This window comes from Aquirufa ecclesiirivi (assembly GCF_011250515.1).
In the GTDB taxonomy this organism is placed as follows: Bacteria; Bacteroidota; Bacteroidia; order Cytophagales; family Spirosomataceae; genus Aquirufa; species Aquirufa ecclesiirivi.
This window is the reverse complement of sequence record NZ_JAANOP010000003.1, coordinates 1-115,343: the sequence shown is the minus strand read 5'-3', so window position 1 is coordinate 115,343 and position 115,343 is coordinate 1. Positions and strand designations below refer to the sequence as shown.

General features: G+C 37.9%; 97 protein-coding genes and 1 tRNA gene (1 of these 98 running past the window's edge). 48 read left to right on the top strand and 50 right to left on the bottom strand.

Going from position 1 to position 115,343, the window contains the following annotated elements:
* Positions 1-1,947 carry the 5' portion of an outer membrane beta-barrel family protein gene (locus tag G9H65_RS05825; protein WP_166374409.1) on the bottom strand. It extends 678 nt beyond the left edge of the window, so the window shows 1,947 of its 2,625 coding nt (coding positions 1-1,947); its start codon is at positions 1,945-1,947; its stop codon lies beyond the left edge, outside the window.
* A gap of 807 nt (positions 1,948-2,754) precedes the next feature.
* Positions 2,755-5,007: a catalase/peroxidase HPI gene (gene katG / locus G9H65_RS05820; protein ID WP_166374408.1), complete on the bottom strand. Its 2,253-nt coding sequence runs from the start codon at positions 5,005-5,007 to the stop codon at positions 2,755-2,757.
* A 114-nt stretch (positions 5,008-5,121) separates the two neighbouring features.
* On the opposite strand from katG, the gene G9H65_RS05815 reads away from it, so the two are divergent.
* Positions 5,122-6,030 (top strand): LysR family transcriptional regulator, encoded by a 909-nt coding sequence (locus G9H65_RS05815; RefSeq protein ID WP_166374407.1) that lies wholly within the window; start codon positions 5,122-5,124, stop codon positions 6,028-6,030.
* A gap of 20 nt (positions 6,031-6,050) precedes the next feature.
* Entirely contained in the window at positions 6,051-6,737 is a 687-nt protein-coding gene (locus tag G9H65_RS05810) for an alpha/beta family hydrolase (protein ID WP_166374406.1), read from the top strand.
* A 206-nt stretch (positions 6,738-6,943) separates the two neighbouring features.
* Here G9H65_RS05810 and G9H65_RS05805 read toward each other — a convergent pair whose 3' ends face one another.
* The gene (locus tag G9H65_RS05805) at positions 6,944-7,846 is read right to left on the bottom strand and encodes a CorA family divalent cation transporter (RefSeq protein WP_166374405.1); all 903 of its coding nucleotides are present in this window, start codon (positions 7,844-7,846) and stop codon (positions 6,944-6,946) included.
* Positions 7,847-7,907: 61 nt separating this feature from the next.
* Here G9H65_RS05805 and G9H65_RS05800 point away from each other — a divergent pair, with 61 nt between their 5' ends.
* Both G9H65_RS05800 and G9H65_RS05795 read left to right on the top strand, forming a co-directional pair.
* Complete coding sequence (locus tag G9H65_RS05800) at positions 7,908-8,576, top strand: hypothetical protein (RefSeq protein ID WP_166374404.1); 669 nt, start codon at positions 7,908-7,910, stop codon at positions 8,574-8,576.
* A gap of 545 nt (positions 8,577-9,121) precedes the next feature.
* Positions 9,122-9,274, top strand: a complete 153-nt coding sequence (locus G9H65_RS05795) for a hypothetical protein (protein WP_166374403.1) — start codon at positions 9,122-9,124, stop codon at positions 9,272-9,274.
* A gap of 620 nt (positions 9,275-9,894) precedes the next feature.
* Here G9H65_RS05795 and G9H65_RS05790 read toward each other — a convergent pair.
* Complete coding sequence (locus tag G9H65_RS05790) at positions 9,895-10,257, bottom strand: winged helix-turn-helix transcriptional regulator (protein ID WP_166374402.1); 363 nt, start codon at positions 10,255-10,257, stop codon at positions 9,895-9,897.
* 265 nt (positions 10,258-10,522) lie between these two features.
* Here G9H65_RS05790 and G9H65_RS05785 point away from each other — a divergent pair, with 265 nt between their 5' ends.
* Complete coding sequence (locus G9H65_RS05785; RefSeq protein WP_235927471.1) at positions 10,523-11,488, top strand: ClpXP adapter SpxH family protein; 966 nt, start codon at positions 10,523-10,525, stop codon at positions 11,486-11,488.
* A 672-nt stretch (positions 11,489-12,160) separates the two neighbouring features.
* Here G9H65_RS05785 and G9H65_RS05780 read toward each other — a convergent pair.
* The 3 genes from G9H65_RS05780 to G9H65_RS05770 form a co-directional block, all read right to left on the bottom strand.
* Positions 12,161-12,232, bottom strand: a tRNA-Arg gene (locus G9H65_RS05780).
* A gap of 12 nt (positions 12,233-12,244) precedes the next feature.
* Positions 12,245-12,961, bottom strand: coding sequence for an RluA family pseudouridine synthase (locus G9H65_RS05775; RefSeq protein ID WP_166374401.1), 717 nt, complete (start codon positions 12,959-12,961; stop codon positions 12,245-12,247).
* 8 nt (positions 12,962-12,969) lie between these two features.
* On the bottom strand, positions 12,970-14,166 hold the full coding sequence (locus G9H65_RS05770) for an anhydro-N-acetylmuramic acid kinase (protein WP_166374400.1): 1,197 nt from the start codon (positions 14,164-14,166) through the stop codon (positions 12,970-12,972).
* 363 nt (positions 14,167-14,529) lie between these two features.
* Between G9H65_RS05770 and lhgO the strand changes: the two genes are divergently transcribed.
* The 7 genes from lhgO to G9H65_RS05735 all read left to right on the top strand — a co-directional run bounded on the left by lhgO (position 14,530) and on the right by G9H65_RS05735 (position 24,449).
* Entirely contained in the window at positions 14,530-15,729 is a 1,200-nt protein-coding gene (gene lhgO / locus G9H65_RS05765; protein ID WP_166374399.1) for an L-2-hydroxyglutarate oxidase, read from the top strand.
* Positions 15,730-15,806: 77 nt separating this feature from the next.
* Positions 15,807-17,570, top strand: a complete 1,764-nt coding sequence (locus tag G9H65_RS05760; RefSeq protein ID WP_166374398.1) for an ABC transporter ATP-binding protein — start codon at positions 15,807-15,809, stop codon at positions 17,568-17,570.
* Positions 17,571-17,689: 119 nt separating this feature from the next.
* Positions 17,690-19,366: a dihydroxy-acid dehydratase gene (gene ilvD, locus G9H65_RS05755; protein WP_166374397.1), complete on the top strand. Its 1,677-nt coding sequence runs from the start codon at positions 17,690-17,692 to the stop codon at positions 19,364-19,366.
* Positions 19,367-19,453: 87 nt separating this feature from the next.
* Entirely contained in the window at positions 19,454-21,196 is a 1,743-nt protein-coding gene (gene ilvB, locus G9H65_RS05750; protein ID WP_166374396.1) for a biosynthetic-type acetolactate synthase large subunit, read from the top strand.
* Between the two features lie 7 nt (positions 21,197-21,203).
* Positions 21,204-21,737 (top strand): acetolactate synthase small subunit, encoded by a 534-nt coding sequence (gene ilvN / locus G9H65_RS05745; RefSeq protein WP_166374395.1) that lies wholly within the window; start codon positions 21,204-21,206, stop codon positions 21,735-21,737.
* A gap of 56 nt (positions 21,738-21,793) precedes the next feature.
* Positions 21,794-22,837, top strand: a complete 1,044-nt coding sequence (ilvC, locus tag G9H65_RS05740) for a ketol-acid reductoisomerase (protein WP_166374394.1) — start codon at positions 21,794-21,796, stop codon at positions 22,835-22,837.
* Between the two features lie 472 nt (positions 22,838-23,309).
* Complete coding sequence (locus tag G9H65_RS05735) at positions 23,310-24,449, top strand: 2-isopropylmalate synthase (protein ID WP_166374393.1); 1,140 nt, start codon at positions 23,310-23,312, stop codon at positions 24,447-24,449.
* On the opposite strand, the gene G9H65_RS05730 is transcribed toward G9H65_RS05735, so the two are convergent.
* Complete coding sequence (locus G9H65_RS05730; protein WP_166374392.1) at positions 24,446-25,534, bottom strand: mechanosensitive ion channel family protein; 1,089 nt, start codon at positions 25,532-25,534, stop codon at positions 24,446-24,448. The two genes, G9H65_RS05735 and G9H65_RS05730, sit on opposite strands and share 4 nt — an antisense overlap.
* A 92-nt stretch (positions 25,535-25,626) precedes the next feature.
* Between G9H65_RS05730 and G9H65_RS05725 the strand changes: the two genes are divergently transcribed.
* Together G9H65_RS05725 and lptC are read left to right on the top strand one after the other, a co-directional pair.
* On the top strand, positions 25,627-26,961 hold the full coding sequence (locus G9H65_RS05725) for a porin family protein (RefSeq protein ID WP_166374391.1): 1,335 nt from the start codon (positions 25,627-25,629) through the stop codon (positions 26,959-26,961).
* Positions 26,962-26,969: 8 nt separating this feature from the next.
* Positions 26,970-27,515 (top strand): LPS export ABC transporter periplasmic protein LptC, encoded by a 546-nt coding sequence (gene lptC / locus G9H65_RS05720; protein ID WP_166374390.1) that lies wholly within the window; start codon positions 26,970-26,972, stop codon positions 27,513-27,515.
* Here the strand turns inward: lptC and G9H65_RS05715 are convergent.
* Genes G9H65_RS05715 through recN form a run of 4 tightly spaced genes read right to left on the bottom strand, consistent with a single transcriptional unit; the run spans position 27,512 to position 30,619 of the window.
* Positions 27,512-27,943 carry a c-type cytochrome gene (locus G9H65_RS05715; protein WP_166374389.1) on the bottom strand — a complete coding sequence of 144 codons (432 nt, stop codon included), beginning with the start codon at positions 27,941-27,943 and terminating at the stop codon, positions 27,512-27,514. The two genes, lptC and G9H65_RS05715, sit on opposite strands and share 4 nt — an antisense overlap.
* Positions 27,944-28,582, bottom strand: a complete 639-nt coding sequence (locus G9H65_RS05710; RefSeq protein ID WP_166374388.1) for an SCO family protein — start codon at positions 28,580-28,582, stop codon at positions 27,944-27,946.
* Complete coding sequence (locus G9H65_RS05705; protein WP_166374387.1) at positions 28,557-28,946, bottom strand: hypothetical protein; 390 nt, start codon at positions 28,944-28,946, stop codon at positions 28,557-28,559. The genes G9H65_RS05710 and G9H65_RS05705 overlap by 26 nt, the downstream gene beginning before the upstream one ends.
* Before the next feature lie 8 nt (positions 28,947-28,954).
* Positions 28,955-30,619, bottom strand: a complete 1,665-nt coding sequence (recN, locus tag G9H65_RS05700) for a DNA repair protein RecN (RefSeq protein WP_166374386.1) — start codon at positions 30,617-30,619, stop codon at positions 28,955-28,957.
* A 143-nt stretch (positions 30,620-30,762) separates the two neighbouring features.
* Here recN and sucD point away from each other — a divergent pair, with 143 nt between their 5' ends.
* From sucD to priA, 13 genes are all read left to right on the top strand, one after another.
* The gene (sucD, locus tag G9H65_RS05695) at positions 30,763-31,641 is read left to right on the top strand and encodes a succinate--CoA ligase subunit alpha (protein WP_166374385.1); all 879 of its coding nucleotides are present in this window, start codon (positions 30,763-30,765) and stop codon (positions 31,639-31,641) included.
* A gap of 128 nt (positions 31,642-31,769) precedes the next feature.
* A complete protein-coding gene (locus G9H65_RS05690; protein ID WP_166374384.1) occupies positions 31,770-32,840 on the top strand; it encodes a hypothetical protein in 1,071 nt (356 codons plus the stop codon).
* 91 nt (positions 32,841-32,931) lie between these two features.
* Entirely contained in the window at positions 32,932-33,720 is a 789-nt protein-coding gene (locus G9H65_RS05685) for a uroporphyrinogen-III synthase (protein WP_166374383.1), read from the top strand.
* A gap of 112 nt (positions 33,721-33,832) precedes the next feature.
* Positions 33,833-34,834, top strand: a complete 1,002-nt coding sequence (locus G9H65_RS05680; protein ID WP_166374382.1) for a PorP/SprF family type IX secretion system membrane protein — start codon at positions 33,833-33,835, stop codon at positions 34,832-34,834.
* 159 nt (positions 34,835-34,993) lie between these two features.
* On the top strand, positions 34,994-36,106 hold the full coding sequence (gene porK, locus G9H65_RS05675) for a T9SS ring complex lipoprotein PorK/GldK (RefSeq protein ID WP_166374381.1): 1,113 nt from the start codon (positions 34,994-34,996) through the stop codon (positions 36,104-36,106).
* Positions 36,107-36,146: 40 nt separating this feature from the next.
* Positions 36,147-36,899 carry a type IX secretion system motor protein PorL/GldL gene (gene porL / locus G9H65_RS05670; RefSeq protein ID WP_166374380.1) on the top strand — a complete coding sequence of 251 codons (753 nt, stop codon included), beginning with the start codon at positions 36,147-36,149 and terminating at the stop codon, positions 36,897-36,899.
* Between the two features lie 34 nt (positions 36,900-36,933).
* Positions 36,934-38,529 carry a type IX secretion system motor protein PorM/GldM gene (porM, locus tag G9H65_RS05665; RefSeq protein ID WP_166374379.1) on the top strand — a complete coding sequence of 532 codons (1,596 nt, stop codon included), beginning with the start codon at positions 36,934-36,936 and terminating at the stop codon, positions 38,527-38,529.
* Between the two features lie 13 nt (positions 38,530-38,542).
* A complete protein-coding gene (gene porN / locus G9H65_RS05660) occupies positions 38,543-39,445 on the top strand; it encodes a type IX secretion system ring subunit PorN/GldN (RefSeq protein WP_166374378.1) in 903 nt (300 codons plus the stop codon).
* A gap of 138 nt (positions 39,446-39,583) precedes the next feature.
* A complete protein-coding gene (locus tag G9H65_RS05655; RefSeq protein WP_166374377.1) occupies positions 39,584-39,847 on the top strand; it encodes a hypothetical protein in 264 nt (87 codons plus the stop codon).
* A gap of 98 nt (positions 39,848-39,945) precedes the next feature.
* Entirely contained in the window at positions 39,946-41,418 is a 1,473-nt protein-coding gene (gene pyk / locus G9H65_RS05650) for a pyruvate kinase (RefSeq protein WP_166374376.1), read from the top strand.
* Between the two features lie 36 nt (positions 41,419-41,454).
* Positions 41,455-42,225 carry a lysophospholipid acyltransferase family protein gene (locus tag G9H65_RS05645; RefSeq protein ID WP_166374375.1) on the top strand — a complete coding sequence of 257 codons (771 nt, stop codon included), beginning with the start codon at positions 41,455-41,457 and terminating at the stop codon, positions 42,223-42,225.
* A gap of 8 nt (positions 42,226-42,233) precedes the next feature.
* The gene (gldD, locus tag G9H65_RS05640) at positions 42,234-42,827 is read left to right on the top strand and encodes a gliding motility lipoprotein GldD (protein WP_205753253.1); all 594 of its coding nucleotides are present in this window, start codon (positions 42,234-42,236) and stop codon (positions 42,825-42,827) included.
* Positions 42,828-42,887: 60 nt separating this feature from the next.
* Positions 42,888-45,389: a replication restart helicase PriA gene (priA, locus tag G9H65_RS05635; protein ID WP_166374374.1), complete on the top strand. Its 2,502-nt coding sequence runs from the start codon at positions 42,888-42,890 to the stop codon at positions 45,387-45,389.
* On the opposite strand, the gene G9H65_RS05630 is transcribed toward priA, so the two are convergent.
* The 4 genes from G9H65_RS05630 to G9H65_RS05615 all read right to left on the bottom strand — a co-directional run bounded on the left by G9H65_RS05630 (position 45,390) and on the right by G9H65_RS05615 (position 52,230).
* Positions 45,390-46,115 carry a nitroreductase family protein gene (locus tag G9H65_RS05630; protein ID WP_166374373.1) on the bottom strand — a complete coding sequence of 242 codons (726 nt, stop codon included), beginning with the start codon at positions 46,113-46,115 and terminating at the stop codon, positions 45,390-45,392.
* A 41-nt stretch (positions 46,116-46,156) separates the two neighbouring features.
* The gene (locus G9H65_RS05625; RefSeq protein ID WP_166374372.1) at positions 46,157-47,083 is read right to left on the bottom strand and encodes a TolB family protein; all 927 of its coding nucleotides are present in this window, start codon (positions 47,081-47,083) and stop codon (positions 46,157-46,159) included.
* 83 nt (positions 47,084-47,166) lie between these two features.
* Entirely contained in the window at positions 47,167-48,942 is a 1,776-nt protein-coding gene (locus G9H65_RS05620; RefSeq protein ID WP_166374371.1) for a RagB/SusD family nutrient uptake outer membrane protein, read from the bottom strand.
* Between the two features lie 33 nt (positions 48,943-48,975).
* Positions 48,976-52,230 (bottom strand): SusC/RagA family TonB-linked outer membrane protein, encoded by a 3,255-nt coding sequence (locus G9H65_RS05615; protein ID WP_166374370.1) that lies wholly within the window; start codon positions 52,228-52,230, stop codon positions 48,976-48,978.
* Between the two features lie 263 nt (positions 52,231-52,493).
* Between G9H65_RS05615 and G9H65_RS05610 the strand changes: the two genes are divergently transcribed.
* Both G9H65_RS05610 and obgE read left to right on the top strand, forming a co-directional pair.
* Positions 52,494-53,063, top strand: a complete 570-nt coding sequence (locus G9H65_RS05610) for an adenylate kinase (RefSeq protein WP_166374369.1) — start codon at positions 52,494-52,496, stop codon at positions 53,061-53,063.
* Positions 53,064-53,081: 18 nt separating this feature from the next.
* A complete protein-coding gene (obgE, locus tag G9H65_RS05605) occupies positions 53,082-54,167 on the top strand; it encodes a GTPase ObgE (RefSeq protein WP_166374368.1) in 1,086 nt (361 codons plus the stop codon).
* Here the strand turns inward: obgE and G9H65_RS05600 are convergent.
* The 5 genes from G9H65_RS05600 to G9H65_RS05580 form a co-directional block, all read right to left on the bottom strand.
* Positions 54,164-55,069, bottom strand: a complete 906-nt coding sequence (locus G9H65_RS05600) for an SDR family oxidoreductase (RefSeq protein WP_166374367.1) — start codon at positions 55,067-55,069, stop codon at positions 54,164-54,166. The genes obgE and G9H65_RS05600 overlap by 4 nt on opposite strands.
* A gap of 17 nt (positions 55,070-55,086) precedes the next feature.
* Positions 55,087-56,013, bottom strand: a complete 927-nt coding sequence (hemC, locus tag G9H65_RS05595; RefSeq protein WP_166374366.1) for a hydroxymethylbilane synthase — start codon at positions 56,011-56,013, stop codon at positions 55,087-55,089.
* A gap of 2 nt (positions 56,014-56,015) precedes the next feature.
* Positions 56,016-57,149, bottom strand: coding sequence for a DNA polymerase III subunit (locus G9H65_RS05590; protein WP_166374365.1), 1,134 nt, complete (start codon positions 57,147-57,149; stop codon positions 56,016-56,018).
* Between the two features lie 27 nt (positions 57,150-57,176).
* On the bottom strand, positions 57,177-58,307 hold the full coding sequence (locus G9H65_RS05585; RefSeq protein WP_166374364.1) for a putative sugar nucleotidyl transferase: 1,131 nt from the start codon (positions 58,305-58,307) through the stop codon (positions 57,177-57,179).
* 72 nt (positions 58,308-58,379) lie between these two features.
* A complete protein-coding gene (locus G9H65_RS05580) occupies positions 58,380-58,625 on the bottom strand; it encodes a type B 50S ribosomal protein L31 (RefSeq protein WP_109323601.1) in 246 nt (81 codons plus the stop codon).
* 517 nt (positions 58,626-59,142) lie between these two features.
* Here G9H65_RS05580 and G9H65_RS05575 point away from each other — a divergent pair.
* The 5 genes from G9H65_RS05575 (at position 59,143) to G9H65_RS05555 (ending at position 67,843) form a co-directional block, all read left to right on the top strand.
* A complete protein-coding gene (locus tag G9H65_RS05575; protein ID WP_166374363.1) occupies positions 59,143-61,590 on the top strand; it encodes a ribonucleoside-diphosphate reductase subunit alpha in 2,448 nt (815 codons plus the stop codon).
* A gap of 91 nt (positions 61,591-61,681) precedes the next feature.
* Positions 61,682-63,274: a glycosyltransferase family 39 protein gene (locus G9H65_RS05570; protein WP_166374362.1), complete on the top strand. Its 1,593-nt coding sequence runs from the start codon at positions 61,682-61,684 to the stop codon at positions 63,272-63,274.
* A gap of 4 nt (positions 63,275-63,278) precedes the next feature.
* The gene (locus tag G9H65_RS05565) at positions 63,279-64,232 is read left to right on the top strand and encodes a glycosyltransferase family 2 protein (RefSeq protein ID WP_166374361.1); all 954 of its coding nucleotides are present in this window, start codon (positions 63,279-63,281) and stop codon (positions 64,230-64,232) included.
* A 5-nt stretch (positions 64,233-64,237) separates the two neighbouring features.
* Entirely contained in the window at positions 64,238-64,903 is a 666-nt protein-coding gene (locus G9H65_RS05560) for a lysoplasmalogenase (protein ID WP_166374360.1), read from the top strand.
* Between the two features lie 15 nt (positions 64,904-64,918).
* Positions 64,919-67,843: an FAD-binding and (Fe-S)-binding domain-containing protein gene (locus tag G9H65_RS05555; protein WP_166374359.1), complete on the top strand. Its 2,925-nt coding sequence runs from the start codon at positions 64,919-64,921 to the stop codon at positions 67,841-67,843.
* Positions 67,844-67,853: 10 nt separating this feature from the next.
* Here G9H65_RS05555 and nagB read toward each other — a convergent pair whose 3' ends face one another.
* Positions 67,854-69,755 (bottom strand): glucosamine-6-phosphate deaminase, encoded by a 1,902-nt coding sequence (gene nagB / locus G9H65_RS05550; protein WP_166374358.1) that lies wholly within the window; start codon positions 69,753-69,755, stop codon positions 67,854-67,856.
* Positions 69,756-69,764: 9 nt separating this feature from the next.
* Positions 69,765-69,971, bottom strand: coding sequence for a helix-turn-helix transcriptional regulator (locus tag G9H65_RS05545; protein WP_166374357.1), 207 nt, complete (start codon positions 69,969-69,971; stop codon positions 69,765-69,767).
* A gap of 197 nt (positions 69,972-70,168) precedes the next feature.
* On the opposite strand from G9H65_RS05545, the gene G9H65_RS05540 reads away from it, so the two are divergent.
* Together G9H65_RS05540 and G9H65_RS05535 are read left to right on the top strand one after the other, a co-directional pair.
* Positions 70,169-72,544 carry a TonB-dependent receptor gene (locus G9H65_RS05540; protein WP_166374356.1) on the top strand — a complete coding sequence of 792 codons (2,376 nt, stop codon included), beginning with the start codon at positions 70,169-70,171 and terminating at the stop codon, positions 72,542-72,544.
* A 1-nt stretch (position 72,545) separates the two neighbouring features.
* Positions 72,546-73,466, top strand: coding sequence for a DUF4249 domain-containing protein (locus tag G9H65_RS05535; RefSeq protein ID WP_166374355.1), 921 nt, complete (start codon positions 72,546-72,548; stop codon positions 73,464-73,466).
* Here the strand turns inward: G9H65_RS05535 and porT are convergent, their stop codons facing one another.
* The 4 genes from porT to G9H65_RS05515 form a co-directional block, all read right to left on the bottom strand.
* The gene (porT, locus tag G9H65_RS05530; RefSeq protein WP_166374354.1) at positions 73,467-74,138 is read right to left on the bottom strand and encodes a type IX secretion/gliding motility protein PorT/SprT; all 672 of its coding nucleotides are present in this window, start codon (positions 74,136-74,138) and stop codon (positions 73,467-73,469) included.
* Between the two features lie 4 nt (positions 74,139-74,142).
* Positions 74,143-74,868 (bottom strand): bifunctional demethylmenaquinone methyltransferase/2-methoxy-6-polyprenyl-1,4-benzoquinol methylase UbiE, encoded by a 726-nt coding sequence (gene ubiE, locus G9H65_RS05525; RefSeq protein WP_166374353.1) that lies wholly within the window; start codon positions 74,866-74,868, stop codon positions 74,143-74,145.
* 72 nt (positions 74,869-74,940) lie between these two features.
* The gene (locus G9H65_RS05520) at positions 74,941-75,867 is read right to left on the bottom strand and encodes an AEC family transporter (RefSeq protein WP_166374352.1); all 927 of its coding nucleotides are present in this window, start codon (positions 75,865-75,867) and stop codon (positions 74,941-74,943) included.
* Positions 75,864-77,075, bottom strand: coding sequence for a sensor histidine kinase (locus G9H65_RS05515; protein WP_166374351.1), 1,212 nt, complete (start codon positions 77,073-77,075; stop codon positions 75,864-75,866). Before G9H65_RS05515 ends, G9H65_RS05520 begins: the two co-directional genes overlap by 4 nt.
* 141 nt (positions 77,076-77,216) lie before the next feature.
* Here G9H65_RS05515 and G9H65_RS05510 point away from each other — a divergent pair, with 141 nt between their 5' ends.
* From G9H65_RS05510 to G9H65_RS05500, 3 genes are all read left to right on the top strand, one after another.
* A complete protein-coding gene (locus G9H65_RS05510) occupies positions 77,217-77,558 on the top strand; it encodes a PadR family transcriptional regulator (RefSeq protein ID WP_109323570.1) in 342 nt (113 codons plus the stop codon).
* 12 nt (positions 77,559-77,570) lie between these two features.
* The gene (locus G9H65_RS05505) at positions 77,571-80,006 is read left to right on the top strand and encodes a PspC domain-containing protein (protein ID WP_166374350.1); all 2,436 of its coding nucleotides are present in this window, start codon (positions 77,571-77,573) and stop codon (positions 80,004-80,006) included.
* 66 nt (positions 80,007-80,072) lie between these two features.
* Positions 80,073-80,789, top strand: coding sequence for a head GIN domain-containing protein (locus G9H65_RS05500; protein WP_166374349.1), 717 nt, complete (start codon positions 80,073-80,075; stop codon positions 80,787-80,789).
* On the opposite strand, the gene G9H65_RS05495 is transcribed toward G9H65_RS05500, so the two are convergent.
* Positions 80,786-81,394, bottom strand: coding sequence for a DUF1684 domain-containing protein (locus tag G9H65_RS05495; RefSeq protein ID WP_166374348.1), 609 nt, complete (start codon positions 81,392-81,394; stop codon positions 80,786-80,788). The genes G9H65_RS05500 and G9H65_RS05495 overlap by 4 nt on opposite strands.
* A gap of 49 nt (positions 81,395-81,443) precedes the next feature.
* Between G9H65_RS05495 and G9H65_RS05490 the strand changes: the two genes are divergently transcribed.
* Positions 81,444-82,031 carry a riboflavin synthase gene (locus G9H65_RS05490; RefSeq protein WP_166374347.1) on the top strand — a complete coding sequence of 196 codons (588 nt, stop codon included), beginning with the start codon at positions 81,444-81,446 and terminating at the stop codon, positions 82,029-82,031.
* On the opposite strand, the gene argH is transcribed toward G9H65_RS05490, so the two are convergent.
* The 5 genes from argH to G9H65_RS05465 all read right to left on the bottom strand — a co-directional run bounded on the left by argH (position 82,017) and on the right by G9H65_RS05465 (position 86,862).
* The gene (argH, locus tag G9H65_RS05485; protein WP_166374346.1) at positions 82,017-83,360 is read right to left on the bottom strand and encodes an argininosuccinate lyase; all 1,344 of its coding nucleotides are present in this window, start codon (positions 83,358-83,360) and stop codon (positions 82,017-82,019) included. The genes G9H65_RS05490 and argH overlap by 15 nt on opposite strands.
* A gap of 5 nt (positions 83,361-83,365) precedes the next feature.
* Positions 83,366-84,454: a M20 family metallo-hydrolase gene (locus tag G9H65_RS05480; RefSeq protein WP_166374345.1), complete on the bottom strand. Its 1,089-nt coding sequence runs from the start codon at positions 84,452-84,454 to the stop codon at positions 83,366-83,368.
* Positions 84,454-85,239, bottom strand: a complete 786-nt coding sequence (argB, locus tag G9H65_RS05475) for an acetylglutamate kinase (RefSeq protein ID WP_166374344.1) — start codon at positions 85,237-85,239, stop codon at positions 84,454-84,456. Before argB ends, G9H65_RS05480 begins: the two co-directional genes overlap by 1 nt.
* A gap of 4 nt (positions 85,240-85,243) precedes the next feature.
* On the bottom strand, positions 85,244-86,218 hold the full coding sequence (locus tag G9H65_RS05470) for a Rossmann-fold NAD(P)-binding domain-containing protein (protein WP_166374343.1): 975 nt from the start codon (positions 86,216-86,218) through the stop codon (positions 85,244-85,246).
* Between the two features lie 83 nt (positions 86,219-86,301).
* On the bottom strand, positions 86,302-86,862 hold the full coding sequence (locus tag G9H65_RS05465; RefSeq protein WP_166374342.1) for a GNAT family N-acetyltransferase: 561 nt from the start codon (positions 86,860-86,862) through the stop codon (positions 86,302-86,304).
* A gap of 139 nt (positions 86,863-87,001) precedes the next feature.
* On the opposite strand from G9H65_RS05465, the gene G9H65_RS05460 reads away from it, so the two are divergent.
* A complete protein-coding gene (locus G9H65_RS05460; RefSeq protein WP_166374341.1) occupies positions 87,002-89,614 on the top strand; it encodes a TonB-dependent receptor domain-containing protein in 2,613 nt (870 codons plus the stop codon).
* A 95-nt stretch (positions 89,615-89,709) separates the two neighbouring features.
* On the opposite strand, the gene G9H65_RS05455 is transcribed toward G9H65_RS05460, so the two are convergent.
* The gene (locus tag G9H65_RS05455; protein WP_166374340.1) at positions 89,710-90,684 is read right to left on the bottom strand and encodes a polyprenyl synthetase family protein; all 975 of its coding nucleotides are present in this window, start codon (positions 90,682-90,684) and stop codon (positions 89,710-89,712) included.
* Positions 90,685-90,770: 86 nt separating this feature from the next.
* Between G9H65_RS05455 and G9H65_RS05450 the strand changes: the two genes are divergently transcribed.
* Positions 90,771-91,658 (top strand): patatin-like phospholipase family protein, encoded by an 888-nt coding sequence (locus G9H65_RS05450; protein WP_166374339.1) that lies wholly within the window; start codon positions 90,771-90,773, stop codon positions 91,656-91,658.
* An 81-nt stretch (positions 91,659-91,739) separates the two neighbouring features.
* Here the strand turns inward: G9H65_RS05450 and frr are convergent, their stop codons facing one another.
* The 3 genes from frr to G9H65_RS05435 are packed head-to-tail and all read right to left on the bottom strand — an operon-like array spanning position 91,740 to position 93,777.
* Entirely contained in the window at positions 91,740-92,300 is a 561-nt protein-coding gene (gene frr / locus G9H65_RS05445; RefSeq protein WP_166374338.1) for a ribosome recycling factor, read from the bottom strand.
* 16 nt (positions 92,301-92,316) lie between these two features.
* Positions 92,317-93,027: a UMP kinase gene (gene pyrH, locus G9H65_RS05440; RefSeq protein ID WP_166232200.1), complete on the bottom strand. Its 711-nt coding sequence runs from the start codon at positions 93,025-93,027 to the stop codon at positions 92,317-92,319.
* A 51-nt stretch (positions 93,028-93,078) separates the two neighbouring features.
* Positions 93,079-93,777 (bottom strand): fatty acid desaturase, encoded by a 699-nt coding sequence (locus G9H65_RS05435; protein WP_166374337.1) that lies wholly within the window; start codon positions 93,775-93,777, stop codon positions 93,079-93,081.
* Positions 93,778-93,864: 87 nt separating this feature from the next.
* On the opposite strand from G9H65_RS05435, the gene G9H65_RS05430 reads away from it, so the two are divergent.
* Positions 93,865-95,619 carry a family 43 glycosylhydrolase gene (locus G9H65_RS05430; protein ID WP_166374336.1) on the top strand — a complete coding sequence of 585 codons (1,755 nt, stop codon included), beginning with the start codon at positions 93,865-93,867 and terminating at the stop codon, positions 95,617-95,619.
* On the opposite strand, the gene G9H65_RS05425 is transcribed toward G9H65_RS05430, so the two are convergent.
* The 3 genes from G9H65_RS05425 to dusB form a co-directional block, all read right to left on the bottom strand.
* Positions 95,611-96,879, bottom strand: a complete 1,269-nt coding sequence (locus G9H65_RS05425) for a DUF2851 family protein (RefSeq protein WP_166374335.1) — start codon at positions 96,877-96,879, stop codon at positions 95,611-95,613. The two genes, G9H65_RS05430 and G9H65_RS05425, sit on opposite strands and share 9 nt — an antisense overlap.
* A 100-nt stretch (positions 96,880-96,979) precedes the next feature.
* Positions 96,980-97,867, bottom strand: coding sequence for a DMT family transporter (locus G9H65_RS05420; RefSeq protein ID WP_166374334.1), 888 nt, complete (start codon positions 97,865-97,867; stop codon positions 96,980-96,982).
* 3 nt (positions 97,868-97,870) lie between these two features.
* Entirely contained in the window at positions 97,871-98,863 is a 993-nt protein-coding gene (dusB, locus tag G9H65_RS05415) for a tRNA dihydrouridine synthase DusB (RefSeq protein WP_166374333.1), read from the bottom strand.
* Between the two features lie 33 nt (positions 98,864-98,896).
* On the opposite strand from dusB, the gene G9H65_RS05410 reads away from it, so the two are divergent.
* The 4 genes from G9H65_RS05410 (at position 98,897) to G9H65_RS05395 (ending at position 101,678) form a co-directional block, all read left to right on the top strand.
* A complete protein-coding gene (locus tag G9H65_RS05410) occupies positions 98,897-99,847 on the top strand; it encodes a CPBP family intramembrane glutamic endopeptidase (RefSeq protein WP_166374332.1) in 951 nt (316 codons plus the stop codon).
* Positions 99,844-100,050 carry a hypothetical protein gene (locus G9H65_RS05405; protein ID WP_166374331.1) on the top strand — a complete coding sequence of 69 codons (207 nt, stop codon included), beginning with the start codon at positions 99,844-99,846 and terminating at the stop codon, positions 100,048-100,050. The genes G9H65_RS05410 and G9H65_RS05405 overlap by 4 nt, the downstream gene beginning before the upstream one ends.
* A gap of 9 nt (positions 100,051-100,059) precedes the next feature.
* Positions 100,060-100,890, top strand: coding sequence for a phosphatidate cytidylyltransferase (locus tag G9H65_RS05400; protein WP_166374330.1), 831 nt, complete (start codon positions 100,060-100,062; stop codon positions 100,888-100,890).
* A gap of 113 nt (positions 100,891-101,003) precedes the next feature.
* Positions 101,004-101,678 carry a peptidase associated/transthyretin-like domain-containing protein gene (locus tag G9H65_RS05395; RefSeq protein ID WP_166374329.1) on the top strand — a complete coding sequence of 225 codons (675 nt, stop codon included), beginning with the start codon at positions 101,004-101,006 and terminating at the stop codon, positions 101,676-101,678.
* A 1-nt stretch (position 101,679) separates the two neighbouring features.
* Here the strand turns inward: G9H65_RS05395 and G9H65_RS05390 are convergent, their stop codons facing one another.
* The 10 genes from G9H65_RS05390 to G9H65_RS05345 all read right to left on the bottom strand — a co-directional run bounded on the left by G9H65_RS05390 (position 101,680) and on the right by G9H65_RS05345 (position 112,199).
* Positions 101,680-103,791 carry a carboxypeptidase-like regulatory domain-containing protein gene (locus G9H65_RS05390; protein ID WP_166374328.1) on the bottom strand — a complete coding sequence of 704 codons (2,112 nt, stop codon included), beginning with the start codon at positions 103,789-103,791 and terminating at the stop codon, positions 101,680-101,682.
* A complete protein-coding gene (locus G9H65_RS05385) occupies positions 103,788-104,951 on the bottom strand; it encodes a hypothetical protein (RefSeq protein ID WP_166374327.1) in 1,164 nt (387 codons plus the stop codon). Before G9H65_RS05385 ends, G9H65_RS05390 begins: the two co-directional genes overlap by 4 nt.
* A 1-nt stretch (position 104,952) precedes the next feature.
* Positions 104,953-105,783 (bottom strand): SagB family peptide dehydrogenase, encoded by an 831-nt coding sequence (locus G9H65_RS05380; protein ID WP_166374326.1) that lies wholly within the window; start codon positions 105,781-105,783, stop codon positions 104,953-104,955.
* Between the two features lie 5 nt (positions 105,784-105,788).
* Entirely contained in the window at positions 105,789-106,508 is a 720-nt protein-coding gene (locus tag G9H65_RS05375; RefSeq protein WP_166374325.1) for a tetratricopeptide repeat protein, read from the bottom strand.
* Between the two features lie 3 nt (positions 106,509-106,511).
* Entirely contained in the window at positions 106,512-107,780 is a 1,269-nt protein-coding gene (locus G9H65_RS05370; RefSeq protein ID WP_166374324.1) for a YcaO-like family protein, read from the bottom strand.
* A gap of 13 nt (positions 107,781-107,793) precedes the next feature.
* Positions 107,794-108,660, bottom strand: a complete 867-nt coding sequence (locus G9H65_RS05365) for a hypothetical protein (protein WP_166374323.1) — start codon at positions 108,658-108,660, stop codon at positions 107,794-107,796.
* Positions 108,661-108,716: 56 nt separating this feature from the next.
* Positions 108,717-108,869 carry a hypothetical protein gene (locus G9H65_RS05360; RefSeq protein WP_161566853.1) on the bottom strand — a complete coding sequence of 51 codons (153 nt, stop codon included), beginning with the start codon at positions 108,867-108,869 and terminating at the stop codon, positions 108,717-108,719.
* A gap of 198 nt (positions 108,870-109,067) precedes the next feature.
* On the bottom strand, positions 109,068-109,814 hold the full coding sequence (gene pgeF, locus G9H65_RS05355; RefSeq protein WP_166374322.1) for a peptidoglycan editing factor PgeF: 747 nt from the start codon (positions 109,812-109,814) through the stop codon (positions 109,068-109,070).
* The gene (locus G9H65_RS05350) at positions 109,807-110,445 is read right to left on the bottom strand and encodes a gluconate 2-dehydrogenase subunit 3 family protein (RefSeq protein WP_166374321.1); all 639 of its coding nucleotides are present in this window, start codon (positions 110,443-110,445) and stop codon (positions 109,807-109,809) included. Before G9H65_RS05350 ends, pgeF begins: the two co-directional genes overlap by 8 nt.
* Positions 110,445-112,199, bottom strand: coding sequence for a GMC family oxidoreductase (locus tag G9H65_RS05345; RefSeq protein WP_166374320.1), 1,755 nt, complete (start codon positions 112,197-112,199; stop codon positions 110,445-110,447). Before G9H65_RS05345 ends, G9H65_RS05350 begins: the two co-directional genes overlap by 1 nt.
* 296 nt (positions 112,200-112,495) lie before the next feature.
* On the opposite strand from G9H65_RS05345, the gene mutS reads away from it, so the two are divergent.
* Positions 112,496-115,141, top strand: a complete 2,646-nt coding sequence (mutS, locus tag G9H65_RS05340; RefSeq protein WP_166374319.1) for a DNA mismatch repair protein MutS — start codon at positions 112,496-112,498, stop codon at positions 115,139-115,141.
* The last annotated feature ends 202 nt before the right edge of the window (positions 115,142-115,343 follow it).

Genomic DNA, 115,343 nt, shown 5'->3' with positions numbered 1-115,343 from the left:
ATATCCTGATAATAAGAAGGTTGCTGACCCCTTTGTTTTGCTGTATGAAAGCTCACCTGAAGTCGTAAATTCGGGAACTAAGTCGGCATTTCCTCTCGTGATATTTAAGCTGTCGCTAAAGTCAACAAATGGTATAATCTGGAAGAAATTTGGACGACTCACACGTCGGGTAATGCTTAACTGCAATTGATCTGTTGGGGTTAAATCCTTTTTCAAGAAGATGGAAGGAAACAAGCTCAGAGGGAAACTATTGCTAAACTTTTGGTTTGTATTCAATAACTTACCGTCATAACTTGAACTCTCTGCTCTTAAACCAATTTTGTAAGATATTTTATTGACCGATTTTCCAGAAATGGATACATAAGCAGCATATACTCTATTTTGGTTTTCGTAATTGGTGGATGCTGATGGAATAGGTTTGTATACATCAGTACCAACCGCTTTCAAGGTGTTGTTATTTTCATTTACTAATTCAAACAACTGAGCTCTTACTCCCATTTCAATGGTACCTTCATTTTTCAAGGGTCTTACATAGTCTGTTTGGAAAGTCATGAATTTATTACTTCCTGAACCGATGTTTTTCTGAATTTGTGTACCAGTAATGATCCCATTGTTCAAATAGTTGGTAGTATATGTGGCATCGTTTTTATTCGTACCTCCAAAATAATTGAAGTCCATACTTAATTCTTCACCTGCTTTAGGATATGTGTGTTTGAAACCTAATTGTAAACCAGTTGGATTGAATTCCCTCGATGATTCAGATAAACGATTACTAAGCGTGGTAAAATTATTGACCATACTCGTAATTTTGATATCTTCTGTTGGAGAGAATTTTCCTCCACCACCAAAGAATCCAGCTAAGGTTAATGTAGTTCTGTTGGTTGCTGCGTAATCAACGCTGAATCGTGGAAAAAACATCGACCCTTTGTTTTTACTATTGATATCTTGGTATACGCTTGACTCTACGCCACCGATGTTGCTATTTCTTTGGCTATTTCCCTCGGTTACGTTTCTCATGTTCATCTTCATGCCCATCAAGGTCAAACTCCATTTATTTTGTTGATAACTGAAGTTACCCATGATGCTAGAACCACCAAAACGGTCAGCACTTAAGTTTAACATACCATTGTACCCATTCTTTTTGTTTTTCTTTAAGATGATATTGATGATACCTGCCATACTACCTGAAGCATCATATTTAGCGGAAGGGTTTGTGATAACTTCCACTTTTTCAATGATATCCGCAGGAATTTGATCCATACTTAAGCTGGTAGGTCTACCATCAATAAATAAAGTCGGGTTAGCATTTCTTACTTTCACATTTCCATCAATGTCCACTTGTACGGATGGAATGTTTCTCATAACGTCTACCGCTGTACCACCTGATGTAACTAAATTTTGACCTACATTAAATGATTTTTTATCAATGTCCATTTCCAATAGAGCTTTTGTAGAAGTGACCACTACGGCTTCTAATTCTTTGGAATCAGACAATAACTTGATGTTTCCTAGGTCTTTTTCAAATGCAGCCATCATTTTAGCCATAACTGCAGGATCGGGTGCTTGTCCAGGCTTGGGTGCTGAACTTGGATCCATTTTAGGCATTTCAAATTGTACAGGTGCTTCGTAATTTTTATATCCTACAAAACTGATTTTCAATTTTAAACGTACATTAACGGGTATCTCCTTGAAGTTGAAATCTCCATTTAGTTCCGCTTGTTGAGCTTTAACTAAAATGTCTTTGTTTTGCTTGGTAGCAGGATCAACCACCGTCTTAAGTAAAACGACAGAGGCAAATTCTACGGGTTTGCCTTGCTCATCGACTACCTTGCCAAATACGTGACCACGATTAAAGTTAGGTGCATTTCCGCCTGCACCAGCTGGTCCTTGTGCGAAACTGAAAAAAGAGATCAGTGCAATGATGGATGTAAAAATGAAATTTTTCATGGGTTGATTGTTAAATGTTTTGTCTACTTAGAGGGAATGTTTCTTGATAATTTCAGGGTAGAGCAGAATTCTTTGTTTTAAATTTTTATTTAGGGTTTAATTTTTGCTTGTCTTCTTTATAAATGTATCGCAAAGGTACATTGGGCTTTCTTGTTTGAAATTTTATTCTTCGCAGCTGGGAAATGTATCGATGAAAGATGAAATTGTTGAGAAAATAAAATTGGATTTGTACTAAATTTGGGTGTTAAAATCAAGGCGGGATTCATTTGTTTTTTTGTTATTTCAATCTTTTTTCAAGGAATATGATTTGAATGCAATTACGCATTCAATAGATTTTTGATTGGCAAAGGTAGGTATGAAAAATTGAACAATTTACTTACTGCCTAAAATTGTGTCCAGTGGTTGAAATAGAATGTAGGGATTTGAATTTTCTATATGAAATGTTGAAATAGGCCTAATTTGAATTAATCGACATATTTGTATTCGATTTTCGATTCTATTGCCATGGATGCTTCATGAAAGAGCTTCATTCGAAAGGGAACTAATAAATAGGATATTATTTAGAGGCATGCATTTGGAGATTCGTAGCTCAAAAGTAGAATTTTGTCGCATTTTAATAAAACTTTAACAAGTCTTAACACAGATTTCTTGTTTAATATATAAACATTAAAACTTTGAAAAGTTATAAATGAATAGATGATTATTAAAATATAGAAAGACCAAGCTCATACCGGTTAACAATCCCCAAAAACATAAAAGCCGACCCCAAAGGAGTCGGCTTTTCCATTCAATCAAATCTATATATACCTATTTTTTATACACTAAATCAAAACGGTCAAGGTTCATTACTTTGGTCCATGCTTTAACAAAATCACCAACAAATTTTCCCTGAGCATCTTTTGTGGCATATACCTCAGCTAGAGCACGTAATTCCGAATTCGATCCAAAAATTAAATCAGCTCGAGTCGCACTAGCTTTGATGGTACCTGTTTGACTATCTGTTCCTATAAATTCTTCCTTGGTATCCGAACTTGGTTTCCAAGTGGTTCCCATTTCCAATAGATTAAGAAAGAAGTCATTCGTCAGAGCATCTTTTTTATTCGTAAAAATGCCATGTTTCGAACCATTGTAATTCGTGTTTAGTGCTCGCATACCACCTACTAATACCGTCATCTCTGGAGCTGTTAAGGTCAATAGCTGAGCTTTGTCGATGAGTAACTCTTCTGTAGATAATGTATATCGAGTTTTCAAATAATTACGGAAGCCATCTGCCATCGGTTCTAATACGGCAAATGAATTAACATCTGTTTGTGCTTGACTAGCATCCATTCTGCCTGGCGTAAATGGAACTTGGATGGATTGTCCTGCATTTTTAGCAGCTTTTTCAATGGCTGCATTTCCTCCAAGAACAATTAAATCAGCTAAAGAAACTTTCTTTTTACCTGAATTTGCGTTGAAATCTTGTTGGATTTTTTCTAATACGGCTAATACCTTTTCTAATTGCTTGGGATTGTTTACTTCCCAGTTTCTTTGTGGTAATAAGCGAATACGGGCTCCGTTGGCACCACCTCGACGGTCAGATCCACGAAATGTGGAGGCAGACGCCCAGGCAGTACTCACTAATTCACTGATGGATAAACCTGAGTTCAATAATTTTGACTTGAGATTCACGATGTCCTGTTGATTGATCAGTGGATGATTGACAGCGGGTATTGGGTCTTGCCAAACTAACGCTTCTTTCGGAGCCTCAGGCCCTAAATAGGTAGAGCTCGGTCCCATATCACGATGCGTTAATTTGAACCAAGCTTTGGCGAATGCTTTGGCAAACTCTTCTGGATTTTCTAAATACCTCTTTGATATTTTTTCATAAACCGGATCCATACGCATAGAAAGGTCAGTAGTCAACATGGTCGGCAATTGCTTTTTATTGGGATCAAAAGCATCTGGAATGATGGCTTTTCCATTTTTGGCTACCCATTGGTTAGCACCCGCTGGACTTTTCGTTAATTCCCATTCATTATTGAATAGTATTTTCAAGAATCCAATTCCCCATTTGATAGGAGTGGATGTCCAAGTCACTTCTAAGCCAGAAGTAATGGCATCTTTTCCTTTACCAGATTGATACGTGCTTTTCCATCCTAATCCTTGCTCTTCTATTCCGGCAGCTTCTGGATCTGGACCAACGTTGCTTGCAGGACCTTTTCCATGTGTTTTCCCGAATGTATGTCCACCTGCAATCAATGCCACCGTTTCTTCATCATTCATCCCCATTCTTCCAAAAGTCTCCCTGATGTCTTTGGCGGCTGCTATTGGATCAGGTACGCCTTTGGGACCCTCGGGATTAACATATATTAAACCCATCTGAACGGCTGCTAATGGATTTTCTAATTTCCTATCTCCTGAATAACGGTTTTTATCGTCGAGCCATTTCTTTTCAGAACCCCAATAAACATTGCTTTCTGGTTCCCATACGTCAGTTCTGCCACCCGCAAATCCAAATGTTTTGAATCCCATTTGTTCTAGAGACACATTGCCAGTCAACACCATTAAGTCAGCCCAAGAAATTTTATCTCCATATTTTTGTTTGATAGGCCATAGTAATCGACGGGCCTTATCTAGGTTGGCATTGTCGGGCCAACTGTTCAAAGGAGCAAAGCGTTGTTGTCCCGCACGAGAACCACCACGACCATCACCAGTTCGGTAAGTTCCTGCACTATGCCAAGCCATACGTATAAACAAGGGACCGTAATTACCGAAATCGGCAGGCCACCATTCTTGTGATTTTGTCAAAACCTCAGCGATATCCTTTTTTAGTGCGAAGTAATCCAAGCTATTAAAGGCCTTGATGTAATTGAAGTTCGGCCCCATGGGATTCGACTTTTCAGAATTTTGACGAAGCATACTTACATTCAATAAGCTTGGCCACCAATCTTTGTTGTTTGTACCCGCTTCTTTAGGACCAGTAGGATGTGCTCCAGCTGCGCCATGATGAGGATTGTATTCTTGCGCTTGTAATGTCGCAGATACTAGTAATCCACTTAATATGAACAGTTTTTTCATGATAAATTGATTTTGTGATTTTATTTTTAATAGCTGATGATGTGAAATTAGACGTAATAGTCCAATAGATAAAACTGAATTTTTCTATATTTGTCATAGATAAAATCTATATACATGAATATTCATCAATTGGAATATGTTTTAGCTGTTGACCAGTTTAAAAGTTTTAGCAAGGCGGCCGATTATTGCCATGTGACACAAGCTACTTTGAGTGCTATGGTAAAAAAATTGGAAGAGCAATTGGATATTGTCATTTTTGATAGGAAGGCAAATCCGATTGTATTGACTGAAAATGGAAGGGAGATATTGGTTCATGCTCAGCAAGTGGTAGCACATGCGAATGCGCTTTTGGCTTCTTCCAAAGCCATTCATAGTAAGATAGAAGGAAGGGTAAAAGTGGGAATAATACCGACGATCGCGTCATCATTAATGCCCATTATTTTGAAACCTATTTTAGAAAAGTATCCACAATTGGTCTTAGAAATATATGAAGTGACCACCAATCAATTGATGAAAAATTTACGTGAAGGGAAATTGGATATAGGAATATTGAGTACCCCCATAGCATCGAATGATTTGGAAACGACCTTGTTATATCAAGAGCCATTGCATGTTTATGGATATTTGGATGAAGGAAGAAGGTCTATTCAGAAAGAGGAACTGGCCAAGCAACGCATATTTTTATTGCAAGAGGGACATTGTTTACGGGATCAAATTATTCAATGGTGCGACCTCAAAAAGAACAAGCATTTGCCCACCAACTTGTTATTTGAGTCAAATACCTTTGATACCTTATTGAATTTGGTGGATGAATTTCAAGGTATGACATTACTTCCTGAATTATATTTACGAAATTTGAATGATCAACGACAAATGCAAGTGTTGAAAATGGAAGGAAATTCTATTTCTAGAGAAGTTAGTTTATGTTTTTACCGACCATATGCCAAATGGAACATAGTGAAACAGTTTTCCCTTGATATTGCACAATTAGTAAATCATTTTTTAAAACAGGATGCTATTTGATAAACAGGATTCTATAGGGGATGAGTTTAAAAGGTAAAAATAAAATCCTGTTGGTTTTAGGTAGAGAAGCGCTCGATCGAGATAGTTCTTTATATCAAGAGGTTTTAGGCAATTTGCAATTAAGTGGATTTGAAATCAGGTTTGATCCCATGGACCGTATCCGTTTTCTTTTTATGAGAAAAATAGGTCCAGGTAAGTTTTTAGGAAAGCATCTGCTTCTTCCTTTTTTGCGGGCTGTTTATGTTGTGTTGGTACAAAGGCAGCTGTTCGACTTCCTTTTATTTGTTTTAAATCGTATTTCAAGTCTAGAATTTCGCACACGAGTGGTATCTAGGTATATTCAGAGGAAGTCGAAACAAACCATACATTTGGTTGTGTTGGCCAGATCAGCTGGTTCTATTGTAATTAGTAGTATAGCGAATCACATGCCAGTCGACTATATTATTTGTTTAGGATATCCCTTTAGGAGTCCAGAAGAGGGTGATGCTGCATTTCGTACAGCTCATTTAGCGAGGTTAGAAAAGCCGATGATGATTTTTCAGGGAGAGAGAGACCCTTATGGAGGAAAGGATATGGTCAATCAGTATACTTTATCACCCCAGATTCAATTATCCTTTGTGGATGTGGATCACGATTTTAACTTGAATGAGCAGGATTTGCTACGAGTTAAAACAGAAATAGAACGTGTCTTAATGAAATGGGAATAGTCCAATTAATGATTAAACGGCTATTTCATATATTCAGTAGCGTTCAAATATTGCATAGGTTCGGAATTTTACCATGTTAGTAAAATGAATATGATATAGATCACTTGCTCAATGGTATTTTTGACAAGCTTGTGGATATATTTTCAGTATATCATTGCTACTTTGTAATTCGAATGTACATGACGATAAGCTAATAAGGTATTAAATTAGAGCCACTTTTTTCTTCGAAACCAGACAAAAATTAGAGCACTAATTAGGCACATGATGAGCAGCAAGCTTGGATAGGCCCAAGATATTCGTAATTCGGGCATATAGTCAAAATTCATTCCGTAGATTCCTACCAAAAAAGTTAAAGGCATAAAAAAGACGGAAAATATGGTCAAGACTTTAATGACTTCATTGGTTTTTTGGGCTGAAATGGATAGATAGAAACTAACAAGGTTGGAAACATCTTCGTGTATTTGGTCATAAATATGAAGTAGTTTCTGATGTAAGTCGCGCGCATCTTGGATTATATCGCCTTGGTTTTCAGGTAATTTTACAGAGCTAATTGCTTCTTGACTAAACAATAATAGTTTTTTGCTTATGAGCGCTTTACGTTTTATTTGATATAGCTCGGATAGCATTTTAGGGCTAAGATTTTGAGAAAAGACCTTACTTTCAAAATCATCCATTTCATTGGAGAGATTAACCGCCAGAGCTTCATACGAATGCAAAATATGCCATAACATTTTAGCTACGATGGATTCAACTTGTTCAAATATTCCCTGATCAAAATATTTCTCACGAATGATATCAATAAATGAATGTGGCAATCGGTGGACACTAATTAATAATCCAGGCCTATAGAAAAATGCTATTTTGGTGGACATGGACTGAATGGAAGCAGGTTGGTTTGATAAAAGGTCGGTTTGTACTCGAGTAATGATAAAATGGGTTCCATACATGTCTTCATGTTTGGGCAAATGGTCAGGTTGAAGGCAATCAGAAAGAGCATATTTGTTCAATGAAAAACGATTACTAAGCTCTTCTAGCTCTAATTTGCTTGGGTTTGTTACATCAATCCAAAGCATTTGATTGCTTTTATTTTCAAAGTATTGCGTTGGCATAAATATATTTAATTTTGTATTTATATCTATTTGATAACTTACATATCAAAACTAATCAAATATGCGGATTCTCGTTTATTTCAGCCTCATTATACTTTTGGGAAGTTGTAGCATCATTAAAAATACCCCTAAATATGATTTGGTTGATGGTGTTTATCAATTGAATCATACTAAAGTTTTAGTTGAGGTTACCGAGGATACTTTGCATCTGATTTCGAAGAGTACGGATGTCGTCAATGTAGAAAAAACGCTTCCACCAGTTATGTCTCAAAGTACGGGTAATTTGATTTTACGAAAGGGAACGTTTGATTTAGATTTATTGGCTATACCCGTCAAAATACATGGTTCAGTGAATGGTATACCTACCCAGATGAATACGGAGATCAACGCATCTGTGTATTTTGGCAAGCGTAGTGATCGATTCTACATTCGATACAATAAAACCCCTAGGAGTTTATTCAAAAGGGAAATTGATCATTTTGGGCTTTCTTATGGGGCTTTTTTGGGTTTTGGAAGTACTGCGATTCATCAAGGAGTAAGTCAATCACAGATTACATATGATTACCAAGGTATTGTTTTTTCCAAAGGCCTAGCTGGCATTATTGCCATCAATAATTTTACCTTAGGAATAGCCTATGGATTTGATCAGTTGATGGATGAAAATGCCTCAAAATGGATTTATCAACAAAAGCCTTATTGGGGAATTGCGATTGGTTTGAATTTGAATTAAGAAGTTTGTCTTAAATAGCCTTTGTATCGATCTATTTTCTAATGAATTAAGTTTCATTTTGAAACTTTAATGTGGAATAAGTTGTGCCCAATGCTTTGAAAATTTCAGCATTTAATCTACTTTAATTTACCAATTCTTAGTTTATATTTAGTTTACTAAAATTTAAACTAAGCATGAAAGATCATTCGGAAGCTAAAGCTAAAGCTAAAGCTAAAGATTTTCAAACTAGTAAGACATGGTGCAACCCAAGCTTGACTCATTGGGAGGTGGTAGAATCCATAGCATTAAATCCCCTTAAATTTTTATTGAACTTGATTAAAGAAACTCTTAAACCTAGCTCCTTGGAATGGTTAATATGCACTAGATTTAAATCGATTAATAAAAATTGAATAAAATTGGCAAAGCCTGAAAATTAGAGTGATCGGTTGAATGCAAAATAATTATGACAAGGAGGATTTGTTCAATAATTTCCCTACAGGAAATCATTGATATTCTGATTTTGTTTTTTAAATTTAATCTTTCCTTTAACCTTAAATTTTTATCGAATGAAAGATACTGAATCATTGAAAGATAACTCACAACAACCAAATCGTAAAGAGTGGGAAAGTCCCCAATTAGAATCTTGGAATACGGAAGAAATGCTAGCTTTGAATCCTCTACATTTTTTACTTAATACGGATCAAACATTGACCTCTTAGTATAATTAAGTGTCTTAGACAATAATTAAAAATATATTTAATTCTAGAATGCATTCTCAAGAATAAACAGCCTGAATATCATATTCCTTGGGATTATAAAATCTTGTAATTTGTCGCCCCTGAACATACTTTTGGGTAGGTATTTCTATACATTTATTATACCCTATTCTAAAACGAATATATAATTTTAAAGGTTTCTCGTAACGATTGAGCAAAATCTAAGCTATATAAGTTTGGTGCTAGCAAACTAATGCTATGGGCATCCATTTACTGACAATCAGAATACTCCACTTAATGTCTTTAACTATTTTCAATCAATCTGATTATCAATGGAATATGGTTGATAATAATATACTAAATCGAGTCGAACGCGACCCCGGCCTCATATTAGGTTCCTGAAAGCTAAATTATGACCCGATGGGGTATTTTAATATTTACTGGTCAAAGGTTTTACAAATTAGGATGCCTCAAACTTCGTGTAAATTGGAGGAAGTTGTTGACCTCTATTTAATTTATACCTCCCTTACAGACAAAAGATACAGCAATAATTCTATGATTGAGTATGTAACTATCAGGAAATTGAAAGGTTGAACTTCACGCAAAATGAATGAAGTTGCCTTTTAATTTTTTTTATACAGTGCTTTACGATATTCTATTCCCCAATTAGCCAGTTCATCAATCACTGCGGAAAGTGTTTTGCCATATTTTGTAATTGAATATTCAACGGTTATTGGCTTTGTGTCCATTACGGTTCGACTAACCAAATTGTTCATTTCCAAATCTTGAAGTTCTTTTGAAAGCATTTTACTCCCAATTCCATCTATTTCTCTTAACAAATCCATAAATCCTAATTTATTGCCTGCAATGAGTGTTCCCAAAATATGGAACTTCCATTTACCCGACAATAGACTCATGGCATCACTAATTGCTTGCATTCTTACTTGACAAACAGGTGTTGCATTTATTTCTGCATTTTTTTTCATGGACTTCACAAATGTACGTTTTGAAAAATACGGATCCGACAGTTAGTATCCAATAGGAAACCACTTTCCATTAGGAAATTAATATCAAAAATACATTATATGTCCAGTAGTTTTGTAGGATTAGCTTCAATTTAAAACTTCAAAAAATCTGTGCATGTATATAAGGTTAAAAATGCGTTGATTTCTAGGATGTAAGATTACACCACACTGCCTGTTTTGTAAGGTATTTTAAAATTGAAAGCTAATAATAGTGGAAATATAAATAATGCTTGGTCACTTGGATTTCCAAGCTCAAACAAAAAAGAAAATGGAAAGTAACAACCCATTAATGTGTAACCCTGAAACAGGTATTTGCGAAATACCAACTATTTCATCAAATTCAACAGAAGGCTATTCTGTTTTTGCTAAGAAAAAACCTGTAAAAATAATTTATTACACCGATCCGATTTGTTCTTCTTGTTGGGGCATTGAACCACAACTACGAAAACTCAAAATGGAATACGGAAACAATTTTGAAATTGACTACAGAATGGGTGGTCTATTACCTAATTGGAGTTATAATAGTGGTGGTATTAGCAAACCTTCGGATGTAGCACATCATTGGGACGAAGTAAGTGCTTATTATGATATGCCGATTGACGGGGATGTTTGGTTAGAAGATCCATTAGCTTCTTCTTATCCCCCTTCAATTGCTTTCAAAGCAGCCCAAATGCAAGACAATGAAAAGGCAATTTTATTTCTTCGAGAAATACGAGAAATGGTTTTTCTTCAAAAAATGAACATTACAAAATGGGAACATTTAGAATTAGCAGGAAAAAAAGTTGGACTTGATGTTATTAAATTTGAAGTTGATTACGAAGGAAATGCAAAAGAGCTATTTGAAGAAGATTTAAAATTAGGAAGAGAGTTAAGTGTAAGAGGGTTTCCAACAATGTTTTTTACTGATATCACAGGAAATAGAGAAATGGTTTATGGTTCGAAACCTTATAACACTTTTGAGAATGCTTTGCTTAAATTGTATCCAAATGCTAACAAAACTAATTATGAGAAGGCGTGGAGTTCAATCTTTTCACAGTATTGTTCACTGACAGCAAGAGAATATTCTGAACTGACAGGAACACCAAGAAGCGAATGTGAAAAATATTTAGACGATTTGGTATCTATGGGAAAACTAGAAAAATTAACTACAAAACAAGGTGCACTTTGGAAATTGAATAGTGTAATCCGCTAATATCTTTTCAAATTATTCGTGTTGGAAATTAAATAAATAGACTTCTTGTAATTTGAATGAAGTGAATTTATTCACCATAGAATGTCTTATCATGTATTCAGTTCTTTTTGTGGAGCAATTGGATGGTTTTTGAATGTTTTGCTGCACAAATCTGCTGCACAAGTTTAAAAAAATAGAGAGAGTTTCATTGAAAAACCCTCTCTATTTAATGTGTGACCCCGGAAGGAATCGAGTCGAACGCGACCCCGGCCTCATATTATGTAACGTAAACTTACATGATGCCCCAATGGGTGTTTATTTGATTTAAAGACCATATTTGGATTTTTTGGTTCAGCAATTTGATGTTTTTTGAATGTTCTGCTACACAAATCTGCTGCACAAGTTTAAAAAAATAGAGAGAGTTTTAGTGAAAAACTCTCTCTATTTAATGTGTGACCCCGGAAGGAATCGAGTCGAACACGACCCCGGCCTCATATTAGGTACTGGAAACCAAGAATAGATTAATTACTTCCTAACCTGTGTCTCTTGGATTTGACTAATTTTTATGTTTATCAAATCTCTACATATTTGATTTTGCTACACAAATCTGCTGCACAAGTTCCATTTTCAACCCAAATAAAAAAGGACATCTCTTGTCGAAATGTCCTCATATTTGACTGATTCATCATTTTGTGACCCCGGAAGGAATCGAACCTTCATATTAGGTACCGGAAACCTACATTCTATCCATTGAACTACGGAGCCAAGGAATCAAAATTACGAAAACTTCTCCAACTGTTTGACAAGCACTCCGAAATCTTTCGGGTAGGGAGCCTCGACCGTGATAGGGCTACCATCCAACAAATTGAAACTCAAGCTATGTGCATGTAATGCCACTCGACGAATCAAGGGCAACTCCTCTGTATCTTGTTTGAGATGAAACTTCTTCTTTAATTCCGATAAATAAATATCCTTGCCTCCATACATGGCATCCGCTACTATGGGAGCCTTTAAGCATGCCAAATGTATACGAATCTGGTGCATTCGTCCGGTGATGGGCATGCACTCGACTAAGGTATAGTTTTTGTAAACTTTCAGCGTTTGAAACCAGGTTTCAGCATGTTTTCCTTTCGCGCGATCGATAACCACAATGCCATCTTTTAAGGGTAGAATGGGTAGATTGACCAACATCCCATCCCAATCGTGCATACCTTCCACCACCGCATGGTAGCGCTTGGCTGTTTCTCGATGCTCAAATTGCATGGAAATATGTCGATACGCCTCTGGATTTTTGGCTATCACCAAAGCACCCGAGGTCTCTTTATCTAGGCGATGACCTACCTGTGCATCATCTGAATAAGCCTTGGCCAATCGTAAAATATTCGGAGCAAACACGTCTTTTCGCTCGTCTAGTGTGGAGATTCCAGAAGGTTTATTGATGACAAAAAAATCGCTGTTTTCGAAAAGGATAGCGTCCTCTAATTTCCATTTCATAGACAAATTTAGTTCGGTAGGCTAATTTTTCCTAAACTTAACCAAGGGGAATCCCCCAATCGTCTATTCGAAGCCACTTGGTCATCCATCAATGTCTCGTTGGCCAACAAGGCAAAAAGCACAGCTTCCTTAGCTTCAGAGGCTATACCCAACTGGTCTGATTCGACGACTTTCAACTTGGGATTAATTTTGCTTAATCGCTCCATTAATAAGGGATTTTTGCCACCACCACCACTCACAATCAAGTTGCAATGTATCGTTTGAATCGCTGGAATATAATTTTGCATGGCATTAGAGATACTTTGAGCGGTTAATTCTGTCAGGGTTCTCAAGGTATCTACTGGCGTTAACGAATACCCATTTTTATGGATAACTTGGTTCAATAGTTCTAGATTGAAATATTCGGGCCCCGTACTTTTAGGAAAAGCCTCATTGAAAAAAGGTAAATTTAATAAGGAGTCTAATAATGGTATATGCAAAATTCCTTGTCGAGCTAGCCGTGCATCTTTATCATAATGAAAACCTGGGAAATGTTGGCGCACGAATGCATCTAATAAAGTATTTCCTGGTCCGGTATCGGTAACTAAAATATCTTTGGGGTCTTGACTGGCCGACAAATACGTAAAGTTTCCTATCCCGCCAATGTTTAGTAAGATACGATGTTCCTCTTTTTTTGAGAATAAAAAATAATCACCATACACTGCCAATGGGGCTCCTTCGCCACCACCTGCTATATGCTTTTGGCGGAAATCGGATAAGGTAATAATGCCTGTCAAATGCGCTATATGATCAGCATCGCCAATCTGCAAGGTTGAGTTGGGCAAATTTCCAGAACGCATCGGACGATGCATTACCGTTTGACCATGCGAGGCAATGGCATCAACTTCTTTTGGCGCAATTCCCCAGCTTTGCAAGCTGTCTAGAATAAATTGAGCATGTAACCGTCCAATTTGTGCATTTAATGTAGATAAGCTAGGGAAATGAATCTGATCCTTAGCAAATACTTCCCGAATAGATTGTTTGAATTCCTCAGGATAGGGGATGGTATGGTGTTTGACTAATTCTACTTGTGTCTGTAAGCCAAATCCACTAAACCGACAAAGAGCCAGGTCTAAACCATCCAAGGAGGTACCCGACATTAAGCCTAGAATCAATCGACTAGGTTTTTGAGCAATCTGGTATAATTGGGCGATTTGTGGATTCAATTTTTATTGATGGTTTAAAATGGTGCATCAGTTATTCTAATGAATAACATCATGGCATGGTAGATTGGACTGCTAGATTTGACTTGATTTGACAACTAGATTTGACAACTTTTCAAAAGTTGTCAAATCTTAGTGCCATTAAACTAAACTAAACTAACTTAACTTAACTTAACTTATAGTTAGCATAACTTAAGTAATAAACACATTAACAAACCCCTAATCTTAACCCCATGCATAGCAATCGCAAAGCTACAAAAAAAGCGACTTTCAAGATGACATAAATAATCAAACACCTGATTATTTATTGAGAATTCCATTTCCCGATTCTGTATATTTGTATCATTTTTAAACAATTGGATATACATGGCTTTAGATGTAATTATTGTAGGTGGTGGGATTGTAGGTCTAGCAACAGCTCATCGATTATTAGAAGCAAAACCCGATTTGCAAATTGCTTTATTTGAAAAGGAAAATATGGTTTCTCTGCATCAAACAGGGAACAATTCCGGAGTCATTCACTCGGGATTGTATTATAAACCAGGCTCCTTAAAAGCCAAGAATTGCATTGAAGGATATCATCAATTGATTGAATTTTGCGATCGTGAATCTATTCCTTTTGAGTTGACTGGTAAAATCGTGGTGGCAAGTAATCACGATCAGCGGAGTCAATTGGAAAATTTATATCAACGAGGTCAACAAAATGGTTTGGAAGGTCTAAAGAAACTGTCTTTGGCTGAAATGCAAGAACATGAACCTTATGTGACTGGGGTAGAGGGTATGTGGGTTCCACAAACAGGAATCGTGGATTACCGTGTTGTAGCGGCTAAATTGGCTGAAAAAATCCAACAGGCAGGTTGTACGATTCATTTAAATGAACAAGTAATAGGTATTACTAAAGGTATTAGCTATTCCATAGTTGAAACGATTAAAGGCGTTTATGAAACCAAATTGATTATTAATTGTGCAGGTTTGTATTCTGACGAAGTGGCCCAATTGTCTCAAAGAGAGCCTTTAGATGTGCGAATTGTACCTTTTAGAGGGGAGTATTTTAAATTGAGAAAAGAGAAAGAATATTTAGTTAAAAACCTCATTTATCCCGTTCCAGATCCTAACTTCCCATTTTTAGGAGTTCACTTTACTCGCATGATGCGTGGTGGTGTGGAGGCTGGACCTAATGCAGTTTTAGCATTTAAAAAGGAAGGGTACAAGAAAATGGGGGTTGATTTCAAAGAACTTTGGAATACCTTAACATGGCCAGGTTTTCAAAAAGTGGCTGCCAAATACTGGGAAACTGGTTTGGGTGAAATGTACCGTAGCTTTTCCAAAGAAGCATTTACCAAAGCTTTGCAAGTGTTAATTCCCGAAATTCAAGAGCAAGATTTAGTGGAAGGGGGGGCAGGTGTTCGTGCGCAAGCTTGTGACCGAAACGGTGGTTTATTGGATGATTTCTCCATCATTGAAGATGCCAAAATTATTAATATTTTGAATGCACCTAGTCCCGCAGCCACCTCTTCTTTATCTATAGGTAAGACGGTTTCAGAGATGGCATTAACTAGATTTTAGCCGTTTTGGGGACTTGGGGAACCCAAATTCACTTGAACTCGTTCAAGAATATTACCTTCACCATTAGATAATTCCCAATGAAATTATTATTTACCTATTTAAGTCATTACCGCTGGCGTGTGGTTGGAGCCCTAGCTCTCGCTGCCACGAACCAGATTTTTTCATTAATGGACCCCTATATTTTTAGGAAAATCATTGATGATGTAGCTGCTGTATATCGATCGAATACACATACGATGGATCAATTCATCCAAGCTATTTGGCCCTTGGCCTTGGCTTCAGTTGGGGTTGCATTCGTTTCTCGTGTAGCTAAAAATTTTCAAGATTACGTCATCAATACGGTAACCCAAAAGGTGGGAGCCAATTTGTATTCCGACGGTATTCGGCATTCCTTGGAATTACCTTATGAAACTTTTGAGGATCAACGTTCGGGAGAAACACTAGGAAAATTACAAAAGGTACGTATTGATGTCGAGAAGTTAATTACAGTCGGTATCAACATATTATTTCAATCAGTTATAGCCTTGATTTTTATCTCGGTTTATGCCTTTTCAGTGCATTGGATGATTTTACCTCTGTTTTTATTGACAGGTCCGCTCATTGCTTTTGTTTCATCCGTCCTGAGTCGGAAAATTAAAACGATTCAAATTCAAATAGTTAAAGAATCTACCGCCTTAGCAGGTTCCACGACAGAGTCTCTACGGAATATAGAATTAGTAAAATCCTTGGGATTGGCAGATCAGGAAATTCGACATTTGAATGCCACCACAGAAAAAATCTTATTGTTAGAGCTAAAGAAAGTGCGTTATGTACGCTCTATGGCATTTGTTCAAGGAACTTGCGTGAATTTACTGCGTATGCTTATGGTTGTAGTCTTGATTTATTTGATTTATCAAGGTCAAATCACCATCGGTCAGTTTTATTCTTTAAATATCTATTCTTTCTTCTTATTCAATCCTTTGCAAGAGATTGGTAATGTGGTGAATACCTATCGTGAAGCGGAAGTTTCATTGCAAAATTTCGAGCAAATTTTAAATATTCCCATTGAAAAGAAACCTGATAATCCTAAAGCGATTTCTTCCATTCAAACCTTGCAATTTGACCAAGTTAGTTTCCAGCATCAATCGGCAAATTCAGAGGCTTTGAATAATATCAGTTTTGATGTGAAAGGTGGAGAAACCATTGCATTTGTGGGTCCATCAGGAGCTGGTAAATCAACCTTAGTAAAATTGTTGGTAGGATTGTACCGTCCAAAAAAAGGGAAAGTCTTTTATAATGGAGAAGAAGGAGAACATATTGACTTTGATCAACTGAGAAAGAAGATTGGTTTTGTGACTCAGGATACTCAATTGTTTTCAGGATCCATTCGTGAAAATTTATTATTTGTTAATCCCAATGCCACGGATGCCCATTGTTTGGAAGTATTGGAAAAAGCAGCATGTCAAACACTCTTGGCACGTGCCGATAAAGGATTGGATACCTTGATTGGAGAGGGAGGAGTGAAGGTGTCTGGTGGTGAAAAACAGCGATTGAGTATAGCCAGGGCATTATTGCGGGATCCCAATTTATTGGTTTTTGATGAAGCTACATCTGCGTTAGATTCTCTAACAGAAGAGGAAATTTCGGAAACGATTCGAGCTATTTCACAAGAAGCAGAGCATCTAACGATTTTGATTGCACACCGTTTATCGACCATCATGCATGCTACCCGAATATATGTGTTGGAAAAGGGACGTATCGTCGAGCAAGGTTCGCATGAGCAGCTTATTGATAGCAAAGGATTGTATTATGCTATGTGGCGTCAACAAGTAGGAGAAAATAAATCCAGCGAAAGCTTGTAAGATACCTTTAAAAAATTTTGCAATTCCTTGATTACCCATACATTATTTGGGAATCTTTTGTTTCGAACAAATAGGATTGTGTATATTTGTTGTTTGAAAAAATTTCATACCAAAAGACTATGTCATTAAATAAATTCTCTAAAACTCTTACTCAAGAGATTACAAACCCTGCAGCTAAGGCGATGTTGTATGGAATCGGATTGACTTCTGAGGATATGCAAAAAGCACAAATTGGTATTGCTAGTACAGGTTATGAAGGTAACCCATGCAATATGCACTTAAATGGTTTGTCAGTCCATGTGAAAAAAGGAATTCAGGAGAACGGCATGGTAGGTTTGATATTTCATACGATTGGTGTGTCGGATGGTATGACCAATGGAAACGATGGCATGAGCTATTCTTTGCCATCTCGTGATATTATTGCGGATTCCATTGAAAATGTGGTAGGGGCACAGTGGTATGATGGAGTAATTGCCGTGGTTGGTTGTGACAAGAATATGCCTGGAGCAATGATGGCTTTGGCACGTTTGAATCGTCCGAGTATGTTGGTTTACGGAGGAACGATTAAATCGGGTTTATATAAAGGAGAGAAATTAGATATCGTGTCGGCTTTCGAAGCATTGGGTAAGAAATTCGCAGGAAATATTTCTGATGAAGATTACGAAGGAGTCATTCGCAATTCCATTCCTGGTCCGGGTGCTTGTGGAGGTATGTATACCGCTAATACGATGGCTTCTTCGATGGAGGCTATGGGTTTGGTACTACCTAATTCATCCACTTATCCTGCTACTCACGAAGGTAAAAAAGAAGAATGTTTAGCTATTGGTGCGGCGATGAAAGTGTTGTTGGAGAAAAATATTTGTCCACGTGATATCATGACTCGTCATGCCTTTGAAAATGCCATGACGGTCGTTATGGCCTTAGGAGGATCGACCAATGCCGTTTTACATTACTTAGCGATTGCTCACTCAGCAGGTATCAAATTTACGTTGAAGGATATTCAAGATATCTCGGATCGCACTCCACTTTTGGCTGATTTGAAACCTTCCGGTAAGTATTACATGGAAGATGTGTTAGCAATAGGTGGTATGCCAGCTATTTTGAAGTATTTGTGGAAAGAGGGCTACTTACATGGAGAATGTATGACGGTAACGGGTAAGACCATGGCGGAGAATTTAGCGGAAGCTCCAGATTTGAATTTTGAAACACAAAAAATTATATATCCAGTAGCTACGCCAATTAAAGCTACGGGGCACTTACAAATATTATATGGCAATTTGGCTACCGAAGGTGCCGTCGCGAAGATTACAGGAAAAGAAGGGGAGCGTTTTGAAGGTACTGCCAAAGTATGTGAGCGCGAAGAAGAGGTAATAGAGTATATTTCCAAAGGAGAAATTAAGCCAGGTCATGTGGTCGTTATTCGAAATGAAGGCCCTAAAGGAGGCCCAGGAATGCCAGAAATGCTAAAGCCAACTTCTGCTTTGATGGGAGCGGGTTTAGGGAATAGTGTGGCGATGATTACAGACGGACGTTTCTCTGGAGGAACGCACGGTTTTGTGGTAGGTCACGTGACGCCAGAGGCGCAAGAAGGAGGGAATATTGGATTGGTTAAAGACGGTGATAAAATTACGATTGATGCTGTAGATAATCAGATTATCTTACACGTATCGGATGAAGAATTGGCTGAGCGCCGTAAGCATTGGAAACCATTGGTTTCTGAACATACTTCGGGTGTTTTAAGAAAATATATCAAAAATGTATCATCAGCCAGCCTTGGTTGTGTCACAGATTTGTAAAAAATGACCAATTCAATTTTTTTCTAGATGAGTATGACTTAAATTAGTCGGACCATTTAACTGAAACAAAATATAGACCAATTAATCATGGGAAAAACCCAAGTAGAAGCTACTCAACCTACATCAACTCAAACCTCAAAATTAAAAACTGGGGCTCAAGCGGTTATGCAATCGTTGGTTGAGCAGGGGGTGAGTACCATTTTCGGATATCCAGGTGGAGCCATTATGCCTACCTACGATGCTTTGTTTGATTATCGGGATCAATTAAAGCATATTTTAGTGCGCCATGAACAAGGTGCAGGCCATGCCGCGCAAGGCTATGCCCGTATGCTGAACAAGGCGGGTGTTTGTTTAGTGACCTCTGGTCCAGGAGCAACAAATTTAATAACACCCATTGCTGATGCCATGTTGGATTCGACTCCTATGGTATGTATAGTAGGTCAAGTAAGGGCCAATCTATTGGGAACGGATGCTTTTCAGGAATGTGATGTCATTGGTATGTCCATGCCGATTACTAAGTGGAATTATCAAATTGTTGATCCAAACGAAATTCCTGAAATTATTGCCAAAGCATTTTACATTGCCGAAACTGGTAGACCAGGTCCTGTTTTAATTGAAATTACTCGTTCTGCCCAAGCAGAAACAATGTCGATTCCATTTGAATACAAAAAATGTGAATCGATTATATCTTATAAGCCTAGATTAGAGCCGAAAGAGGAGCACGTAGAGGCGGCAGCTAAATTGATCAATGGCGCTAAGCGTCCATACATTTTAGCTGGTCATGGAGTATTAATCGCCCAGGCAGAAAACGAATTGAAGGAATTTGTAGAAAAGACTGGTATTCCAGTAGCTACAACTCTTTTAGGAATGTCTGCTATGGATGCTGACCATCCACTTTTTGTAGGTTGGCCAGGTATGCATGGAAACTATGGTGCCAATGTGTTAACGAATTCATGCGATGTTTTGATAGCCATTGGTATGCGTTTTGATGACCGTATCACAGGTGATTTAAGTACTTATGCCAAACAAGCCAAAGTCGTGCACATTGAAGTTGATCCGAGTGAGATTGATAAGAATGTGAAAGCTGATGCGCCGGTTGTAGGTGATGCCAAAGCCGCTTTGAAAGCCTTACTTCCTTTAGTGAAAAAAGCTGACCACAGTGAGTGGAGGGCCGAGTTTCAGAAGTATGACGATGAGGAGTATGAAAAGATTACCAAGAAAGATTTATATCACGAAGGTAATCAAATCAAAATGGGAGAGGCTGTTGCCTTATTATCTGACAAGACCAAAGGAGAAGCGGTAGTTGTGACAGATGTTGGTCAACACCAGATGATTACCAACCGTTATTACCGATTTAAAAAACATAATTCCATCGTAACCAGTGGAGGAGCAGGAACCATGGGCTTTGCTTTGCCAGCTTCTTTTGGAGCGAAAGTTGCCGTTCCTGATCGTGAGGTCGTTGCCGTGATTGGTGATGGTGGTTTCCAAATGACTTTGCAAGAATTAGGAACTATCGCACAAAGTGGTTTAGCTGTGAAGATCATCATCTTAAATAATAATTTCTTAGGTATGGTTCGCCAATGGCAATCCATGTTCTTCGATAATCGTTATTCTTTTGTTGAACTGCAAAACCCAGATTTTATTACCATTGCTAAAGGTTTTGGAATTGACGGACACACGGTAAGTGACCGAAATAATTTAGGAGAATCTTTGGATACTTTGTTGAACTCGAATAAGCCTTATTTATTGGAGATTATTTGTGAGAAAGAAGAGAATGTATTCCCTATGGTGCCAGCAGGTGCTTGTGTGACTAAAGTAATGCTTGAGTAGAAACTATATGTTAACAACTTACACGATATCTGTATTTACTACCAACACGATTGGTTTATTGAATCGCATCACGATTATATTTACGCGCAGAAGGCTGAATATTGAGTGTTTGACTGTTTCAGAAACTGAGCGTAAAGGAGTGTCTCGTTTTACCATTGTGATTCGCAATGAGAATCGAGAGATTGTAGAAAAATTGGTTCGTCAAATACGTAAGATTACGGACGTATTAGCGGTTTTTGGTTATTTGGATGATGAAATTGTATTCAATGAAATTGCCTTATTTAAAATAGCTACGCCTTTGGGTTCACCATCTTTGGATGTAAAAACCATTAATTTGGATTGGAACGCCAAAGTCGTTCATTGGGGTTTAGATTATGTTGTGGTAGAGAAAAATGGATCCGAAGAAGAAATCAATGAATTCTATGCTTATTTAAAGCAATGGGAAATATTGGAATATATCAAATCGGGTAGAGTGGCTGTGGGTAAAACAGAAAAAGGTTTAGTGGAGTATTTACCAGAAGGTAATTGGGAAATTGTATAAAATTTGAAAGTATCATAGATTAATTAGACAAGAATTTAAATTAAACAAAAACGAAAATGGCAAAGATTAATTTCGGTGGGGTTGTTGAAGATGTAGTAACAAGAGAAGAGTTTCCATTAGAGAAAGCTAGAGAGGTATTGGCTGATCAAACAATCGCAGTTATTGGTTATGGAGTTCAAGGTCCAGGTCAAGCATTGAACATGAAAGACAATGGTCTGAATGTGATTGTGGGTCAACGTAAAGGAAAAACCTTTGATAAGGCTGTTGCAGACGGCTGGGTTCCTGGTGTAAACTTATTTGAAATTGAAGAAGCGCTTCAAAAAGGAACGATCATCTGTTATTTGCTTTCAGATGCGGCTCAAATTGAAATGTGGCCAACAGTGAAGAAATACTTGACAGCAGGTAAGTCCTTGTACTTCTCTCACGGATTCGGTATTACTTATAAAGAGAAAACAGGAATTATTCCTCCAGCAGATGTGGATGTATTCTTAGCAGCACCTAAAGGTTCTGGTACTTCACTTCGTCGTTTGTTCGTAGAAGGAAAAGGATTGAACTCTTCCTTTGCTGTATATCAAGATGCTACAGGTAAAGCTCGTGAGAAATGCATCGCTATGGCGATTGGTGTAGGCTCTGGATATTTGTTTGAAACAGATTTCTACAAAGAAGTTACTTCCGACTTAACAGGTGAACGTGGTACATTGATGGGTGCTATCCAAGGTATTTTTGCTGCACAATATGAAGTATTGCGCGAGAATGGTCACTCTCCTTCAGAAGCATTCAATGAGACAGTGGAAGAATTGACTCAATCTTTGATGCCATTAGTTGCTGAGAATGGAATGGATTGGATGTATGCCAATTGTTCTACTACCGCACAACGTGGTGCATTGGATTGGTGGAGACCATTCAAAGAAGCAACTAAGCCAGTATTTGAGAAATTATATAATTCCGTAAAAACTCAAGCGGAGGCTGCTCGTTCAATCGATTTGAACTCTCAGCCTGATTACCGTGTAAAATTGGAAGCTGAATTAACTGAATTACGTGAATCTGAAATGTGGAGAGCTGGTGCTGCGGTACGTAGCCTTCGTCCAGAGCGTAGCTAGTTATAGCGATTTCTATTAAACAAAAAGGGGGCAATTAATTGCCCCCTTTTTTGTGCCTAAAAATGCAAAAACGCTCACCTTTTCCTAACGCTGTCAAGGTTTCAAACCTTGACAGCGTTGAGCGTTAAACGATTTTCAAAACTTTTTTATTGTCGATATTCTATCGACTACTTGATAAATCAACGTGTTTTTACCTGTTTAATCCCTACCATGCCATTCGTGATTAGAAATCGGAAACATTATTATTAAAATAAATTGATTTTATTTAATAAAATTTTATTCTAGACAAATGTTAGATAAAAGTTATTTGGTCTTATTTGTGGTTAAATTTTAGATTTTAATTCTAAATTGTTATTTTTAATTCAATTTTAATGGATTTTTAATCTAAATATCACACTTCGTGGCGCAGGTTCTTTTTGGTTAGTAATATAATTAAAGCTAGTTTTGCTAAGCAATTAACAGAAACAAACCTATGAATAATCGTATACAAATATTCGATACTACTTTACGCGATGGGGAACAAGTACCCGGTTGTCAGTTAAACCGTGAGGAAAAAATTGAAGTAGCGAAAGAACTCGAAAAATTAGGTGTCGATATCATTGAGGCAGGTTTCCCTATTTCTTCCCCGGGTGATTTTGCTTCGGTAAAAGCCATTGCAGAAGTGATTACGGAAGCAACAGTCTGTGGTTTAACGCGTGCAAGAAAAGAAGACATTGATGCGGCAGCTGAGGCGCTAAAGCCTGCACGTAGGCCACGTATTCACACTGGAATTGGAGCTTCCGATGTTCACATTAAACATAAATTCAATTCAACTCGCGAAAAAATTATTGAGCAGGCAATTTGGGCAGTTGAATATGCCAAATCCTATGTAGAAGACGTAGAGTTTTTTGCAGAAGATGCTGGTCGGGCCGATTTACCTTTCTTAGCTCAATTAACCCAAGCAGTCATTAAAGCGGGAGCAACAGTCGTAAATTTACCCGATACTACGGGTTATTTATTACCTCATCAAATGCACCACCGCATTACTTACCTTTTTGAGCATGTGGACAATATACATCAGGCTACTATCTCCATGCACAATCATAATGATTTGGGATTAGCAACAGCTAATACCATTGCTGGTATTCAAGCGGGTGCTCGTCAAGTGGAAGTTACTATTAATGGAATTGGCGAAAGAGCTGGAAATACGTCTTTGGAAGAAGTGGCTATGATTTTGAATGTTCATAAGGACTTAGGATTTACTACGGGAATTAATCCAAAACATTTATTCCCGATCAGTAATTTAGTATCTAATTTGATGGGTATGCCTGTTCAAGCCAATAAAGCAGTGGTTGGAGCCAATGCGTTTGCCCACTCATCCGGTATACACCAGGATGGTTTCTTGAAACACGCTCAAAATTATGAGATCATGAATCCTGAAGATGTAGGTGTGCCTTCATCTGCTATCCTATTAACTTCCCGTTCAGGACGTGCAGCCTTACGTCACCGTTTGCAGTTGTTAGGCTTTGAATTAGAAAAACCGGATTTGGATAAATTATACACACGTTTCCTTCTTATGGCCGACGAGCGTAAAATGATTCATGATGAAGATTTAAAAGAACTAGTTGGCTAGTTCATATTAGGTGCTGTGGCACTGCTAACTAAGCTGATTCCCGCTTCATGTAAACAGGTTAAAATAGCCAAATTGATTTCTTGTTTGACGTGTTGGAATTTGCCATAATCACTCGTTTGAACAAAAAATGTAACCGAGATATCCAACGAATAAGTACCAAAGCCCTCAAATATAATTTTGGGGGCTTTTTTCTTACATAGAGGTTCTGCCAATATGAGTTGTTCTATTTGAGGTAATACCATTTGGATTTGGTCAGGTTTACTCTGTAGAGAGCATGACAAGGTATATTTCGCCCTACGGAAGTTTCGCTCACTCATATTTTCCAAGGACTGTGACGTCAATAATCGGTTAGGAATCATGATCAAATTTCCATCCAAAGCTCTCAATCTAGTACTTCTAAAGCCAATTTTTTCAACATCACCAGAAATACTGCCAACCTGAATACTATCTCCGACCACAAAAGGTAAATCCAAAAAAATGGTGAACGAAGCAAATAAATTTTCTAAGGTTTCTCTTGCCGCCAATGCCAAAGCCAAACCTCCTAATCCTAATCCAGTAATGAGGGCCATTACATCTACTTGAAACACACGACCCAATAAGACAAATCCAGAACCAGCCATAATAAACACCATACCTAAATCGTTCAGGAATGGAATGAATTGTTGTTTTGACTTTTGTTCTACTCCTTGCCATTTTTGTTGGGCTATTAAAATAATCACCTTTAACAACCGAACTACCAACCAGGTAAAGGTGATGATAACAGCAGTTTCAAATGCTTTTTGTAATAAATACAATAAACCAAATTTTTCAACAGGATTAAAATTCCAAGCACTAGGAACATGCAAATATTGAACACTGAAGTACAAAAAGATCCAGAACAACAAAAGCTCTACGGGCTTTCTCAACAACTGTATACAATCTTGAACCTGAATAAATTGATTTGGCAAAAAACGAAAAATGATTTTGGAAAAGGAATTGGAAAAGAACCTTCTCATGATTAAGCCAACAATCAATATTCCAATAAAAAATAATATGTCCTCCGCCGAATTTTCCAATAAATACCAATTAGCCAATGCTTCTCTCATCTGAATTATCAATTTTGACCCCAAATATAGAGAATAACTTAGTCGAATGTGAAAAAAAAGTACGACCTTTGCAGACTTACAGGCTAAGCTGTATGGTAAATTATTTTATGATTCTTCGTCCTTTGATTATCCAAAATACTAAATTAAAAACAAGCCGCGTCTTGTTTCTAGCACTTAGCTTATTTATTAGTGCCGTTTTTTCCTTTGAAACTTCCGGCCAAACCATATTAAATTCACCACTATCTTACATTGGAATGGGTGAACTAGATGAGGGAGGAAGCCCAAGTAATGCCATGATGGGTGGTTTAGGTGTATCCAATTCCAATGGAATATATGCCAATATGATTAACCCAGCTCTATTAGCAAGAAATAGATATACGGTTTTTGAAGTTGGTGCCAAAACAGAACTAAAAGAATTACAAGATTCGCGTCAACGCCAACAAATCTTTGGAGGAAATTATCATTCCCTTAATTTAACTTTACCTATTACGAGCCGCTGGACTGCCTCTATAGGAATCCGTCCTCACTCATCCGTGGAATATGCTACTCGTTCATTTCGCCGTTTGAACCTGTTGGGAGTAGATAGCTTGATTTACAGTTATGATGGTAAAGGTGGAGTAACTAAGTTGTCGATTAATAATGGTGTAAGAATTGGTAAAGAGTTTTACCTAGGGTTCGGAATTGATTATTTATTTGGAACGGTAAATCGTAATGTGTCTACCCAGAATTTATCCGATGGTCAGTACTATAAAATCCAATTAGAAAATAGAATTGATTATTCTGATTTCCTTTTTAGAGGTGGTTTGGCCTATCGCAAACAATTGAAAAATGACCTTTATGTCAATTTTGGAACATCCTTTGACCTTAGTTCTACACTAAGTTCAAAACAATTGAAGCGCTTTGCTATCATGGATCTCTCTGGAATTACGGCCATCAATGCAGATACCTTAAATAAGTCAACTCCGTTTACTCAAAACCTCCCTGTCACACAGCATTTTGGAGTTAGCTTAGAAAAATTAGCTAACTGGATGATCGGAATAGATTATTCCAGAACGGATTGGACCAAAGTGGATAATAATTTAGGGCGGTCTACCAAGCTACCGGTTAGTTCTCGCTGGTCAATAGGCGGAGAGTATACGCCTGATTTTGAAGCAATCTCCAACTATTTTAAAAGAGCGACCTATCGTGCCGGTTTCAGTTATTCCACGACGCCCTATGATTACTTAGGTAATAGCAAATATGCCGTTGATAAATATTTCAGTCTAGGTGTTGCTTTGCCATTAAGAAATCTTTCTTTCTTGAATATTGCCTACCAAATTGGGAAACGAGGCGTTTTGGCTGATAATGGTTTGGAAGAACAATACCAACGTATTACCATTGGTTTAACGCTTAGTGATCTTTGGTTCCAAAAGGTGAAACTCAACTAACACCTGCCATGCGCGATTTGAGAAATCTCTTTTTGCTGCTTGTTTTGTCCATTGTCTCTCTGGCTTGTCGAGAAGAAAAAACGGCTAAAAATCTGATTTATGTGGGCCCAAAATCTGAATTAACAGATATTGACATGGTTTATTCTGACTCGGCAAGAACCGTAGTTCGAATGGTCACACCTTCCCAAATTACCCTATATTCTGAAGATCGAGTATACCCTAAAGAAGTGAAACTATGGTTTTACGATAAAATGGGAAATGTGACTTCTCAAGTTAGGGGAGATTCCGCTCATTTTTTTAGACAAAAGAATTCGTATAAAATGATGGGTAATGTGGTGATTTTTAATGTTCAACAAGCAGAAACATTAAAGACTGAGGAATTTACTTGGTTGCCCGAGGAAAAGCGAGTATTCACCGATAAGCCAGTTCAAATTCGTACCAAGAAAGAAATCATTTACGGTGTCGGAATGGACGCTGCTCAAGATTTTACCCATTATTCATTACGTCATGTAACTAATTCTGTCTTGACAGTGGAGAGCTTACCGACCAACTAATTACAGTTCTTTAAAGCCAATCGAGCACTATCTAAGGAAAAAATCCGAGGGTCATTACCCCATTTATCTCGCAGATAAGTCACAATTTCAGCTACATCCAGTGCTTCTAATTTACTGTTTCCTGGCATGTAATTTTGATATGATTTTTGATTCACTAAAATTGCCTCTTTTTGACCATTTTTGATGATGCAAGCAATTTGACTCGCATTAAGTCTTTTCCAAAGGTCTGTTTTAGCTAATGGTGGATACAAATCTTTTAATCCCGAACCATCCTTCTGATGGCAATTTTCACAGTGTTTCTCATATTGCATCATTCCTTCCACCACATATTGCTGCCTGAAAATTTCTTCTTTGCTTTGACAGGAGGAGTGAATAACTAGTAGTATACTAGCAGCGATTAGGCCCCAAAATGCTTGCTTAATTCTCATTTATTTTTCTTTCAATAATAGTTCAATGTCTTCCATTAAATGATTGACCTCTTGTTCCTTTGTTCCATCATATATCCCTCTCACATGTCGCTGCTTATCCACTAAAATGAAAGCCCCACTATGTACAAATCCACCTGCTTCATTTTTGTCTTCTTGTGCTGTGACCATGAAACTTTTTTGTCCTAATTCATAGATTTTGGACTTTTCTCCAGTGACCAAATTCCATTTAGGTGCTTTGACTTGTAATCTAGTTGCGTAAGCATTCAACACATGCGGACGGTCAAAGTCTGGATCTATACTAAACGACAATAAAGCAATTTGGTTTTCATTGGCATATCGTTCGTACAAACGCAACATCTGCGTTTTCATTTTTGGACAAATGGTAGGGCATGAGGTAAAGAAAAAATCAGCTATATAAATCTTCCCTTCGAAGTTTTTGTCACTTACCCAAGTTGAATCCTGATTTAAAAATTGAAAGGATGGAATTTGGTGATAAATGGTATCTATTTTTCCTTGTTTTACTACAGTATCCTTATGCCCTAGTATGGGTAATGTTTTTTTTTCTTGACAAGCAGTAAATAGAAGGATGGAAAAGAAAAATAGTCCTCCCAACTTATTTTTTATATTGATTGGCGGCATTTAGGGTGGAGTCTGTTAATGTTTCTACGGTTTTTAATTTATTCAATTGCTCATGTAAGTACATGAGCTTCGCTTTGAAATCCATAGTAGACAGAGAATCTATGGAAAACTGATGCATCCATTGCATCATTTCACTATCCGCCTTATCCAGCGATTGAATCAACTTTTTAACATGGACAGAATCGGGACCTTTATTCAAACTATCCAAACTCGTTTTTAATTGAATGATTTGTTCGGTCTTAGGCATTAATTCATCATGTAGCGTCATGACAGAATCATTTAGTTCTTTCACTGCGGTTTCTTCCGACTGATTACATGATGTCAGAACAACAGTGATTACAATTAAATGGAATATTGTTTTCATATTTTTTTCTACGATGGATTATTCTTCATCAGCTTGCGGACATTCTCTTTTAAATCTACATAGCCTGTTTGTCCACCAATCATTTTAGCAATTTCATCAATTCTTTCTTCTCCTACTAGCGTTTTAATGCTAGATACCGTTTTCTCTCCTTCATGATTTTTATATACAAACCAATGAGTTTGGCCAGTTAGGGCTATCTGTGGTAAATGAGTGATGGCAATCAATTGGTGTTTTTGACTCATTTGAGTTAACATTTGACCCATTTTAATGGCAATTTCACCAGAAACACCCGTATCAATTTCATCTAAAATCAAAGTAGGTAGCGCTCTTTTTTGTGCTAATAAATGCTTGATGGAAAGCATCAATCGACTTAATTCTCCACCCGAGGCTATTTGTTTAAAGGGTTTAGGTGCCAAACCCTTGTTCGCTGAGAAAAGCAGTTGGATTTTATCCTGCCCCGTTTTGGTCAATTTTGTAGGTTGAATATCCCAAGCTAATTGGGCATTGGGCATTCCTAATTGATGTAAAGATTGAAGCAATGTTTTCTCAATGGCATCCAATGAGTTAATGCGACTTTGATGTAATTCCAATGCTTTTTCTAGTGCTTTACCCTCGGCCTCAATAAGAGCCTTATTGGCTTCTTCTAATGCTAGGTCTACATTTTCATATTGTGCTAATTCCGCGGAGAATTGATCTCTCAAAGCAATTAAGCTAGTCAAATCTTTCGATTGATATTTTTGAAGCAGACGGTTCAAAAGATCGAGCCTTTTTTGACATTTTTCTAATTCCAAGGGATCCGACTGAAAGGATTCAGCCTCATTTTCTACCTCGGCAGAAAGGTCTTTTAACTCAATCCAAAGCGATTGGATTCGTTGATTCCATTGGTCGAATGATTGGCCCCACTTGGACAAACTCTGACTTAATTGCCTAGCTTGACCAATTTGTTCCATAGCCGAGGATTCCCTTACACTTAAGTAATTGGCGAGTTGAGCTAGTTTTTCCAGAATCTGTTCTGAATTTTGCAATTTTTGCAATTGCTCACTGAGTAGCTCATATTCTCCAATTTCTAATTGAGCTTTATCCAATTCTTCCCATTGAAATTGTAGAAAATCAAGGGCTTGATTACCTAGTTTGGATTTTTGAGCCAATTGCTCTTGATGCTGTGAAGCTAGTTGAAATGCTTTAAATGCTTTTTCGTAGGATAATTTTATCACTTGATTTTGTGCAAAATCATCCACCAGCTCTAAAGCAAAATCAGGATGCCCCATCCAGCCATTATCTTGCTGAGAGTGAATATCGACCAGTTCTTGACCAATTCGCTTCATGCTTTCCAAGGTAACAGGCGTGTCGTTGATAAAACTTCTCGACTTACCTTGAGGGTTAATTTCTCGACGGATCAAACATGGATCTTCAAAATCAATATCTTCTAGTTGGAAAATTTCTTTCAAATGAGGATAGGACGCAATGGAAAAAGAACCTTCAATGACACATTTTTTTTGGTCGTCATACAAGCTTTTACTATCAGCTCTTTGGCCTAATAACAAGGATATGGCACCTAAAAGGATGGATTTTCCAGCACCAGTTTCCCCTGTGATCACAGTCAATCCCTCAGCTAGTTGTAAATCTAGCTGGTCAATCAACGCATAATTTTGAACCTCTAAGTGCCTAAGCATGTATCTGAAATGGAAGCTTAAATTTACGGAAAATAATTTGTTGAAATATTTATTTACTTGCTCTTAAAGCTTTTTAAATTAATTTATCAATAATTTGTACCTTTGGAAAAATTTTTCGCCTTAGAATAATTAAACCAGACAAAATGAGTGTTTTAGTAAATAAAAATTCCAAAATTATAGTTCAGGGTTTTACAGGTACGGAAGGAAGTTTTCATGCCGAGCAAATGATTGCTTATGGAACCAATGTAGTCGGTGGAGTTACTCCAGGTAAAGGAGGAGGAACGCATTTAGATCGTCCTATTTTCAATACCGTAGCAGAAGCTGTAGCTAAAGCAGGAGCTGATACATCCATCATTTTTGTTCCACCTGCATTTGCTGCTGATGCCATTATGGAAGCTGCTGATGCTGGAATTAAAGTGATTATTTGTATCACAGAAGGTATTCCAACTAAAGACATGATTATAGCGAAGGAATATATTTCTACTAAGGAGTGTCGTTTAATTGGACCCAACTGTCCTGGTGTGATGACGGCTGAAGAATGTAAAGTAGGTATTATGCCTGGTTTTATTTTCCAAAAAGGTAAAGTGGGTATCGTTTCTAAATCAGGAACCTTGACCTATGAAGCCGTAGATCAGTTGACTAAAGCTGGTTTAGGTCAAACCACAGCCATCGGAATTGGAGGAGATCCTATTATTGGTACCACCACTAAAGAGGCGGTTGAGTTATTGATGAACGATCCAGAAACCGAAGGTATTGTGATGATTGGAGAAATTGGTGGTGGAATGGAAGCTGAAGCAGCGCGTTGGATCAAAGCAGATGGTAATAGAAAGCCTGTTGTTGGTTTTATTGCAGGTCAAACTGCTCCTAAAGGTCGCCGTATGGGTCATGCTGGTGCCATTATTGGTGGCGCTGACGATACAGCAGAAGCTAAAATGAAAATTATGCGAGAATGTGGCATACATGTGGTGTACTCTCCAGCCGATATTGGCGAAACCATGTTGAAAGCATTGTCTGCTAAGTAAAATACTAAAGGATGATTCCTTTTATTAAAAAATCTGCTTCATTCCACGCATTCGTGCTACGATGGAGCAGATTTTTTTTATGGGCTTTTCTATTGACTACAACAGCACAGGCGGCGGTTTGGAAGCCTATGCATTCCCTTACCAAAGAGTGGTTGGTTTATCAATCTTCCTGGAACAGTTTTTTGCCCTATATACCTAGTCAACATTACGCTTACCATTCCAAATCCATACAGCTCAATAATCGAGATTATTATCAAGCCTATTTGACGATTATGCCCAAAGAAACTTACCATTTGTTTATCGATGGGGCCTTTCAGCGTAAATTAGAAAAGGGGCAACTTGTTAGAATGTCATTGGATAGCCTGTTTAAACAACACTATAAAGAGCAAGTGATAGCTACCTTTTACAGTAGTACGTTAGAAGGTTTGCCAGGAGATCTACGTATTGAAAAAAAGTTTGATCAAGTAATTGCTCAGAATCGAGAAGTACAATTATTTCTAAATCGTGCCCCAGCCGTTTACACCCATTTTTTTACTTTAAGTTTTTTAGCACTTTTGGCATTTTTGGGTTTGTTATTTGCTGGATTCCCTCGATATTTTCAAGTTTATTTTCGTTTTAGCGATTGGGTCAATTGGGAAAGTAAAGAAAATGCCATTGTCAAAAGCCCTTTTGCCTTAGCCAATGTATATGTATTATTTATATTAAGTTTTTTGATTTCATTAATAGCATTTTATAATGGAATCACGTACCGTTCAGGGGACGCATTTTTTGTAAATGAAGAAAATTATAGTACACTTATGCCTTCTTTATGGTTTGTTTTCTCCCGAACTTTATTGGCATATTTCATTTTTATTTTACAGTATTTTTTATTTCAACTTTTTGCCAACTTATTTAAACTAAAATCGGTGGCTAATTTGCATTTCTTCAAATCCATTCAAGCTAATATTCAATTCTTTATCATGGTATTCATCGGTATTGGGTTGTATGCCATTTATCAAGGTCCAGCCTATGTCATCGATATGGAAATCGTTTCCTATTTTTTAAACGCTTATTTTCTTATTCGTTTCATTTATTTTACACAAGTTTTTAATAAAGTTCTATCAGTCAATAGGTTATCCCTGTATGCCTATTTGATTATTACTGAGGCAATCGTCATTTTGTTTGGAATTAGAGAATTGATATTTCCACAATACACCTAGACTAAAGAGAGTGATTTTCAAGATTTTTTTTTGTATATTTGCCACATAAAGTTGACTATTCTAGATTGTCGAGTTAATACAAATTTGATTTATGAGTGAAATAGCTAACGTTGCTACCCCGGATATCAAGCGGTTAAAAAAAGTTAAAAGTATATTGGTTACTCAAGCAGCACCTACTGATGCCAAGTCTCCTTATTTTGAGATTGAGAAAAAGTATGGTGTTAAAGTGGATTTTCGTCCATTCATTGAGGTACGAGGAATAGCCTTCAAAGATTTCCGAAAGCAGAAGATAAATATTTTAGAGCATACGGCCATCATTTTTACTAGTCGTAATGCCATAGATCATTTCTTCCGTATTTGTAAGGAAGCAAAAATTGAGGTGCCCACGGATATGAAATACTTTTGTATCACGGAACAAACAGCAAATTACTTGCAGAAATACATTGTTATTCGTAAGCGTAAAGTATTTACAGGTACAAAGACGGCATTGGATTTGTTGGAAATTATCAAAAAGCATAAATCCGAGAAATTTTTATTTCCTTGCTCAAACAAGCGCCAAAAGGATTTGCCAGATTTTATGGGGACGAATGATTTTCAATTGACAGAGGCTGTGATGTACGAGACAGTGTCGGCTGATTTATCTGATTTAGAAGAGGTATTTTATGATGTACTGGCATTTTTTAGTCCATCAGGTATTACTTCTTTGTTTGAGAATTTTCCTGACTTCAAGCAAAATAACACACGAATAGCTGCATTTGGTTCAACTACGGCTCAGGCTGTAACCGATGCGGGTTTATTATTAGATATTCAAGCTCCCATGCCCAATGCCCCTTCCATGACGGGTGCACTGGAACATTATATCAAGCAAGCAAACGCTTAAAACAAAAGCCCCGATTTGGGGCTTTTTTGTTAATATATGTCACGGAGTTTTCTCGTTTAAAAATAATGCTTATTTTTAGCCATCAAATCGCCTAACAAGCTAAAAATTGAACATGCGCTTCAACAAGCTATCACTCATTTTACCCTCATGGATTTTTGTGTGCTTTGGCATAGGGCTGTTTTTTTGGAGCCCTAGTATGCTGGCACAGCAAGATCCGGGTTTAAGCATGTTTCAGCTGAATGCCATCAACCAAAATCCAGCTAATGCCGGTTTAAGAGGAGCTTATTTTGCTCAATTGCATTACCGAAATCAATGGACACAGTACGAAGCTAGTATCGAGGGTCCAGGTAATCTGGGAACTCAATTGCTCAGTGTTTCACTGCCAATAAGTAAATTGAATCTAGGAGTAGGTTTGTTGGTTATGTCGGACAAGACTCCATCTGGAGTGGGTCAGCAAGCCATGAAAATTCAATTGGCCTATCATTATACTATAGGAGAGGCCATTTTTTCTGTTGGATTACGAGGAGGATTACAAGGTAAATCATTTGACGGTCGTGTATACCGAATACGAGATGATAATGATCCAATAGCTAGCCAGTTGTCAGGAAAAGTAATTAGTCAAAACCAATTTGATCTTGGTCTAGGCGTACTTTATTCCAAAGATAATTGGCAAATCGGATTGTCGGCTGATCACCTGACTTCACCTAAATTTACCCTGGATACTCCGCAAGGTAATATGCCCGTTAATCTAGTGGCTGCTTTACATGGTTCAGCTGAAATCGTTTTGTCGGATAATTTAGCAGCCATGCCATTTGCGCAGGTTCGATATTATTCAAATAGGATATTACCCGAAGTAGGGAGTAGATTTGGTTACAAAGATTTGTTTTGGTTAGGAGCCTCTTATCGATTAAATGATGCAGCTATCGGTATGGCTGGCGTTTCTTTGTTACAACAGAGGTTAGATATTGGCTATTCATTGGATGTATCTATGGTGCAAGCAGCGGTAAAAGCACCATTGACACATGAGATTTTTGTTCGCTTTCAATTACCATCCTTTCAATCCAATGGAATAAAAGGTCTTCCAGTGAGAACACCACGATTTAAGATTTTGTAGGAATTCTATATAAGGCATAAAATTTTGTACTTTTGCTGAAATATTCCTAGAAAATGCTTTAAATTTGAGGAATTTGAATGAGTGTGAGTAGGGTTAATTAGGTAAAAACAATTTTTTGAACCCTGTTACGTTAACAAACAGTAATTTTAATTTGCTTCTATGAATTTTCAATTTGTTGAAAAGAGATTAATAGTAGGACTTTCGATGTTGGCTATGGCCGTTGTTCTAAACAGCTGTGGATCCAAAAACTCAGGAGGTTCTAAAACGCTAAGTAGTAAGAAAGGCTCTTCTGGAAAAGGAATTTTAGGAATTGGCAAAGCTAATAAAGAGGTTCCTGGTGTTCAGAATGGAGAGATCGTTGCTACTACACGAAAAGGATGGTCACAGCCAACGCCTTATGGTATGGTATTAGTACCTTCAGGCAGTTATATGATGGGTCAAGCGGATGAAGAGGTTTCGCACGCAGGTGTTAACTTCAACAAGCGTGTGACGGTAGCCGCCTTTTACATGGATGATACAGAAATTACCAATCATGAGTACCGTCAATTTACCTACGCCTTATTGAAAGATTCGGTCTCAGTTTTAGGAGAAGATAAAATCATGTCTGAATATTATCCAGATACTACAGTGTGGAAGCGTGATTTTACGTATCACAACGGTGATCCCATGACAGAATATTATTTTTCTAGTCCTGCTTTTGATCAATATCCTGTGGTAGGTGTTAGCTGGGTGGCTTCCAAGTATTTTTGTTTGTGGAGAAGTAAATTGATGAATGATTACCGTAGGAAGCAAGGTCAATTTATTTTACCTCGCTTTGAGCTTCCATCGGAGTCGGAATGGGAGTGGGCAGCACGTGGAGGAAGAGCATCAGCTAAATATCCTTGGGGTAATCCATATATTTCCAATGCCAAAGGTTGCCTATTAGCTAATTTCAAGCCTCATAGAGGAAATTATGATGCCGATGGATATTCTTATACAGCTCCAGCCAATGCTTATGATCCCAACGATTTTGGATTGTATAACATGGCAGGTAACGTAGCAGAATGGTGTGAAGATGCATATGCGGATAATGCGGTGGCAGTAACTTGGGATTTAAATACCGTCAACAAAGATTCGGACGAGCCAAGAAAAGTAACGCGTGGTGGTTCTTGGAAAGATATTGCTTATTACCTTGAGACTGGTACAAGAGCCTATGAATTAGAACAAAACAAACGTTCCTATATTGGGTTTAGATGTATGATGCGCTACCTGGGACGTCCTAAACAAAACTAAATTTTACTCTTTTCTAAAATTATATTTCATTCTTTTTAACATGGAAAAATCAATCAATGTCATCGCTAGTTTTGGTGCGGCAGTCGTAATTGTAGGAGCCTTATTTAAAATTGTTCACTGGGACGGAGCCAACGAAATGTTGATGGTTGGTATGTTCACCGAAGCGGCCATTTTTATTCTGTTCGGGGTTTTGTACTTACAAGCAAAGCCAGAAAAATCGTATGATTGGGAAAAGGTTTATCCTGAGTTGGTAGGTGGTGCTCCAGTAGCAAGACCCACGTCCACTGGAGGTGTAGATGCACTTGCAAGTTTAAAAGGTTTGGGGCCAGAAGTGGTTGAAGGTTTGACAAAGAGTTTGAAAGGATTAACGGAAACAGCCAACAGTTTACAAGATATTTCCAAGGCTACCGTGGCTACACAAGATTTTGTAAAGTCATTATCTTCTTCTTCTGAATCATTAGGGACTTTAAATAAATCGGTGTCAGAAGCAGCGAATTCATTAGGAGCTATTTCCGTTTCCTCAGCAGAGGCAGCTAAATATGCGCAACAATATGCCAAAGCAGGTGATCAGTTATCTACTTTGAATACCATTTATGAAACTGAGATTCAAGAAGCGACAAAGCACTTGAAAGCAATCAATAGTTACTATGGTAATGTTAATTTGACCGTTGAACAAATGGCAGCTACTCAAAAGGATGCTGAATTGTTTAAAACAGAATTAGCCAAATTGAATGCCAATATTCAATCATTGAACCAAGTATATGGTAGTATGTTAACAGCTATGAAAGGCTAATTTTTTTCCACTTTAGCTTTGATCTCATAAGTATATGGCAAGTTTAAAAGAGACCCCCCGGCAGAAAATGATCGGGATGATGTATTTGGTACTCACGGCCCTGTTAGCTTTGCAGGTAAGTGATGCTCTTTTACAGAAATTCACCTTGTTAAACAATAGTCTAGAAATTGCAAATCAATCGGCAAGTTCTAAGAATAAGAGTATGGTTGCCGGTATTGAAGAGCGTATTAAAGATCTTCCTAATCCGGCCGCTTATGCTGATATTCTTAAGAAAGCTAATGAAGTTCGCAAATTGGCAGATGAATTAGTGAATCACATTGATGGATTAAAATCTAAAGTGATTGAAACGGGAGGAGGAATTGATCCAGAAACGGGTACAATTAAAAACCCCAAAGAAGAAGAGAAGGTGTTTGAATTGATGGTCGGTGCTAATTCCAAAGGAGAGGCCTATCAATTGGTTCCCATGTTTGATCAATATGTGGCTAAATTGCAAACTATTGCCGATCCAGGTACAAAATTCCCATCTCTGGCACTAGCTGCTAAAGATGATCCTGTGGCTAGTCGTGATGCCGCACAATCCAATAAAGATTTTGCTGAATTGAATTTTGAACATACGCCCGTTCCAGCTGCCTTGGCTACTTTAAGTCAGAAGCAAGCTGAGATTAGACGCTATGAAACCGAGGTTTTAAGTCAATTAGCGTCCAAAGTAGGAGCTAAAGAGATTAAGTTCGATAAAGTTTTTGCTCAGGTATCAGCTAATGCAAATACCGTAGTAGCGGGTATGGAATACCAAGCTGAAGTGTTCATTGCAGCTACTTCATCTGGATTTACTCCTCGTATGAGCTTTAATGGAGCTTCAATACCAGTGGTGGATGGACGTGGTCAAATTAAATTTAAAACTTCAGGTGGCGGATATGATGCGAATGGGCTTTCTAAAAAGACCTATACTGCAACGGTTGCTTATATGAGTCCAGCTGGTCCAAAAACAGAATCTATTCAAAAGGAATATTTTGTTTTGAAACCAACTTACAATATTGAAACCGCCACTTTACCAGCTTTATATTTGGGATGTGCCAACCGATTAAGTGTAGTGAGTCCTGGTTTAGGTGCTTTGTGGAATCCTCAATTTTCTGCCGAAGGCGGTGAGGTGATTCCTGGTCAAAATAGAGGTAAGGTAACCATCGTGCCATCATCAGCTACTATTACCTTAAATGTTAATAATGGAGGTACTTTATTAGGAAAAGAGACGTTTAAAGTGCGTCGTGTTCCAAGACCAGATGTTCGCATCTTTGGTAACGGAGGTGAATTAAATGAGAAAAGAGGCACCAGTGCTACAGGTTTGAGAACCTTAGACGCTAGAGCCATCGCCGATGAGTCATTTAAAGCGACTAATCCGGAAGATGCCAATTATCGTGTAGCTCAAGTATATGTTGCTTTAGTGCGTGGTCAAAGAAAAATTGACGAAATAGCCAATTTACCAGGTTCTGGGTCAATTGCTAAATTAGCTTCTCAAGCACAGCCTGGAGATCGCTATTACATTGAAGTGAAAGAAGTTCAAAGAAAAAATTTCAAAGGAGCGATTGAGACCATCCCAGTATCGATGGTTAAAAATATCCCTTTGAGTGATTAGGAAAACCCTGTATATGAAATCAGTTAATCAATTATTATTGTTAGTTTCTCTGATCTGTGGATTTAGTGCCATGGCTCAAGAGAAACCTGTAGATGAGTCTAAGTTGAATTCAGTGCGCCCCATTGATCCAGCGAACATTCATTATAAGGCTCGTTTATGGCGCAGGATGGACTTGAATGAGAAAATCAATCAACCCTTTTTCTCTGTTAACAACGAGATTTCTAAATTCTTAGTGGAATGGGTGGAAGCTGGTATTTTAGTACCTTATGTGAATGATTCATTAGTAACTAAATTAACAACTGCTCAGTTTAAGGAAAAACTTCGTATGGATGATTCCATTGGAGAAGGAAGTCTATCCGAAGCAGAGAAAGCCGCCGGATTTGGAGCCGAAGGTGGTGATAAAAAAGCAGCTGAAGATGATGGTTGGGGAACAACTACAAAGCCTGGTGCCGCCGCAAAAAAGGCAGATGATTTTGACACAAAACCAGTTGCAAGCTTAGATTCTTATTTTTTCCCAAAAGAACTTTCAATTATTGAAATTAAAGAAGATGCCATCATTGATCGCCAGCGTTCAAGATTGTATTTTGATATTCAGGCTTTTACATTAATTATTCCTGCTTCTAAAACTAAAGCTGGATTTGATAAGCCTGTGGCATCTTTCCGATATAAGGATGTATATAAGTTATTTAGAAGTAACCCCAATTGTATTTGGTACAATGCAGAAAATGAAACTCAACACAAGAATATGGCCGACGCCTTTGATTTGAGAATGTTTCAGGCAAGAATTATCAAAAAGGGAAATCCAGAAAACAAATTCTTAACGGATATTTATAGTTCTGATCGCGAAGGACTATTGATGTCTCAGCAATTGGAATACAAATTATTGGAAATGGAACACGATATGTGGGAAAACTAATATATAAATTTTCAAAAGGAAAGGAGGCTTTAGTCTCCTTTTTTTATGTCCAATAGGTTGATAATGTCGGTTATTTATCAGCTTATTTATACACTAGTATTGATCTAAATTCGAAATTGAGACATTAAATTTCTAACCATGCAATGTCTTAAACAAATCGAACGTTTACATCGAATTCATCGATTAATTCAACAGGAATCTACTGGATCTGCGGCTTCCTTTGCAGAACATTTACACATGTCGCCCCGTCAACTTGGCACCTACATGGAAGTATTACGGGATATGGGAGCACCCATAACCTTTTGCTCAATAATTAAGAGCTATAAATACAATTTGCCGGTCAAGTTTGATTTTGAATTGCGACTTTTTGTGTCGGATAAATTGGTTTATTCTTTAGATTAATCAGATTCCAGTGAAATTTGGATATGATTTATTATAATTATTCAATTTTTTGATGACTAAGCTGTAACTTGCAGGGTAAATTGAATAATTAAGCATATATGTCGTATCAACGCAAGACAAAAATAGTAGCCACAGTAGGTCCAGTATCTGAATCAAGAGAATCCTTAATTCAATTAGCACAAGCTGGAGTCAATGTATTCCGTTTGAATTTCTCGCACGGAACTCATGAAGATCATTTGGAACGTTTAAAAACGATTCGTTCTATTAGCGAAGAGCTAGGCATGAATTTGTGTATTCTTCAAGATTTGCAAGGTCCTAAGATTAGGACTCAGATGGTGGAGAACAATGGTGTTGTTTTAGAAGCGGGCAAACAGCTCATCTTTGCCATGGATGAAAACTTGCTTGGAACATCAGAGAAAGTGGGTACTACCTACACATCTATGTATTTGGATGTGAATGTGGGAGAACGTATTTTGATGGATGATGGTAATTTAGAAGTGAAGGTACTTGCCATCGATAAAGAGAAGAAAGAAGTCTTAACTGAAGTGATTTATGGTGGGATTTTGAAATCTAAAAAGGGGATTAATTTACCTGGAACAAAGGTTTCTTTACCTTGTTTAACACCAAAAGATGAGGCAGATTTATATTTTGGATTGGATCACGGAGTTGATTGGGTAGCTTTATCATTCGTTCGTAAGGCTTCTGATATTTGGGATATTAAAGAAAAAATTAAAGCATACGGTAAAAATACCCGCGTAATTGCCAAGATTGAAAAGCCAGAAGCAATAGATCATTTGGACGAAATCATTGAAGCTACTGATGGTATCATGGTAGCTCGTGGTGATTTGGGTGTGGAGATGGATGGAGCAGTAGTTCCATACTTGCAAAAAGTTATGGTGGAGAAATGTACCGCAGCAGGAAAACCTGTTATTGTGGCAACTCAAATGTTGGAATCGATGATTCAAAACCCGGTTCCTACACGTGCAGAAACGTCTGACGTAGCTAATGCGGTATTGCAAGGAGCTTCAGCTACCATGTTAAGTGGTGAATCAGCTTCAGGTTCTTACCCAATCAAAGCTGTAGAGACCATGGCGCACATTCATGAGATTGTGGAGCAGCAGCAAAATGCCATTTCTGTCATTAAAGGAGATGAAGTAGCGATTTATTTCAAGAACCATGCTTTGGCACAAAGTTCAAAAGAAGTAGCCTTAACGGATCGTTTGATTGCAGGAGCATGTCGTTTAGCTCGTGACTCCAAAGCCAAAGCCATACTTTGTATAACTAATTCAGGTCATACGGCTTTTCGTTTATCCGCACACAGACCTAAAGCCGACTTATATGTCTTTACTTCTGATAAGCAGTTAATGTCTACCATGGGCTTGTTGTGGGGAGTGAAAGTATTCTTTTATGATCCGTCAGCTGAAAGTGCAGAAAAGACAGTAGCTGCTATGGTGGACAAATTAAAGCAAGATCAATTATTATCAGCCGGGGATGTTTTTGTAACTACCTTGTCTATTCCTGCCCATTCGGGTAAGAAAACCAATACAGTACAATTAGGGGTGGTTGAATAATCAACCCCTAATTGTTTATTTTTGGGTATGTAAAGCATGAATAAAAAGAACCCATTTCTTTCAAATCCTTTTCTAGGTCTTTTTACTCTTTGGTCCTTATTTTGGTTCATTGTAGTTTTTCTGCTTTTTTACCCTTTTATCTTTATTTTACTCCAAAAGCTTAGTTATCGGAAATATGCCGCCAAATTGGTGCGTATATGGTCTAAGTGTTTTTTCTTTTTTAGCTTTATCCGTTTCGAAGTAAAACACCATTTTGTTCCTGATAAAAAACAGAATTACGTGTTTTGTGCCAATCATTTCTCCTTTCTAGACATTCCCGTAATCGTTTATTTGCTAGAGCATTACACGTCTTTTGTTGGAAAAAGTTCATTGGGCAAATTACCCTTATTTGGATACATGTATGCCCGCTTAAATATCTTAGTCAATCGGTCAGATAATGCTAGTAGAGCAGGTTCTTTATCCAAGGCCCTAAAAGCATTGCAATCAGGAAGAAGTATTGCCATATTTCCAGAGGGCGGCATTGTGTCAAAGAAGTACCCCTACATGGCAAAGCCTTTGAAAGATGGAGCTTTGATTATGGCGATTCAACAACAAATTCCTTTGGTACCTATCAGTTTATTCAATAATTACCAAATATTCTCTGATAAGCCATTGATGATTAGACCAGGGGTTATTCGTGCAGAGATCCATCCTCCAATTATCACCAAAGGATTAACCTTAGATGATGTGCCGATGTTACGTGAGAAGTTGTACCACATCATTCAAGACCCCATTTTGAAATATTATTCTTTAGACGAACCTCAATAAAAAGGGCTATGCGGCATGGGATATCCATATTAGTTTTAAGCTGGTTTTTCCTTGCTTGTGCTGATAAAACAGCCGAACAGAAGGCTGATTTACCTCGTCCCAAAGGATATAATCGAATTATTTTACCCAAGGCGACATATCAACAGGTAGAAAAAGGTCATCCATTTACGTTTGAAGTTTCTCAATATGCCCAAGTAATGCCTGATACGGTTTCATGGGCTGAGCCTCATTGGTTGTATATTTATTATCCTCAATGGCATGCTTTTATTCAGCTGACTTACAAGCCATTAAATAAGGATAAAAAGAAGCTGGCAAATCTAATTAATGACGCCTATATTTTGGCTGCCAAACACCAAGGGAAGGCCCGAGGAATTCAAGAATATGTCATGACAACTCGTTCGGGTAGAAAAGCTGGAATCATTGAGTTGGATGGAGAAGTAGCCACCTCTTTTCAGTTTTATACGACAGACAGTGTACAACATTATTTGAGGGGAGCAGTTTATGTTAAAACGGCCACACAAAATGACTCACTCGCTCCAGTCATTAAATTTTTAAAAAAGGATGCCATGCATCTCATTCAAACCTTGCAGTGGAAACCTTAGTTTTTTAGGTTAAATCCAGGTTTGCCAGTGCACGAATCTTTCCTTTTCTTTGTAGCTAGCATGAACGAGTCAACAGCATTGTCGTCTTCAGAGGAATCAACGGTTTTTGTGGATGCATTACTCCCATTACCAATCCCAAGGTATTTTACATACCGTGTACCTAGGGTATGGTCAGATGTTGTGCAAGCTGGAATACGCATCGTGGTACCTTTCGGTTCTTCCAAGGTTTTGACAGCCGTTATTGTTCAGGTTCATCATCAACCTCCTAAGCAATATCAAGCCAAGTATATTTTAGAAATATTAGATGATAGCCCTTTGGTAACGGCTTCTCAAATTAAATTATTTCATTGGGTAGCATCGTATTACATGTGCTTCCCTGGAGAAGTTTTTCAGATTGCTTTACCTGCCGGACTGAAAATATCGAGTCAATCCAAAGTACAGATAAATCCAGCTTATGTAGTAGAAACGACTTTGAATGAGAAGGAGCAACTGGTTTTTACTGCCCTTCAAGAAAAAGGCTCTATGTCTTATGATGAGATAGCTCAATTAGCTGAGTTAAAGAGCCCATATCACTTGATTAAATCTTTAGTAAGTAAGCAGGCTGTTTTGATATTTGATGAATTGAAAGATCGGTATACACCTAAGGTGATGCGTAAAATTCGATTGGCAACCGCCTACGAAGAAAAAGAGAAATTGGTTGAGCTAATTCAGCAATTGGAATCCAAGCCCAAGCAGTTGGCCATCATTTTACATTATCTTCAGTTTATTCCTGTTTTACGTAATCCCGAAACAAATCAAAAGGGATTAGAAAAATCCAGTTTTTCTCAAGCGGAACTGTCTGAAAGTTCTTTACAAACCTTGATTAAAAATCAGGTTTTTGAAAGTTTTGAGGTGATTGTTTCCCGATTCGGACAAGATGCTGAAGATTTTATTCCATCAGCATTTGAATTGAATCAAGCACAGAACAAAGCTTATCAATCTATCTTGAACCAGTTTCAAGAAAAGGATGTCGTATTGTTACACGGCATTACGGGTAGTGGAAAAACAGAAATTTATATTAAGCTCATTCAGGAAGCCTTGGCTAATGGCAGTCAAGTATTGTATTTATTACCTGAAATTGCCCTAACGACTCAAATAGTCTTACGTCTCAAACGTATTTTTGGCGAGCAAGTAGGTATTTACCATTCTAAATTTTCTGATAATGAGCGAGTAGAAGTTTGGAAATCCATCGTAGAAGGGAAATATCCTTTTGTGGTGGGTGTACGTTCTTCGGTTTTTTTACCTTTTTCCAATTTAGGTTTAGTGATTGTGGATGAGGAACATGAGTCATCCTTTAAACAAGTAGACCCTGCTCCAAGGTATCATGCTCGAGACGTAGCCGTGGTTTTGGCTAAGCAACAGGGAGCCAAAGTACTTTTGGGTTCAGCCACACCTTCTATTGAGTCCTATTATCAAGCTAAAGAAGGAAAATATGGCTTGGTAGCGATCAAAGAGCGATTCGGAACAGCGCAGCTACCACAAATCACCTTATTAGACACCAAGTATGCTCAAAAAATGAAGCAAATGAAAGGTGGTTTTTCTGTAGATTTGATAGCTGCATTGGAGGAAAATTTCAATCGAGGAAAGCAAAGTTTATTATTTCAAAATAGGCGAGGATATTCACCCTACATTCAATGTCAGGATTGTGATTGGATAGCTACTTGCAACCAATGTGATGTTAGTTTGACTTTTCATGCCCGTGACCAAGAGTTGCGCTGCCATTATTGTGGCTATCGTGAAGGTCTATTAAGGCGATGCGCTGCCTGTGGTAGTACGCAATTGAAGACGATGGGCTATGGTACAGAAAAATTGGAGGAAGAATTGCAGTTACATATGCCAGATGCACGTATCGGTCGGATGGACTTAGATACGACGCGCTCCAAAACAGCATTTACGAGTTTATTAGCAGAAATAACATCGGGCAACATTGATGTATTGGTTGGAACGCAAATGGTGGCTAAGGGATTGGACTTTGAAGGACTGTCCATGGTGGCCATATTTGATGCGGATAAGGTGATTAATTTCCCCGATTTTAGAGCACACGAACGTGCATTTCAATTGATTTGTCAGGTAGCAGGCAGGGCTGGAAGGCGAGAAGAGCAGGGGCAGGTTTATATTCAAACAAATCAGCCAAGCCATCCCATCTTTGATCATATTTTGCAAAACAATTACGAGGCCATGTATGCGGAAGAAATCGTAGAAAGAGAAGGGTATCATTATCCTCCTTTCAGTCGATTGATTAAGTTGACGCTACGAAATATCGAAGCTTCTCGTGTAGAGACAGCAGCTCGGCATTTGGGAACAGCCTTAAAAGAGAAATTTGGTCATGGTCGCATACTTGGACCCGAAAAACCTTTGATTGAAAGAATTAGGAATCAATATGCCATGGAGATTTTGATTAAAATAGAGAAAGGTTTGGCTCTAGCAAAATTTAAAGAAGCTTTAAGAGAAGAAATTGATATTCAATCCTCTCATTTGGCATGCAAGGGGGTGCAAATCATCCTGGATGTGGATTGTTTATAATCAACGTTTGAAAACAAGCTCCTCGATAGGCAAACGGTTCCTTTTTCCATAAATACCTTCCTCAGTTCCTTTACCGACTGCCACGATCATGTTGATTTCAGCTTCATTTGGTAGATTTAAGGCTCTTTTGACCAGCTTAGCGTCAAATCCTTCCATGGGGCAGGTGTCGTATCCCTCAGCGGCGATAGAAAGCATGAATGTTTGGGCAGCTAGTGCACATGATTTGTGAACCATGACCCGTTGATCGGCTAATCCAGCAAAGCGCATGAAAGGATTATTAAAACCTTTGACAAAAGTAATAGCTCTTCTGATTAAGGTACTTAATCCCAGTACATCGGTGCGGTACAAAATCGGCATTAATATGCCATAATAATCCAAGGCTCTTTTTTCTAACTTACTTGGTTCACCAGAGATGGATGATTTAATCTGATCGATATTCCATTGGGCATGTTTTTTCCAATGATCTTGTCTGGTAACGAACACAACTAAATGAGCGGCTGTTCGTGCTGCAGATTGACCTAAACAAAGTTTTTCATATTGGGCTTTTTGTTCTGGACTACTAATCCAATAAAATTCCCAAAGTTGCATATTGCTACTGTTGGGGGAGAGTATTGCCCTTTCTAAACTTTTTTGGATAACTTCATCTGGAACCAGTATTTCGGTATCAAATCGTCTGTTTGATCTTCTTTTTAATACAATTTCGTCAAAAGCTTGTGATAAATTCATCGACATATATTTCGATATAAATATACACAATTACCTATTGATTAAGGTTTTTTGTCTTCTAGTTCATAACGAACATAGGCAAATTTGGAACCGTCGGGTGACCAAGATGGAACATTAATACTACCTTGTCCTCCATAAAACGCTTCAGTTAAATCTTGAATTTTTTTAGATGTCAAATTCAATAATCGAAGTTTTACTTGATGCCCAAAAGGATGACTTTGTTTTTGATCTTCCAGATAACTGATAACGACAGCTTCTTTGCCATTCGGTCTAATATGGGCAAACCAAGTGGAGTAATCATCAAAGGTCATTTGTTCCGCATTAGTTCCATCTGGATGCATGCGCCAGATTTGCATTTTCCCTGTACGGAAGGAATTAAAATAGATGAATTTTCCATCGGGGCTATATTCTGGTCCATCATCCAATCCATCTTCTGTGGTAAGCCTAATTTCTTCTCCGCCTTGGGTATTCATGGCATATACATCATAATTTTTATTTCTTTCGGCACAGTAGACCATGGTTTTACCATCAGGAGAGATACCATGCCAATAGGATGGCCCTTGGTTAGTTAATCGAAGGGGTTGTCCACCTTGACTATCTACTTTGAAAATAAGAGATCCACTGATACCAGAGCTTGGATCAGAACTAGAAATGTAGAGTGTTTTTCCATCTAAACTATATCCGTGATCATTATTGCATTTTTGGATGCTACCAGTAGGAAGGGGACCTAATTTTGAACCAGTGGGGCTGATTTTTTCTAATAAACCCAAACTATTGATAAGTAAATGAGATCCATCAACTGACCAATTGGGTGCTTCAAAATGGCGATGCTCTTTGAGAATTTCGGTGCTTTTTTTAGTTTTTACATCAAAGATGTGCAAAGAGCTAATGACACTTTTACCGGAAGGAATTTGTGAAAAACTGGTCCAGCTAATACAGAATAAGGCGAGGATGGGTGCGTATTTCATGGTTGTCATTTTGATGTGGAAAATGTACAAAAAAAAAGTCAGGACTTCTGTCCTGACTTTTTCGAATAACATGAAATAAACGACTAGTAGTTGTTTTGTTTCAATGTTGGTTTTCCATCTTTCTGAGAGTTTAAGATCTCATCATTTGGTAGAGGGAAATACTCGTTTTTACCTGTAGTAAATGATTTGCCAGCTAAATAACCTCTTTTGTTGTAGGTTCTTCCTGACATATCAGTTCCGTTTTTAGCTTCTTCAGCCATGTATTTGTTCAAGTAAGGACCTGCAATTCCCCAACGAACTAAGTCGAAGAAACGGTGACCTTCCATCGCAAACTCTAAACGGCTTTCCATACGAACTGCGTTCAATGCGTAATCTTTACCTTTAGCAACAAATGTACCAGTAGGATAAGGATTAACAATATAATTCACAGTTGGGTCTTGTACAGAACCATTCTTAACACGGTTACGGATGATGTTAACATATGTTTCAGCACCACTTAAGTTACCTAACTCAGCTTCACACTCTGCCAACCAAAGGATAACAGATGACATTTTCAATAAACGGTAGTTATTATTCACCGCACGTTTAGAAGTCGAGTGAGTTGAGCTACCTTCATCAGCTAAGTAGTACATCCATTTTTTACCTGTATAAGGACCTGAATAGTTTTGGTCACGAATCCAAGGGAAACCTGGCATAGGGCCCCAATCCAAGAATTGAACACCACGACGACCTACTGTCCAGTCTAAACGAGGGTCAACAGGAATAGATTTATTCAAGTTAAATTCGATCGTAGAAGAACGAATACCTTGATCGTTTGGAAGGTCAACCATGTTGTATGTATCTGCTGTTCCATCCGCTTTATCTCCGATTAATGGTAAACCATCAGAAGAAGTTTTGAATGAATTTACCAAGTTTTGAGATGGTAAATAGAATCCGCAACATCCACGACCAGGAGCATTAGCAGAATATGGCCAGTTAAGGTTATCACCTACATTACCATTGTTACCAGTAGATCCATCATTTACAGAGAATTCAACTTCGAAAATAGACTCGATGTTATTGTTCGTTGTATTTCTGTAGTTATCATGGTAGTTAGTAACTAACTTCTTACCTGAGTTTTTATACACATCTTCTAACAAGGTTTTAGCTGCCGCCCACTTCTTTTGGAAGATGTATGTTTTAGCTAAATAAGTCATTGCAGCCCATTTGGTAGCACGACCCTTTTGAGTTTGTACAGCTGGAAGGTTTTCCATAGCAAATTTGAAATCCGCCTCAATGTTTGGCCAAATGTCTTTGTCATTTGGAATTTTAGTTGAGTTAGGATCTTCACGCTTGTAAACAGTCTCATCGATGTATGGAATCATGTTCCACATCTTTTTACCTTCAAAGTGATAGTGACCACGTAAGAAACGCGCCTCTGCTACAACTTGCGTTCTTTCAGCATCCGTCATGTCTTTTACATCAGTACTTTTAGCTAAAAGGATAGCCTCGTTTGCACGAGCTACACCATCATAGGTGTGTTGCCACTTACCTAGGAAATAGGTGTTATCTGCCAACCAGTTGAACTGCTCAATAAAACTTTGTTCTGGTTGGTCACCAGCATCCGTTCCTTTAACAGCATCACCTGACGTGATACCTCCGAAAACGTAATTAGAAATAGTGGATTGACGACCCGTATTACCAGCACCAACGCCGTCTAATAATGAGTACGCTCCAATCAACAATGCATTCACTCCATTCTTGTTGCTCAAGGAGGTTAATGAAGCCGCTCCTTGTGGCTGAATGTCGAAGAAACTATCTGAGCAAGAAGTGCTCAGTCCGACGGTCGCTACTAACGCGAATATGATTAACTTTTTCATTTTTTTATGATTTATTTTCAAATGATATCTAGATTAAAATCCTACTCTTAAACCAACATTGTATGATTTAGCCACAGGGAATGAACCTTCATCAATACCCATGTGGATATCTTGGTTGTCATTACCTGCAGTTCTCAAGTTGATATCTGGATCTAGGCCTTTGTACTTACTAAATGTGAACAAGTTTTGACCTTGAACATACACTTGTAATGAACTTAACTTTAACTTCTTAGTAATGCTAGAAGGTACCGTGTAAGTCAATTGGATGTTCTTGATACGAGTATAAGATCCATCTTCAACGAAGTAAGTAGAAATCTGCTGACTGAACGTGTCATTTGAGTTCAAACGTGGCAATTGAGCTACGTCACCTTGTTTCTTCCAAGAGTTGTATAACATATCCTTAGAACGGTTTCCTTGGAATGTGTTAAAGTCTGTCCAGTATTTCAAGTAGTTGAAAATTTCATTTCCTTGAACACCTTGAGCAAATACAGTTAAGTCAAAGTTTTTGTAACCTAAGTTTAAGTTCAAACCATAAGTGAAGTCAGGGTGAGGGTTACCAATGATTGTTTTGTCATCAGCAGTAATTTTACCATCTCCGTTTACGTCTCTAAATTTGAATACACCCGCACGAGTATAACCAGGGATCTGAACAGCTGAAGCAGCTTCAGCATCATCTTTGATAACACCATCAACAATATAACCAAAGAATGAAGCGATTGGCAAACCTGCTTTAGTCACAGAAATAGATGGAAGACGTGTTGAGAATCCAAAAATGGATGCTTTAGGATCATCGTTCAACTTCACTACGTTGTTTTTGTATTGGCTATATTGACCTGAAATGGAGTATCTCAAATCACCAATTTGGTTACGATAAGTTACGTTGATATCAATACCTGTGTTGTTTACTTCACCGATGTTAACATAAGGAATAGAAGCTGTACCAGCTGTTCTAGGAATTGGTACCTGAGTTAACATATCAGATGTAGTACGTGTGTACCAGTCAAATGCGATATCTAATTTGTTGTTGAACAAACTACCATCGAAACCAATGTTGGTTGATGTATTTGTTTCCCAACGTCCGAATGAGTTACCGAATTGAGCAATATCAAATCCAGATGCGATAGAACTACCTGTTCCTCCAATATCGTATGCGTTATTGTTAGGATCTGGTGTAAACAACGTGTAAGCATTGTATACGTTTGGAATCAACTGGTTACCAGTTTTACCCCAACCTGCACGTACTTTCAAATCGTTGATAAAAGTCAAATCTTTCATAAAAGCTAATTCTGTCAAACGAGCACCTACAGAGAATGCAGGGAACGTACCATAACGGTAAGCTGGTGAGAAACGAGATGAACCATCACGACGTAACGTAAAGTCAGCTAATAAGAAATCCTTGTATGAATAGTTCACTTTTCCGAATTGAGAGAACAAAGCAGTTTGTGTTGCTCCAGCACCTGCATTGGATAAACCAGCCGCTGCACCATTGTTCAAGTAACGGTAAGATAAATCATCGAAAGCAAAGTTCGAACGAGCAGCGCTGAAACCAAAGGCATACGTAGAAACAGCCTCAGTACCTACTAATACGTTGAAGGTATGATCTCCAATCGTTTTATTGTAGTTCAATGTATTGTACCATGTAACTGCACGATCATACGAGTTTGAAACCGTTAAGCTGTTTGCATTTCTAGCTTCAGCAGCTTCGATATCACGGTTTAAATATGCTGACTGGTTGTAGTTGTTGTATTCAAAACCTAAACTAGTACGTGCTTTCAAATCTTTGATGATTTCATATTCTAAGAATACGTTTCCAAAAATGTGGCTACCTTTTGTAGGGTTATCTTTCTCTCTCCACTGACGAGCAAATGGGTTAGGAGCATTTCCTAAGTTAGAACCACGAGAACCTGCAAATCCGTTTAAGTTAGATGAGTTTGTCCCACCTAAAGCAACTGGACCACCTGTGATATCGTAAACAGGGATGATAGGTTGGATACGAATCGCAAACATGATCGGGTTTGATTCGTTGTTGTTTCCAGAAGGGATACCTACTTTTTCATCGTAGGATACCGTAAAGTTCTCACCGAAAGTTAAACCACCTTTTTTGAACTCTGTGTTCGCACGAACAGAGTAACGTTGATAGCTAGTATATTTCAAAATACCATCTTGGCTGAAATAAGATCCAGAGATCGCATACTTTCCATTTTTAGAACCACCAGTTGCACCAATTTGGTAATTAGAAATTTTAGCTGGTCCAAAAATTACTTTTTGCCAATCTGTTCCTGCTTTATTAGCCTTCGTAATGTTCCAAGACGTTTTTCCTAAGTTAGGATCAGTAATGTCATTCGTGTAAGTATAGTTAGCAGGTAAAGAACCATAAACGTTTGGATAAATATAATCCGCTACGGTTTGAGTTCCATCAGCTCCGAAACGGTATTGAACTGAAGGAGAAGTTCCTGCAGGCTTTCCAGCACCAATTTCAGACTCATAGTAATACTGACCTAATTCTTTTGTGTTCAATAAGTCCAAAGTTTTACCAACATCTTGAGTACCAGTGTACATATCAAAGTTGATTTTTGGCTCACCTTCACCACCACGCTTGGTTGTGATAATCACAACACCATTTGCAGCACGAGCACCATAGATAGAAGCCGCTGAAGCATCTTTCAATACTTGCATTGACTCGATATCACTTGGGTTGATTTGGTTCAATGTACCTTGAGTTGGAACTCCGTCAATGACATACAGCGGACTGTTGTTGTTGATGGAACCAAAACCACGAACACGAACCATGGTACCACCACCTGGAGAGTTATCGTTACCTACTGTTACACCTGCCGCACGGCCTTGTAACATTTGAGTAACGGATGCAGAGGGAACAGCTGTTAATTCTTTCGAACTAACTACGGCTACCGCACCAGTGATGTCTTTTTTACGTTGTGAGGCATAACCTGTTACAACGATTTCGCTTAATTGGCTCACATCTTCATCTAAAGAGATGCTGATGCTTGATCTGTTTCCAACGGGAACAGTTTTTGACACATAACCTACTGAACTAACAGTTAATTCAGCATTGGCTGTTTTTACCGTGATGGAGAATGCTCCATTACCATCGGTTGTAGTTCCGGTGGTTGTACCTTTAACTAAGACGGATACTCCTGGAATACCGTCGCCTTTAGCGTCTTGTACAGTACCAGATACTTTTCGGTCCTGACCCCAGGCTACCCATGAAACGGATAACATTAAAGCCACTAAGAAGACCACTCTGCTTACGTAGAAATTTGTTTTCATTTAGTAAAAGATTTGAGTGAAAATTTGATTTTGTCGATAAAAAATAGCCTTTTATCTACTTAATCGATTGCAAGTTAGGCCTTACAAATCAAAGATTAGCACATTAGAGTAAAAAAATTTCACTTATTTAATATACCATTCTTGCACTCAGGACTTTATACGACAAGGTATATTTTTGATAATGGTGGTTTTATCCTTTGGCTTTGATTACCTTTGTTCCTCAATTTTTATTCTTGTTTAACTGTCAATCCGTTACATTCTTTATGTTAAATCTTGTACTATTTGGGCCTCCAGGGGCGGGAAAAGGAACTCAGTCAGCCAAATTGATTGAAAAATATGGTTTAATACATTTATCTACAGGAGATTTATTGCGAGCTGAAATTACTGCAGGTACAGATTTAGGCCTAGAAGCAAAAAAATTAATGGATCAAGGAATTCTTGTTCCAGATTCGGTAGTGATAGGAATGATTGAGAATAAATTAAATGAAAATAAAGGGGCCGCAGGCTTTATTTTTGATGGTTTTCCTAGAACAGTAGCTCAAGCAGAGGCTTTGGATACCTTATTGGAAGGGCATCAATTATCCATTAAGCACATGATTTCCTTGGAAGTAAACCAAGAGGAATTAACCCAACGTTTATTAGAGCGCGGTAAGACTTCAGGAAGACCCGATGATCAAAATGAAGAACTAATACGCAAAAGAGTACAAGAATATGGAGAAAAGACAGCTCCAGTGGCTGGTTACTATGATTCCCAAGGAAAATTCCAAGGTATCAATGGTATCGGTGAAATTGAAGAAATATTTGGACAAATTGTCCGCATTATTGAAGGTTAATAACCTTGTATCATACTTATGACATCCAATTTTATAGATTACGTAAAGATAAACGTCCGCTCCGGTAGAGGAGGATTTGGATCGTCCCATTTTCGCCGTGAAAAACACGTGCCAAAAGGCGGTCCCGATGGTGGCGATGGCGGTAGAGGAGGGCATATCTATTTGGTTGGCAATTCCCAACTTTGGACTTTACTTCACCTGAAATACCAAAAACACATCATTGCTGACAATGGCAAAGGAGGTGAGGGCGGAAGAAGGTCTGGTGCAGAAGGTGAAGATATTTACATTGAAGTTCCGCTTGGAACCATCGTGAAAGATGCTGAAAGCAATGAATTTTTAGCTGAAGTAACAGAAGAAGGTCAAAAGATATTATTACTTCCGGGTGGAAGAGGCGGTATGGGTAATACCCATTTTAAATCTTCAACCAATCAATCTCCACGCCATGCTCAACCTGGAGAGGAAGGGCAGGATCGTTGGGTCATCATGGAATTGAAAGTCTTAGCAGATGTTGGTTTAGTTGGTTTCCCAAATGCGGGTAAATCCACTTTATTATCTGTTCTTTCTGCAGCTAAACCCGAAATTGCGGATTATCCATTTACTACTTTAGTTCCGCATTTAGGTGTAGTTGCTTACCGTGATTACAAATCATTTGTTGTAGCCGATATTCCTGGTATTATTGAAGGTGCCTCCGAAGGTAAAGGTTTAGGCCTACGTTTTTTACGTCATATCGAACGAAATTCTATATTATGCTTCTTAATTCCTTCTGATGCGAAAGATTGGGGGAATGAATACGAAATTCTATTAGGTGAATTGGAGAAATTTAATCCAGAATTACTCCAAAAACAACGGGTTTTGGTTGTTTCTAAAATGGATATTTCCATTCCTGAGATGCAAGAAGAAATTCGGGCGACTTTGCCATCAGATTTACCTGTAGTATTCATCTCTTCTATAACTCAAGAAGGTATTCAAGAATTAAAAGATGTACTTTGGAAGACCTTGCAAGAAGAAAATGCTAAGTTTCATGCAGATACTTTGTTAGCCAAGTCGATACAAGATGAAAATAATGCTGCTTCCGAAGAAGATCAACCTTCCATCGAAGATTAAGCTCGAATTTGTTCGGCTACAATAGCAATCCCCTCATCAAAACTCCTAGGCTGATACCCTAGGATTTTTTTTGCTTTGTCCAAAATAAACCCAGTCCTTGGAGGCCTTTTAGCAGCTTGTTGGAATGTAGAAGAATCGGCTTTAGTAATTAATTCAAGTGGCAATTGAAAGAAATTAGCAGTTTTAATGGCCATTTCATAGGGAGTTAAGAAATCAGAACCTGAAATATTGTAAATTCCTTCTGCTTCTTTTTGGGCTATTAGCCAGCAGCCAATGGCTAAATCCTCAGCTAATGTTGGCGTTCTGAATTGATCTGTTACTACCTGTATGGATTTCCCCTCTTCCAAGGATTTCTTTACCCATAATATGATGTTCGTGCGGCTCATATCTTGTACAATACCAAACACAAGTACTGTTCTGGCAATTGCCCAGCGAATGGAAGAAGCTTGAATTAATTTTTCAGCAGCTAGTTTACTTTCTCCATAAATGGAAATAGGATTCGGTTGAGCTTCTTCATCATATGGGCCATCAGCTCCATCAAAAATAAAGTCAGTAGATAAATGACACATAAACGTATCATGTGCTTCACAGGCCTGTACTAAATACTGAACTGCTGTGACATTCAACAATTCACAACCTGCTGGGTCCACTTCGCACGTGTCGACATTGGTCATGGCTGCTGTATGAATCAATACATCGGGTTGGTATTGTTGAAAGACTTCCATTACCTCTTTTGCTTGTGTAATGTCCAAGGATACATAGGTGTAGCCTGTGGTAGACGCAAGACGGTTGGGACCTTTAGCTGTTGCTATTAGCTCAATATCATCCTGTTTGACGAGTAATTGGACTAATTTTTGACCTAATAAGCCATTGGAACCGGTAATTAAAATGCTCTTTTTCATGCGAAATTTCAACAAGATTATGGATTTAACTCTGCCCTAATGGCTTGTAGGATTTTTCTAGCACCCGAATTTACCAAATCTCCCGCTAAATGTTCACCTAAAATTTGAGGATGAGTACCAATTTGCGTGAATTCTATTTTTTGTTGCCCATTTAAGCTCAAAACTCCACCTGTTAAACGGATCGAATTTTCTGTCAATACAGCATGCCCATATACAGGAACACTACATCCACCTTCTAATTGATACAATAAACTTCTTTCGGCCAGCAGGCATTTTTCCGTATCATCATGATTACAAGCGGCCCTAATTTGTTCTTTGAGGCTAGGATTCAAGCTTACAGCGCATTGAATGGCCACAGATCCTTGTCCTACCGCTGGAACAAATTGAGATATCGATAAATGTTGTGTGATGTACGCACTCATTTCCATGCGATGTACTCCCGCATAGGCAAGTAACATAGCGTCACAAGAGCCTTGTTTTAATTTTTCAAGTCGTGTTTGTAAATTTCCTCGCATTTCTACAGCTTCATGTTGTGGGTAGAAATGTTGTAAAAATGCCCGTCTGCGTGTAGAAGAGGTGCCAATTGTTAATTTTTTATCTGAATCTAGACATACACTAGGGTCTAAACTAAGTACCACGTCATGCGCCTCCTCTCTTTCCGTGTAGGCAATTAATGCTAAATCTTCTGGTAAATGCGATGGCAAGTCTTTAGCAGAATGTTGAGCAATATCAATTTCCCCCTCTCGGAGCATAGTTTCTAATTCTTCCGTAAAAACGCCTTTAGACCCAATTTTCGATAAAGAACGATCTAATACTAGATCCCCTTTGGTACTGATGGCCTTCAGTTCATAACTAAATCCCGCCTTTTCCAACAAATGACCAATATGATTCGCTTGCCATAAGGCTAATGCTGAATTTCGGGTACCTATTCTAATATGTTGCATGTTTAGGCGTTTTGTTGTGCATGATAAATGCGGACAAATTGTAAGGATAAGTCCAAATGCACCATTTTGGCACGAGCATTTCTTTCCAAATGGTAGTGGACATCTGAAACTTTACTCGACATTTTTTCTATTTTATCTTGACTCAAGGTCTTGGAAAAATTATCGATGAATTTCTTTTCTTTTTCCAGTGATTTTATCAGTTGAGGAGCTCCCGAAATTTGGTATAAACATTGCCTAAGAACATGTAAGCTATATTCCAAAAGCCCTTTTTGGTCTTCTTTAGCAAAACCATCAAATTGATCAGCCAGAATAACCAACTTACTTAAGTTTTTCGCATACACGGCACGCATCCATTCGGCAAACCAGGTCGATGTACTTAAGTTTTCCGTTTTCGATTTTTCTAATGCCCAGGCAATATTTCCTTCGGCACTTTGGGCTAATTGCAAAGCTTTTTCTGCATCAATGGCAGATTGTTCCACCAAAAAATCAGCTAGTGCATTTTCTTCTACTGAAGGGATTTTGACGCGCTGTGTCCTCGATAGAATAGTAGCTAGTAATTTTTGAGGCTCAGAGCAAACTAGCAAAAACAAGGTCGTTGAAGGTGGTTCCTCCAAGGTTTTTAATAGGGCATTCCCAGAGGAGGCATTCAAGGATTCTGGATTCCATAAAATTACCACCTTAAATGGTGCCTCAAAGGGTTTTAAGCTAATTTTGGGTATTAATTTTCGGGTTTCTTCCACGGGGAAATTACCTTGTTTATTTCCTTCTGCTCCCAAAAAAACGAGCCATTCAGGTAATGTACGATAGGTAGACTCCGCTATGAAATTTCTCCACTCGGGTAAAAAGATGTCAGATTCAGGCTCCTTTACTTTTTTCGTTACAATAGTGGGAAATAAAAAGACTAAATCGGGATGAACTGCTCGTTTCATTTTTTGACAACTCGCACATACTCCACAAGCATCCTCACCTTGTCGATTCGTACAAAACAAGTAGGTAGTAAAAGCCAAGGCCATGGCTAATTGTGGACCCCCATAAGGACCATGAAACAATTGAGCATGTGCGATGTGCTGATTTTGCACAGCGGCACTCAATGTTTTCTTGATGTCAAATAAGCCCGGAATGTCCTTAAAAAGCATGCCTTTTGGAATGAGTAAAAGAAAAGGCTAAGTTCGGAAAGAAGCCTCCTCTTTCCAAATTTCTTCCATGACCTGAGCTAGATTTTCAGGAATAGCTTGCTGTTTTAGTCCAATCCATTGGGAAGCTACTTGTTTCGCTTTGGCCATTTGGTAGATTTGTAGCTTGGGAAATTCGCCCCAGGTAAAAGAAGGAATGAATTTAGGTAAGAAACCTTGACTACTAATATTGCTGTGGCAACCCACTACGCTGCCTGTATTGAATTTGCTATGTATGCCAGTAGTGACAAAATCTCCCATGATAATACCAAGTGCCGTTAAACCCGTATTTCTTAGTTTATTTTGAGGATAATCGAAGATGGAAATGGGCTTTAAATCGTTTTTTACATTGGAATTACTGCTTAGAGCACCCATGTTGACGTATGACCCGATGACAGAACTACCTATATACCCTTCGTGGGCTTTATTACTAAAGGGGAAAAAGATCGAATGATTGATTTCACCACCTACTTTGCATCCCGGACCAATCGTGGTATTAGGTCTAATTTTCGCTCCCAGGTTGGTGGATGAACCTTGCAAGAAGGCGGCAGGTCCTTGTATGATGGTTCCCATCTGTAGGTTAACTTCTTCTCCGATATAGATAGGTCCATGACTCGCATCCAACATACATCCTTTCATTTGTGCACTTGGATGAATGAAACAGTTATCAGGAGCCAGAATGGTATTTCCCAAGGCTTGATATTTCTCGATATCGAAAGGTGTTGGATTTATTTCATCAAGTAGAGCTGCAGCTTGATGTTTTAAAAGATCTTCTGGATGCTGAATCCATTGAGCTTTACCTGAGTATTCTATCTTATTATTTCTTGAAGGAGGCAATGGTTTTTGACCCAGTTCATAGCTGAAAGCCAAGACTTGATTTCCTTGAACTAAGGCTGTATTGGGACTTAATTGTTGGATTGCTTGTACCATCTCGGTATTGGGGAGTAAAGAACCCAAAATAGCTATTGGAACAGATGGTGTTGTATTTAGCGGATAGGCCTTCCATTTATCCTGTATCGTTCTGGTTCCTAGCCACAATTGATCTAGAGATCGATAGTAGCTTAGAGGTCTCAATGCTTGTACAAGGAGAGGGTCGTTATAGAAGGTGACGTTTTCCAGCATGCGACAAAAATACAATAAAAAAGCCTCCTTGAAACAAGTTCGAGGAGGCTTGGGTAATGTTTTTTGTTTGGATTAGTTTTTCTGAGCGTAACGCTTGTTGAATTTATCCACACGACCAGTAGTATCCAATAACACATTTTTACCTGTGTAAAAAGGGTGTGATTGAGAAGAAACCTCAATTTTGAATACTGGGTAAGTAGCTCCTTCGAATTCAGTTGTTTCGGTTGTATTAACGCAAGAACGAGTTAAAAACTTGTAATCTGCTGATAAATCGTGAAATACAACTTCTTTGTATTCTGGGTGAATGTCTTTTTTCATGTTGGGTAGTATAATGACGATTCCCTGCCGTCTTTTGTTTTATAATGAAACCTTTGGGATGAAGGTTCAGCTAATTCGGGATGCAAAATTATAAATTTTATAAGGAATTCCAAAATATTGCATAACAATTTTTTAGGGTTTTTGCCAATTTTAAGGAGCTTAAAAAAATCTTAAAAAATATTTTCTGGTACTTTTCAAAGACGTAGATGTCGTAACGAATTGACATGAGGTTAATTGAATGTTGCATTTCAAATAAGCACCTTTTTTTTATTTTTTTTGGAGAAAAAATAGTTTGCAAGCGGTGTTCTTTTTTTCTAATTTTACATAGTGCCCAACCCCCCAAGGAGTATGCAATCCTTGGATGAAGTTAAAGCTTAAAAACAAAACCGCCAACCAATTTTCAAGTGATATTAGCTTGAATATTTTAGATGAGAAATTTTCTAGAATGGGAATCTTTTGTGCTTTAACAAGGTTGTAACTAAATTATATAGACGCTAATTTTTCTAATATATCAAGTATGTACGTAATTAAAAGAGACGGTCGACGGGAATCTGTCAAGTTCGATAAAATCACAGCAAGAATTGAGAAGCTTTGCTATAGCTTGGATCCATTTTTTGTTCAACCTCTTGAGGTTGCTAGAAAAGTGATTACAGGGCTTTATGACGGGGTTAAGACCACGGAGTTGGATAACTTGGCCGCTGAGACAGCAGCTTCGTTAACAACCAAGCATCCTGATTACGCTGTTTTGGCAGCTCGAATCGCGATCTCTAACTTACACAAGAACACATTGAAGTCCTTTTCGGCTACGATGAAGCGCTTGTTTACGTACGTAGATCCAAAAACAGGCCAAAACGCTGCACTTCTTTCTAAGGAAATCTACGATATCATCAAAAAGAACGCCGTGGAGTTGGATGAAGCCATTATCTATGACCGTGATTTTGGGTATGATTATTTTGGTTTCAAAACCTTAGAAAAATCGTATCTTTTGAAATTGGAAGGGCAAATCGCTGAGCGTCCTCAACATATGTTGATGCGTGTAGCTGTGGGTATCCATGGTGCTGATATTGCTGCTGCTATTGATACGTACAATTTACTCTCGGAGCGTTGGTTTACCCATGCCACTCCAACCTTGTTCAATGCAGGTACACCCAAGCCTCAAATGTCATCTTGTTTCTTATTGACCGTGCAAGATGATTCTATTGAAGGTATTTACGATACATTGAAGCAGACTGCTAGGATTTCACAATCTGCCGGAGGAATTGGGTTGAGTATTCATAATATTCGTGCCACGGGGTCTTACATTAAAGGAACCAATGGTACTTCCAACGGTATTATCCCTATGTTGCGCGTATTCAACGATACAGCTCGTTATGTAGATCAGGGTGGAGGAAAGCGTAAAGGATCATTTGCTATATATTTGGAGCCTTGGCATGCCGATGTATTTGACTTCTTAGAATTGAAGAAAAATCATGGTAAAGAAGAAATGCGTGCAAGGGATTTATTCTATGCCCTCTGGATACCAGATTTATTCATGAAACGTGTGGAAGAAAATGCCGAGTGGTCATTGTTCTGCCCTCATGAGTGCCCAGGGCTTTCTGATGCCTACGGTGAAGAGTTTGAAGCTTTATACGAAAAATATGAACTGGCAGGAAAAGCTCGTCAAGTCGTGAAAGCTCAAGAACTTTGGTTTAAAGTATTGGAGTCACAAACGGAAACAGGTACACCTTACATGTTGTATAAAGATGCCGCCAATAAAAAATCCAATCAGAAGAATCTAGGTACGATCAAGTCGTCCAACTTGTGTACTGAAATTATGGAGTTTACTTCCAAAGACGAAGTTGCTGTATGTAACCTAGCCTCTTTGGCATTGCCAAAATACGTACGCATGAATGAGCAAGGAGCTTTAGCTTTTGATCATGATAAATTATATGAAGTTACAAAGGCGGCAACTCGCAACCTGAACAAAATTATTGATGTTAACTATTACCCAGTACCGGAGGCTAGAAACTCCAACATGCGTCACCGTCCTATTGGATTAGGTGTACAAGGTTTAGCCGATGTGTTCATTATGTTGCGTATGCCATTTGAGTCAGAGGCTGCGAAACAATTGAACAAGGATATCTTTGAAACGATTTACTACGCATCGATGGAAGCATCCATGGAGCTAGCTAAAGTGGAAGGACCTTATTCTACCTGGGAAGGTTCTCCAATCTCTAAAGGTGTTTTCCAATTTGATATGTGGGGAGTAACTCCTGAATCAGGTCGTTGGGATTGGGAAGCACTTCGCCAATTGGTGGTTGAAAATGGAGTTCGTAACTCCTTATTAGTGGCTCCTATGCCAACAGCTTCAACCAGCCAGATTTTAGGTAACAATGAGTGTTTTGAACCATATACATCTAACATTTATGCTCGTCGTGTATTGTCAGGAGAGTTCGCTGTCGTGAACAAGCACTTATTGAAAGATCTAATCAAATTAGGCCTATGGAATGAGAGTATGAAGAACAAGTTGATCTCTGCGAATGGCTCAGTTCAAAATATTCCTGAAATTCCTCAAGACTTAAAAGAACTATACAAAACAGTTTGGGAGATTAAGCAAAAAACCATTTTAGAAATGGCCGCAGATCGCGGAGCTTATATCTGTCAATCTCAAAGTTTGAACATTCACATTCAAGACGTCAACTTTGGTAAGTTAACATCCATGCACTTCCACGCTTGGAAGCTTGGTTTGAAAACAGGTATGTATTACCTACGTACCAAAGCTGCTGCCGATGCCATTAAATTTACCATCGAAAAACAGGCAGAAGTGGCAATTGAACAAACTAACAATGTGCATGAATCAGAAATGCAGTATGCAAGACAGCAAGCCGCATCCGCTGCATCATTCACCGAGGCAGAATCGCAAAACAGAGCCGATATGACTTGTTCTTTAGATAATCCTGAAGCATGTGAGGCCTGTGGTTCTTAATCAAAAGCTGTTATTCAGTTTCAAAATGTGTTTAAAAATCACTTGATGGCAACATCAAGTGATTTTTATGTTTTCCAGCTAAACGTGTTCAATGAAAAATAAAGGCCTATTTGTATTGAGTTTTTTTGCTTTGATGCTCCTTGCTTTAGGCTTACGAACGTATCATATTGGCCATTTTGGTTTGTTTGGGGATGAGAAGCAGAGTATGCTCCTTGCTGTAGGAAACACTAATTTTGGTGGGATGACAGATATGCTTGCCCCACCTAAAACCTTTACTCCGGAAGATTTTTGGAAATCACGTGGGATTAAAGCTTGGTTGGACGCAGATGCACGAGGGGATGTTAGTGGTAATAGTTTAGTTCATGACATGATGCTCAAACTCTTTGCCTTTTTATTTGGTAAAGAGGATGGTGTCCTTCGCTCTGTTTCAGTCTTATTTAACATATTGACACTCTGGCTACTTTTTTATTGGGCCAGAAAAATACGACCTCAATCAAAAGGTTTCCCCATCCTCATTTTAGCTTTAGCTGTCATAGAGCCCTTTTTTGTGATTTATAGCCAGCAAGCAAGAAATTATACGACCAGCATATTCTTTTCTTCAGCCTCTAATTTTTATTTCTGGTCGGCCATACAAGCTGAAAACCAGCAAAAGAGCACACAAAAAAAATGGATCATGTGGATGCTTACGAGTTTGGCTGCTTTATTTAGTACCTACTTGACCGCCCTAGTTTTTGTAGGTCAAATGATCTTCTCTTTACAACAAAGAAATACCTGGAAATTCTGGCAGAAACATATCCTCTGCGGTGTGTTGGTCATCATACCCTTTGGTTTATGGATGATGTGGGGGCCAGGACAGTATTTTTTAGCTTACCAAGCAGATGCCGCTAAACAATACCGAGAATTTTTGGAGCATAGTAGCCCCATAGCCGGTTGGATCGAGCCAGCCAATGCGGGAAATTTATTTAAAAGAACTGTTTCAATTTTGTCTGACCAATTTTTTTGGACCAACGATTTATATGTGCGTCATGGATTTAAAATAGGAGCGGTTTGTTTACTGCTTTTTGGGACAGGGGTGTTTTCTTGGTTGAAGAGCTTACCCAAGGAAGCTCGTTCCTTGTATATCTTCGGAATCATTCAAATTGTATTTCCCATATTGGTATTATTCCTTTCGGCGGTAAATGCGGGTACCACCACAGGCTTTTTCTTACGATATGCTAGTTTTGGGCTACCATTTGGCCTATTTATTTCACTTGGATTGGCTGAGTATGCATTTCAACAAGCCATCTGGATAAGGATTGTAGCCGGTATATTTTTATTCATTCAAGTGAATTATGTAGTTCAACTCTTTTTACCACTCTATACAGATAAAGCGCAGAAATATACTTTTGCCCATGATAGAAGATCAAATCCGTATCTTGAAATAGCCAAAAAAATCAAACAACAATACCAACTAGGGGATACCGTGATTTATCCCTCAAAAATGAATAATTTTTTGAACTCAGCTCATTTGAAAGTTCGCACTGCAGATGTTAGTGATGCACAGTTAACCAATGTGTACTTTGAACCCACTGATTTATTCATTCAAAAAATAGATACCTTAATTCAAGATTCCGTGCTTTTAAAGAAAAAAAATGGCAGAAGATTGCTTATTTTTGACTTCAAAAAAGGGAAATATAGATATTAGACGCATGACAAATGGAATTCCCCAGGTATCCTTCGTGATTCCAGTTTATAACGAGGAAAGTAATTTACCTACCCTTGTAGAGCGATTGACCAAGATTATGGATCAATCCAACATTATACTAGAAGCTGTATTGATAGATGATGGTAGCCGAGATAATTCGCGTGCTATGTTGAAGCAATTAGCCTTAGCTGACCCTCGCTTTCATGTCGTTTTATTATCCCGTAACCATGGACATCAATTGGCATTAACAGCTGGATTATCCGTAGCGCGCGGCTCAGAAGGGGTATTTGTGTTAGATGGTGATTTACAAGATCCCCCTGAATTGGTAGAAGAATTTTATGCTAAACACCAGGAGGGATATGAGGTAGTTTACGCTGTTCGAGAGAAACGTAAGGAACCATGGTATAAACGAATGGCCTATTTTATTTTCTATCGAATTCTAAAGAAAATCGCCAATGTCGATATTCCATTGGATAGTGGGGATTTCTCTTTTATGGGAAGGAAAGTGGTTGATATATTAAATCAAATGCCCGAGGAGAGCAGATTTATTCGGGGTATGAGGACTTGGATAGGATTTAAGCAAGTAGGGATTTCGTATAACCGACAAGAGAGAGCATTTGGAGATTCCAAATACACCTTTTCAAAACTCGTACAATTAGCCTTGAATGGGATTTTTAATTTCAGCGAATTCCCTATCAAATTTGTCTCATCAGCGGGTTTTTTGGCCATTTCCTCTTCTTTGATTTACTTCTTTTATGTTGTTATTAAAAAATTATTCATTGGTCAAGTGATTGAAGGATTTACCTCGCTCTTATTCGTAATCATTTTGTTTGGAGGGATACAATTGTTGGCCATTGGGATATTGGGGGAATATATTCTACGTATCTTTTTCCAATCAAAAAGTCGACCCAATTACATCATTGACCAAGAAATTTGTGAAGGTAAATTAGTAAAATAAAACATATGAAAGAGCCAAGGTTGTTCTTGTTGCTGTACGGAATTGCCGCCTTCATGGATGTCATCATTCCTATGCTCTTTCCTTCTTTTGCTCACATTCGTTATGTAGCCAAACCAGCTCTTATGTTGTTGCTGATGGCCTACGTCTTTACATCAAACGATGTTGAGCGTAAACCCACTATTCTATTGGCCTTGTTTTTTGCTTGGTTGGGAGATGTGTTTTTGATGATCCCAGGTAGCAGTCCACTTTTTTTTCAATTAGGTCTTGGAGGTTTTTTAATCATGCAATGGATTTACATAGATATGTTTAGGAAACAAATTAGCAAAGTGTTGAGCCCCGTAAATGGGATGACCCTGATCGTTTCAATATATGTAATAGGCTTATTGAGTCTTCTTTTGCCCAGTATGAACTTGGCTTTAGCCATTCCTGTTATCATTTATGCCATTAGTTTAGGTACGATGCTCTGGTTTGCATCCCAACGAAAATCCAGCGTTTCTCGTTGGAATTATCAATGTATACTTAGTGGAGCCACCTTGTTTGTTGTTTCTGATAGTTTATTGGCTATAAACAAGTTTTATTATTCATTTCCAGGGAATTCCTTTTGGGTGATGTCCACTTATATTCTAGCCCAATTGTTACTCACGCAAGGTTTGGTTAAATTGCGCTCCTAATTAGATATTAATTTCATGCTTTCAACTGTTGAAACAACACCAGTCTTAGCTGAATTGGCTGAGAAAATTCAAGGATCATTATACACAGATACGGTCATGCGTACTTTGTATGCCACGGACGCATCCGCATATCGTGAAATGCCTTTGGGTGTTGTTATTCCAGAAACCAAGCAGGATTTAGAAACCATCATTCGATTCGCCGATCAGCATGCTTTGCCTTTGATTCCAAGAACAGCGGGTACATCTTTAGCTGGTCAAGTGGTAGGGAAGGCTTTGATTGTGGATGTGTCTAAGTTTTTTAATCGTATTTTAGAAATCAATCAAGAAGAGTCATATGTGTGGGTGGAACCAGGCGTAGTTCGGGATGTCTTGAATGTGGAATTAAAAAAGCAAGGTTTGTTTTTTGGGCCAGAAACATCTACAGCCAACCGTGCTATGATCGGTGGTATGTTGGGAAATAATTCTTGTGGTTCCAATTCCGTTGTATATGGTTCTACTCGTGACCATGTGCTGGAAGTAGAAGGGTATTTATCGGATGGGACTTTGGTCCACTTTAATTCAGAAAACCCTTTTGAAACCCTGAAAGGTCTGAATGAAGGTACTCGATTACACGATATCTATGCTAAAACATTGGAAGCTCTTTCTAATCCCCAAAGACAGCAAGAAATACAAGATGAATTTCCCAAACCGAGTATACATCGGAGAAATACAGGTTACGCAGTTGATATGTTATTAAATTCGGATGCTTTTGATTCCACGAAAGCTCCATTTAATTTTTGCGCATTACTGGCAGGCTCGGAGGGTACACTTTGTTTTGCTACCAAAATAAAATTGCATGTGGATAAGCTTCCTCCTGCTCATTTAGGATTAGTTTGTGCGCATTTTAATACCATTGATGAAGCTTTACGAGCTAATTTAATTGCTTTGAAATTTAATCCATCGGCCTCTGAATTGATGGATCACTATATTTTAGAATGTACCAAAGCAAATCCTGAACAAAGACAGAATCGTTTTTTTGTGGAGGGTGACCCAGGGGCTATTTTAGTAGTAGAACTACGTTCGGAAGACCCCAATGAATTAGCTGCACAAGCCAAGGAAGTTGAAAAAGCGATGTTAGCGCAGAATCTGGGTTATCATTTTCCTTGTGTCACAGGGGAAAATGTCAAGAAAGTGTGGGATTTGCGAAAAGCAGGCTTGGGTTTATTGTCTAATTTACCAGGCGATGAAAAAGCAGTAGCGGTCATTGAAGATACGGCGGTCGATGTGAATGATTTGCCTGCATTTATTGCGGAATTCAACGAAATACTTTCTGAAAATAATTTGTATTGTGTGCATTACGCTCATGCGGGTTCAGGCGAATTGCATTTAAGGCCTATCATCAATTTAAAGACACAAGAGGGGCATAAGATGTTCCGACATATTGCAGAGGAAATAGCCCGTTTAGTCAAGAAATACAAAGGTTCCTTATCAGGAGAACATGGAGATGGAAGACTTCGAGGCGAGTTTATCCCTTGGATGGTCGGTGAATCCAATTATCAATTGATGCGTGAGTTGAAATCATGGTGGGATCCCAAAGGGATTTTTAATCCCAATAAAATTGTGGATACTCCTCCTATGGATAGCTTTTTGCGTTATGAGGCTGGTCAAATAACACCCGAATTCAAAACGGCGTTTCGATACCAAGATCAAGATGTTTTGCAGCACGCAGAACAATGCAATGGTTCGGGTGATTGCCGCAAAACGCCCGTTTCTGGTGGCACGATGTGTCCATCTTTTATGGCAACTCGAAATGAAAAAGAAACGACGCGTGCCAGAGCCAATATTCTTCGTGAATTTTTAACCCGTTCACCTCAAGAAAATCGATTCGCACATGAAGAGATTAAAGAGGTTATGGATTTGTGCTTGGCTTGTAAAGGATGTAAATCCGAATGTCCATCCAATGTGGATGTGGCAAAATTAAAGATGGAGTTTTTATACCAATACCAAAAAGAAAAAGGATTACCTATTCGGAGTTGGTTAGTAGGTCACTTTTCAAGTATTTCATCTTTGGCCTCTAAAATTCCATTTGCTTATAATTTAGTCATGGGCACTCCGTTTTTACGTAGGATTGCTAATCAGATAGTAGGTTTTCATCCAAACCGTACCATGCCTTTATTAGCCAATCAAACTTTAAAAGCTTGGTTGAAAAATAGACCTAGTATTTCATCTAGCAAAGCTGTGTTTTTGTTTGTAGATGAATTTACTAATTTCAATGATGCCGAAGTGGGGCGTAAGGCAGTTTTGCTTTTGGAAGCATTGGGCTATGAAGTTAGAACATTGGATCATCCAATCTCAGGCAGATCATTTTTGTCAAAAGGAATGTTGGATGAAGCCAAGGAATTAGCTCAGAAAAATGTGGAATTATGGAGTGATTTAGTGAGCCAGGATGTGCCCTTGGTGGGTATTGAGCCCTCCGCATTATTAACCTTTCGGGATGAATATCCGGATTTAGTTTCAGAGGCTTGGGTAGATCGATCCAAACAATTGGCTAAAAATGCCTTGTTGTTGGAAGAATTTATTGCCAAAGAATTGGAGGCTAAACGGATTTCTACCAATCAGTTTACGCAGGAAAAGCGATTAATTAAATTACATGGACATTGCCAGCAAAAATCCATTAGCTCTTTAGTGCCTGCCAAGAAAGCATTATCCTTGCCAGCTAATTATGAAGTTCAATTAATTCCTTCGGGATGTTGTGGTATGGCAGGTTCTTTCGGATATGAAAAGGAACATTATGATCTGTCGATGCAAATTGGGGAATTGGTCTTGTTTCCAACAGTACGTGCGCAAGCACCTGAAGTGATTATTGCGGCATCCGGAACTAGTTGCCGTCACCAGATTCACGACGGTACGCAACGCAGAGCGAAGCATACCGCCGAAATCTTATTTGAGGCTTTGGTTTAGAAGCTTGGTTTTAAAATCTCCAGCGAACGAATGCTTCCATGGCTTCGTATTCCGCTAGTCCTAATTTATTGTAAATACTTGCTGTACCACGGTTTCGCTCTTCCGCTCTTTGCCAAAATTCGCGGGAGTCATCTCCTTGGAATACCACACCATCTTTTTGAGATTGGTGTTTAAAAATACCCATACGCTTTTGGAATACTTGATCGGGCGACATAGGTACAGCCATTTCAATTTGATCGATATCCCACTCAGCCCAAGCACCTTTGTAGAGCCATACCCAGCAATTTTTCATGTATTCACGGTGCTTCAAGCGCTGTACTGCCTCTAGGATGGCATCTAAACATACTTTATGCGTTCCATGCGGATCGGCTAAATCGCCTGCAGCATAAATTTGGTGAGGCTGAATTTCTTCAATCAATTCCATGATGATTTGTACATCTTCTTCGCCAATCGGATTTTTACGAACCGTACCAGTTTCATAAAATGGCATTTCTAAGAAATGGGTATTTTCTTTTTTAATACCTACAAAGCGGCACGTGTTTTTAGCTTCTCCTTTTCGGATTAACCCTTTGATTTCTCTCACCGAAGGAATATCAATTTCAGAATCACGTTTGCTTTTAAGGAAACGGACAGCCTCTTTATAAATCTTATTGGCTTTGGGATTGGAGTTTTCAAACTTTTCATTGAAATCAACGACAAACTCGGCAAAACGAAGGGCTTCATCATCCGCAACAGCAATATTGCCCGTCGTTTGGTAGGCCACATGCACATCATGTCCTTGGTCATGCAATCGCTGGAATGTACCTCCCATGGAGATGATGTCATCATCTGGGTGTGGACTAAAAATGATGACCTTCTTTTTCGCTGGGAAAGCTCTTTCTGGTCGATGGGTATCATCGGCATTGGGTTTTCCACCTGGCCAACCCGTAATAGTGTGTTGTAAGTAATTGAATACTTCTATGTTGATATCATAAGCCTGACCATAAAGTGATAGTAATTCTGAAAGCCCATGCTCATTATAATCCTTACTAGTTAATTTTAGAACAGGTTTATCCAATTGCAATGCCAAATGAGTTACCGCTTTTTTAATCATTTTACGATCCCAAATCACGGAATCTACCACCCAGGGTGTTTTGATGCGAGTTAATGCAGCAGCAGCTGTTTCATCTAAGATGAAAGTCGCATTGTTATGTTGCTGCAAATAAGACGCAGGAATATCGGAAGTTACCGGACCTTCGACGGCACGTGCCACACTTTCTGCTTTATGCTCACCCCATGCTAGTAAAATCACACGTTTAGCATGCATGATTTTATCGATACCCATGGTGATGGCCTTCTTATGTACTTTTTCTAGACCACCAAAATCAATCGCGGCATCGATTTTAGTACTGATATCTAAGGTCATCAAGCGGGTTTTAGAATTGATCAAAGAACCTGGTTCGTTAAAACCAATATGTCCGTTTCTGCCAATTCCCAATAATTGAAAATCTAAACCACCAAGTTTTGTGATTTTTTCATCGTAATCCCGACAAAATTCTGGAATTTTTTCAATGGCCAGTGTTCCATCAGGAATATTGATGTTATTTATGGCTATGTCGACATGATCAAACAATTGTTCCTTCATAAAGCGAACATAACTTTGAATGGCATCCGGCTCCATCGGGTAATATTCATCCAAATTAAAGGTGATTACATTTTTGAAGCTTAATCCTTCTTCGTTGTGCATACGAATTAATTCTTGATACACCTTTTTAGGTGATGATCCCGTCGCTAATCCTAAGACAGCAGGTTTCTTTTCTTTGGCTCTTTCACGAATCAATGAGGCAATTTCCTGTGCAACAGCTTTGGAAGCTTTTTCTGAATCTGAATAAATACGCGTGGGTACTCTTTCAAAACTAATGGCTTGTTCCATGGTAAAAAATTAAGGTTTAGAGGCTATGACGATTAAATCTAGTTCCAATATGTCAAACAATCGGAGAATGGTTTTGATAGCAGGATTTCCTTTTCCTAATTCAATGGAATGAATTGTTTTAATGGCAACTCCGCTTTTTTCACTCAATTCGTCTTGATTCAGTCGAAGTGCGCTTCTTTTTTCTCGGATGATTTCGCCAAAAATTTTCAAGTCCATCGATTTCTCTCTTGATTGTGATGTAAAAGTAGTATAAAAAATTAAAATAAAAACTAATCGGCAATATGTTACCGAAATTATTTAAAAAAATTAATTCGCTCTTATTTTCAGATTATCAGTTTTTGAAACTTTATTGTCACTTTGTAGGTTTATCTTTGTATTATTCAAAATACTCAAGTGTTCAATCATCTAATTCAATGAAATTTCGATATCTCATTAGTATTCTATTAAGTCTGTTTTGCAGTACATTATATGCACAAAAAGCTACTTTAAGCGGTTATATTAAAGACAGTTCCAATGGAGAAGGATTGATTGGAGCGAATGTATATGTAAAAGAGCTCAAGGTCGGAAATCAAAGTAATACCTATGGATTTTACAGTTTAACCTTAGCTCCAGGAGAATATACCTTAGTATTTTCTTATACAGGCTATGAGCGAGTCGAGAAGAAAATCCAATTTTCAAATCAGGCTCAGCAGTTTTCTATCGAATTAAAACCTGCCGATAGTGAATTAGCCGAGGTTCGTGTAACAGCCAAGGCTGTGGATGAAAATGTTAAGAGCATTGAGATGTCGGTTAATAAAATTGACATAAAAACGATCAAACGAATTCCTGCCTTATTGGGAGAAGTAGATTTGGTTAGAGCGATTCAATTATTACCAGGAGTGAGTACAGTAGGTGAAGGAGCCTCTGGATTCAATGTTCGAGGGGGAGGAGTAGACCAAAACTTGGTTTTGATGGATGATGCCCCGGTATATAACTCTTCCCACTTATTTGGTTTTTTCTCTGTATTTAATCCAGATGCAGTAAAAGACGTAAAGCTTTTTAAAGGAGGAATTCCTGCTCAATATGGTGGTCGCGTTTCTTCTATTCTGGATGTGAAAATGAAAGAAGGAAATACCAAAAAGTTGGAAGTGAATGGTGGAATTGGGGTTATATTTTCTCGTCTTTCCGTTGAAGCGCCCTTGATTAAAGATAAAGCATCATTTATCGTGGCAGCTCGCAGATCCTATATAGATATTTTGGCCAAACCTTTTCTTACTGGAAATAATGCAAATGCTCAATTTAATTTTTATGATTTAACTGCTAAAGTCAATTACAATATCAATTCTAAAAACACCGTGTTTTTATCTGGCTATTTTGGAAGAGATGTATTTGGTACTGGATTTGGGTTTAATTGGGGAAATGGGACTTTGTCTGCTAGATGGAACCACGTTTTCTCCAATAAATTGTTTTTAAACGCCACTAGTTTCTATAGTAATTATGATTATTTGTTGGATTCTGATTTAGAAAATAAAAGACCGAATGATTCCTTTCGGTGGACTTCCAATATTGTTAATTTAAGTTTTAAGCCAGATTTCACCTATTATATTACTCCAGACAATACCTTGACCTTTGGTGGTCAAATTCTATCTTATGAATTTAAACCTGGAAAGGCGGTTGCTTCTTCGATAGGTGAAAAAAGGGAGTTTGGTCAAGCCAATAAAAGAGGATTAGAAACCTCTTTCTACGTGGGAAATGAATTGAAATTTTCTCCAGATTTTTCAGCTCAATACGGGTTAAGATATTCCCATTATGATTATCAAAGTTTAGATGGGGAATATTACAATAGAATACCAGTACCGATGTCGGCGCAAAATCCTTCCGGATATGTGTTACAGATAAACAAAGTAAATCCAGATCAAGTTATTGCGTCTTATGGAAATTTTGAGCCACGTTTGGCTTTGAATTGGACCTTGAATGAGGCTTCATCGATAAAAGCTAGCTTCAATCGTTTATCGCAATATGTTCATTTAATGTCAAACACCGCTGCATCTACGCCATTGGATGTATGGACAAGTTCAACGAACAATATCAAACCTCAAATTGCCGATCAAGTAGCTTTGGGATTTTTTAAGAACTATGGAGAAAATGGGAATGATTATGAGGCTTCGGTAGAGGTATATTATAAAAAGATGCAAAATCAAATTGATTACGCAGACCGAGCTAATTTATTTTTAAACCCTTATTTTGAAAAGGATCTATTGTTTGGTGATGGACGTGCGTATGGATTGGAAGTTTTTGTAAAAAAGAATGTTGGTAAACTGACAGGCTGGGTGAGTTATACCTTAGCTAGAACGGAGCGTAAAATTGATGGTATTAATAATAATGAATGGTATACCAGTCGATACGATAGGACGCATACCTTAAATTTAATAGGTCAATATGCTTTAAATGAAAAGTGGTCATTTGGAGCCAATTTTGCCTATATCACTGGAGTTCCTTATTCTATTCCCATACAAAAATATGTGTATGAAGGTATCGCTTATCCGCAAACAATACCTGGAACTCGAGGCAATATTCGTGTACCAGATTATCATCGATTAGATATTTCTGCAACCAAGAAAAATAAGAAGGGCCTATTCGGAAAAGGAAGTTCTGAATGGGTATTCTCGGTATATAACTTATACAACAGGAAAAATCCTTTTTCAGTGTATACCCGGCCTAACGAAACAAACTCAGCCCAAACTGAGGCCGTACAATTATCTATTATTGGTTCATTCGTTCCAGCAGTAACGTATAATTTCTCGTTTTAATATGAAAATCAAAGCTATTTATATCTTCAGTATTCTTCTCACAGTAGCATTAAGCTCATGCGAGGATATAGTTCAGTTGGAAAGTCCTAAATCCAACAATTATTTGGTGGTTGAAGCCACTTTGACCAATTTACCTGGCCCCCAAAAAATCATGCTGACTAAATCTCAAGCCTATTTTGACAATACATCTGTACCTAAAATTAGCGGTGCAGAAGTCAAAGTTCGCGATAATATGGGTCAAGAATATGTTTTTGTAGAAGAAAAAGATCAGGCAGGAACTTATGTGTGGCAACCTAAAATAGCAACAGATATTTTAGGAAAAATGGGTATGACTTATCAATTATCTGTTAACTGGTCAAATGAACAATTTACTGCTTCAGCAACCATGAGGAGAGTGCCTACCATCGATTCTTTGTTATATCAATTTGATGAGGCTTCAGGGAGACAACGAGGTGACGAGAAGCCCAAGGAAGGTTATGATGCCCAATTCTTTGCTAAAGATTTTTTAGGTTTGGGGGATTGTTATCGTGTTAAAACCTATAAAAATGGTAAGTTATACAATGATCCATCCAATATATCGGTTATTTATGATGGGGCATTTCAACAAGGAGCGGCATCTGATGGCTTAACCTTTAATCTTCCTATTCGTCGGTCTATTTCACCCGAATTATATCTGGAAAATGATAAAATTAAGGTAGAATTGTATTCTATTTCTCAAGACCAATTTAACTTTTATTCTCAAGCTCGACTGGAATTAAATAATGCGGGTCTATTTTCAAGACCAGCAGCTAATATCCCTACTAACATTCAGAATTTGAATAGTAATTCATCCATACAAGGAGCAGGGTGGTTCGGCGTTTCAGCGGTTAGTGTTTTTGAAACGAAAGTTGACCCGAAGCTAGCTAGAAAAGGTTTGAAGTAATTATTCGAAATTTATATACAGCGTGACATTGTGGGTATTCAACCGGCTTACTTTGAAGTAAGGATTCGTGGTGATAGAAGGCGCCGAATATAAATTGGCAATGCCATGTGAAAATCTAATTTCAGGTGTAAACTTGAAATATTTAAAAAATCCTTCAAATCCGAAACCATATTCTAAAGCAAAATCCACCGTTTGAGCACTTAATGCGGCACTATTCTTTTTCACATTAGCTTCTACACCAAATTTTGTACCTGCTAAGGCATACATCCGATGGTTCATTCGTCGGATGGATTTAAACTTTAGTAAAACAGGGATTTCAAACCAAGTGGATTCTCTGGCTATATTGATATCTTCCGCTGGTTTAGGTTGGATAAAAGTGATATCTCGATCATAAAGGGCTATGTTGACCCCTGATTTTAATTCTAAAAAGCGATTGAAGGAATAATTAGCTAAACCCCCAATTTGAAACCCAAAATTTCTAGGTGATATACTTGGTGCGAGCGTTGGATCAGCCTCCATGCTAAAATTGCTAGAGCTTAAGCCAAAAAGGAATCCAAAGTGGACCCTTTTATCGTCATAATATTCATTATTGATGCGAATGTATTTATTCCCTTGGGCTAAAGAATAAAAGCTCATCATGCTGAAACCAATAAGTGCCAATAGCTTTTTCAAATTCCTATTTTGATTTTTGACCCAAATAAATAGAGCAGATTCCTCCTGTCATGGGTATCCATTGGGTATTTTTATAACCTACTTGTTGGAAAATATCCAAGAAGTTTTGTCCATCAGGAAAGGCTTGAACAGATTCTGGTAAATAAGTATACGCTGCTGGATCTTTGGAGATTATTTTCCCTAATAAAGGCAGGATGAATTTTGAGTAAAAAGCATATAACTGCTTCATTGGAAATTTTCTAGGATTTGAAAATTCTAGGATTAGGCAGTATCCACCAGGTTTTAAAACACGCAACATATCAGTCAAACCTTTTTCTAGGTTTTCATAATTACGCACACCAAAACTCACAGTAATAGCATCAAAGCTTTGATCCGAAAAAGGTAGTTTTTCTGAGTCGCCTAATTGCAAGTGAATTTTATCTTGTAATCCCAGTTTTTTGATTTTCTCGATACCGAAATCCAACATCCCTTGCGAAATATCCACACCAATAATTTTTTCTGGCTGAATCTTTAAGGCTTCAATGGCAAAATCACCTGTTCCCGTGGCAATGTCTAGCAAGGATTTAATACCCTTATTTTTTAACAAATTAATCGCTTTTTTTCTCCAGATGATATCGATTCCTCCACTAAGTAAATGATTTAAGAAATCATACTTAGGTGAAATGGAATTGAACATTTCTGCTACTTGTTCCTTTTTTCCTTGCGATTGATTTTTGTAGGGTACTACCATTGTCGATTGTTTGCTTTATTCCCAAACGTAAATTAGGGGCATTTGTTTCTGCAAATTACCAAAATTATTTGGTTAGCTGGTAGCCATTTGGAATACTGCTATCAATATCCACATGAGCGCAAAGCTGATTAACATCGAAAAATTAACCAATGCCCCCGCAATAGCGGTATCAAAGTTTAATTCATCAGAATAAGTAATGAGCGTCATACCCACAGGTAGAATGATGCAGATCAACATCATATTCCTAAAATGAGCATCAAACGGTAGGCTGTAATATAACATAAGGCCGATGGACAAACCCAATAGGTAGCGAATGCCTAGTACTTGAAAGACCTTAATAAAGGATTTTTTAGGCAATCTCACACTGAAATATATCCCCATTAATAATAATACTAAGGGCTTATTTCCTTGAGCAATGGTTTCCACGATGCTCGTAAGAAAAAGGGGTAATGGAACTTCCAGTAAATTTACAAGTAGTCCAATCACCATGGCTTGAAAGGGGAAAAGCGACATGATGCGTTTAAAAACATGCTTCCACATATTGCCTTTTTTGGCTTGAGCTGAGAAATAATTCCCCATTCCATAGGTTAAAATGAAATTGATAAACGAATTGCCAATATCAAACATCGCTGCATAAGTTAATCCTTTCCAACCCCAGATTCCTTCAATTAATGGGTAGGCAAATAAACCTAAATTATATCCTGAACATCCCATGGTTAAGATTCCCCGATATTCGGAGCCTTCTTTTTTGAAAATTTGAAAGCCCACAAAAGAACAAAGCAGAGCAAATAAGATACAAATTAAGGGAAGCCACAATAATTCATGGGAGAATTCGATCTTAATCATGGTACTAAATACCAAAGCCGGAAAAGTGGTATGCATCAAGAATTTCGAAATATTTTTAGCATCATGGGTAGTTACATAACCCAAACTTTTCAGCAAGTAGCCAATGGAAATGACAACGAGAGCTGAACCAAAAACAAAATTAGGCGAATTCATGGGTGCAATGGAGGCTTAGGTAAGGAAATACGAAACGTACTTCCTTTGTTTATTTCAGTAGATTTTAAAATGAGTTTGCCCTCATGATAATTCTCGACAATCCTTTTTGCTAAAGTAAGTCCTAATCCCCACCCTCTTTTTTTGGTGCTAAATCCAGGGGAAAATATTTTGGACATATTTTTATTGGATATTCCCTTTCCAGTATCAGAAATATCAATGTATATGAGATTATTTTTACCTTCTGTTAGGATAATTTGGATGTCTCCGCTACCACTCATAGCATCCACTGCATTTTTACAAATATTTTCGATGACCCATTCAAAGAGGTAGCGATTGACTTTTGCTACTTGATCTGGTGCCAGCATGCTAATTATTTCAATATGAACTTTGCTCGATATTCGATTTTTTAAATAGAGTAAAAAGGTGCTGATTAACTCTTCTAGATTCTCCTCTTTCAGAATGGGAGCCGATCCAATATTAGAAAAACGCGTAGTAATGGTCTCTAAACGTTGGATATCCTTGCTTAACTCAATTACAATATTGGGATCTATGCTGGGCTCATTTCTAAGAATTTCTACCCAAGCAGTCAGGGAAGAAAGGGGTGTTCCCAATTGATGAGCCGTTTCTTTGGCTAAGCCCACCCAAACACGGTTTTGTTCCGCTCTTCTAGAATAAGAGAAAAAGATGTATCCTAAGAAGCCAATAATTAAAACAACGAGAAGTTGTGATAGTGGGTAATACCTCAGTAATTTCAATAATTTCGAATTACCGTAATAAATATATTCTTTCTGAAAACCCATATCCATTTCTATGGGCTTGTTATTTTCTAAGATTATTTCATTTAACTTTTGTTTGAGTATATCCTGCTTCGCTTCAGTAGAAAGCTGGTTGGGCATGGGGATATTGATCGAATTCAAATGTCCAGAACCATCTTTCCATATTACCGGGATGGTATTGTTCTCATTGATTTTTTTAATCCTTTCAAAAAAGAAATTGATATCTGCATTCTCATCACTCGTCATTACATAGCGAATGGTCTCTGCATATAATTCGATTTGTTGCTTTTCTCTTTCCTCTAATTTAGTCACTAAACCGTCTGTAAAGTACAGGGAAAAGCCTGCCATGAAAACACAAACAGCAAAAAAAGCCACCTTAAGCCATGTATCGCGGTTGTAAAAGGCTAGAGGTAAGGAGACTTCTTTGAACATGGGGATATTTTTCGAACCTAAAAAAGGCTATTCATCACAAAATAGTCACCGTTTATCCAAAAATCAAAAAAAAGTTTCTAAGGTACTATGTAATGCAAAGTACCTTACGTAGTTTTGTATCACATTAAAACACAGGAACCGATGGATATTGAAAATGCCAAGGTGCAGATGAGGAAAGGAATTTTGGAATTCTGTATTCTGCAGATTATTTCGCGAGGCGAGGTTTACGCATCCAACATGTTGGAAGAATTAACCTCTGCAAAAATCATGGTCGTGGAGGGAACCTTATACCCTCTGTTAACCCGCTTAAAAAATGCTGGGTTTTTAGATTATAAATGGGTGGAATCTTCCTCAGGCCCGCCACGTAAGTATTACGTATTAACAGAAAAAGGAGGAGAATTTTTAGAAGAACTTCATTTAACATGGGATGAGTTACAAGGCTCTGTACTTCAAATAACGAACCCCACCACCCCCAATTCATAAATCTATCATTGTATGAAAAAGACCCTTTCAATTAATATCGCAGGGATTATCTTCCACATAGAGGAGGACGCGTTTGTCACATTGGATGCATACATCAAATCCATCCATGCTTACTTCGAGAATTTCGAAGGTTCAAAAGAGATTATTGCTGACATTGAAGCAAGAATTGCCGAGAAATTCTGGGGCATTCGAGAAGATGAAAAAACGGAAGCCATTTCATTAGAACATGTAAATGCCTTAATCGCTTCTCTAGGAACAGTAGCTGATTTTCAAGCTTTAGAAAGCGAAGAAGATAAGAAAGAAAGTAATTCATCTCAGACTCATTCCACTCATTCAGAAAAGTCTGCTCCCCACCAAAAAGTATTTAGACGCGATTTGTCTAGGAAAATGATTGGTGGTGTGGCTTCAGGTTTGGCACGTTATATTCATGCTGATCCAATCTGGGTACGTTTGTGTATGATTGTTGGATTCTTTGGAATGATTCCATTGTTTCACGTAGCCAATGTCATCTTCTGGGCCTATGTTATCTGTTGGATTGCCATCCCTGGAGAAATCAATTTAGAAGAGGATAAATCCTTCCGTAAATTTTATCGTGATCCAGAAAAGAAAGTCATTGGTGGAGTAATCTCCGGATTTTCTGCCTACACAGGATGGGATTTAGGTCTATTGCGTGTACTAGCTGTACTCTCTGTACTGTTTTTTGGAACAGGAATTGTAGCCTACCTGGTGATATTAATCATAGCACCAGAGGCTAAAACCCTGACCGATAAAATGGAAATGACAGGAGAGCCTATTACTCTTGAAAATATTGAAAATAACATAAAGAAGAACTTTCAAAAGGAAGGTGAAGTCGAAGAAAGTGCTTTAACACGTATCTTGTTGGTTCCTTTTCGCCTAATTGCTGCTTTCTTTGGTGCATTTAAAGGCTTTTTTATAGCTCTTCGTTGGATTGTTCAGATAGCATTTGGAATTATTTTAACGGTGATTGGTTTAAGTAGTATTATTGCCTTAATTACGGTTTGTTCAGTAGGATTCTCTGGATTAGATCATGGTCAAGTTCAAATTGCATTTGGTGAAGCGATCCCCTTATATTTGTTAGCTAATGATTTGCCATCTTGGACTTATTTAGCTTTCATCGCAGCCATTCTTCCCATTTTGGTTTCCATTATTATCTCTGGAGTTTCTTTATTAGCTAACCGTAAATTCTATAATAGAACCTATAAATACATCGCTACTACCTTATGCATCGTGGGTTGGATTGGTTTATTTGTGGCCTTACCAACCGTGGGAAGAAATTTTTCTAGAACAGCTTCTATCAATCAAGTAAAAGATATTAGTGTTCCCGCAAAGCCATTTGTTTTTGATATCAAAAAAGAATCACAGGAGTCGATTTGGGAAAAAATGTTGGGTAGTAGAGAATTGGTGGATGAAATCTTGGATGATGAGGATATGCACGATTATAACCGTGAAGGATTTACGCGGACGCAAATCACCATTGAAGGATATTCAGGAACAACGATTCAGGTCATTGAATTTTCCAAGTCTAATGGAAGAGACCGTTTGGATGCAGAGAAAAATGCGAGAAGCATCAAGTACGATTATTCCGTTCAAAATGATAAAATCATATTTGACAGTCATTTTGGAATCACGAATCAAAAGTTCAGAAACCAACGTATGCGTGTGAAAGTATTGATTCCATTTGGTCAAAGCTTTGGCATGACGCGTGATTTTGCGTCTTATATAGAAAATGAAATTCATGGAGGATATTTTAACGAGAGCAATGGCGACTTATTTGTTGGTTCCATGTGGAATTTTACACCAGAAAAAGGGTTGACATGTATTAATCGTGAACCGATTGAAGATAAGGATGAGTCTTTCCATGAAGATCGTTCATCTTCTGATGAGGAAGGTGTAAACTTCTCTATCAGTAAGGATTTGGAAAACTTTCAAAGCATTGAAGCCTTAAATACTGAAGGAGCTAGCATTCGAATTGTACCTGGAGATAAATATGTCATCCGATTCGAAGGAAATGATAAGCCAAGTTTTGTGACGGAAGCCAAAGTGGTGAATGGTGTATTGAAATTGGACAAAGTGCAATCAGGCGTTCAGATAGAAATACAATCTCCAAAGCTTTCTAAAGTAGAATTAGGTGGAAATGCCAGAACGGAAATCAAAGGATTCAATCAGGCTAAATTGGAAGTGGTCTTACATAATTTCCATAGTGTCAATATCGATGGAAATACGGAATTATTAATTGCTTCATCTGATCAAAATGCTGAGCTTATCGCCCCTAATTTGGTTGTTCAAAAGGCCATTGTGTCCTTGAAGGATCAATCTAAAATGGATTTACAAGTGATAAAGACTATTACTGGGAATAAATCCATGGATGCTGATTTAAGTTATCCAAGCATGTCTAATTTACAAGTAAACATTAAAACTCAAAAATAATAGGGAGACCATGCAACCTTTTGTTCATTCGTTACATCTTCTCTACATTCCAAAAATATAACAATCATGAAAACAAAATTCAATTTATTCATTTTCCTAGGAGCCTTATTCATGTCCATCGTGGCATTCGCATCTCCTGAGGATTATTCAAAAAGGTTTAAAGTATCCGGTTTTCAAAATTTAGACATAGGTCAAGCTTTTGAAATTAAAGTGAGCAAAGGAAGTGCTTTTTCTATGGCCGCTTATGGACGTCAAGAAGACGTAGATGATTTAGAAGTTGACATCGATGGTAATACCTTGAAGGTGTCTTATAAAGATCGCAATTGGGGTTTCAACTGGGGTAAAAATCGCAAAAGAGTACGTTTGGTTATCACCATGCCTCGTTTAGCTAATGCCGATTTTTCTGGTGCTTGTCGAGTTGATGTGGATGGGTTCGCCAATGAAGAGCAAATGAATTTTGTGTTTAGTGGAGCATCTAAAGGTCAATTAAATCAAATTAGTGCTGATAAATTGAACGTAGAGTTATCAGGAGCTTCTAAATTAAATATCAGCGGACATGCTGGAAAATTAAATGTGGATGCTTCAGGTGCAAGTCACTTAGAGGGTACAAATTTGATGGCACGTGATACCGATGTAGAGGCTAGCGGTGCAAGTCATGTCAGCATTCAAAGTCAAAAGACCTTGCGAGTTGACGCATCAGGTGCATCTAAAGTTTCTTATAAAGGAGTACCTACAATCAGCAAAGATTTATCAGGTGCTGCTTCTATAAACCAAGTAAACTAGTTTTTTTCCCCAGCGGGTATACTAAAGTTTAACAGGTTACTCGCTGGCGGAACTGGACAAGCATATTCCGGATTGTACGCACAAAAAGGAAAGTAAGCTAAATTAAAATCCGCCTTAAGTTTTTTACCGTTTAGATTTATTAGGGGTATATCTAAGTACCTACCGCCTCCATAGGTTTCTGTGGGGGCGGTTTTGTCTTTAAATGGAAGGAAGAAATCCCCATTGTCATGTTGATATAGCTTTAAGCGAACCTCTTGTCCATTAATTTGAGCTTTAATATCTCCTATATATATCATATCTTCTTTGGTACCATCACTCATGGGCATAGCGATTTTATCTACTTTAGAATTTTTCTCTAATTCAAATTCTATTTGCCAAGCACTTGAAAAAGGGAAATAGTGCAAGCCATTAAAGTTATCTTTATTCTTGATAGGTGAATCTTCCTGTTCTTTCATCGAAATGTCTTTTTCTTTTCGATGTTTTATGACTGCCAAAGAATCATCTTGGGTTTTGCTTAGACTAACAGCATTGTTTTTTGGTAGACTAATAATCACCAAGGTGATAGCACCAAGAACAAGAATCAAAATCCATTTATTGAATTTCATAAGATTGGGTGTAATTTTGAATTTAGGCAAAAATATAAAATTTAATTCGATGTTTACAGGCATAGTGGAGGCCATGGGCACCCTAGAGAATAGATTAGTTCAAGGAACAAATATCGATTTTTGGTTCAGTTCACCATTTACCCATGAATTAAAGATAGATCAATCTTTGGCGCATAATGGAGTTTGTTTAACCATCGTCGAAATTAAGGATAATCAATACCGTGTAACTGCCATTGAAGAAACCCTCAATAAGACTAATTTAGGTACACTAAAACTGGGTCAAAAAGTTAACCTTGAGCGTTGTTTATCGGCTTCAGGTCGATTCGATGGGCATATCGTTCAAGGGCATGTGGATACCACAGGAGTTTGTACTCAAATGATAACAAATGAAGGTTCGTGGGAATATTATTTTGAATATCCACTTTCAAAGGAGCATATCACGGTTAGTAAAGGCTCAATCTGTGTCAATGGAACCAGTCTTACTGTTGTTCATTCAGGCCAACATGATTTCTCTGTAGCCATTATTCCCTATACCTATGAACATACCGTCTTCCATCAGTTGAAGGTCGGAGATGAGGTTAATTTAGAATTTGATATCGTAGGAAAATATGTTCAAAAAATGTTAGCTAACAATTAATTGAGCAATGGCTTGATTCACCTTTTCAAAACCAAATCGTTGAAAAGCCTTGTCTTTTTGCGCCTGGATTTGATCTAAACCTAAATTTCCAATACTTCCTAAATGGGTATGATTCAGGTTTCTTTGACTTCCATCAAACTGTTTATCTTCAATCATTTTACCAATTTGTTGATAAGCTTCCCGAAAGGGAACACCCTGAACAACTAGTCGATTGACCTCTTCTACACTGAAAAGTAAATCATATTTCTCCTGATTTAATAAATCAGATTTTACTTTCATGTGTTCTACTAGGTAGTGAGTAATTTCCAAGCCATCTAAAATTTCCTCAATGGCTGGCATTAACAGTTCTTTGGTTAGTTGGAACTCACGATGGTAGCCAGATGGTAAATTGCTGGTTAATAAGTGTAATTGATTGGGTAGCGCTTTGAGTTTATTGGCTTTACCTCGTAAAAGTTCAGCTACATCTGGATTCTTTTTATGGGGCATGATGGAGCTTCCTGTGGTAAGAGCATCAGGTAATTCAATGAATCCAAAATTTTGAGAGTTGTAAAGACAAACATCCATGGCCAATTTGCTCAAAGTACTAGCAATCTGGCTGATGGCCGTTAATACATAAAACTCCGTTTTTCCTCGGGAAAGTTGGGCATTAACCACATTGACATGTGGGCTTTCAAAGCCTAATAAATCCGTGGTTAATTGACGATCCAAGGGGAAGGAAGAGCCATATCCAGCACCTGATCCAAGAGGGTTTTTATTGGCTAATCGAAAAGCGGCTTCTAATAATTCTACATCTTCTACCAAACTTTCAGCGTAGGCACCAAACCATAATCCAAAAGAAGAAGGCATGGCGATTTGCAAGTGGGTATAGCCAGGAAGTAAATCTTTTTTATGGGCCTCACTTTTGCTTAGTAATAAATTGAAAAGTTTTTCAACAGCTTCCGCAATTTCTTGAATTTCTGCGCGCATGAATAATTTCAAATCCACTAAAACTTGGTCGTTTCTTGAACGGCCCGCATGAATCTTCTTTCCTAAATCACCAAGCTTTTGAGTTAACAAGTATTCGATTTGTGAATGAACATCTTCCATTCCTGGTTCAATTTCAAATTCACCAGCATCAATGGAAGCTAAAATAACCTTCAATTCCTGAAGTAAAGGACTAAGTTCTTCTTTTTTTAATAGGCCAACTTCTGCCAGCATGGTAATATGGGCTAAGGAACCCAATACATCGTAACGGGCCAATTGTAAATCATAGATGGGGTCATTTCCTATCGTAAATTTTTCAATCTTAGCATCTGTAGTCTGATTCGCTTTTTGCCAAAGTTTTGCCACGTTTCTTATGATTTATGTTGGTATTGAATAATCGTTTGAGTTAATAATTGTTGGTAGGTTTGAATTCCTTGTTTGATTTCATCTAAGTAGATAAATTCATCAGCTGTATGAGACCTACCTGAATGCCCTGGGCCAATTTTAACGGAGGGGCAAGTTAATAAGGATTGATCAGAAAGGGTAGGAGACCCAAACATACTTATTCCTAAAGCCTTGGCAGCTTGACAAATCACATGATTTTCATCGATACGGCTTGGCTGTAATCGAATGGATCTAGGATTTAAGTCAGAGCTTAGTTCATGTTTTAGTCGTTCAAGGACTTCTTCCAATGTATAACATTCATTTACTCGACAATCAATGCTGAATTCGCAGATATCAGGTATTACATTGTGTTGTTTACCCGAATGAATGATGGTAACTGTCGTTTTAACAGGTCCTAATACAGGAGATACTTTTTCAAATTTGAATTTTTCGATTTTTTGAATATCCTTCATCGCGACGTAAATCGCATTTATTCCTTCATTTCTAGCGGCATGCCCAGCTTTTCCATGAGCAACGGCATCTATGACCATGAGCCCTTTCTCCGCAATGGCTAATTGGCAGTCGGTAGGTTCTCCCACGATAGCCCAATCAATTTTTGGAAAATTGGGTGCATTGATTAAGGCTTCAATGCCATTTTTCCCTGAGATTTCTTCTTCTGCTGTGGCAGCTAACACAATATTGAAAGGGAGGTTCTCCTGATGATAGAATGAACAAAATGTTTGTATCAGACAGACTAAACTAGCCCCTGCGTCATTGGAGCCTAAGCCAATGAGTTTTCCATCCATTTCCGTAGCGACCCATGGGTCAAAAGTCCATGAAGCATTAGCTTTGACAGTATCGTGATGCGAGTTTAAAAGTATATTGGGTTTATTGGGGTCGAAGTGAACATTTTTTGCCCAAATATTATTCAAATATTGCTCGGATTTTATACCCTTATTGCTTAGGAAATCTTGAATAATTTTAGCTGTACCCGCTTCTTCTTTACTCAAGGATGGACAAGCGATCAATTGAGAAAGTAAAGAGCGAGCTTCTAAAAAATCAGATTCTTTATACATTATGCGGTTATTCTGGTTCCACCTTCTTGGATTAATACTTGACTCGCATGGCAGAGTTTAACGGTATTAACACCTTGAGAAATGGCTTTTATGGCATTTTCTAATTTAGGGATCATTCCTGCAGTGACAATTCCATTTTCTTTCAAAGCTATAAATGAAGCTTGATTGATGTGTGGAATGACAGAATGATCGTCATCGGGATTACTTAAAACCCCATTTTTTTCGAAGCAATACGTCAAGGTAACTTCGAAAAACTCACTTAGTGCGATTGCGATGGCTTGTGCCATGGTATCAGCATTGGTATTTAATAAATGACCTTCTTTATCGGCAGTGATCGGTGCAAAAATGGGGTAATACCCTTGGTTGATGAATCCACTTAATGCTTCTCCATTGACTTCTTCAATATCTCCTACCCAGCCATAATCAATGGGCGATGGATTTCTTTTTTTACTGATGACCAAACCGGCATCTGGTCCTGTAAAACCGATTGCATTTTTCTGTTTGGATTGCAGCTGGGCAACCATAGATTTGTTAATCCAACCTGCATAGACCATGGTTACAATACGTAAACTAGCCGTATCGGTAACTCGGCGTCCTTCGATCATTTGACTTGTAATACCTAGCTCTTTCGCCATTTCTGTGGCAATTTTACCACCTCCATGGACAAGAACAAAGGGTTCTTTTATGCTAGCAATATCACGTAAAAATGCCTCGAACAAAAGAGGATTGTCGATGACATTTCCACCAATTTTAATGACTTGAAGCTTAGGCAGATTTACACGCATATTTTTAGAATAAGTAAGGACTTTCTTTTTTGGCAAGTGACAATAACATCTCTTTTAGCACAGTTTGGGCTGCCCAAACACGATTTCCTGCTTGTTGAACAACAATAGAATGTTCGGAGTCTAAAACAGCGTCCTCCACGACCACGTTTCTGCGTACGGGTAAGCAGTGCATGAATTTGGCATTATTTGTCATCTTCATTTTATCCATGGTGACCATCCAGGTAGGATCGGAATTTAAGATTTTACCATAGTCTTCGTAGGATGACCAGTTTTTGGCATAGATAAAATCGGCTCCTTCAAAGGCTTCCTTAGGGTCGTAACTGATGTTCGCATTTCCACTAAATTCGGGAGCTAGTTCATATCCTTTGGGATGTGCAATAGTAAAATCCACTTCAGAGTGATTCATCCATTCTGCGAAGGAATTGGGTACACATTGAGGTAGGGCCTTAACGTGAGGAGCCCAAGTTAAAACTACTTTTGGACGGGCCGTTTTTTTATATTCTTGGATGGTGATCAAATCCGTTAAAGACTGTAAGGGATGTCTGGTAGCAGATTCCAAGCTTAAAATAGGTCTACCTGTATATTTCATGAATTGATTGAGAACCAATTCTGAATAATCGTCTTCGCGATTCACTAAACTTGGGAAACTACGAAGCCCAACTATGTCACAATATTGCCCAATGACAGCTGCCGCTTCAGACACGTGCTCGGCTTTGTCGCCATTCATAATGACACCTTCATTCATTTCTAATTGCCATGAATCGGCACCTACATTCATCACCATGACATTCATTCCCAGATTTTGGGCTGCCTTTTGAGTCGATAATCGAGTGCGTAAGCTGGAGTTGAAGAACAACAATCCTATGGTTTTATTCTTACCAATGAAGCAATCGGAATAAGGAGCTCTTTTCATTAAAAGGGCTTCATTTACCAATTGAGGAATGTTGTAAGCGTCATGGATGGAAGTGAAATGATGCATAGAATTGGGTCCTTTGGGACTTTTGGCATTTATAATTCAGTAAAATTACCGAAAATTGCTCGAAAGGAAATAAAATCCCAGAATTAAGTTCTTTTGGATTGGATAGGACGTTTCCAAGTAAACACTTCCATGCCTTCGGGTTGTTGTAATATTTTTTGTCCCGTTTGAATGAATCCATTCTTGGTAAGGACAGATTGTGAAGCTAGATTTTCGATGGGTGTTTCGGCAACTAAATATTGGAGATCTTGATCTTGACTAGCCCATTCTATGAGGTATTGCAAAGCCTCGCTGGCATAACCATGTCTTCTGAATTTTTTGTCTAAGCAATATCCTATTTCGGTAGAACCTTGGTCATTGGGTAAACCTGCCAGCCCTATTCCCCCTATAGAACAGGACTTTTCTGTTAGGATTATTTCCCAATTTGTATACCAAATAAAATCGAAGGGAAATTTTTTTGTCATAGGAAGCCAAAAGTCAAGTAAGGCCATTTGCGTTTCTTCTTGAAAAAATGCTTCTATTTCCCAAGTATTATGTTGTAAGCCCAGTTGGATTTCTAGGGCATCACGTCCTTGCTCTGCCCAAGTCCTCAATAATGAATGGTCCAGTGGTATTAATTGTAAACGTGGTGTTTTGATAGAAATCATGTTTTGGTGACGTTTTGCATCTTTGAAATTGACCTACAAATTATGACTATTGGTCGCAAAAAAGAAATTACTCATTAGAATTACAACAGTTTTGCATTCGATTTTAATATAAAATCAATTAGCCAATTTTAAAATAACTATGAAAAAATTATTCGCTCTTATTGCCTTAGTAGTATGCACCATGCAAATGAACGCTCAGGTTCCTAGTGGAGCAGGTGCACCCGCACGAAGAGAAGCTGCAGCTCCAGTTGTAGCAGCCCCTAAAGGTTCAGCCAAAATTGTTGGTTATGCTCTAGATTCCACAGATAATAAGCCTGTTGAATTTGCTTCTGTTGCTTTAATTAACAAAGCGACTAATCGCCCAGTGGATGGAACGTCTGCTGATCAGGTAGGAAAGTTTACCATGAACAAAGTGGCAATAGGAAGTTATAAAATTGTTATATCATTCATAGGCTATGAAAGTAAAACTATTTTCATTGATATCACAGATAAAAAAGATAACCATGATTTAGGGGTTATTAAAATGCAATCTTCGGCCAAGATGTTGCAAGAAGTAACTGTAGAGGGTCAAAGAGCCATGATTGAAGAAAGAGTGGATCGTACTGTTTACAATGCAGAACGTGATCAAACCAATCGTGGTGGTGATGCAACAGATGTTTTAAAGAAGGTGCCCATGTTATCTGTTGATTTAGATGGTAATCCTTCGCTCCGTGGTTCTACTAATATTAGAGTATTGATTAACAATAAGCCATCATCCATTATGGCATCCAATGTGGCTGATGCCTTGAAGCAAATTCCTGCTGACATGATTAAGACCGTGGAGGTGATTACTTCTCCTTCAGCTAAATATGATGCAGAGGGTTCAGCGGGTATCATTAACATTGTGACGAAGAAAAATACCCTACAAGGTTTGACCTTAGGTTTTGATTCAAGTGTAGGTGTTAGAGGTTCAAACTTATCTTTGAATGGTAATTTCCGTAATAAAACTTGGGGTATGTCCTTGGGTGGTTTTGGCCGTTCTCAGTACAACGTAACGGGTAAATATGAAAATACACAAACGACAAGAAGTCAAGGTGTAGAAACGGTTAACTTCCAAACTGCAGAGAGCAGAACCAGTAATTTATTTGGAAACTATCAGATAGGTTTTGATTGGGATATTAACAAATATAATTCCATTACTGCATCATCAAGATTTGGAGTAAGAAATGGAAATAACTACCAAGATAACTTACAGCAGATTCGTAACGGCTTGCTTACTAGTTTACGAAACACCAATTCTTCTGATGTTTCAGGCAATGTAGATTTGAATTTTGATTATTCTCATACTTATGATACGCCACAAAAAGAGTTCAGTATCTTGTCGATGTATAGCCGCAGTAATCGCACGAGTGATTTCTACAATGATATCATGAATCCGAATGCGACAATGAGCCAAATTTTGAGTTCAATTAAAAATGAGAACTTGGCGTATAATGAAGAAGCTACTTTCCAATTGGATTATCAGACGCCTATTTTGAAAAACCAAATGTTGGAGTTTGGAGGAAAAGGTATTTTAAGAAATGCATCTTCAGATTATAAGTCATTTATCAACCCAACTGGAAATAATGCAGCAGGTTACAATCAAGTTAATTTAGCTACTTTACCAACCAACGTTTTTGATTACAATCAAAATATTTGGGGTACTTATGCATCTTATACCTTGACCACTAAAAATAAATGGAGTGTAAAAGCGGGTGCACGATATGAGCACACTGACATTTCTGCTAGTTTCTTGAAGAAAGAAGGCCAAAACTTGACCATCCCTCCGTATGGAGTTATTGTTCCAAGTTTTAATATGTCCAAAACATTTAAATCAGGAACTTGGAGATTTAGTTACAACAAGCGTATTCAGCGTCCGTCGGTTCAATTCTTGAATCCTAACGTGAATGCGACAAACCCATTGAATATCTCTACAGGTAATCCCAATTTAGCACCAGAATATACGAATAACTTTGAAGTTGGATACAGTAAGTACATTAAGTCGTTCTACATATCTTCAGCTGTGTTCGTTAGAAATACGACAGGTGCGATTAACCAAATTCGTGAAGTGATTGGTGATACGGTGAAGACTCGTTCGGTGAACATCGGAAATGAGGATGCTTATGGTTTGAACTTGAATATCAATGCGAATTTGACAAATCGTTTGATGATTGGTGGTGGTGCAGATTTCTCTTATTTGAAATTAGCTAATAATGTACCCGATCCATTGTTGAATGCTAAGAATGAAGGTATGGTATCTAACTTCCGTATTTTCGGTAACTATAATTTAGGTGGAGGCTGGGGAGCTCAATTGTTTTCATTCTATCGTGCTAATGAGATTCAATTACAGGGTAAGCGTGGCGGATTTGGAATCTATAGTTTGAGTTTCAAAAAGGATTTCAAGAACAAGCAAGGAAGTATTGGATTTGGAGCGGAGAACTTCTTCACTTCCGAGATGGTAATACGCAGTGAAACAGTTACCCCAATCATTACTCAAGTAGGGTTCAACACCATGCGTAATATGAACTTCAAGGTTAATTTCTCATACCGAATTGGTAAAATGAGTTTTACAGGAACGAAGAAAAAGAAATCAGTAAATAACGACGATCAAAAGGATAGTGGAGGAGATGCTACACCTCAACCAGTTCAAGCTCAACCAATGGGAATGCCAGGTGGTGGCGGAAGACAAGGTGGTTCTGGTGGTGGCGGAATGGGAGGCGGCCGTCCAAGATAGATTTTGTTTTAAAGTAGTTTAGTGCTTAAAGCTGGAAACCGATGGTTTCCAGCTTTTTTTGTGCTCGCGAAAATAAGATAATTTATCGGAACAGGCTATTTATTTCTTTCGATGGTATATCCTAGTAAATCGTGAAGCGAGTTACGGTAGGGAGACTCCGGGAATTTGTTTAAGATTTCTCGGGCTTCTTGAGCAAACTCATGCATCCGTTGGGTAGCATATTCTAGTCCGCCCGTATTTTTGACAAATTCAATAACTTCTCGTACACTTTGTGGATTTTCTGAATCATTTTTAATCAAATGAATGATTCTCTTTTTCGTACTAGAGCTAGTATGTTGTAAGGAGTAAATCAAAGGCAAAGTCATTTTTTTCTCTTTGATATCAATGCCTAGGGGCTTGCCTATTTCGGCGTCACCATAATCGAAAAGGTCATCTTTAATTTGAAATGCTACTCCAACGCGGTCGCCAAACTCTCTTGCAATTTGTACATATTCTTCACTAGCGCCCACAGATTGAACACCAACGGCACAGCATGCTGAAATAAGTGTAGCCGTTTTTTTACGAATGATATCGAAATAAATATCCTCTGTTATATCAAGTTTACGTGCTTTTTCTATTTGAAGTAATTCGCCTTCCGACATTTCTCGAACTGCTGTAGAAACAGACTTTAGTAAATCAAAATCATCGTTTTCTATGGATAATAGCAGTCCTTTGGATAATAAGTAATCTCCAACCAATACAGCAATTTTGTTTTTCCAAATGGCATTGATGGAGAAGAAACCTCGGCGGTAATTGGAGTCATCGACTACATCATCATGAACGAGCGTAGCTGTATGCAATAATTCTATCAATGCAGCGCCACGGTGAGTTTTTTCATTAATTTCACCCATTACCCCAGCAGAAAGGAATACGAACATGGGCCGCATTTGTTTTCCTTTGCGTTGAATGATGTAATTCATGATGGTGTCCAAGAGCATTACTTTGGAGCGCATGAATTGGCGAAACTTCCCTTCGAATGCTTTCATCGGTTCCGCAATGGGCACTTGAATGGATGAAAGCGAATAAGACATAAGAAAGATTTGTTGAAGCTTTAGGCTAATTAATTTTGTAAATTTAAAACAATTTGGGACAAATAGTCCTTTCAATATTCAAATTTATGAGTAAGATATTGGCATTATCTGGAGGCTCGGTTAAAGGAGCTTTTCAAGCGGGAGTCATTCGAGCATTATTTGAAAGAGGCTATGAACCTGATATGATTTATGGGATTTCAGCTGGTAGTTTAAATGCAGCTTATTTAGTGAATCAATTGGGCCGACAAACATTGAGTGGTGAACCTTTGAATTTTCCTCAAGCGGGGCAAGATTTATGGGATTTTTGGGAAACGAGAATCACGCATCCTGAGTGTTTATCTAAACCCCTAAAGTTATGGGAATTAGGTTGGACAGCATTAACCAAGAATTTTAGGGGATTAGTAAGCACTAAGCCCTTGAGGGATTTAGTAGAAGGTGTTTTAGATATACGAAATTTAAAAGCTAGTCCTGTCGAATTACGCATTGGGGCTGTCAATATTATGGATGGTGGGATTCATTATATAGATCCTAGTTATGAACATTTTTACGACTATTTATTAGCATCTTCGGCTATTCCTATTTTGATGCCTGTGGTTCGAATTAATCACGAAAAGAGGCGTAGTTTTTTGGATGGAGGTTTACGAGATGTTGCACCTTTACAGAAAGCGATTAAAGATGGGGGTAAACATATTGTTTGTATTAGTTGCCATACCCCGACCATAGAAGGAGGGATTTTCGAACCTGGGGATTTGTTGGCCTTGGTAGACCGTGTCATGGACATTGCAGTTAATGAGATATTAAATGCAGATTTGAAGGAGGCATTATTGATTCAAAATCAACGGAGTGATTTGGCGATTTATTCCATTCGACCTATTCAGCCTTTATCGATTGATATTCAGCATTTTAATAAACTGGATATTCGTAGAATGTTGGAAATAGGCTATGCCATGGGTAAGGCCGAAGAGTATTTTTAACTGAGAGAAATTTGATGGGGAAGAAGAAATAAAAAAAGCCGATCGGTTAGATCAGCTTTTTTTATGTTAATACCTAAGCATTTATACTGACATGATGTCTTTTTCTTTGTCTAAAAAGATTTGATCAATTTTCGCTACAAAAGCATCTGTTAATTTTTGAATTCTATCTTCTGATGCTTTAATATCATCTTCTGCAACCCCTTCCCCTTTTAGTTTTTTGATGCTATTGTTGGCATCTTGACGAGCATTACGAATGTTAATTTTTGCTGTTTCTATTTCTTGCTTGACACGCTTCACTAAATCTCTTCTACGCTCTTCCGTCAATGGAGGAATGGATAAACGGATTAATTCACCGTCATTCATCGGGTTCAACCCAAGGTTTGAATTACGAATCGATTTTTCAATTTCTCCAAAAATCCCTCTTTCAAAAGGTTTGATAGCAATGGTTCTAGCGTCTGGTGTGGTGATGGATGCCGCACCTGTGATGGGTGTAGGTACACCATAGTACTCGATCATTAAACCATCCAACATACTAGTGCTGGCTTTTCCTGCTCTAATTTTTGAAAGTTCAATGTTCAAGTGCTTGATAGCACCTTCCATCGTTTCTTGTCCAGCTTCAATATAAAATTCTAACTCCTCCATTTAATATGATTGCTAATTAACTGATTAAGGTTCCTACATCTTTACCAGAAACAAGGTCACACAGGTTTCCGTTTTTATTCATATTGAATACGATGATAGGTAATTTATTTTCTTGGCATAAGGTAAATGCTGTGGTATCCATGATTTTTAATCCTTTTCCTATAGCTTCCGAAAAACTCAAATGGGTATATCGGGTAGCTGTAGGGTCTTTTTCTGGATCTGCAGTGTAGACGCCATCAACACGTGTGCCTTTCAATACTACATCTGCTTCAATTTCAATGGCACGAAGTGAGGCTGTAGAATCTGTTGTGAAGTAAGGATTACCTGTACCTGCACCAAATATAACGATTCTGCCTTTTTCTAGGTGGCGCATAGCTCTTCTTCTGATAAAAGGTTCGCAAACGGCTTCTACTTTGATGGCAGTCATCATACGGGTATACAATCCATGTTTTTCTAAAGACGCTTGAACCGCCATGCCATTGATTACGGTGGCTAACATGCCCATGTAATCACCTTGTACGCGATCAATACCTGCTTTAGCGGCACTAGCACCTCGGAAAATATTTCCCCCTCCAATAACAATAGCCACTTCTACTCCCAAATCATGGACTTTTTTGATTTCTGCTGCGTATTGATCTAAAATACTAGGATCAATAACTTCCGTGGGCGTGGAAAGGGCTTCACCAGAAAGTTTTAATAATATTCGCTTGTATTTGGGTTCGGACATTGGAATGTGATGGGTCGATTATGTGCGTGCAAATTTAGAAAAAATATTCATCTATCTGCTAGAAATTTGGCTGTTTTGCTCCTTTGCTTCTGCTAATTTCCACCATGGTAAATAGGGTTTGTCGTGGTGCTCATAATGATAGCCGAAATTATAACAAGAAAGGAATGCCCAAATATGATTTTTTTCTTGGCTTCTCGATTGGTGCTTATTATCCGTTTCATGCTCCCCTCGGTGAGGTAAGTAAGTACCAAAATAAAATAATTGAAGCGTGGCTAAAATAGCCGGCAATTCCCAAAATAGAATAATGTTTTCCATGGGAAACCAAATTTTCAATACATTGTAGGCGATGGCCATGGCCAATATTTGTGTCCAATGAACATATTGAAACATGAATTTAAACCACCAAATAAAAAAGTTACCCTGGTGTACATCAGGGTCATCTGAGGTGTTGACATAGGCGTGATGATGATGATGCTTTTTTCTTAATATCGTATAATTATTGAAGGCAAAAAGTGTCGCACAGAATCGTCCTATAGCATGGTTTAGGAGAGGATGTTCTTTCGATACTACACCATGAATGGCGTCATGCGAACTGATGAATAAACCGGTATATAAATGAGTTTGAATTAAAATAGCCAAATAGGTAAATGGGTTTTTCCAATCCAGAGGCATTTGAATCCAAAAGGCTAGATGAAACATCCAGAGTAAAATGATTATCCCTGCACTGAATATACCGGTATATTTTTTCATAGGGGAATAACGTGTTGTTGTCTTTGTAAAATTGGTATTTTTATCGGGATCAATGTGTATTTTGGGCAATAATTTCACTTTGAAAGAATGAAAACTACTTACTTAACTTGGATTTTTGTCATTTGTTTGGCTATGAGCTCTGGGGATATTTCGGCTCAAAATACCTATTGTAATCCCATGAACCTCGATTATGGATTTACCCCTATCCCTAATTTTTCGGAAGCTGGGCGACATAGGGCTACAGCTGATCCAGTTATTGGCTATTTTAAGAATAAGTATTATTTATTTTCGACGAATCAGTGGGGTTACTGGTGGAGTCAGGATATGTTAAACTGGAATTTTGTTTCTCGACGCTTTCTACAACCTTATCATAAAGTCTATGATGAGCTATGTGCACCCGCTACTTTTGTAATGGGGGATAGTTTGTATGTGATTGGTTCTACCTATGCCAAAGACTTTACACTCTGGTCCAGTCATTCGCCAGAAACAGATACTTGGAGAGAGTCGGTACATGCTTTTACCGCTGGGGCTTGGGATCCAGCCTTTTTTTTAGACGATGACGGTCGACTGTATTTGTATCATGGTTCTAGTAATTTTTATCCGATGTATGGACAGGAAATTGATCGTAAGACTTTGCAACCTATAGGTGAAAGAAAGGATTTAATTCGACTGAACGATGACTTGCATGGATGGGAGCGTTTTGGCGAATACCAAGACAACACATTTCTAAAACCCTTTATGGAAGGAGCCTGGATGAATAAATATAAGGGAAAATATTACTTACAATATGGTGCTCCTGGAACCGAGTTTTCGGCTTATGGTGATGGAGTTTACACAGCAGATAAACCCATGGGGCCATTTACTTATCAAGGGCATAATCCGTTTTCATTTAAACCAGGTGGATTTACTCGTGGAGCAGGACATGGGGCTACTTTTGAAGGTCAATTTGGGAATTGGTGGCATGTGTCAACTATTACCATAGCGGTGAAAAATAGTTTTGAGCGTCGATTGGGATTATGGCCCAGTACTTTTGACAAAGATGGGATTTTGTATACCGAGACCGCTTATGGTGATTATCCATATCGTATGCCTACATCTAAATTTGATAAGCCAGTGGATTTATTTACTGGTTGGATGTTGCTTAATTACAATAAACCCGTGAAAGTTTCCTCGAGCTTAGCTGGATATGGAGCTAATTATGCCGTTGATGAGCAAATGAAAACCTATTGGTCTGCCAAAACATCTAAGAAAGGTGAATATATTCAATCAGATTTAGGGGAAATATCTACCGTAAATGCAGTACAGATTAATTATGCCGATCAGGATGTTGACTCCAGTTTTTTAGGAAAAATACCTGGGATATATCATCAGTATCAAGTATTTGGTAGTAAGGATGGGAAAAATTGGCAGTTGATTATTGATAAATCAAAGAATAAAAAGGATGTTCCTCATGACTATGTAGAATTGGCTAAGCCAGTGGAGGTTAGGTATATTAAATTGGTCAATGAACATATGGCCGCGGGTAAATTTGCCATCAGTGGATTACGGGTATTTGGCAAAGGACATGGTCCATTGGCAAATGAGGTTAAGGATTTTGTGGTACTTCGTGGTGAACATGATAAGCGATCAGCTTGGTTGAAATGGCGGCATGAGCCATTGGCCACAGGTTATGTGATTTATGCTGGCATTGCCCCAGATAAATTGTATACTTCTATTCAAGTTTTTGGTGCCAATGAGTATTATTTTAAATCCATGGACAAGGATAAGACCTATTATTTTCAAATTGAGGCATTCAATGAAAAAGGTATAGGTAAGCGAGGACCTGTCTTAAAATCAGAGTAAGATGTGCTTACCAACTTGGCAATGGAGGCATTTTTTTGTTTGACAGTAATTTTTGTACCAGTGTAAACAAGCTTGGGAATCATGCGCATTTTTGATTTCTAAGCCTATTTGAGTATAAACTCTGGAAATAACATTGTTTTCTGCATCCATTTCGAAAAGCCATCGATATGCTTTGTCCGCATATTTTGATTCTCCTCTACAGTGCGCATAGGCCAACAATACAGGAATTAAGGTATTGATGCATAAGGAATAAAAGGTGGATTTACCTAATTGGCCGAGTGGTTTATGGCTTATTTTACCAAAGTGGTAATGCTTTTGCCAATAGTTGGAAGGATTAATTTCAAAGAGCGTTTGTATGACTTTGAGTTCCTGGATTTCTAATAAAATGGATAGCAAAGAGCAGTTGTTTCGTATGACTTCGGCAAATTGCGCCATTCGAATGGTAGGAAAGTTGGCCGGTCTTAAACGGAGAAATTTCCAATCGGACATCTGCAAAAATGTACTGTCCCATTGATATTTTTTCTTAAGGTGGATAAATTCTCTTCTTAATTCCCATTGGTATTCATCTTTTATTGGGTCTTCTAACATGCCAGCTAGTCCCATCATAGCGGCTTCAATGCCTAAAGGGCGATCTCTATTTCTTAATATGAGTTTCAATGGGATTGCTTGGGTTAGGCGGAGCATAGGTTCGGCATTGAGACCAAATCCAAAACTTTTACCCAAAGATTGGTAAAATGTTTCATCCCAGTCCTGCTTATTGTTATTCCATAAGTTGATGATGGATTCATACTTGATTTGCATTCTTTGTTCAGCACAAAAGGTCAACATCTGTGTTTTGATCTCATGGGGGATTTCCTGAAAAAAGGATTGACAAGCCAGAGAGTTACTTGATGGTGAAAAAGAATCAAGGAGATTAATTTCTTGAACGCGATGGCAAAGTTCGAGTGTGGGAATTTCACGTCCATCTTGGTAATAAATGGGTAAGTCGGCTTTCCAAACTACATGTAAAATCACATTTTCAAAGGAGGCATCTTGGTGATGAGCATGGAGCAACCAATCGGAAGCTAAAACATGCAATTCTACCGAACCAATCCACGCAAAATCATTGAGGAGTATATGTGCTTCTTGAAAATCTGCGCCAGCATGTTTATTTAAGAAACCAGGATGAATGATTTGAAGATATTCACCTTGTTGGCTACGTAAGCCTTTATAGTCAAACTGCTGTTTACTCCAAATTTGGCTTAAAATTTGCTCGTTCATAGATAGAAAATTTAGACCGAAAAAAGGTCTAAGCAATCTACTATCCATTCTTAAAAGTTATTTGATAATCTTGATTGGGGCTACGGAGAATAAAATATTATCAAGATTTTGAATTATTAACTTGGTATACCCCCCAAAGTAAAATGAACATAAATACAATCTGAGACCAATAAATGGTTTCTCCGTCGAAAAGCCCCCAAGCTACTGCCACAATAGGGATTAAATAGGTAACTGAACTAGCCACAATGGCACTTGTCCATTTAATTAATTGATTAAATAGGACCATCGCCACGGCAGAACCAAATAGACCCAAGGCAATGGCAGCTAATAATGGCCACATTTGAGCGTGATCAGACCAAGGTCGGTTGAAGAAACCTGAATAAGCTAATAGCCCTAACGCCAGTGGTCCTATCATCATAAATACCCCTGCAGTTGACGTAAGAGGGTGCAAGTCAGCAAATTTTGATTTTACTGTGTGTAAATTTATGCCGTACAAAAAGGTTGCTAAAATCACCCAAAGTGCATGGTAGTTGAATTGAAATGAAAAGCTTTTACCAGCAACCAATAAGCCTATACAGCCAATTAATCCTAAAATAATACCACCTGTTTGTTTTAGAACAAACTTTTGATGAAACAAAACGATTCCGATAATCAATGTAAAAAGAGGTGTAAAAGCATTTAACATACCTGAGAGGGCACTTGGGAGATGTTCTCCAGCGATGGAAAACAGAATGGCTGGAAACAAATTTCCAGTTAATCCTGCCAGTAGGAATGATGGCCAATGTTGTTTTTGGATGTATTTTCTTCTTTTAAAAAAGAATGGACAAAAGAAAAGTGCAGCTGAGGCGATACGCAAGGCACCAACTTCCATGGCAGTATAAGTACTTAGGCTTTTTTTAACCAAAATGAATGAGCTACCCCAGATTAATGAAATGGCAGCTATGGCTAGAATAATCCAAAGTGTAGGTACTTTTTGTGTTGATGTCATGTGTTATTCCTGTAAAATTGCCTGATAATGTTCGGCAATTTCCTGTAATATTTGATTGATTTCCTCGTAAGATAGAGAAGTAACTAATCGGCTTCTAAATGGTTTGAAATGATCCATGCCACGGAAATAATTAGCATAATGACGGCGCATTTCAACGATTCCTCCATGATTTCCTTTCCACTTGATAGAAAAATCTAAGTGACTTTGACAGACGCGGATACGTTCTTCTAACGTAGGTGGAGCCAAATGTTCTCCGGTTTGAATGAAATGTTTAATTTCATTGAAAATCCATGGATAACCGATGGTAGCTCTTCCTATCATAACCCCATCCACTCCGTATCTATTTTTATATTCCAAGGCTTTTTCAGGAGTATCTATGTCTCCATTTCCGAAAATTGGAATTTTAATTCGGGGATTATTTTTGACTTTGGCGATTAGTTCCCAATTGGCTTCACCTTTGTACATTTGAACACGAGTTCGGCCATGTATACTTAATGCCTGAATCCCAATATCTTGTAACCTTTCTGCCACATCTTCAATGTTTTTGGTTGACTCGTCCCATCCTAATCTCGTTTTGACAGTCACGGGTAAATGAGTGGCATTGACTACCGCTTTGGTCATAGCGACCATTTTAGGAATATCTTGTAAAAGAGCTGCACCAGCACCTTTACAGGCCACTTGTTTTACTGGGCAGCCATAATTGATATCAATTAAATCGGGGCCAGCTTGAGTAGCAATTTCCGTGCAGGAAGCCATGGTTTCAATGGATGATCCAAAAAGTTGAATCCCTATGGGGCGCTCATATTCAAAGATGTCTAATTTTTGAACACTTTTTGCGGCATCTCTTATTAGGCCTTCAGAAGAGATAAACTCCGTATACATCAAGTCTGCTCCATTTTCTTTGCATACTGCACGAAAAGGAGGGTCGGACACGTCTTCCATGGGTGCTAAAAGCAGAGGGAAAGTGCCTAATTCGATGTTGCCTATTTTTACCATTCTCATTAAAAATTCAGTAAATTTACGACCATTATGGAAGAAAACTACATTTCTGGACCCGCGCGTTGGTTTGGTCTTTTTTCGAAAGTGCTTAGCTTATTTGGATTTTTTCTGCTTGGGAGCTTCTTAGGGCAGTTTTTGGGTATGGTCGCAGTGGTTTTAATAATGGAATTCCCTACGACAAATGTGGCCGAATTTCAAAAATTACTATTGGATTTCATGGCTAATCCAGAAAAATACGCTGGAGCCTTCAAAGGAATCATGGCTTTGCAGTGGTTTGTTTCTTTATTTACTTTTGTTGGAGGTTCTTGGGCCTATTTGAAATTTATCGAAAAACGCACTTTATATGAGTTAAGTCCTTTAGATGCGCCATCTTGGCGGATTTTTTCTTGGGCTATCATCGCATTATTAGTTTCCATTCCCTTGATGGAATACATCATTCAGTGGAATCAATCCATTGTACTTCCAGCGGGCTATGAAGAAGTGGAGGCCTGGATGAGAACTTCGGAAGACAATATGGCTCGATTAACCAAGTTTTTATTACATTTCGAAACACCCTTGGATTTTGTGACGGCTTTGGCTGTGATTGCAGGCATGGCCGCTATCGGAGAAGAATTATTTTTCCGAGGGGTATTACAAAATTTGTTTGAGCGATATTTGATCAATGTTCATGTGGCTGTTTGGTTATCAGCTGCCATATTTAGCTTTATCCATTTTCAGTTTTATGGTTTTCTGCCAAGGATGTTATTAGGTGCATTTTTTGGTTATTTGTACATTTGGTTTAGAAATATTTGGTTACCCATATTGGCCCATTTTTTTAATAATGCATGGACATTAACCTTGTCCTATTTACACCAAGAAAAGTTGATTGATTTAGATCCTGAGCAAGTTGGAGAGATGATTCCATGGTGGTCTGCAGCTATTTCATTGCTATTTCTTATTTATTATATTCGTTTGATGTATCAACAAAAAGAAGAAATATGATCAAGGACTGGGTATTGTTAGGATCATCTCAACAAGGTATCGATTTAGAAATGCAAAAGTCCATGCTTTCTGAAAGGTATGAAATACCTGCCGTTGTGATTAATAAGAAAATTAGCCCTTATAATTTGGGTGTATTTGAATTATATGTGCACCAAGACCATTTCGAACAGGCAAAGGTAGCTTTAGACGAATTCAAGAATTAAAATCAACCTATGGGATTATCCAATTTGAGTAATTTATGGCAAAGGGTTATTGCGGCGGTGATTGCTGTTCCATTTTTGTTATTCTGTATTAATTTCAATGACTATACTTTTTTGGGCTTATTTCTGTTGATTGGCGTTTTAGCTCAATTGGAATTTTATAAATTAGTGGGGAGTTTAGAAGGTAATTTACCTTTAACGTTTTATGGTACTTTTTGTGGTGTGATACTTCATTTGCTCACTTTTTTTATTGAAAAGGGAATGATAGGATACCATAATTATTATATTTTGTCGCCTTTATTAACCATCATCTTTTTTATTAAGTTGTATAAATCAAAAGATGGTAAGCCATTTCAAAATATTGCCTTTACATTTTTAGGAATTATCTATGTGGCACTCCCATTTGCTTTGTTGACTGTATTGGCCTTCATGAGGTCAGGTACTTATGATGCAAACATTATCATGGGTTGTTTGTTTTTATTGTGGGCAAGTGATTCTGGAGCCTATTTTGCTGGAACCTATTTTGGGAAAACAAAACTATTTGAAAGAGTATCGCCCAAAAAATCATGGGAAGGATTGATGGGAGGCTTATTAAGTGCTATGATTGCGGCCTATATTATTTCGAGGTATTTTACTAATTATGAAGTATGGGAATGGTTTGCCATTGGAGTGATTATCGTGGTAGCAGGTACCTACGGAGATTTGGTAGAATCGTTATTTAAAAGGAGTATAAATATTAAGGATTCGGCAAATACCATTCCTGGCCATGGAGGATTCTTAGATCGTTTTGATGGCTTACTTTTGTCCATTCCTTTTATTATTACATTCTTGAAATTATTTTAATTTTCATTCGTTTAACGAAAAGCAGAATCGAATTATTTAAAAAAAACATTATTTGCAGCTCAATGAAAATTTGCAAACGAGTCATATTGGGACTTTTCTTTTTAGTTGCATGTATGAGTCAAGATCTGTTGGCTCAAGGGCAGGACAAAACAGTATTATTTCTTGGAAGGGTAGTTACTGCAACCAAAGCAGAAGATTTACCCTTGGCATACGTATATAACCCAAAGGCTGGTCGAGGAGCATTGAGTGATAATTTTGGAATGGTAGAGATGTATGTGTTCCCAGGAGATAGTTTGGTGTTTACTTATGTGGGCTATCAGAAAAAATATTACATTATTCCTAAAAATACGGATCAGGTTCATCGTGCCATTATTTCTTTGTCAGAAGAATCGAAAATGTTGTCTGAGGTAAAAGTCTTTCCCCACAGTTCTGAGGAGGAGTTTAAGCAGGCATTCTTAAATATGCGACTACGCGATGAAAAGCAAAGGGGGATATTGGCCAATAATTTGGAACAGTCCAAGCTCAATGTTTTTGCATTACAAGCAGGTATGGGAGCATCATCTAATTTTAGAAACTTTTCTGATCAAATGGTTTCAGCTCAAGCAAATAAAACATTTTATGCGAGTCCTATTTTATCTTTAACGAATCCTTTTGCGTGGATCAACTTCATTCAATCCATTAAAAATGGAGATTTAAAGAAGAAAGAATGGAAGAAGGCGTATGAATTTTTGCCTAAAGAAAACATTTCTCGACAACAGTTTTTAAGGGAGTCTAACGCTAATAAATAGATTACCATCTCAGTTGTAATCCTATGTAAATCACTCGTTTTTGAAAATATTCTTGAAAGGATTGTTGATAGTCCCTAGTGTAATTAATGGATTTGACATTATCCCGGTTCAAAACATTGCTTATAGACAAATAGGTAATCCATATGATCTTATCTGATTTGTGAATCATTTTACTAAGCATAGCGTCAATTCTCATATAAGGAGATACATTTTGTGAAGTTGTTGATCCAAAGACAGGAACATGTATTTGTAGTTCAGTTGAATAGGTTGACGAACTCAATGGCGTATAATAATTCCCTGTTCTAATCACACTGCTCATACTAAGGTCAAGGTATTTCCATTTCCATTGTGAATTCGTGCGTAAAAAAAAAGGAATTTGGTAAGGCGAATTTTGACTATTCATTCCGATTTTTTGCTGACTCCAATGGCTTCCAATTCCAAGCTCATGTTTTGATTTTGATTTGATTAGGCTTAAGTTAAACTCTGCCCCCCAAGCTTGGGTAGTATTTACAAGTGATTTTTCTGTTTTATAGAAGGCATGGAAACTCCATTTTTTCAGTTCTTGTTCGTGTACGATATCCCAAGAAATTTGCTGGGTAGTAACCCATACATAATCATTTTCTGCGGTAAATAGGCTAGCTATTTGTTTGCTACAAGCTAGATTGGTATAGGTAAAAGAATCGTTTAAAAACCATCGAGTATGGATTTGATGGCTAACTTGTAAATCGTTTAGCTGCGGAAAATGTATCAATTTTATACCAAATCCAATTCTGACTGGTTTTGAAATGGTATAATTATTGGAAAGAAATAATTCTTGCTGAGATAAAGATGGATTATTGGCATACAAAACAGAAGCAGATTGCGGACGGTAGTCAAAAGTATAATAGGGTTTTCGGATTTGGTAGGAGGTTTGGGTATGTAGCCATTGGTATCCTGTTTTTATAGACCAGTTTTCTTGTGGAAATAACTGCAAGTCAATGCCACTGAATAGTTGAAGTGCTTTTGGGTGATAAGCATAATTTCCTGTACTATCATGTTGAGAAGATTCATGGAATCCAAACTTAAATGTCCATTGTGTATGCTCCAGGAGTTTGGATAAATTTAGGGTTTGAACATGTCTATATTTTTGATAATCAAAAGTGCCTTCAAAAGAAGGATGTCTAAACTGACTTGCATATTTTTCTTCCATAAATAGGCTAAATAGCTTTAATCGCCATAAGTTTTTAGTTTGGAAATAGCCATTTATCCCCCAGTCGCTTTCGCTGAAATGAGGTAAATTGCTCAAGGCGCTTGGATTGAAGAATTTTAATAATGGGCTAAATTGATGGTGTCCAAAAAGACTAATCCCATTTTTTTTATTGGACCATGGGGTCCAATGTATACCAGATTGTCCTAGGCTAGCATCAATTTCCAGATTTTGCTTTTGGAATGATTCATTGCTTTGAATTTGGACTACTCCAGTATTGGCATTCAATAGCTCTATTGGAGGGTTACTGGGGAAGACAAGTAAATCCTTGATGGTATTGATGGGAATAAGACTGAAGGTTCCCAAACTAGACATTTGTGTAAATTTGATCGGTTCAGGAATGGGAATATCATTGATGTATATTTGAGTTAATTGGGGATTACTTCCTCTAAAACTAATGGAGGCAGATTCACCAAATGGACTTGCTGCCGAGGTTGATTGAACAGCTAAAAGAGGGTCGGCCTTGGACGAGGCATTTAACACTATATCGAGGAAGTTGATTTTTTGATTGACGAAATCTTCCGACATGGGTACACTTGCTTTGACTTGAACTTCAGCTAGTGCATTAGGTTTATCCAATTGTAGTTGAATAAGTAGTGTTTTATTTTCAACTATTGGGATACTCTGTTTTTTGTAGCCGATGATGGATACCACTAAGGTATCAGGAAGACCTTTGTTTAATTTTTGAAAATGAAAAGAGCCTGTTGAATCACTTCGTTCAAATAGTTTATTGTGAACTAAATAGAGGCTAACATTTTCCAATTTTACTTGATGATAAGCATCCATAACACTTCCTTTTAGGCTAAATTGAGCCATCGATCTAGAGGATAGGAATAATAAAAATAGTAGGAGACTTGTTCTAATCATGGTATGAAACGGATGAAATAGGGGAGAATAATCCATAATGCCAACAAGCAGTAATAAGCTGATATAAAGCAATAACTCATCAGGATATAGCCAACAAACAGGTAATCTTTTGGCTCAAGAGTATTTACATTCAATTGAAATAGGGATGTTTTAAATTTTTTTATTGATCGGCTTGCCTCATGAAAAAGTGCGGGTTCATGTAAATACTCGGAAAGGAGAAAATAGCCATCCGTTCCTGGGATAAAAGGAATAGCATTAAAGATGATTCGGAATGCAATAAAGCATTGCAAAAATTGCCAATGTGATAGCCATATTTTCTCCATTTCCCAATCCAAGAAGATATTTATACCCAGAACCAATGAGATATCTAATAAAATTCCAGCTAGTATCACTTCCACTCGATGTCTTTGATTATCCCAAAAATGGAGGGAATTGGTATTGATATGTACAAATGGAATGAAGCCTAAAACGAAAGAAAACCCCAAATCAGCCACTAAACCACCATGTTTCAAATAAATTAAGTAATGAGCAAATTCATGTAAAAAAGTAGAAACAAGAAGTCCACTAATCAAGAAAGGGAGAAGAATGGGACTATTGATTAATTCAAAATCTTGCCATTGTTTAATGAATTGTGGATTATATATGATTTGACCTATTCCTGTGAACATAAGTAAAATGACCATAATTTGAAAAAACGTTTGTGCCATTTGATTTTTTGCCCAAGATTCCATCCATGTTTTCTCGAGGGGGATTTTGGCAACTTTATAAAAACGAAGATTTCCTCTTCCTATAAATTCAATGGGTATGGATACATAGGAAAACAATTGACTTATAACTAATTTCCAATTCGATAGGCTTTGGTTTTGAAATAATGTTTTCTGTTTTTGCTGCGCTTCTAATGCATCTTCCCATATTATTAATTCGGTTTCAAGTGAATATTGGATTAATTGATTTAGTATACTTCGGTCCGCATCATAGCTCTGCATTAGGTAAATAAGGGTTTTGTTTTCATCACGATTCTTCACTAAATGACTTAGAATATTCCATTCGCATTGACTGATTTGAATAAGCGTATCTTTCCAAGTGTGTTTGAAATAGAGTTCTTCTGTACTCTCTTTCGAATAGATTAATTTATAATCTGGATTGAATATGTAATTCATTTTATTTACCTAAGGCTAGAGCTAAGAGGGTAATCTGACTTGGATTCTGGAAATTAATTAATCGTGCGAGCGCCTCATCATTGAAACCACCAATGGCACAAGTGCTCAATTCTAGTCCTGCGCTAGCTAAGTACATGGCATGGACAATTTCCCCAGCTTCTAACATCGCCCAACGTATGCCTCTATCTAAATATTTAAAACAGGATCGTTCTAATTCGGCACCCAATACCATAAATGCACTGGCATTTATATAATCAATATCATTTTTTTGCTCTGCAAACAATGTCCTATTAAGAGCTACTTTTAATTCCTCTCGATTCTTGAAGGCATGAATTAGCTTGAGTTTATTTGTAAAGAGATCATAGATAAATACTCCTAAAGGGAGATCAGATATATGTTGATTTATGACATAAACATCGATGGGGTATAATCCACCACCTGAAGCAATATTTCTACGAGGAGGAATGAATAATGTGGGGTCAAACCTTTGGGTAATGGAATAGCTTAACTGGAGAAAGCGAGATAAATCTTGAAATGAAACAAGCTCTTCAGAATCATAATTTCTTTGGCTATTTCTTTCTTGGTTTAATTGATTTAAAGCTTCAGCCAAAGGCGGTAACTGGTCAATAGTTAATAAATCATATTCATCACAAAATCCCAATTCTATGCTGTGGTGACTGATGTTTTTCATAAAATAGTCGCTAGACATGACCGCATGAAGACGTTCACTATATTCTTTAGCTTGGTAGCTATATAATTTACTCTGTTCAAGAAAATCAAAGGAAATATCCGAGATGCAAGGTTCAAATAATAAATTTCTAGTCTTGGCCATGGGTTTTAGAGTTTATACTGTAGAAAAATGGTATTCTCAGGAAATTTGTTTTTGGCTTCTTGTAAGTATTGTTGAGCCTTGTTTTTTTGATTTTCTTCTTTGTAAAATCGGATTAGAAACAAATAGGATTCGGATATGCCCCAATTGGGTTCTTTAGAATTTTCTGGTATTGTGGAGGATAAAGAGATAGCTTTAACCAAGTTGGATTCAACCACTTTTCTGCCTCCATACATTTTTGGGGTATAAAAATCATAAATGGCTAAAGCATAATAGGCTCGGGGGTTTTTAGGGTTTAAATCAATCGCTCTTTCGGCTAATTTGCCTACTTTTCCTGCTTTGATTGGCAAAAGGAAAACATTCGTAAAGTTGAGCTTGAGTCCTTCTATCAGTGATTGTAATGCTAAGGATTCCGAATTAGACTTGGTGATTTTGCTTAGGATTTTGGATGCTTGTTCTAAACAATTTTTCGCCTTTTTCTCTTCCGATGGAATAGCTAATTTGTAATTGAAGTATTCCATATAATGGGCATAGGCATTCCAATACAAATAGTGATAATCGTTACTAGGGTGATTATTCATATAATTGATGATTTTTTGCAAACTATCTTTGGGTGTTTTCCAAGTGATTTTTTGTGCTTCATGTAGGATGTTTTCCATGCTTCCTTGTGCCCTAATGAGGGTAGGTAAAAGAAGGGTAGCCATTAAAAGAAATAGAATTTTTTTCATGATTTATGGGAATGGATGTGGATATGAAAGAAATAAATTTTCACTCGATTGAGCCTTTAGGTATTTTAAGAAAGGCTGGGAATGCACTCCTGTAAGTAAATTCCAATTGGGTACAATCACTCGGACTACTTCAAATCCTTGTGATTGTACATCTTCCGTACTAATTGGCACGACTAGAATTTGGCTTATATTTAATTGGTTTACTTCATCCCAAGAATGAATCTTACTGGAGCCTATTTCTTGGTTTGGAAAATAGGATTCTGGGCTTAAAGCTACCTGGAGAATAGGTGATTTTTTTCTCCATTGAGGAAAACGATTGTAGAAAGCAAAATGCTTGTCAAAACTATTGATGTTTTCAAACCTTGGCATATTTTGGATCCAATCTTCTGGTTTTTGACTAAGTCCAATGGCATATTCAACTCCTTGATAAGCTTCCAAGCAAGCTTTAATGATGGAGTCTTCTTTTATGAATCTACTAGCGCAACCCATGGACTGGAAAAGTTGTCCTTTATATGGAAAAAAGAGTACGACCACATGTGTTTCTACGGGGCTTAGAGCTGATAAATCAAAAAGCTTTATTTGAACTCGTGTATTGTCAAACAATTGCTTGATTTTTGGGTGCCTATAGGAAGTAAGTACATCTTGTTGGTTCATGATTGGAATTCGTTTTATCCAATGATCTTGACGATACCAGAACTCTGCAAAAGCATTTCTTTCGGCACATTCTAAAAAGCCTCCAACCGTGGCATCCTGCATGTTTTTCCCAGCTGCAATGCCTGTTGAGGTTTGAAGAATAAAATTCTTTTTTTGATCCCATTCCGTATTATGAGGTAAATGAACTGTAAATGCAGGTACCCAAACAGATTCCTGATTGAGGATGTTTTTACTTTCGATCCAACTGAGTACATCGTCTTTTTGCCATGTTTGATAGGGAAAATTTGAGTCATATTGCGCAGGAATAAATGGGATACATGTTTCGACGGGCAAGAAAATTTTACCTTGGTTTCTCAAATCTGTTTCACTAGCAAAAATGAAATCCTTGGGGTGCTGATGTGATGCCGCATATCGTTCTATCCATTCACCTATGGCCGAATTATCTGCCTCTATTTGGCAGAATCCAATCCCGGAACCTTGAATCATATGGGTATTGGAAGCTAAGATGTCTAGGTGTGCTGCCTCTACATAGCTTTGGTATAAACCCAGCGGTAAACACCTTCTTGTTGGAATCTGATAGCGATTTCCGTGGATTAAATCATGTTTTAATGGAACCATGGGTTAAGGCTATTTAAATATTGAATGTCATAGATTGATTCCTTTGGCTGCAAATAGGGCAATGTGGAACTTTAAGGATGTTGAATTTTTGTACTTCAATAGGACTGCCTGTCATCACAAAACTTTGGCCTATTAACGGGGAATACGTAAAACCCGATAAAATAAATTGATGTAATTCTTCGTGAATGAAATTGACCAATGCGGTGAAATACTTCTTATTCTTGACTAGGGGAGTATAGATGTACTCATGATTCTGTTTTTTTTGTAGAATGGAAAAGGCTTTTGGATTTTTCAGTTGTACTTGTTTTCGATCTGCATAGCAGTTCAAGCAAGGGCTTAATAATTCAGGAGAAAAAATAGGCCCAAGGGTAAAGGATGAGCTATCTATGTCGACGTACAATAGGGGTATTTTAGCCTCATAACTTAGCTGGGCAAGGTCTTTTATACGATTACGGTGAGTAAATAAAGAACCCCAAAAGAGTATTAAATCAGCCGCCTTTATATTGTCTTCTAAGGTATATTCTACTGATTTTTGGCTTATTTCATTCAGTGAGCTAATGAGAGAAGTTGATTGGTCTGAAAACTTAGCGTCAATGAGAACATGAATTTTTATTGTGTGCGTATTTTTAGATTGTAGGATTACTTGTTTTTCCTTCATCCAAGAAATTAATTCATGAAATGTTTCATTATCATGCCCAAACTCTGCTTGATGACTTTCGTAAATACTTTCCAAGGAAATTTTTTGATGTATTCCTTTTAGTATTTCTTTGATCATTGGAGTAGATTCTCCATGAATTTCAATCAGGTTCTGATCTCCGTTTACAATGTATAGCGTATCTGGACCACAAAATATGGCTTGGTGGGGTATTGTCGTTTTCATATGTGGGTAGGTATTTTTGTAAAATGGGTAGAGAATATCTCTACCCATTTATCCAATTAGGCTGTTGCTTCCGCTGGAGCATCATTGTTTGATTTGCAGCAGGTACAAGTACATGTGCAAGTCGAACCAGCTAGTGCGACTTCGTTTGATCCTCCGAAAGAAGCATCTCTGTTTTCTAGAACAGTCAAGGTTAATTTTAACTTTTTCATTGTAATTAGGGTTAGGGTGATTGAATTATTTCGAAGGCAATTTCAAAAAAATGTCCTAATTACAAAAGGAATGTCAATAGCCTAAGATTACATTATCAGTTTGTAGATAATATGTAGACAAAAATGGGCTTTGGAGCTCCATGGGGACGGATATTTGATATATTTCAAGTTTTGAGATTCCAAATACTTGATTAATATTTAGGACTTAAATCCAACAAAAGCTAACATTCTACCCGTCAAACCTTGCTCTTTTCTATGTGAGAAAAAATGTTCATTGTGCTCAACTGTGCACCAAGGTGAAATTTCTATTTGAGATATACCTAATTCAGCTAACTGCAATGCATGGTGTTGCTTCAAATCCACATGCCATTTATCAGAAAACTTTTGTTTACAAGTCTCCGGAAACTGAGCAGCTACTTCATCTCCCACCTCAAAATGTTGTAGACTAATGCAAGGGCCTATATAGGCCAATAGATCTTTGGCTTGACTTTGGTACTTAGTGAGTAATAAATTGGCTGTTTTGGGAACGATTCCTAATACAGAACCTTTCCATCCCGCATGAATGGCTGCGGTAATTTTTTGCACAGGATCCACTAGAAGTACGGGGCAGCAATCGGCTATGCCCACTGCTGAATAAATATTTGCTTGCGTACTGATGATGGCATCAAAACCACTTTGATAATCAGGTTGTTGGCATTCCCAAATAAGATCTTGATGGGTTTGAAAAGATCGAGCTAAGTGTTGGGGCTTTATGCCTAATGATTGGCATAAAAGAATAATATTTTCTTGAATGATTTCTGCTTGATCGTCTGTATGTACTCCTAGGTTTAGGGAATAATAAGGAGCTTGACTTTTTCCTCCGTGGCGGGTACTGACACCCGCCACTAATTGAGGAATATGTTTGAAAATGTCCGGTTTAAGGTATAAATCGGAGTGTTTAATCATCGTAAGATAAACCGTATTGCTTTAAAACTTCATCAGGAACACCTTTCCAATCGTTGGGTGTATTTCCTTTATAAGCTAAATCATCTAAACCGATTCTAGAGGTATAGAAACCTGTAGCAGTTAAATTTCTCATCAAAGTAAAGAAATTCACTCCTTGGGAAAACTGAGGTTTTACTTTTTCAGGATAAGCAATGTCGTCTACAATTTCAATGCGTTGTTTGGGAGTAATTTCAGTAAATAATTTACTAAAACGACGCTTAGATTCTCCATCTAACCACCTTAAACCACCACGCATCGGTGTTTTAAATTCAGGCTTATCTTTCACAATAAACTCAATGAACTTAGTAACTCCTGATTGAGAAGCACTTCCAGATTTAGCATCCGCAGGGATGATAATATCTGACAAGATCGTAATGGTAGCCAATTCATGTGCATTTAAGAACTTTTCAGCCATTAATTTGGCATCACGTTCTGCTTCATCCATGGTTCTACCATTGGGAACTTTTAATGGAGCTACTTTTTTAGGATCAGGTGCTCCTTCCAAAGCCTCCATGGCTTTTACTTGAGGATTCAATGCAGCTAAGCCCAATGAACTTAAGCCGATATTTTTTAAATAATCTCTTCTTTTCATTATAAATTGGCTTTTTTACGTTGATCAATAATATATTCTGAGGTACGCATCGAAAGAGCTAGGATCGTCCATGTGGCATTCTTATCTCCTTGAGAAACGAATGGCGCTGCATCGGCTAAGAACAAGTTCTTCACATCATGTGCTTGGCAGTTGGAATTTACGACAGATGTGCTGGTATTATTACCCATACGAGCTGTTCCTACTTCGTGGATAATACGACCAGGATCAGCTAAACCGTAATTGGTATCTGCACCTGGTTTTTTACCCATTGCCTTTCCACCCATCGCATCAATAATTTGCTCAAAGGTATCTTGCATGTGTTTTGCCTGCTTGATTTCGTAATCACTCCATTTGTAATTGAAGCGTAATACAGGAATACCATATTTGTCAACTACATTCGGGTCTATCTCGCAATAGTTATCTTCTCTTGGTACAGGTTCTCCACGACCAGCAAAGCTGACATAAGAACCGTAGAAACGACGGTAATCTTCTTTTAAGGTTGCTCCATATCCACCAGCTGCTTTTTTCAAACCATCACGGGTGAAGTTTTCACGACCATTTAATCCCTCAATTCCCCAACCAAAACCGTAGCTAGGCATACCCATACCACCACCGTATTCGATGTGGTATCCACGAGGGAAATCTAATTTACTGTTATCTCCCCACCATGGTGAGTAAATATGTGAACCACCCACACCATCTTCATTGTATGTTTTACGATCAAATAAAGAAGGAATGATAGCCGAACGAGAAGCACCGGTTGAGTCATTGATGTATTTACCAACTACACCACTCGAGTTGGCAATACCATTCGGGAAACGAGAACTTTTTGAGTTTAATAATAAACGTGCCGTTTCTCCAGCAGATGCGGCTAAAACAACAATTTTACCTTTTACGGAATACTCTTGTAAAGTACCTGTATGTACGTAAGAAACTCCTGTTGCCAATCCTGAGATTGGATCAGTCATTACCTCTCTGGCCATGGCATAAGGTAATAAAGTTAAATTACCTGTGGCAGCTGCGGGTTTTACTAAAACCGAGGATGAAGAGAAATCGGCATAAGCTTGACAAGCTCTTGAACATTGCGCACAATAAAAACATTGTCCACGTTCATTGTTAATCGGCTTAGTTAAAATGGAAAGGCGAGAAGGATAGGTTGGAATTCCAATGGCCTTATTCGCTTTTTTAATCATTAATTCGTGCAAACGAGCTTTAGGAGGAGGTAAGAAAATGCCATCTGGGTTATTTCTTAGTCCTTCATTGGTACCAAACACCCCAATCAAGCGATCTACTTTATCGTAATATGGCTTCATGTCATCGTAGCCAATAGGCCAGTCGTCACCTAAACCATCAATACTTTTTCTTTTAAAATCATCCGGTCCAAAACGCAAGGAAATACGTCCCCAGTGGTTGGTTCTACCACCCACCATACGAGATCTAAACCAATCAAATTTAGTTCCTTCTTTACGCGTGTAAGGTTCCCCCTCAATATCCCAACCACCATAGGCAGCATCAAAATCACCAAAAGGACGAGTGGTATTAGCACCACGACGAGGGGATTCATAAGGCCATTTTAATTGGGTAATGTTTTTCGGGTCAGCGGGGTCATAGGGTTGACCTGCTTCTAATAAACAGACTTTAGCTCCAGCTTTGGTTAGCATATGGGCAGCCATACCGCCACCAGCACCTGAGCCAACAATCACCACATCAAAAACCTCTTGCTGAGATTTGATGTATATGGAAGAATTAATCATAGTTATGGGTTTCGAATTTATTTGGCAAAATAGGGAAATATTTTTTCAATTTCTAATTTTCTTATCCTGAAAATAGCGTTAACAAGGATTTTGACGTGTTTATTGCCACATTTGATTTTCTTGATTTATTAAGCGGAGAAAGGCTTTAGCAAGTACAAGTTGATTTATTTCAAAACGAAATTACCCATGATTTTTTTTCAGCCTAACTCAGATTTTTTCCTTGGCCAAATTCCGAGATTAAGCTGTCATATTTCAGGCAAAATCCTTATTTTTACAACCTTTATATCATTTCTAGTTTGGCCAGAAAAGCAGCAGATGGACAAGAACCTTTGAAAAAAGGCGAAACTCCACTTTCCCGACAATTCAATCAGATTAAAGCCAAGTACCCTGGGGCCATTTTGCTGTTTAGGGTAGGGGACTTTTATGAAACTTTCGGGGAAGATGCCGTCAAAGCCTCCAAAATTTTAGGAATCGTTTTAACGCGCCGAAATAATGGGAATGCTGACGATCATTTGGCAGGTTTTCCACATCATTCCTTGGATGTATACTTGCCAAAATTAGTTCGTGCTGGTCAGCGAGTGGCTATTTGTGATCAATTAGAGAATCCTGCTGAAGCCAAAGGTATTGTGAAACGTGGCGTAACCGAATTAGTTACTCCTGGAGTATCGTTTAATGATCAAGTATTAGATAACAAAAGAAATAATTATGTAGCCTCCATCGCTTTTCCTTCCACAGCACAAAATTTGTACGGATTGGCTTTGTTGGATATTTCTACAGGAGAATATATGTGCTCTCAAGGGCCTTTGGCCTATATTCAAAAGTTGATCCAAAGTTTTTTGCCGGCTGAAATTTTGTACCCCAAAAATTTCAGAAATCAGTTTTTAGATTCTTTTGGCGATCAGTTTCACTCGTTTAGTTTGGAAGAATGGATATTTACACATGATTTTACTTATCCTTTATTAACACAGCATTTCAAAACCCAAAATCTAAAAGGTTTTGGTATAGAAGAAATGCCTTTGGGCATCATTGCAGCGGGCGTTATTCTTCATTATTTGGCAGAAACGGAACATAAACAAGTGGCTCATATTTCGTCCATTCAGCGCATTGAGGAAGATAAATATGTTTGGCTAGACCGGTTCACGATCCGAAATTTGGAATTAATTCACCCCTCCCAAGAGGGCGGTGTTCCTTTGATTTCCTTGATGGATCAAACGCTGACTGCCATGGGAGCTCGTTTACTTCGAAAATGGATGGTGCTTCCTCTGAAGCAATTGAGTGAAATACAAGACCGTCAATTAGGAGTTGCCGAATTAGTCCAAAATCAAGATTTTCTGGATGTATTGGTGAGCTATTTAAAGCCAATAGGTGATTTAGAGCGATTGATTTCCAAAGTAGCAGCCAGTAGAATAAATCCGAGAGAGCTGGTCCAGTTAAAAAAAGCCTTACAACAGATTCCTTTAATCAAGGATTTATTATGTGATAATAGCCAAGGAAGTTTAAAAAAATGGGCCGATCGATTAAACCCTTGTAGCACATTAGTTGATACAATAGAGCTAGCGCTACGCGATGATGCACCCATGTTAGCGCATCAAGGAGGTATTGTGAAGACAGGTTTTCTCGCTGAATTGGATGAGCTCCATTTGTTATCCTCCCATGGGAAAGAATACTTACAAGACCTACAAAAAAGAGAAATAGAGCGTACAGGTATATCTTCGTTGAAAGTAGCTTACAATAAAGTTTTTGGTTATTATTTAGAAGTAACCAATTCCCATAAAGATCGGGTTCCACCTGAGTGGATCAGGAAGCAAACCTTAGTGAATGCCGAACGCTATATTACGGATGAGCTGAAGGTTTACGAAGAAAAAATTCTCACAGCGGAAGATCGAATTTCTCAAATTGAATATGGAATATTTCAAGAGTTGATTCGTGAAGCGATGGAGTATTTGGAACTGATTCAAGTGAATGCTCAAGGTATTGCTACGTTGGATGTTTTGCAGAGTTTTGCGACCATAGCACAAAGAAATCATTATGTTCAGCCTGAACTTTTGGATACAGATACAATTGATATTAAAGAAGGTCGACATCCTGTCATTGAACAGCAATTGCCTGTTGGGGAGGCTTATATTCCCAATGATGTTTATTTAGATAATGAATCCCAACAAATCATCATGATTACGGGGCCCAATATGGCAGGAAAATCGGCTTTACTTCGTCAGACGGCTCTGATTGTGTTAATGGCTCAAATGGGGTCGTTTGTGCCAGCCAGTGCTGCCACGATTGGCTTAGTGGACAAAGTATTTACTCGGGTGGGGGCATCTGATAATTTCTCTAAAGGAGAATCTACCTTCATGGTAGAGATGACGGAGACGGCGGCTATTTTGAATAATTTATCGAGCAAATCTCTGGTATTGCTGGATGAAATTGGTCGAGGAACATCCACTTACGATGGGGTTTCAATGGCCTGGGCCATTGCTGAGCATTTGCATAACCATCCTAAAAGTATTGCTAAAACGCTTTTTGCGACGCATTACCATGAATTAAATCAATTGGCAGATGATTTCCCTCGGATAAAGAACTTCCATGTATCTGTGAAGGAAATGGGAAATAAAATCATTTTTTTGAGGAAGTTATTACCTGGTGGTTCGGCCCATAGTTTTGGTATTCATGTGGCTCAAATGGCAGGAATGCCTACGCCTTTGGTGCTTCGTGCTCATGAAATTTTGAGACATCTGGAAAAAGATCATATCAAGGAAGATCATGATCAAAAACTCAAAGATATGCCTAAGGTAAATTATCAATTAAGTCTTTTTGGTGCTGAAATTCCAGCTGGACTGAAGGAGATAAATGATCAATTAGAAAAAATGGATGTTAATTCACTTTCTCCGATTGAAGCTTTGTTGAAATTAAATGAGCTGAAGAAGATGATAAATTATAAATTATAAGGTATAAATTATAGTTTATAAAGACTTTATGAATATGCTCAATATACTGTGTCAAATACTAACTTAAGCAATGATTGTCAATGCCTGAAATAGGTTGACCGTTTAAAAGTAAAATTTTAAACATAAAATCTATTATCCATGGCAAACAAAAAATCGTATCTTCAAAGTGTGTCGCAAAGACGCCTTCGTCATTTTAGTGACA

Bases quoted from the DNA above. Each gene is read 5' to 3' on its own strand.
- katG (WP_166374408.1), bottom strand. From the start codon at position 5,007: ATGAAAAAACTGTTCATATTAAGTGGATTACTAGTATCTGCGACATTA.
- G9H65_RS05815 (WP_166374407.1), top strand. From the start codon at position 5,122: ATGAATATTCATCAATTGGAATATGTTTTAGCTGTTGACCAGTTTAAA.
- G9H65_RS05810 (WP_166374406.1), top strand. From the start codon at position 6,051: ATGAGTTTAAAAGGTAAAAATAAAATCCTGTTGGTTTTAGGTAGAGAA.
- G9H65_RS05805 (WP_166374405.1), bottom strand. From the start codon at position 7,846: ATGCCAACGCAATACTTTGAAAATAAAAGCAATCAAATGCTTTGGATT.
- G9H65_RS05800 (WP_166374404.1), top strand. From the start codon at position 7,908: ATGCGGATTCTCGTTTATTTCAGCCTCATTATACTTTTGGGAAGTTGT.
- G9H65_RS05795 (WP_166374403.1), top strand. From the start codon at position 9,122: ATGAAAGATACTGAATCATTGAAAGATAACTCACAACAACCAAATCGT.
- G9H65_RS05790 (WP_166374402.1), bottom strand. From the start codon at position 10,257: ATGAAAAAAAATGCAGAAATAAATGCAACACCTGTTTGTCAAGTAAGA.
- G9H65_RS05785 (WP_235927471.1), top strand. From the start codon at position 10,523: ATGCTTGGTCACTTGGATTTCCAAGCTCAAACAAAAAAGAAAATGGAA.
- G9H65_RS05775 (WP_166374401.1), bottom strand. From the start codon at position 12,961: ATGAAATGGAAATTAGAGGACGCTATCCTTTTCGAAAACAGCGATTTT.
- lhgO (WP_166374399.1), top strand. From the start codon at position 14,530: ATGGCTTTAGATGTAATTATTGTAGGTGGTGGGATTGTAGGTCTAGCA.
- G9H65_RS05760 (WP_166374398.1), top strand. From the start codon at position 15,807: ATGAAATTATTATTTACCTATTTAAGTCATTACCGCTGGCGTGTGGTT.
- ilvD (WP_166374397.1), top strand. From the start codon at position 17,690: ATGTCATTAAATAAATTCTCTAAAACTCTTACTCAAGAGATTACAAAC.
- ilvB (WP_166374396.1), top strand. From the start codon at position 19,454: ATGGGAAAAACCCAAGTAGAAGCTACTCAACCTACATCAACTCAAACC.
- ilvN (WP_166374395.1), top strand. From the start codon at position 21,204: ATGTTAACAACTTACACGATATCTGTATTTACTACCAACACGATTGGT.
- ilvC (WP_166374394.1), top strand. From the start codon at position 21,794: ATGGCAAAGATTAATTTCGGTGGGGTTGTTGAAGATGTAGTAACAAGA.
- G9H65_RS05735 (WP_166374393.1), top strand. From the start codon at position 23,310: ATGAATAATCGTATACAAATATTCGATACTACTTTACGCGATGGGGAA.
- G9H65_RS05730 (WP_166374392.1), bottom strand. From the start codon at position 25,534: ATGAGAGAAGCATTGGCTAATTGGTATTTATTGGAAAATTCGGCGGAG.
- G9H65_RS05725 (WP_166374391.1), top strand. From the start codon at position 25,627: ATGGTAAATTATTTTATGATTCTTCGTCCTTTGATTATCCAAAATACT.
- lptC (WP_166374390.1), top strand. From the start codon at position 26,970: ATGCGCGATTTGAGAAATCTCTTTTTGCTGCTTGTTTTGTCCATTGTC.
- G9H65_RS05715 (WP_166374389.1), bottom strand. From the start codon at position 27,943: ATGAGAATTAAGCAAGCATTTTGGGGCCTAATCGCTGCTAGTATACTA.
- G9H65_RS05710 (WP_166374388.1), bottom strand. From the start codon at position 28,582: ATGCCGCCAATCAATATAAAAAATAAGTTGGGAGGACTATTTTTCTTT.
- G9H65_RS05705 (WP_166374387.1), bottom strand. From the start codon at position 28,946: ATGAAAACAATATTCCATTTAATTGTAATCACTGTTGTTCTGACATCA.
- recN (WP_166374386.1), bottom strand. From the start codon at position 30,619: ATGCTTAGGCACTTAGAGGTTCAAAATTATGCGTTGATTGACCAGCTA.
- sucD (WP_166374385.1), top strand. From the start codon at position 30,763: ATGAGTGTTTTAGTAAATAAAAATTCCAAAATTATAGTTCAGGGTTTT.
- G9H65_RS05690 (WP_166374384.1), top strand. From the start codon at position 31,770: ATGCATTCCCTTACCAAAGAGTGGTTGGTTTATCAATCTTCCTGGAAC.
- G9H65_RS05685 (WP_166374383.1), top strand. From the start codon at position 32,932: ATGAGTGAAATAGCTAACGTTGCTACCCCGGATATCAAGCGGTTAAAA.
- G9H65_RS05680 (WP_166374382.1), top strand. From the start codon at position 33,833: ATGCGCTTCAACAAGCTATCACTCATTTTACCCTCATGGATTTTTGTG.
- porK (WP_166374381.1), top strand. From the start codon at position 34,994: ATGAATTTTCAATTTGTTGAAAAGAGATTAATAGTAGGACTTTCGATG.
- porL (WP_166374380.1), top strand. From the start codon at position 36,147: ATGGAAAAATCAATCAATGTCATCGCTAGTTTTGGTGCGGCAGTCGTA.
- porM (WP_166374379.1), top strand. From the start codon at position 36,934: ATGGCAAGTTTAAAAGAGACCCCCCGGCAGAAAATGATCGGGATGATG.
- porN (WP_166374378.1), top strand. From the start codon at position 38,543: ATGAAATCAGTTAATCAATTATTATTGTTAGTTTCTCTGATCTGTGGA.
- G9H65_RS05655 (WP_166374377.1), top strand. From the start codon at position 39,584: ATGCAATGTCTTAAACAAATCGAACGTTTACATCGAATTCATCGATTA.
- pyk (WP_166374376.1), top strand. From the start codon at position 39,946: ATGTCGTATCAACGCAAGACAAAAATAGTAGCCACAGTAGGTCCAGTA.
- G9H65_RS05645 (WP_166374375.1), top strand. From the start codon at position 41,455: ATGAATAAAAAGAACCCATTTCTTTCAAATCCTTTTCTAGGTCTTTTT.
- gldD (WP_205753253.1), top strand. From the start codon at position 42,234: ATGCGGCATGGGATATCCATATTAGTTTTAAGCTGGTTTTTCCTTGCT.
- priA (WP_166374374.1), top strand. From the start codon at position 42,888: ATGAACGAGTCAACAGCATTGTCGTCTTCAGAGGAATCAACGGTTTTT.
- G9H65_RS05630 (WP_166374373.1), bottom strand. From the start codon at position 46,115: ATGAATTTATCACAAGCTTTTGACGAAATTGTATTAAAAAGAAGATCA.
- G9H65_RS05625 (WP_166374372.1), bottom strand. From the start codon at position 47,083: ATGAAATACGCACCCATCCTCGCCTTATTCTGTATTAGCTGGACCAGT.
- G9H65_RS05620 (WP_166374371.1), bottom strand. From the start codon at position 48,942: ATGAAAAAGTTAATCATATTCGCGTTAGTAGCGACCGTCGGACTGAGC.
- G9H65_RS05615 (WP_166374370.1), bottom strand. From the start codon at position 52,230: ATGAAAACAAATTTCTACGTAAGCAGAGTGGTCTTCTTAGTGGCTTTA.
- G9H65_RS05610 (WP_166374369.1), top strand. From the start codon at position 52,494: ATGTTAAATCTTGTACTATTTGGGCCTCCAGGGGCGGGAAAAGGAACT.
- obgE (WP_166374368.1), top strand. From the start codon at position 53,082: ATGACATCCAATTTTATAGATTACGTAAAGATAAACGTCCGCTCCGGT.
- G9H65_RS05600 (WP_166374367.1), bottom strand. From the start codon at position 55,069: ATGAAAAAGAGCATTTTAATTACCGGTTCCAATGGCTTATTAGGTCAA.
- hemC (WP_166374366.1), bottom strand. From the start codon at position 56,013: ATGCAACATATTAGAATAGGTACCCGAAATTCAGCATTAGCCTTATGG.
- G9H65_RS05590 (WP_166374365.1), bottom strand. From the start codon at position 57,149: ATGCTTTTTAAGGACATTCCGGGCTTATTTGACATCAAGAAAACATTG.
- G9H65_RS05585 (WP_166374364.1), bottom strand. From the start codon at position 58,307: ATGCTGGAAAACGTCACCTTCTATAACGACCCTCTCCTTGTACAAGCA.
- G9H65_RS05580 (WP_109323601.1), bottom strand. From the start codon at position 58,625: ATGAAAAAAGACATTCACCCAGAATACAAAGAAGTTGTATTTCACGAT.
- G9H65_RS05575 (WP_166374363.1), top strand. From the start codon at position 59,143: ATGTACGTAATTAAAAGAGACGGTCGACGGGAATCTGTCAAGTTCGAT.
- G9H65_RS05570 (WP_166374362.1), top strand. From the start codon at position 61,682: ATGAAAAATAAAGGCCTATTTGTATTGAGTTTTTTTGCTTTGATGCTC.
- G9H65_RS05565 (WP_166374361.1), top strand. From the start codon at position 63,279: ATGACAAATGGAATTCCCCAGGTATCCTTCGTGATTCCAGTTTATAAC.
- G9H65_RS05560 (WP_166374360.1), top strand. From the start codon at position 64,238: ATGAAAGAGCCAAGGTTGTTCTTGTTGCTGTACGGAATTGCCGCCTTC.
- G9H65_RS05555 (WP_166374359.1), top strand. From the start codon at position 64,919: ATGCTTTCAACTGTTGAAACAACACCAGTCTTAGCTGAATTGGCTGAG.
- nagB (WP_166374358.1), bottom strand. From the start codon at position 69,755: ATGGAACAAGCCATTAGTTTTGAAAGAGTACCCACGCGTATTTATTCA.
- G9H65_RS05545 (WP_166374357.1), bottom strand. From the start codon at position 69,971: ATGGACTTGAAAATTTTTGGCGAAATCATCCGAGAAAAAAGAAGCGCA.
- G9H65_RS05540 (WP_166374356.1), top strand. From the start codon at position 70,169: ATGAAATTTCGATATCTCATTAGTATTCTATTAAGTCTGTTTTGCAGT.
- G9H65_RS05535 (WP_166374355.1), top strand. From the start codon at position 72,546: ATGAAAATCAAAGCTATTTATATCTTCAGTATTCTTCTCACAGTAGCA.
- ubiE (WP_166374353.1), bottom strand. From the start codon at position 74,868: ATGGTAGTACCCTACAAAAATCAATCGCAAGGAAAAAAGGAACAAGTA.
- G9H65_RS05520 (WP_166374352.1), bottom strand. From the start codon at position 75,867: ATGAATTCGCCTAATTTTGTTTTTGGTTCAGCTCTCGTTGTCATTTCC.
- G9H65_RS05515 (WP_166374351.1), bottom strand. From the start codon at position 77,075: ATGTTCAAAGAAGTCTCCTTACCTCTAGCCTTTTACAACCGCGATACA.
- G9H65_RS05510 (WP_109323570.1), top strand. From the start codon at position 77,217: ATGGATATTGAAAATGCCAAGGTGCAGATGAGGAAAGGAATTTTGGAA.
- G9H65_RS05505 (WP_166374350.1), top strand. From the start codon at position 77,571: ATGAAAAAGACCCTTTCAATTAATATCGCAGGGATTATCTTCCACATA.
- G9H65_RS05500 (WP_166374349.1), top strand. From the start codon at position 80,073: ATGAAAACAAAATTCAATTTATTCATTTTCCTAGGAGCCTTATTCATG.
- G9H65_RS05495 (WP_166374348.1), bottom strand. From the start codon at position 81,394: ATGAAATTCAATAAATGGATTTTGATTCTTGTTCTTGGTGCTATCACC.
- G9H65_RS05490 (WP_166374347.1), top strand. From the start codon at position 81,444: ATGTTTACAGGCATAGTGGAGGCCATGGGCACCCTAGAGAATAGATTA.
- G9H65_RS05480 (WP_166374345.1), bottom strand. From the start codon at position 84,454: ATGTATAAAGAATCTGATTTTTTAGAAGCTCGCTCTTTACTTTCTCAA.
- argB (WP_166374344.1), bottom strand. From the start codon at position 85,239: ATGCGTGTAAATCTGCCTAAGCTTCAAGTCATTAAAATTGGTGGAAAT.
- G9H65_RS05470 (WP_166374343.1), bottom strand. From the start codon at position 86,218: ATGCATCATTTCACTTCCATCCATGACGCTTACAACATTCCTCAATTG.
- G9H65_RS05465 (WP_166374342.1), bottom strand. From the start codon at position 86,862: ATGATTTCTATCAAAACACCACGTTTACAATTAATACCACTGGACCAT.
- G9H65_RS05460 (WP_166374341.1), top strand. From the start codon at position 87,002: ATGAAAAAATTATTCGCTCTTATTGCCTTAGTAGTATGCACCATGCAA.
- G9H65_RS05455 (WP_166374340.1), bottom strand. From the start codon at position 90,684: ATGTCTTATTCGCTTTCATCCATTCAAGTGCCCATTGCGGAACCGATG.
- G9H65_RS05450 (WP_166374339.1), top strand. From the start codon at position 90,771: ATGAGTAAGATATTGGCATTATCTGGAGGCTCGGTTAAAGGAGCTTTT.
- frr (WP_166374338.1), bottom strand. From the start codon at position 92,300: ATGGAGGAGTTAGAATTTTATATTGAAGCTGGACAAGAAACGATGGAA.
- pyrH (WP_166232200.1), bottom strand. From the start codon at position 93,027: ATGTCCGAACCCAAATACAAGCGAATATTATTAAAACTTTCTGGTGAA.
- G9H65_RS05435 (WP_166374337.1), bottom strand. From the start codon at position 93,777: ATGAAAAAATATACCGGTATATTCAGTGCAGGGATAATCATTTTACTC.
- G9H65_RS05430 (WP_166374336.1), top strand. From the start codon at position 93,865: ATGAAAACTACTTACTTAACTTGGATTTTTGTCATTTGTTTGGCTATG.
- G9H65_RS05425 (WP_166374335.1), bottom strand. From the start codon at position 96,879: ATGAACGAGCAAATTTTAAGCCAAATTTGGAGTAAACAGCAGTTTGAC.
- G9H65_RS05420 (WP_166374334.1), bottom strand. From the start codon at position 97,867: ATGACATCAACACAAAAAGTACCTACACTTTGGATTATTCTAGCCATA.
- dusB (WP_166374333.1), bottom strand. From the start codon at position 98,863: ATGGTAAAAATAGGCAACATCGAATTAGGCACTTTCCCTCTGCTTTTA.
- G9H65_RS05410 (WP_166374332.1), top strand. From the start codon at position 98,897: ATGGAAGAAAACTACATTTCTGGACCCGCGCGTTGGTTTGGTCTTTTT.
- G9H65_RS05405 (WP_166374331.1), top strand. From the start codon at position 99,844: ATGATCAAGGACTGGGTATTGTTAGGATCATCTCAACAAGGTATCGAT.
- G9H65_RS05400 (WP_166374330.1), top strand. From the start codon at position 100,060: ATGGGATTATCCAATTTGAGTAATTTATGGCAAAGGGTTATTGCGGCG.
- G9H65_RS05395 (WP_166374329.1), top strand. From the start codon at position 101,004: ATGAGTCAAGATCTGTTGGCTCAAGGGCAGGACAAAACAGTATTATTT.
- G9H65_RS05390 (WP_166374328.1), bottom strand. From the start codon at position 103,791: ATGATTAGAACAAGTCTCCTACTATTTTTATTATTCCTATCCTCTAGA.
- G9H65_RS05385 (WP_166374327.1), bottom strand. From the start codon at position 104,951: ATGAATTACATATTCAATCCAGATTATAAATTAATCTATTCGAAAGAG.
- G9H65_RS05380 (WP_166374326.1), bottom strand. From the start codon at position 105,783: ATGGCCAAGACTAGAAATTTATTATTTGAACCTTGCATCTCGGATATT.
- G9H65_RS05375 (WP_166374325.1), bottom strand. From the start codon at position 106,508: ATGAAAAAAATTCTATTTCTTTTAATGGCTACCCTTCTTTTACCTACC.
- G9H65_RS05370 (WP_166374324.1), bottom strand. From the start codon at position 107,780: ATGGTTCCATTAAAACATGATTTAATCCACGGAAATCGCTATCAGATT.
- G9H65_RS05365 (WP_166374323.1), bottom strand. From the start codon at position 108,660: ATGAAAACGACAATACCCCACCAAGCCATATTTTGTGGTCCAGATACG.
- G9H65_RS05360 (WP_161566853.1), bottom strand. From the start codon at position 108,869: ATGAAAAAGTTAAAATTAACCTTGACTGTTCTAGAAAACAGAGATGCT.
- pgeF (WP_166374322.1), bottom strand. From the start codon at position 109,814: ATGATTAAACACTCCGATTTATACCTTAAACCGGACATTTTCAAACAT.
- G9H65_RS05350 (WP_166374321.1), bottom strand. From the start codon at position 110,445: ATGAAAAGAAGAGATTATTTAAAAAATATCGGCTTAAGTTCATTGGGC.
- G9H65_RS05345 (WP_166374320.1), bottom strand. From the start codon at position 112,199: ATGATTAATTCTTCCATATACATCAAATCTCAGCAAGAGGTTTTTGAT.